The 111,880-nt window shown below is 52.9% G+C and carries 116 protein-coding genes and 8 pseudogenes (2 of these 124 running past the window's edge); 64 read left to right on the top strand and 60 right to left on the bottom strand.

Annotation, left to right across the window (positions count from 1 at the left end; translation table 11 throughout):
- The 3 genes in view from HO274_RS11050 to prsK are tightly spaced (at most 30 nt apart) and all read left to right on the top strand, a layout consistent with a single transcriptional unit that may run on beyond the window.
- Window positions 1-5: the 3' portion of a DegT/DnrJ/EryC1/StrS family aminotransferase gene (locus tag HO274_RS11050; RefSeq protein ID WP_273119663.1), read on the top strand. It extends 1,246 nt beyond the left edge of the window; 5 of the gene's 1,251 nt are visible here — the last part of the coding sequence; its start codon lies beyond the left edge, outside the window; its stop codon occupies window positions 3-5.
- Window positions 2-1,006, top strand: coding sequence for a GNAT family N-acetyltransferase (locus HO274_RS11045; protein ID WP_273119661.1), 1,005 nt, complete (start codon window positions 2-4; stop codon window positions 1,004-1,006). Before HO274_RS11050 ends, HO274_RS11045 begins: the two co-directional genes overlap by 4 nt.
- A gap of 30 nt (window positions 1,007-1,036) precedes the next feature.
- On the top strand, window positions 1,037-3,121 hold the full coding sequence (gene prsK, locus HO274_RS11040; RefSeq protein ID WP_273119659.1) for an XrtA/PEP-CTERM system histidine kinase PrsK: 2,085 nt from the start codon (window positions 1,037-1,039) through the stop codon (window positions 3,119-3,121).
- Here the strand turns inward: prsK and prsR are convergent.
- Both prsR and HO274_RS11030 read right to left on the bottom strand, forming a co-directional pair.
- Complete coding sequence (prsR, locus tag HO274_RS11035; RefSeq protein WP_273119657.1) at window positions 3,081-4,433, bottom strand: PEP-CTERM-box response regulator transcription factor; 1,353 nt, start codon at window positions 4,431-4,433, stop codon at window positions 3,081-3,083. The two genes, prsK and prsR, sit on opposite strands and share 41 nt — an antisense overlap.
- A gap of 13 nt (window positions 4,434-4,446) precedes the next feature.
- A complete protein-coding gene (locus HO274_RS11030; RefSeq protein WP_273119655.1) occupies window positions 4,447-5,346 on the bottom strand; it encodes a S1 family peptidase in 900 nt (299 codons plus the stop codon).
- Between HO274_RS11030 and HO274_RS11025 the strand changes: the two genes are divergently transcribed.
- The 13 genes from HO274_RS11025 (at window position 5,329) to HO274_RS10965 (ending at window position 21,506) form a co-directional block, all read left to right on the top strand.
- Window positions 5,329-6,915 (top strand): acyl-CoA ligase (AMP-forming), exosortase A system-associated, encoded by a 1,587-nt coding sequence (locus tag HO274_RS11025; protein WP_273119653.1) that lies wholly within the window; start codon window positions 5,329-5,331, stop codon window positions 6,913-6,915. The two genes, HO274_RS11030 and HO274_RS11025, sit on opposite strands and share 18 nt — an antisense overlap.
- A 301-nt stretch (window positions 6,916-7,216) precedes the next feature.
- Complete coding sequence (locus tag HO274_RS11020; RefSeq protein WP_273119651.1) at window positions 7,217-8,608, top strand: TIGR03013 family XrtA/PEP-CTERM system glycosyltransferase; 1,392 nt, start codon at window positions 7,217-7,219, stop codon at window positions 8,606-8,608.
- A 54-nt stretch (window positions 8,609-8,662) separates the two neighbouring features.
- Window positions 8,663-9,295, top strand: coding sequence for an XrtA/PEP-CTERM system exopolysaccharide export protein (locus HO274_RS11015; RefSeq protein WP_150112449.1), 633 nt, complete (start codon window positions 8,663-8,665; stop codon window positions 9,293-9,295).
- Window positions 9,296-9,381: 86 nt separating this feature from the next.
- Entirely contained in the window at window positions 9,382-10,917 is a 1,536-nt protein-coding gene (locus tag HO274_RS11010; RefSeq protein WP_273119649.1) for an XrtA system polysaccharide chain length determinant, read from the top strand.
- A complete protein-coding gene (locus HO274_RS11005) occupies window positions 10,914-11,855 on the top strand; it encodes an XrtA-associated tyrosine autokinase (protein WP_273119646.1) in 942 nt (313 codons plus the stop codon). The genes HO274_RS11010 and HO274_RS11005 overlap by 4 nt, the downstream gene beginning before the upstream one ends.
- Window positions 11,839-13,437 (top strand): TIGR03016 family PEP-CTERM system-associated outer membrane protein, encoded by a 1,599-nt coding sequence (locus HO274_RS11000; protein ID WP_031598013.1) that lies wholly within the window; start codon window positions 11,839-11,841, stop codon window positions 13,435-13,437. The genes HO274_RS11005 and HO274_RS11000 overlap by 17 nt, the downstream gene beginning before the upstream one ends.
- 52 nt (window positions 13,438-13,489) lie before the next feature.
- Window positions 13,490-14,536: an XrtA/PEP-CTERM system-associated ATPase gene (locus HO274_RS10995; protein ID WP_273119644.1), complete on the top strand. Its 1,047-nt coding sequence runs from the start codon at window positions 13,490-13,492 to the stop codon at window positions 14,534-14,536.
- Complete coding sequence (gene wecB, locus HO274_RS10990) at window positions 14,526-15,686, top strand: non-hydrolyzing UDP-N-acetylglucosamine 2-epimerase (protein WP_273119641.1); 1,161 nt, start codon at window positions 14,526-14,528, stop codon at window positions 15,684-15,686. Before HO274_RS10995 ends, wecB begins: the two co-directional genes overlap by 11 nt.
- A 4-nt stretch (window positions 15,687-15,690) precedes the next feature.
- The gene (locus tag HO274_RS10985) at window positions 15,691-16,533 is read left to right on the top strand and encodes an XrtA system polysaccharide deacetylase (RefSeq protein ID WP_273119639.1); all 843 of its coding nucleotides are present in this window, start codon (window positions 15,691-15,693) and stop codon (window positions 16,531-16,533) included.
- On the top strand, window positions 16,530-17,561 hold the full coding sequence (locus HO274_RS10980; RefSeq protein WP_273119637.1) for a FemAB family XrtA/PEP-CTERM system-associated protein: 1,032 nt from the start codon (window positions 16,530-16,532) through the stop codon (window positions 17,559-17,561). The genes HO274_RS10985 and HO274_RS10980 overlap by 4 nt, the downstream gene beginning before the upstream one ends.
- Entirely contained in the window at window positions 17,561-18,775 is a 1,215-nt protein-coding gene (locus tag HO274_RS10975) for a TIGR03087 family PEP-CTERM/XrtA system glycosyltransferase (RefSeq protein WP_273119635.1), read from the top strand. The genes HO274_RS10980 and HO274_RS10975 overlap by 1 nt, the downstream gene beginning before the upstream one ends.
- Window positions 18,772-20,328, top strand: coding sequence for an exosortase A (gene xrtA, locus HO274_RS10970; RefSeq protein WP_273119633.1), 1,557 nt, complete (start codon window positions 18,772-18,774; stop codon window positions 20,326-20,328). Before HO274_RS10975 ends, xrtA begins: the two co-directional genes overlap by 4 nt.
- Window positions 20,328-21,506, top strand: coding sequence for a TIGR03088 family PEP-CTERM/XrtA system glycosyltransferase (locus HO274_RS10965; protein ID WP_273119631.1), 1,179 nt, complete (start codon window positions 20,328-20,330; stop codon window positions 21,504-21,506). The genes xrtA and HO274_RS10965 overlap by 1 nt, the downstream gene beginning before the upstream one ends.
- 57 nt (window positions 21,507-21,563) lie before the next feature.
- Here HO274_RS10965 and HO274_RS10960 read toward each other — a convergent pair whose 3' ends face one another.
- The 11 genes and pseudogenes from HO274_RS10960 to HO274_RS10905 form a co-directional block, all read right to left on the bottom strand.
- Complete coding sequence (locus HO274_RS10960) at window positions 21,564-22,076, bottom strand: type II toxin-antitoxin system YhaV family toxin (protein WP_273119629.1); 513 nt, start codon at window positions 22,074-22,076, stop codon at window positions 21,564-21,566.
- Entirely contained in the window at window positions 22,073-22,402 is a 330-nt protein-coding gene (locus HO274_RS10955; RefSeq protein ID WP_273119627.1) for a type II toxin-antitoxin system PrlF family antitoxin, read from the bottom strand. The genes HO274_RS10960 and HO274_RS10955 overlap by 4 nt, the downstream gene beginning before the upstream one ends.
- A 134-nt stretch (window positions 22,403-22,536) precedes the next feature.
- Complete coding sequence (locus HO274_RS10950) at window positions 22,537-22,848, bottom strand: type II toxin-antitoxin system RelE/ParE family toxin (protein WP_273119626.1); 312 nt, start codon at window positions 22,846-22,848, stop codon at window positions 22,537-22,539.
- Window positions 22,836-23,132: a CopG family ribbon-helix-helix protein gene (locus HO274_RS10945; protein ID WP_273119625.1), complete on the bottom strand. Its 297-nt coding sequence runs from the start codon at window positions 23,130-23,132 to the stop codon at window positions 22,836-22,838. Before HO274_RS10945 ends, HO274_RS10950 begins: the two co-directional genes overlap by 13 nt.
- 123 nt (window positions 23,133-23,255) lie before the next feature.
- Window positions 23,256-24,191, bottom strand: a complete 936-nt coding sequence (locus tag HO274_RS10940; protein WP_273119623.1) for a PEP-CTERM sorting domain-containing protein — start codon at window positions 24,189-24,191, stop codon at window positions 23,256-23,258.
- Between the two features lie 158 nt (window positions 24,192-24,349).
- The gene (locus HO274_RS10935) at window positions 24,350-25,081 is read right to left on the bottom strand and encodes a GAF domain-containing protein (protein WP_051862684.1); all 732 of its coding nucleotides are present in this window, start codon (window positions 25,079-25,081) and stop codon (window positions 24,350-24,352) included.
- A gap of 18 nt (window positions 25,082-25,099) precedes the next feature.
- Window positions 25,100-26,182, bottom strand: coding sequence for a nitroreductase family protein (locus HO274_RS10930; protein WP_273119621.1), 1,083 nt, complete (start codon window positions 26,180-26,182; stop codon window positions 25,100-25,102).
- 15 nt (window positions 26,183-26,197) lie between these two features.
- A pseudogene (locus HO274_RS10925) lies at window positions 26,198-27,057 on the bottom strand (ThiF family adenylyltransferase).
- Entirely contained in the window at window positions 27,057-27,902 is an 846-nt protein-coding gene (locus tag HO274_RS10915; RefSeq protein ID WP_273119616.1) for an N-acyl amino acid synthase FeeM domain-containing protein, read from the bottom strand. The pseudogene HO274_RS10925 and the gene HO274_RS10915 overlap by 1 nt, the downstream one beginning before the upstream one ends.
- A 92-nt stretch (window positions 27,903-27,994) precedes the next feature.
- Entirely contained in the window at window positions 27,995-28,723 is a 729-nt protein-coding gene (locus HO274_RS10910) for a YdcF family protein (RefSeq protein WP_273119615.1), read from the bottom strand.
- 32 nt (window positions 28,724-28,755) lie between these two features.
- Window positions 28,756-30,237 (bottom strand): right-handed parallel beta-helix repeat-containing protein, encoded by a 1,482-nt coding sequence (locus tag HO274_RS10905; RefSeq protein ID WP_273119613.1) that lies wholly within the window; start codon window positions 30,235-30,237, stop codon window positions 28,756-28,758.
- A gap of 134 nt (window positions 30,238-30,371) precedes the next feature.
- On the opposite strand from HO274_RS10905, the gene HO274_RS10900 reads away from it, so the two are divergent.
- The 4 genes from HO274_RS10900 to HO274_RS10885 all read left to right on the top strand — a co-directional run bounded on the left by HO274_RS10900 (window position 30,372) and on the right by HO274_RS10885 (window position 36,207).
- A complete protein-coding gene (locus tag HO274_RS10900) occupies window positions 30,372-31,841 on the top strand; it encodes a Kelch repeat-containing protein (RefSeq protein WP_273119612.1) in 1,470 nt (489 codons plus the stop codon).
- A gap of 86 nt (window positions 31,842-31,927) precedes the next feature.
- Complete coding sequence (locus HO274_RS10895) at window positions 31,928-33,811, top strand: XrtA/PEP-CTERM system amidotransferase (protein WP_273119610.1); 1,884 nt, start codon at window positions 31,928-31,930, stop codon at window positions 33,809-33,811.
- A gap of 3 nt (window positions 33,812-33,814) precedes the next feature.
- Window positions 33,815-35,029 carry a TIGR04063 family PEP-CTERM/XrtA system glycosyltransferase gene (locus HO274_RS10890; protein ID WP_273119607.1) on the top strand — a complete coding sequence of 405 codons (1,215 nt, stop codon included), beginning with the start codon at window positions 33,815-33,817 and terminating at the stop codon, window positions 35,027-35,029.
- Window positions 35,030-35,034: 5 nt separating this feature from the next.
- Window positions 35,035-36,207 carry a glycosyltransferase family 4 protein gene (locus HO274_RS10885; RefSeq protein ID WP_273119605.1) on the top strand — a complete coding sequence of 391 codons (1,173 nt, stop codon included), beginning with the start codon at window positions 35,035-35,037 and terminating at the stop codon, window positions 36,205-36,207.
- Here HO274_RS10885 and HO274_RS10880 read toward each other — a convergent pair.
- Window positions 36,204-36,788 carry a hypothetical protein gene (locus HO274_RS10880; protein WP_273119603.1) on the bottom strand — a complete coding sequence of 195 codons (585 nt, stop codon included), beginning with the start codon at window positions 36,786-36,788 and terminating at the stop codon, window positions 36,204-36,206. The genes HO274_RS10885 and HO274_RS10880 overlap by 4 nt on opposite strands.
- 26 nt (window positions 36,789-36,814) lie before the next feature.
- On the opposite strand from HO274_RS10880, the gene HO274_RS13600 reads away from it, so the two are divergent.
- Window positions 36,815-37,015 carry a transposase gene (locus HO274_RS13600; RefSeq protein ID WP_420537364.1) on the top strand — a complete coding sequence of 67 codons (201 nt, stop codon included), beginning with the start codon at window positions 36,815-36,817 and terminating at the stop codon, window positions 37,013-37,015.
- Between the two features lie 137 nt (window positions 37,016-37,152).
- Here the strand turns inward: HO274_RS13600 and HO274_RS10875 are convergent, their stop codons facing one another.
- Window positions 37,153-37,383 carry a ribbon-helix-helix protein, CopG family gene (locus tag HO274_RS10875; RefSeq protein ID WP_273119600.1) on the bottom strand — a complete coding sequence of 77 codons (231 nt, stop codon included), beginning with the start codon at window positions 37,381-37,383 and terminating at the stop codon, window positions 37,153-37,155.
- Complete coding sequence (locus HO274_RS10870; RefSeq protein ID WP_273119598.1) at window positions 37,380-37,859, bottom strand: putative toxin-antitoxin system toxin component, PIN family; 480 nt, start codon at window positions 37,857-37,859, stop codon at window positions 37,380-37,382. The genes HO274_RS10875 and HO274_RS10870 overlap by 4 nt, the downstream gene beginning before the upstream one ends.
- Window positions 37,860-38,002: 143 nt before the next feature.
- Here HO274_RS10870 and HO274_RS10865 point away from each other — a divergent pair, with 143 nt between their 5' ends.
- From HO274_RS10865 to HO274_RS10840, 6 genes are all read left to right on the top strand, one after another.
- Window positions 38,003-38,263: an AbrB/MazE/SpoVT family DNA-binding domain-containing protein gene (locus tag HO274_RS10865; RefSeq protein WP_031598819.1), complete on the top strand. Its 261-nt coding sequence runs from the start codon at window positions 38,003-38,005 to the stop codon at window positions 38,261-38,263.
- Window positions 38,250-38,669, top strand: coding sequence for a type II toxin-antitoxin system VapC family toxin (locus tag HO274_RS10860; RefSeq protein ID WP_273119596.1), 420 nt, complete (start codon window positions 38,250-38,252; stop codon window positions 38,667-38,669). The genes HO274_RS10865 and HO274_RS10860 overlap by 14 nt, the downstream gene beginning before the upstream one ends.
- A 195-nt stretch (window positions 38,670-38,864) precedes the next feature.
- A complete protein-coding gene (gene tnpA / locus HO274_RS10855; protein ID WP_273119594.1) occupies window positions 38,865-39,272 on the top strand; it encodes an IS200/IS605 family transposase in 408 nt (135 codons plus the stop codon).
- Complete coding sequence (locus HO274_RS10850) at window positions 39,269-40,795, top strand: transposase (RefSeq protein WP_273119592.1); 1,527 nt, start codon at window positions 39,269-39,271, stop codon at window positions 40,793-40,795. The genes tnpA (HO274_RS10855) and HO274_RS10850 overlap by 4 nt, the downstream gene beginning before the upstream one ends.
- A gap of 76 nt (window positions 40,796-40,871) precedes the next feature.
- Complete coding sequence (locus HO274_RS10845; RefSeq protein WP_031598816.1) at window positions 40,872-41,261, top strand: nucleotidyltransferase family protein; 390 nt, start codon at window positions 40,872-40,874, stop codon at window positions 41,259-41,261.
- On the top strand, window positions 41,251-41,703 hold the full coding sequence (locus tag HO274_RS10840; protein WP_273119587.1) for a HEPN domain-containing protein: 453 nt from the start codon (window positions 41,251-41,253) through the stop codon (window positions 41,701-41,703). The genes HO274_RS10845 and HO274_RS10840 overlap by 11 nt, the downstream gene beginning before the upstream one ends.
- A 35-nt stretch (window positions 41,704-41,738) precedes the next feature.
- On the opposite strand, the pseudogene HO274_RS10835 reads toward HO274_RS10840, so the two are convergent.
- A pseudogene (locus HO274_RS10835) lies at window positions 41,739-41,852 on the bottom strand (DUF4372 domain-containing protein); the annotation flags it as partial.
- A gap of 245 nt (window positions 41,853-42,097) precedes the next feature.
- Between HO274_RS10835 and HO274_RS10830 the strand changes: the two are divergent.
- Entirely contained in the window at window positions 42,098-42,892 is a 795-nt protein-coding gene (locus HO274_RS10830; RefSeq protein WP_273119585.1) for a nucleotidyl transferase AbiEii/AbiGii toxin family protein, read from the top strand.
- Window positions 42,893-42,894: 2 nt separating this feature from the next.
- Window positions 42,895-43,389, top strand: a complete 495-nt coding sequence (locus HO274_RS10825) for a hypothetical protein (protein ID WP_273119582.1) — start codon at window positions 42,895-42,897, stop codon at window positions 43,387-43,389.
- Window positions 43,390-43,590: 201 nt separating this feature from the next.
- On the opposite strand, the gene HO274_RS13595 is transcribed toward HO274_RS10825, so the two are convergent.
- The 6 genes from HO274_RS13595 to istA all read right to left on the bottom strand — a co-directional run bounded on the left by HO274_RS13595 (window position 43,591) and on the right by istA (window position 49,009).
- Entirely contained in the window at window positions 43,591-43,920 is a 330-nt protein-coding gene (locus HO274_RS13595; protein WP_420537363.1) for a hypothetical protein, read from the bottom strand.
- A gap of 207 nt (window positions 43,921-44,127) precedes the next feature.
- Window positions 44,128-45,654: a transposase gene (locus tag HO274_RS10815; RefSeq protein WP_273119579.1), complete on the bottom strand. Its 1,527-nt coding sequence runs from the start codon at window positions 45,652-45,654 to the stop codon at window positions 44,128-44,130.
- Window positions 45,651-46,058: an IS200/IS605 family transposase gene (gene tnpA, locus HO274_RS10810; protein ID WP_273119576.1), complete on the bottom strand. Its 408-nt coding sequence runs from the start codon at window positions 46,056-46,058 to the stop codon at window positions 45,651-45,653. The genes HO274_RS10815 and tnpA (HO274_RS10810) overlap by 4 nt, the downstream gene beginning before the upstream one ends.
- 220 nt (window positions 46,059-46,278) lie before the next feature.
- Window positions 46,279-46,608 (bottom strand): hypothetical protein, encoded by a 330-nt coding sequence (locus tag HO274_RS10805; RefSeq protein WP_197456570.1) that lies wholly within the window; start codon window positions 46,606-46,608, stop codon window positions 46,279-46,281.
- A 92-nt stretch (window positions 46,609-46,700) separates the two neighbouring features.
- Window positions 46,701-47,474 carry an IS21-like element helper ATPase IstB gene (gene istB, locus HO274_RS10800; protein WP_062188636.1) on the bottom strand — a complete coding sequence of 258 codons (774 nt, stop codon included), beginning with the start codon at window positions 47,472-47,474 and terminating at the stop codon, window positions 46,701-46,703.
- Between the two features lie 11 nt (window positions 47,475-47,485).
- On the bottom strand, window positions 47,486-49,009 hold the full coding sequence (gene istA / locus HO274_RS10795) for an IS21 family transposase (protein WP_273119571.1): 1,524 nt from the start codon (window positions 49,007-49,009) through the stop codon (window positions 47,486-47,488).
- Window positions 49,010-49,388: 379 nt separating this feature from the next.
- On the opposite strand from istA, the gene HO274_RS10790 reads away from it, so the two are divergent.
- The 3 genes from HO274_RS10790 (at window position 49,389) to HO274_RS10780 (ending at window position 51,347) form a co-directional block, all read left to right on the top strand.
- Window positions 49,389-49,649 (top strand): helix-turn-helix transcriptional regulator, encoded by a 261-nt coding sequence (locus tag HO274_RS10790; RefSeq protein ID WP_273119568.1) that lies wholly within the window; start codon window positions 49,389-49,391, stop codon window positions 49,647-49,649.
- Complete coding sequence (locus tag HO274_RS10785; protein ID WP_273119565.1) at window positions 49,639-50,934, top strand: type II toxin-antitoxin system HipA family toxin; 1,296 nt, start codon at window positions 49,639-49,641, stop codon at window positions 50,932-50,934. The genes HO274_RS10790 and HO274_RS10785 overlap by 11 nt, the downstream gene beginning before the upstream one ends.
- Before the next feature lie 218 nt (window positions 50,935-51,152).
- Window positions 51,153-51,347, top strand: a complete 195-nt coding sequence (locus HO274_RS10780) for a hypothetical protein (protein ID WP_273119563.1) — start codon at window positions 51,153-51,155, stop codon at window positions 51,345-51,347.
- Window positions 51,348-51,465: 118 nt separating this feature from the next.
- Here the strand turns inward: HO274_RS10780 and HO274_RS10775 are convergent, their stop codons facing one another.
- From HO274_RS10775 to HO274_RS10755, 5 genes are all read right to left on the bottom strand, one after another.
- Window positions 51,466-51,885 carry a type II toxin-antitoxin system HicB family antitoxin gene (locus tag HO274_RS10775; protein WP_273119560.1) on the bottom strand — a complete coding sequence of 140 codons (420 nt, stop codon included), beginning with the start codon at window positions 51,883-51,885 and terminating at the stop codon, window positions 51,466-51,468.
- Window positions 51,886-51,898: 13 nt separating this feature from the next.
- On the bottom strand, window positions 51,899-52,075 hold the full coding sequence (locus HO274_RS10770) for a type II toxin-antitoxin system HicA family toxin (protein ID WP_273119555.1): 177 nt from the start codon (window positions 52,073-52,075) through the stop codon (window positions 51,899-51,901).
- 180 nt (window positions 52,076-52,255) lie between these two features.
- Window positions 52,256-53,506 carry a type II toxin-antitoxin system HipA family toxin gene (locus HO274_RS10765; protein ID WP_273119552.1) on the bottom strand — a complete coding sequence of 417 codons (1,251 nt, stop codon included), beginning with the start codon at window positions 53,504-53,506 and terminating at the stop codon, window positions 52,256-52,258.
- A complete protein-coding gene (locus HO274_RS10760; RefSeq protein ID WP_273119550.1) occupies window positions 53,496-53,828 on the bottom strand; it encodes a helix-turn-helix domain-containing protein in 333 nt (110 codons plus the stop codon). Before HO274_RS10760 ends, HO274_RS10765 begins: the two co-directional genes overlap by 11 nt.
- Before the next feature lie 278 nt (window positions 53,829-54,106).
- Entirely contained in the window at window positions 54,107-54,814 is a 708-nt protein-coding gene (locus tag HO274_RS10755) for a hypothetical protein (protein ID WP_273119548.1), read from the bottom strand.
- A 338-nt stretch (window positions 54,815-55,152) separates the two neighbouring features.
- On the opposite strand from HO274_RS10755, the gene HO274_RS10750 reads away from it, so the two are divergent.
- A complete protein-coding gene (locus tag HO274_RS10750; protein WP_273119547.1) occupies window positions 55,153-55,377 on the top strand; it encodes an addiction module protein in 225 nt (74 codons plus the stop codon).
- Window positions 55,374-55,667, top strand: coding sequence for a type II toxin-antitoxin system RelE/ParE family toxin (locus HO274_RS10745; RefSeq protein ID WP_273119544.1), 294 nt, complete (start codon window positions 55,374-55,376; stop codon window positions 55,665-55,667). Before HO274_RS10750 ends, HO274_RS10745 begins: the two co-directional genes overlap by 4 nt.
- 32 nt (window positions 55,668-55,699) lie before the next feature.
- Here the strand turns inward: HO274_RS10745 and tnpC are convergent.
- From tnpC to HO274_RS10725, 4 genes and pseudogenes are all read right to left on the bottom strand, one after another.
- Window positions 55,700-56,848 (bottom strand): annotated as a pseudogene (tnpC, locus tag HO274_RS10740) (IS66 family transposase); the annotation flags it as partial.
- Window positions 56,849-56,899: 51 nt separating this feature from the next.
- Entirely contained in the window at window positions 56,900-59,797 is a 2,898-nt protein-coding gene (locus HO274_RS10735) for an ankyrin repeat domain-containing protein (protein WP_273119542.1), read from the bottom strand.
- Between the two features lie 75 nt (window positions 59,798-59,872).
- Window positions 59,873-60,295 carry a type II toxin-antitoxin system VapC family toxin gene (locus HO274_RS10730; protein WP_273119540.1) on the bottom strand — a complete coding sequence of 141 codons (423 nt, stop codon included), beginning with the start codon at window positions 60,293-60,295 and terminating at the stop codon, window positions 59,873-59,875.
- The gene (locus tag HO274_RS10725) at window positions 60,286-60,558 is read right to left on the bottom strand and encodes a type II toxin-antitoxin system Phd/YefM family antitoxin (RefSeq protein ID WP_273119537.1); all 273 of its coding nucleotides are present in this window, start codon (window positions 60,556-60,558) and stop codon (window positions 60,286-60,288) included. Before HO274_RS10725 ends, HO274_RS10730 begins: the two co-directional genes overlap by 10 nt.
- A gap of 313 nt (window positions 60,559-60,871) precedes the next feature.
- Here HO274_RS10725 and HO274_RS10720 point away from each other — a divergent pair, with 313 nt between their 5' ends.
- The gene (locus tag HO274_RS10720; RefSeq protein WP_273119534.1) at window positions 60,872-61,087 is read left to right on the top strand and encodes a hypothetical protein; all 216 of its coding nucleotides are present in this window, start codon (window positions 60,872-60,874) and stop codon (window positions 61,085-61,087) included.
- A gap of 149 nt (window positions 61,088-61,236) precedes the next feature.
- On the opposite strand, the gene HO274_RS10715 is transcribed toward HO274_RS10720, so the two are convergent.
- From HO274_RS10715 to HO274_RS10695, 5 genes are all read right to left on the bottom strand, one after another.
- Window positions 61,237-61,848, bottom strand: coding sequence for a hypothetical protein (locus HO274_RS10715; protein WP_273119531.1), 612 nt, complete (start codon window positions 61,846-61,848; stop codon window positions 61,237-61,239).
- A gap of 114 nt (window positions 61,849-61,962) precedes the next feature.
- On the bottom strand, window positions 61,963-63,030 hold the full coding sequence (locus tag HO274_RS10710; protein WP_273119528.1) for an IS1595 family transposase: 1,068 nt from the start codon (window positions 63,028-63,030) through the stop codon (window positions 61,963-61,965).
- A 23-nt stretch (window positions 63,031-63,053) separates the two neighbouring features.
- Window positions 63,054-64,238, bottom strand: a complete 1,185-nt coding sequence (locus tag HO274_RS10705; protein WP_273119526.1) for a Fic family protein — start codon at window positions 64,236-64,238, stop codon at window positions 63,054-63,056.
- Between the two features lie 486 nt (window positions 64,239-64,724).
- Window positions 64,725-65,543 (bottom strand): 2OG-Fe(II) oxygenase, encoded by an 819-nt coding sequence (locus tag HO274_RS10700; protein ID WP_273119523.1) that lies wholly within the window; start codon window positions 65,541-65,543, stop codon window positions 64,725-64,727.
- Between the two features lie 195 nt (window positions 65,544-65,738).
- Window positions 65,739-66,776: an IS1595 family transposase gene (locus HO274_RS10695; RefSeq protein ID WP_273119521.1), complete on the bottom strand. Its 1,038-nt coding sequence runs from the start codon at window positions 66,774-66,776 to the stop codon at window positions 65,739-65,741.
- Between the two features lie 274 nt (window positions 66,777-67,050).
- Between HO274_RS10695 and HO274_RS10690 the strand changes: the two genes are divergently transcribed.
- The 3 genes from HO274_RS10690 (at window position 67,051) to HO274_RS10680 (ending at window position 70,550) form a co-directional block, all read left to right on the top strand.
- A complete protein-coding gene (locus tag HO274_RS10690) occupies window positions 67,051-68,487 on the top strand; it encodes a lipopolysaccharide biosynthesis protein (protein WP_031597923.1) in 1,437 nt (478 codons plus the stop codon).
- 90 nt (window positions 68,488-68,577) lie between these two features.
- Complete coding sequence (locus HO274_RS10685; protein WP_273119517.1) at window positions 68,578-69,648, top strand: glycosyltransferase family 2 protein; 1,071 nt, start codon at window positions 68,578-68,580, stop codon at window positions 69,646-69,648.
- Window positions 69,649-69,899: 251 nt separating this feature from the next.
- Window positions 69,900-70,550 carry a class I SAM-dependent methyltransferase gene (locus HO274_RS10680; protein WP_062188272.1) on the top strand — a complete coding sequence of 217 codons (651 nt, stop codon included), beginning with the start codon at window positions 69,900-69,902 and terminating at the stop codon, window positions 70,548-70,550.
- A 2-nt stretch (window positions 70,551-70,552) separates the two neighbouring features.
- Here the strand turns inward: HO274_RS10680 and HO274_RS10675 are convergent, their stop codons facing one another.
- The 7 genes from HO274_RS10675 to cysQ form a co-directional block, all read right to left on the bottom strand.
- Window positions 70,553-71,572, bottom strand: coding sequence for a glycosyltransferase family 4 protein (locus HO274_RS10675; RefSeq protein WP_273119513.1), 1,020 nt, complete (start codon window positions 71,570-71,572; stop codon window positions 70,553-70,555).
- Window positions 71,562-72,554, bottom strand: a complete 993-nt coding sequence (locus HO274_RS10670; protein WP_273119509.1) for a glycosyltransferase family 2 protein — start codon at window positions 72,552-72,554, stop codon at window positions 71,562-71,564. Before HO274_RS10670 ends, HO274_RS10675 begins: the two co-directional genes overlap by 11 nt.
- Window positions 72,555-72,581: 27 nt before the next feature.
- Window positions 72,582-73,514 (bottom strand): glycosyltransferase family 2 protein, encoded by a 933-nt coding sequence (locus HO274_RS10665; protein ID WP_273119505.1) that lies wholly within the window; start codon window positions 73,512-73,514, stop codon window positions 72,582-72,584.
- The gene (locus tag HO274_RS10660) at window positions 73,511-74,488 is read right to left on the bottom strand and encodes a sulfotransferase family protein (protein ID WP_273119503.1); all 978 of its coding nucleotides are present in this window, start codon (window positions 74,486-74,488) and stop codon (window positions 73,511-73,513) included. Before HO274_RS10660 ends, HO274_RS10665 begins: the two co-directional genes overlap by 4 nt.
- Window positions 74,489-74,520: 32 nt before the next feature.
- A complete protein-coding gene (locus HO274_RS10655) occupies window positions 74,521-75,975 on the bottom strand; it encodes an RNA-guided endonuclease InsQ/TnpB family protein (RefSeq protein ID WP_273119500.1) in 1,455 nt (484 codons plus the stop codon).
- A 99-nt stretch (window positions 75,976-76,074) separates the two neighbouring features.
- A complete protein-coding gene (locus HO274_RS10650; RefSeq protein WP_273119498.1) occupies window positions 76,075-76,914 on the bottom strand; it encodes a sulfite exporter TauE/SafE family protein in 840 nt (279 codons plus the stop codon).
- Window positions 76,911-77,705 carry a 3'(2'),5'-bisphosphate nucleotidase CysQ gene (cysQ, locus tag HO274_RS10645; protein WP_273119496.1) on the bottom strand — a complete coding sequence of 265 codons (795 nt, stop codon included), beginning with the start codon at window positions 77,703-77,705 and terminating at the stop codon, window positions 76,911-76,913. Before cysQ ends, HO274_RS10650 begins: the two co-directional genes overlap by 4 nt.
- 202 nt (window positions 77,706-77,907) lie before the next feature.
- Between cysQ and cysD the strand changes: the two genes are divergently transcribed.
- The 6 genes from cysD to HO274_RS10615 all read left to right on the top strand — a co-directional run bounded on the left by cysD (window position 77,908) and on the right by HO274_RS10615 (window position 83,568).
- Entirely contained in the window at window positions 77,908-79,281 is a 1,374-nt protein-coding gene (gene cysD / locus HO274_RS10640; protein ID WP_273119494.1) for a sulfate adenylyltransferase subunit CysD, read from the top strand.
- Window positions 79,281-81,179: a sulfate adenylyltransferase subunit CysN gene (cysN, locus tag HO274_RS10635; protein ID WP_273119491.1), complete on the top strand. Its 1,899-nt coding sequence runs from the start codon at window positions 79,281-79,283 to the stop codon at window positions 81,177-81,179. Before cysD ends, cysN begins: the two co-directional genes overlap by 1 nt.
- Window positions 81,180-81,192: 13 nt before the next feature.
- Complete coding sequence (locus HO274_RS10630) at window positions 81,193-81,834, top strand: tetratricopeptide repeat protein (RefSeq protein ID WP_273119488.1); 642 nt, start codon at window positions 81,193-81,195, stop codon at window positions 81,832-81,834.
- A gap of 92 nt (window positions 81,835-81,926) precedes the next feature.
- Window positions 81,927-82,988, top strand: coding sequence for a glycosyltransferase family 4 protein (locus HO274_RS10625; RefSeq protein WP_273119486.1), 1,062 nt, complete (start codon window positions 81,927-81,929; stop codon window positions 82,986-82,988).
- Window positions 82,985-83,176, top strand: coding sequence for a hypothetical protein (locus HO274_RS10620; RefSeq protein ID WP_273119483.1), 192 nt, complete (start codon window positions 82,985-82,987; stop codon window positions 83,174-83,176). The genes HO274_RS10625 and HO274_RS10620 overlap by 4 nt, the downstream gene beginning before the upstream one ends.
- A gap of 41 nt (window positions 83,177-83,217) precedes the next feature.
- Complete coding sequence (locus tag HO274_RS10615; RefSeq protein ID WP_273119480.1) at window positions 83,218-83,568, top strand: type II toxin-antitoxin system HicB family antitoxin; 351 nt, start codon at window positions 83,218-83,220, stop codon at window positions 83,566-83,568.
- A gap of 28 nt (window positions 83,569-83,596) precedes the next feature.
- On the opposite strand, the pseudogene HO274_RS10610 reads toward HO274_RS10615, so the two are convergent.
- Window positions 83,597-83,848, bottom strand: a pseudogene (locus tag HO274_RS10610) (IS630 family transposase); the annotation flags it as partial.
- Between the two features lie 20 nt (window positions 83,849-83,868).
- On the opposite strand from HO274_RS10610, the gene HO274_RS10605 reads away from it, so the two are divergent.
- Window positions 83,869-84,819, top strand: coding sequence for an acyltransferase family protein (locus tag HO274_RS10605; protein WP_273119477.1), 951 nt, complete (start codon window positions 83,869-83,871; stop codon window positions 84,817-84,819).
- 123 nt (window positions 84,820-84,942) lie between these two features.
- On the opposite strand, the gene HO274_RS10600 is transcribed toward HO274_RS10605, so the two are convergent.
- From HO274_RS10600 to tnpA (HO274_RS10580), 5 genes and pseudogenes are all read right to left on the bottom strand, one after another.
- Entirely contained in the window at window positions 84,943-85,269 is a 327-nt protein-coding gene (locus tag HO274_RS10600) for a type II toxin-antitoxin system prevent-host-death family antitoxin (RefSeq protein WP_273119472.1), read from the bottom strand.
- A 99-nt stretch (window positions 85,270-85,368) separates the two neighbouring features.
- Window positions 85,369-86,703: a putative O-glycosylation ligase, exosortase A system-associated gene (locus HO274_RS10595; protein WP_273119469.1), complete on the bottom strand. Its 1,335-nt coding sequence runs from the start codon at window positions 86,701-86,703 to the stop codon at window positions 85,369-85,371.
- A 73-nt stretch (window positions 86,704-86,776) separates the two neighbouring features.
- A complete protein-coding gene (locus HO274_RS10590; RefSeq protein WP_273119466.1) occupies window positions 86,777-87,958 on the bottom strand; it encodes an ATP-binding protein in 1,182 nt (393 codons plus the stop codon).
- A 75-nt stretch (window positions 87,959-88,033) separates the two neighbouring features.
- Window positions 88,034-88,132, bottom strand: a pseudogene (locus HO274_RS13590) (transposase domain-containing protein); the annotation flags it as partial.
- A 66-nt stretch (window positions 88,133-88,198) separates the two neighbouring features.
- Window positions 88,199-88,507 (bottom strand): IS66 family insertion sequence element accessory protein TnpA, encoded by a 309-nt coding sequence (gene tnpA, locus HO274_RS10580; protein WP_273119459.1) that lies wholly within the window; start codon window positions 88,505-88,507, stop codon window positions 88,199-88,201.
- A 200-nt stretch (window positions 88,508-88,707) separates the two neighbouring features.
- Here tnpA (HO274_RS10580) and HO274_RS10575 point away from each other — a divergent pair, with 200 nt between their 5' ends.
- Window positions 88,708-88,962 (top strand): type II toxin-antitoxin system Phd/YefM family antitoxin, encoded by a 255-nt coding sequence (locus tag HO274_RS10575; protein ID WP_031599112.1) that lies wholly within the window; start codon window positions 88,708-88,710, stop codon window positions 88,960-88,962.
- Window positions 88,959-89,387: a type II toxin-antitoxin system VapC family toxin gene (locus tag HO274_RS10570; protein ID WP_031599110.1), complete on the top strand. Its 429-nt coding sequence runs from the start codon at window positions 88,959-88,961 to the stop codon at window positions 89,385-89,387. The genes HO274_RS10575 and HO274_RS10570 overlap by 4 nt, the downstream gene beginning before the upstream one ends.
- 39 nt (window positions 89,388-89,426) lie before the next feature.
- On the opposite strand, the gene HO274_RS10565 is transcribed toward HO274_RS10570, so the two are convergent.
- The 3 genes from HO274_RS10565 to HO274_RS10555 all read right to left on the bottom strand — a co-directional run bounded on the left by HO274_RS10565 (window position 89,427) and on the right by HO274_RS10555 (window position 91,669).
- Window positions 89,427-90,635 carry an ATP-binding protein gene (locus tag HO274_RS10565; protein ID WP_273119455.1) on the bottom strand — a complete coding sequence of 403 codons (1,209 nt, stop codon included), beginning with the start codon at window positions 90,633-90,635 and terminating at the stop codon, window positions 89,427-89,429.
- A gap of 88 nt (window positions 90,636-90,723) precedes the next feature.
- The gene (locus tag HO274_RS10560) at window positions 90,724-91,329 is read right to left on the bottom strand and encodes a PIN domain-containing protein (protein ID WP_273119452.1); all 606 of its coding nucleotides are present in this window, start codon (window positions 91,327-91,329) and stop codon (window positions 90,724-90,726) included.
- A complete protein-coding gene (locus tag HO274_RS10555; protein WP_273119449.1) occupies window positions 91,322-91,669 on the bottom strand; it encodes a type II toxin-antitoxin system Phd/YefM family antitoxin in 348 nt (115 codons plus the stop codon). The genes HO274_RS10560 and HO274_RS10555 overlap by 8 nt, the downstream gene beginning before the upstream one ends.
- Window positions 91,670-91,988: 319 nt before the next feature.
- Between HO274_RS10555 and HO274_RS13585 the strand changes: the two genes are divergently transcribed.
- Window positions 91,989-92,213, top strand: coding sequence for a nucleotidyltransferase domain-containing protein (locus tag HO274_RS13585; protein ID WP_420537362.1), 225 nt, complete (start codon window positions 91,989-91,991; stop codon window positions 92,211-92,213).
- Here HO274_RS13585 and HO274_RS10550 read toward each other — a convergent pair.
- The 7 genes and pseudogenes from HO274_RS10550 to HO274_RS10520 form a co-directional block, all read right to left on the bottom strand.
- Window positions 92,187-92,609: a type II toxin-antitoxin system VapC family toxin gene (locus HO274_RS10550; RefSeq protein ID WP_031598929.1), complete on the bottom strand. Its 423-nt coding sequence runs from the start codon at window positions 92,607-92,609 to the stop codon at window positions 92,187-92,189. The two genes, HO274_RS13585 and HO274_RS10550, sit on opposite strands and share 27 nt — an antisense overlap.
- The gene (locus tag HO274_RS10545) at window positions 92,600-92,872 is read right to left on the bottom strand and encodes a type II toxin-antitoxin system Phd/YefM family antitoxin (RefSeq protein ID WP_273119444.1); all 273 of its coding nucleotides are present in this window, start codon (window positions 92,870-92,872) and stop codon (window positions 92,600-92,602) included. The genes HO274_RS10550 and HO274_RS10545 overlap by 10 nt, the downstream gene beginning before the upstream one ends.
- A 150-nt stretch (window positions 92,873-93,022) precedes the next feature.
- Complete coding sequence (locus tag HO274_RS10540) at window positions 93,023-93,343, bottom strand: BrnA antitoxin family protein (protein WP_273119441.1); 321 nt, start codon at window positions 93,341-93,343, stop codon at window positions 93,023-93,025.
- A pseudogene (locus HO274_RS10535) lies at window positions 93,321-93,620 on the bottom strand (BrnT family toxin). Before HO274_RS10535 ends, HO274_RS10540 begins: the two are co-directional and overlap by 23 nt.
- Window positions 93,621-94,723: 1,103 nt before the next feature.
- On the bottom strand, window positions 94,724-95,044 hold the full coding sequence (locus HO274_RS10530; RefSeq protein WP_273119438.1) for a helix-turn-helix domain-containing protein: 321 nt from the start codon (window positions 95,042-95,044) through the stop codon (window positions 94,724-94,726).
- Window positions 95,037-95,362, bottom strand: a pseudogene (locus HO274_RS10525) (type II toxin-antitoxin system RelE/ParE family toxin). The gene HO274_RS10530 and the pseudogene HO274_RS10525 overlap by 8 nt, the downstream one beginning before the upstream one ends.
- Window positions 95,363-95,533: 171 nt before the next feature.
- Window positions 95,534-96,013: a hypothetical protein gene (locus HO274_RS10520; RefSeq protein WP_273119431.1), complete on the bottom strand. Its 480-nt coding sequence runs from the start codon at window positions 96,011-96,013 to the stop codon at window positions 95,534-95,536.
- A 134-nt stretch (window positions 96,014-96,147) separates the two neighbouring features.
- On the opposite strand from HO274_RS10520, the gene HO274_RS10515 reads away from it, so the two are divergent.
- The 16 genes and pseudogenes from HO274_RS10515 to HO274_RS10440 all read left to right on the top strand — a co-directional run.
- Window positions 96,148-96,561, top strand: a complete 414-nt coding sequence (locus HO274_RS10515; RefSeq protein WP_273119428.1) for a putative toxin-antitoxin system toxin component, PIN family — start codon at window positions 96,148-96,150, stop codon at window positions 96,559-96,561.
- A gap of 198 nt (window positions 96,562-96,759) precedes the next feature.
- The gene (vapB, locus tag HO274_RS13580; protein WP_420537407.1) at window positions 96,760-96,996 is read left to right on the top strand and encodes a type II toxin-antitoxin system VapB family antitoxin; all 237 of its coding nucleotides are present in this window, start codon (window positions 96,760-96,762) and stop codon (window positions 96,994-96,996) included.
- A complete protein-coding gene (locus HO274_RS10505) occupies window positions 96,996-97,397 on the top strand; it encodes a type II toxin-antitoxin system VapC family toxin (RefSeq protein WP_273119419.1) in 402 nt (133 codons plus the stop codon). Before vapB ends, HO274_RS10505 begins: the two co-directional genes overlap by 1 nt.
- A 183-nt stretch (window positions 97,398-97,580) precedes the next feature.
- Window positions 97,581-98,309: a PEP-CTERM sorting domain-containing protein gene (locus HO274_RS10500; protein ID WP_273119417.1), complete on the top strand. Its 729-nt coding sequence runs from the start codon at window positions 97,581-97,583 to the stop codon at window positions 98,307-98,309.
- A 16-nt stretch (window positions 98,310-98,325) separates the two neighbouring features.
- Window positions 98,326-98,763: pseudogene (locus HO274_RS10495) on the top strand (EAL domain-containing protein); the annotation flags it as partial.
- Between the two features lie 155 nt (window positions 98,764-98,918).
- On the top strand, window positions 98,919-99,149 hold the full coding sequence (locus tag HO274_RS10490; RefSeq protein ID WP_273119413.1) for an antitoxin: 231 nt from the start codon (window positions 98,919-98,921) through the stop codon (window positions 99,147-99,149).
- Entirely contained in the window at window positions 99,149-99,556 is a 408-nt protein-coding gene (gene vapC / locus HO274_RS10485; RefSeq protein WP_420537361.1) for a type II toxin-antitoxin system tRNA(fMet)-specific endonuclease VapC, read from the top strand. Before HO274_RS10490 ends, vapC begins: the two co-directional genes overlap by 1 nt.
- Before the next feature lie 273 nt (window positions 99,557-99,829).
- Window positions 99,830-101,500 carry an AAA family ATPase gene (locus tag HO274_RS10480; RefSeq protein WP_273119407.1) on the top strand — a complete coding sequence of 557 codons (1,671 nt, stop codon included), beginning with the start codon at window positions 99,830-99,832 and terminating at the stop codon, window positions 101,498-101,500.
- Window positions 101,501-101,568: 68 nt separating this feature from the next.
- Window positions 101,569-102,006, top strand: coding sequence for a hypothetical protein (locus HO274_RS10475; protein ID WP_062187558.1), 438 nt, complete (start codon window positions 101,569-101,571; stop codon window positions 102,004-102,006).
- 73 nt (window positions 102,007-102,079) lie between these two features.
- Window positions 102,080-102,331 carry an acyl carrier protein gene (locus HO274_RS10470; protein WP_031598496.1) on the top strand — a complete coding sequence of 84 codons (252 nt, stop codon included), beginning with the start codon at window positions 102,080-102,082 and terminating at the stop codon, window positions 102,329-102,331.
- Window positions 102,328-103,149, top strand: a complete 822-nt coding sequence (locus HO274_RS10465; protein ID WP_273119403.1) for a hydrolase 2, exosortase A system-associated — start codon at window positions 102,328-102,330, stop codon at window positions 103,147-103,149. The genes HO274_RS10470 and HO274_RS10465 overlap by 4 nt, the downstream gene beginning before the upstream one ends.
- Window positions 103,136-103,993, top strand: a complete 858-nt coding sequence (locus tag HO274_RS10460; protein WP_273119402.1) for a hydrolase 1, exosortase A system-associated — start codon at window positions 103,136-103,138, stop codon at window positions 103,991-103,993. The genes HO274_RS10465 and HO274_RS10460 overlap by 14 nt, the downstream gene beginning before the upstream one ends.
- A 61-nt stretch (window positions 103,994-104,054) precedes the next feature.
- A complete protein-coding gene (gene prsT / locus HO274_RS10455; RefSeq protein WP_273119399.1) occupies window positions 104,055-106,850 on the top strand; it encodes an XrtA/PEP-CTERM system TPR-repeat protein PrsT in 2,796 nt (931 codons plus the stop codon).
- Window positions 106,851-106,897: 47 nt separating this feature from the next.
- On the top strand, window positions 106,898-109,546 hold the full coding sequence (locus HO274_RS10450) for an EAL domain-containing protein (protein WP_273119397.1): 2,649 nt from the start codon (window positions 106,898-106,900) through the stop codon (window positions 109,544-109,546).
- Window positions 109,547-109,648: 102 nt separating this feature from the next.
- A complete protein-coding gene (locus tag HO274_RS10445; RefSeq protein ID WP_273119394.1) occupies window positions 109,649-110,416 on the top strand; it encodes an oxygen-binding di-iron domain-containing protein in 768 nt (255 codons plus the stop codon).
- 4 nt (window positions 110,417-110,420) lie between these two features.
- Window positions 110,421-111,880, top strand: partial view of a putative bifunctional diguanylate cyclase/phosphodiesterase gene (locus HO274_RS10440; RefSeq protein WP_273119391.1) — the 5' portion only. It continues 778 nt past the right edge of the window; 1,460 of the gene's 2,238 nt are visible here — the first part of the coding sequence; it begins with the start codon at window positions 110,421-110,423; its stop codon lies off the right edge, out of view.

Genomic DNA, 111,880 nt, shown 5'->3' with positions numbered 1-111,880 from the left:
CATGAATTCCTGGACCCTCTACCCCGCTTCCCGTTTCGGCGACTTCCAGAACGCCTGGCAACACCTGAACCAGGAAGGTAAAAATTCCGCCTTGCTGGATCCCGCCTTTCTTGCTCCGGCGCTGCAACTGTTTGGCACCGGAAAGGAACAGTTGGCCATTCTCGGCGGCTCCACCCCCAGCGCCATGGCGCTGCTGCGCCCCACAGGCGTGCGGGGCTGGGAAACCTTTCAACCCTCCCAATGCCCGCTGGGATTCTGGGTATGTCATCCTTCACTCCCCTGGCAAGCCGTGTTCCCCTCCTTGCTTCAATCACTCCCCGGTTTTCCTGTGGTGGTGGGAATCACCCAGCAAGACCCGGACATTTTTCCCCGCCCCTCCACCTCTCGTACCCTCAAAACCCTGGACTATATCCAGACGGCACGCATCACCCTGCAAGGCACCTTTGATGCCTACTGGCAGGCACGGGGCAAGAACCTGCGCGCCAACATGAAAAAACAACGCAATTCGTTGACCAAACTGGGATTGACCCCCCGCCTGGAAATCCTGACCCAGGCGCAGGACATGGATCAGGCAGTGAGGGATTTTGGACAACTTGAGAGTACGGGGTGGAAAAACGATCAGGGTACGGCCATTCACAGGGAAAACCCGCAGGGACAGTTTTATACCCGGATTCTCGAAAATTTTTGCACCCAGGGCAAGGGAAGGGTTTATCGCTACTGGTTTGATGATGTGGTCACGGCCATGGATCTCTGCATCGCAGATGAATCCTCCCTCATCATCCTCAAGACGGCCTATAACGAGCAGGCCAGTCACGGAACCTCACCCGCCTTTCTGATGCATCAGGAATCCTTCCAACACCTCTTTGAAGAAAACACCCTCAGCCGGATAGAATTTTATGGCAAGGTTCTGGAGTGGCACACCCGCTGGACCGATGAAATCCGCACCCTCTACCATGTCAACGGGTACCGTTGGGGGTTTCTTCCCGGACTGTTGGGAAAAGCCTGATCTTTCACCCCCTAACCGTCCTTCAATCCCTTGATCTCCTCCATCGATCTTGCCAGCCAACTCAGCGCCCTGACGGTTTTTGCGCTGCTGGGGCTGTACCTGCTCGGCCGTAAAAACGCCAATCCCATCCGTACAGCCCTGGCTCTGGCCTGCCTGGCCAACAGTGGCTGGGCACTGATGCTCGTGCTTTTCCCCCTGCGCTACACGCTTCCTTTGCCGACCGACCTGGCGGAATTTCTTCGGGATTATTTCTGGATGGCCTTTCTTCTGAAGGCCATGATGACCCCTGGCAGCCCTACCCCTGCGCTGCTCGGCTCCCTCCGCCGCCTGCTCCAGATCCTGCTGGCCATGGCTCTGATCACACTCCTCTATGATCAATGGAGCGGGGCCAATGCACTCCACACAATGCCCAAGTCCGATCTGGTACTGCATGTTGCGCTGTCCATCTTCGGCATGGTGCTGGTGGAGCAGTATTTCAGAAACACCCCCGTCCATGCCCGTTGGGGCGTCAAATTCATGTGTCTGGCTTTGGGGACATTATTTGTCTATGACTTTTTGCTCTATGCAGAAGGCCTGCTGTTTTCCCATGTCAGAGGCACGCTGTGGATCGCCCGGGGTTTCATCAACGCCTTGACAGCCCCCCTGGTCCTGATTTCCATACTGCGTAATCGGGAATGGGCCAAGCAACTTCATGTTTCCCGGCATCTGGTGTTCCATTCCGTCAGTTTATTGGGTTCCGGTCTGTATTTGCTGTTCATGGCAGCGGCCGGGTACTACCTGCGCTCGGTAGGTGGGGACTGGGGGCCGGTGTTGCAATTTACTTTCCTGGCAGCGGCATCCCTGCTTTTGTTGACCGTCTTATTTTCAGGGAAGATTCGCTCAAAGTTCAAGGTATGGATCAATAAACATTTTTTCAGTTATCAGTATGACTATCGTGAAGAATGGATGAAGTTCACCCGTACGCTGCTCAGTTCAGATTCGCCGGGAAAAATTTACGAGGCGGCCATCGTTGCGCTGGGAACCTTGGTGGAGTGCCAGAAAGGAGCCTTGTGGATGGAGAGCGAACCGGGAAAGAATTATGAATGCGTGGCCGCCCTGGGAATAGAGATGGCACCCCGCCCCTTGCCGCCGGATTCTTCCCTGATCCAGTTTCTGTCCCGTTCCCGCTGGGTCATCAATCTGGACGAGTACCAGCCAAAGACGCCGCCCTATCCGGATTTGGTGATTCCTGACTGGCTCTCAAACATAGAGAATGCCTGGTTGATCGTCCCCCTCATGCTCTACAACCAACTGATCGGCTTCATCCTGCTGGCCCAACCCTTGAGCAAGATCGAATTCAACTGGGAAGTGAGCGACCTGCTCAAGGCAGCGGGTCACCAACTGGCCAACAGCCTGGCCCAGCAACGGGCCAGCGAAGCCTTGTTGGTGGCCCGCCAGTTCGAATCGTTTCATCGAATGTCGGCCTTCATTGTGCACGATCTGAAAAATTTGATCGCCCAGTTGAGCCTGCTTCTGGAAAATGCGGAGAAACACAAACACAATCCCGAATTTCAGGAAGACGTGCTCTTCACTATCGATAATTCCGTCACCAAAATGAACCAGTTATTGCTGCGCCTGAGAGGAGCCTCTACCGGTCAGGAACATCATTCCCTCGATCTTCATCAACGGGTACGTGCAGCCCTGCTCAGTAAATCCAAATTCAAGCCCGTGCCTTCCCTGACCGTACGAAAAAACGCCCGGATCAGTGCGGACCCGGAGCGTCTGGAGCGAGTCATCGGACACATCATTCAAAATGCCTGCGAAGCCACACCCTACGATGGTCATGTGGAAATTCTGCTGGATTCCAGTGCAACGGAGGCCATTCTCGAAATTCGGGACAGCGGCAAAGGGATGGCGGAAGACTTCATCAAGGAACGATTGTTTCGTCCTTTTGATTCCACCAAAACCTCCGGCATGGGCATCGGTGCCTATGAATGTCGTACCTACATGGAAGAACTGGGGGGGAGTGTGACCGTCTCCAGCATTGTGGGGCAGGGAACCCTCTTTCGACTGACTTTTCCCTTACCGACGATGCTCAACGAATCTTGTACTGATGCATCAAACCATACAGCGTAGGACGGGAAACGCCCAGCAGTGCGGCAGCTTGAAGAATATTTCCCTCAGTCTGCGCCATGGCGTCAAGAATGGCCTTACGCTCGGCCTCTTCCCGAACCTGCCGCAAATTCAACGGAGCAGGGGTTTCCGCACCGCCTTCTTCCGTCACGTCCAGGCCCAGATCCGGAGTCCCGACATAGGGTCCTTCGGCCATGACGCTGACCCGTTTGATCACGTTTTCCAGTTCCCGCACGTTGCCGGGCCAGGCGTAATGCGTCAAGGTTGCCATCGCCTCGGGCTTGAACCCGCGCAGGGATCGTCCCTGACTGGCTGCATATTTTTCGAGAAACACATTGGCCAGCAGCGCAATGTCCCCCGGGCGCATCCTCAGGGGCGGCACCTTGAGCACAATTTCACTCAGCCGGTAATACAAATCCTCACGAAAACGTCCCTGTTTGATCAATTCGGCAAGATTTTGATGAGTGGCGCAGACCACCCGCACGTTAACCGGAATCTCGGCTCTTCCCCCAAGCCGCTCGATCACCCGTTCCTGGAGAAAGCGAAGCAATTTTGCCTGCAGAGACAGGGGAAGATCCCCAATTTCATCCAGAAAAAGGGTGCCTCCCTGAGCATATTCGATACGCCCGATCGTTTGTTTGGAGGCGCCGGTAAATGCCCCTTTTTCGTATCCGAACAGTTCGCTTTCCAGCAAATTTTCAGGGATGGCGGCGCAATTGATGGCCACCAGACGTTGTTCTGATCGTGGACTCAAATGATGGGTGGCGCGGGCAAAGAGTTCCTTGCCGGTTCCGCTTTCCCCGTTAACCAAAACCGTGACTTCCGAAGTGGCGACCCGTTTGACGGTTTTGCACAATTGCTGCATCACTGGATCGTGGGTCACTATCCCCTGCAGCGGAGTGGATGTCTGCAAGGTTTTCAGGGAAGAATTTTCCGCTTCCAGACGATGCAAGGCAAAGGCACGCTCCAGAATCAGTGCCAGCACCTGGGGCTCAAAGGGTTTTTGACAGAAATCATAGGCGCCCAACGCCACGGCCCGAACCGCATTTTCCCGGTCCGTATTTCCCGTCAATACGATGACTTTGGTCATGGGCATCAAGGCCAACAATTCTTCCAGTGTTTTCAGCCCCTCACTCACACCATCCGCATCGGGAGGAAGCCCTAGATCCAGCAATACCACCTTCGGCTCAAAACGCCGCAGGCAGGCGATGGCGTCGGACCGACAGCCGGCCATTTGCAGGGAAAACCCCTCCAGTTGCCAGCGCAACTGTTTCTGAAGCCCAACATCATCCTCCACCAATAACAGCGTTTCCAAACCACACTCCTCATCAGGGGTTGATTCCCGCAGACCTCAATAATTGCACGATATATTCACCCGGAATGGCATAGGCAATCCCCGAGGGATCAGAGATCAAGGATTCCTTGGTGCTTTTCACCATCACCAGATTGAGCAAACCGATCACCTGCCCGGTTTGCGCCTCATACAAGGGACTACCACTGTTACCCGGATAGGCCGTGGCATCCAGTTGAAAAACCAGATAGGGTGTGGGCATCTGCCGGATGGCGCGCCCGGTCAAATCGGTGGAATGGGCCATGGGCATCACAATGGGCGTCAATGCCGAGAGGGTAGCCCGGTGCGTCACCGGGTAAAATCCCAGCACATACCCCAGGGGAAACCCCGTAAATGCCAAGGCATCTCCCTCCCGAAGGCGGGTGGAATCCCCCATATGCAGGGGTTTGAGATTCAACCCCGCAGCATGCAACAACACCAGATCATGGACGGGATCGCTTGCACTGATTTCTGCCACTGTGGTCCGAAGATGGCGGGCACTTCCCGAATACACCGCCAAGGTCTGTTTTGTTTCATAGTCCAGCGGGAGGGAAGTCACATGGGCGGCGGTCACCACATAATTACCGTCCCCCACCACAAACCCCGTACCCAGAAAAGTCGGGGGAGTTCCCGGCATCGGGTCCGTTGTCCCCACCGCCACGATGGAGGGCTTGACCTGAGCCACGATATCCGAAAAACCGGAGCCCCACACCTTGTCCCAAGGCCCCGCCATCCCTACCCAACCGAACAGACCAAAGATCAGCAGGTACGGAATCCGGTTTTTTTGTTCAAAAATCACGATTATTCCCTTCAGAGTAAACAGGGGAGGTATAATTTTTCTTCCAGTGTGCTGGTGATCATAACCCACAAACTCAAAAATATGCCCGAATTTTTTCATGATCTTCTCTTCGAAACTGCCCATCGTGCCCCTCGGCGTGAGGCTTTGGTCCATCGGGAAACTCGTCTGAATTATGAAGAACTGGCGGGGGAAGTTTACCAAATCACGGCCCGTCTGCTCCAACTGGGCCTGCAACGACTGGATCGAGTGGCAGTCTATCTGGAAAAACGTCCGGAAACCATCAGTTCCTTTTTTTCCATCAGCCATGCCGGCGCAGTTTTCGTGCCCATCAACCCCATTCTGAAACCCGATCAGATTGCCCATATCCTTAACGATTGCCAGGTACGATTTCTCATCACTTCGTCCCCCAGACTGGAAGCCCTGGGGAAAGTTCTGGCCCAGTGCCCGGCCCTGTCTGCAACGATTTTAGTGGACCCCTTCCAGCCACCGGCCATAACGCATTCACCCTGCCACCCATGGAAGATCAGCCCACCCCCCCCTGCCATGCCTCTCCATCGAACCATTCCGACGGACATGGCCGCCATCCTGTATACCTCGGGAAGCACGGGCAAACCCAAGGGGGTGGTGCTGTCACACCTCAATTTGGTTACAGGGGCCAAGAGCGTGGCCCAATACCTGAATCTCACCCAGGAAGACCGCCTGCTGAGTGTGTTGCCCCTCAGTTTCGATTACGGTTTGAATCAAATCACAACCGCCTTCCTGAGCGGCGCCTGTGCCGTTCTGTTGAACCATCTGCTCCCTCTGGATATCATCAAGGAAATTCGGCGGGAATCCATTACCGGTCTGGCAGCCGTCCCGCCGCTCTGGATTCAACTGTCCTCTCTCACCTGGCCCGACCCCCCCTCCTGTTCCCTGCGCTATTACACCAACTCGGGGGGTGCCATGCCCGAGCGCACTCTGGAACTCTTGCGCTCCAAACTTCCAGAGGCTCGTCCTTACCTCATGTACGGTTTGACTGAGGCGTTTCGTTCGACTTATTTACCCCCGGAAGAAGTAGATCGCCGTCCCGGCTCCATCGGCAAGGCGATTCCCTACGCGGAAATCCTGGTGGTCCGTGAAGACGGGACCCCGTGCGTCGCCCATGAGCCAGGAGAACTGGTACACCGCGGTCCTTTGGTTGCTCTGGGGTACTGGAATGACCTGGAAAAAACTGCAGAACGGTTCAAACCTGTGCCTTCCCTGCCCGCCCAACTCATGCTGACGGAGATTGCAGTCTGGTCCGGGGATACCGTCAAACGGGATGAAGACGGTTTTCTGTATTTCGTGGGCCGGCGCGACGAAATGATCAAAACTTCCGGTTACCGGGTCAGCCCCACGGAAATCGAGGAAGTGGTTTATGCCACCGGACTGGTGGATGAGGTCATTGCCGTGGGTCTGCCTGACCCTGTTCTGGGCCAAAGCATTGCTTTGGTGGCAACCCCTCCGAAGGGTGCAGATGCCCCTTTGAACGATGCGGAAATTCTGCGGGCCTGTCAACGGACCCTCCCTGCGTTCATGGTGCCCCAGCGCATTGCCTGTTGCCCGGAAAGCCCCATGCCCAGAAATAACAATGGAAAAATAGACCGGAAACGGGTCATCGCCCTTTACCTGAACCACCCTGCCCTCTAATCCGGTCATAAGGATGTCATAAAGAGGGTTGATGATGGAACCTCATTCTCGGATCGGTACATGGATCACCTGTTCCGGTGATATCGGGATTTATTGAATCCCGGTAGAATCTGGTCATCGTCTGTTTCGTCAAGACTGAAAGGGGAGACTGAATTTATTGCAGCGTCTGTACGATACTGAACAGACGGTCCTTGGACTTCACCCCAGAATCGGCGACCCATTTGGAAGTTTTCTGGTCCAGTGGCTTGCAGGTTATTACTAAATTCCAGACTTACCAAGAATTAAAGTCATCTCACAAACCATGATCCGATTTTTCAGGCATTACATTTCGAGTTCCGCCCTCCTTCAGATCCTTGGAGATGCCTGTTTCTTTTTCTGTGCGGTCTATGTCGCTCCTCATTTGGTTGGAACTCATTATTTCCATGTTCACGACACGGAAGGTCTGATGGCACGCGGCGTTATCTTCGCCGCCGTCATGGTGTCCAGCATGACGGCTGGGGGTCTTTACGAGTCCTGGGGGTGGGAAGGGGGGTTATTTGGCCTCCTCAAACGCATTCTGCTGGCCATCTCCATCGGCATCGTGGTCATGCTGTTCCTGTTTTATGCCTTCCCCAACCTGTTCATCGACCACTGGGTTCTGGCCGTCTCCCTCGTCCTGTCCGCCACCATCATTACCACTCAACGGATCGTTGCGCTTTACTGGATGGGACTGAAAAAGATGCGCAAAAACATCCTGGTCCTAGGGACCAGCGCCCGAGCTGCCAAGATCGAGCATCTGTATCATGAAAACGATCGACAACTGGCCCACCGGATCAACATCATCGGGTATCTTCCCTATGGAAATATTGCCCATCACCATGTCGCAACCCAGAGAATCATCCCCCTGTCTGAAGACCTGCTCGCTTTGGCCGAAAAATATCAAGCCAAGGAAATTGTGGTGGCCGTACGCGACCGACGGGGCAATTTACCCATGGACGAGTTGTTTCGCTGTCGCTTGAAAGGCATCAAGGTCACCGAAATCTCGGCTTTTTTTGAAAGAGAAGTGGGCGCATTACAACTGGATTCGGTGAATACCAGTTGGTTGCTGTATTCGGATGGTTTCCAGCATGGTTTGATCATTAAAAGAATGTTCGATATTTTCATTTCGTTGATCCTTCTGGTCCTCACCTTGCCGCTCATGCTGATCGCAGCGCTGCTCGTGGCCCTGGAGGGCAGAGGTTCCATCATTTACACTCAGGAACGGGTGGGCCAGTTTGGTCAGCCTTTCACAATTTACAAGTTCAGAAGCATGCGCAAGGATGCCGAAAAAACGGGGCAGGCCGTTTGGGCTTCGGTCAATGATACCCGGATTACTCACTTCGGGGCCATCATGAGAAAATTCCGTATCGACGAACTTCCTCAGATATTCAATGTGTTGCGTGGCGACATGAGTTTCGTGGGACCACGTCCGGAACGCCCCTCCTTCGTGCAGGAATTCAATGCGGAATTCCCTCTCTACCAGCACCGGCACAACCTGAAACCCGGAATCACCGGTTGGGCACAGGTTTGCTATCCTTACGGTTCCTCCAAACAGGATACGCTGGAAAAACTCCAGTACGACCTGTATTATGTCAAGAACCACAGCATTTTTCTTGACATCATGATTCTCATGAAGACGGTTCAAACGGTTTTATGGGGTAAAGGCGCTCGCTAGTTCGTCGATCCACTTGAAGATACAGATTTATTTTAGGGGAAAATTGCTGTGAACATAAACCAAAGACTGCGTCAATTTTTCGGTTCTTTCAAAATCCCAGGACTGGCGCTCTGTGGTCTGTTTGTGGTTGCCTGCTCCACCACTCGCCCCCCCGCCCCCACCAACATCACCGAACCGGACCATTATCATTACATCATCGGTCCCGGGGATACGGTCAAGATCATGGTATGGCATAACACCGAACTGTCTCAAGCCATCCCGGTTCGCCCCGATGGAAAAATTTCCACCCCGCTGGCTGAAGACATGCAGGCCGCCGGAAAAACTCCGACCCATCTGGCCCGTGACCTGGAAGTGACGCTGGCCAAGTATATTCAAAGTCCCGTGGTTACGGTTATCGTGGAAAAATTCGTGGGACCCTATAACCAGCAGATTCGCGTGATCGGCCAGGCCACCAAGCCCCAGACCCTCCAGTACAACGAACACATGACGCTCATGGATGTCATGATTGCCGTGGGGGGGATCACGGATTTTGCCGCGGGCAATCGTGCCACCATTCTGCGCACGGTCAACGGCAAACAGGAACAATACCGCGTCAAGCTCCAGAACCTGATGCGCGATGGAGACATCAGTGCCAACGTTCCCATGCTGCCGGGGGATGTGCTCATCATCCCGGAAAGTTTCTTTTAATGAATCAGATGGGATAACCCAAAAAACACTCTACCCGTGCATTCACCCCAACCCTTTCTCATCATGAATACCTCTTTACGAGGCCAATGAACATGCACGATCTGCTCGATCAACTTTCCGGTTACTTCTCCGATATTCGGAGCCGACCCTGGCACGTCATTCTGACGGCCTGGTGTGTGGCCTGTATCGGCTGGATTGGCATGCTCAACATACCAGACCGCTACCAGGCTGCGGCCCGTGTGTATGTGGACAGTCAGTCGCTTCTGCGCCCCCTGCTCTCAGGGATCACCGTTCAACCCAATATCAATGAGCAGGTGACGATCATGGCAAATACCCTGATCAGTCGCCCCAATCTGGAAAAAGTGGCACGCATGACGGATATGGACCTGCTCGCCAAGACCCCAGCACAAATGGAGAGGGTCATTGCCGATTTAAACAAGAACCTCACCCTGAAAAGTACGGGCTATGGTGATTTGTACACCATAGCCTACGAAAACCGGAATCCGACCCTGGCCCGCAAGGTGGTTCAGGCCTTGCTCACCATTTTCGTGGAAAATGGGCTGGGCAACAACCGGAAGGACATCACCTCTTCCCAAAAATTCATTGAAGAGCAGCTCAAGGACTACGAAATCAAACTTGAAACCGCCGAAAATGACCTGAAGAATTTCAAAATCAAGAATGCGGGATTGATGCCTGGAGAAATGGGACAGGATTATTTTTCAAAAATTTCGGACATGCAGGATCAAATGCGTCAAACCGAAATGGAACTCCACGAAGCAGAAAATCGGCGCGACTCGTACAAACGCCAACTGTCCGGAGAGGATCCCACCTTGCTCACCGATGCCATCTCTTCTTCCAATACGCCGGAAATCGATGCGCGCATCGAGAGTCTCAAAAAGAATCTCGATACGCTCAGACTGAAATATACCGACCAATACCCCGATATCGTCGCCACCAAAAACCTGATCAATGAACTGGAAGCCTCAAAGAAAAAAGAATCCAAATCCCGCCGACCCCTGTCCGGTTCCGGACCGAGCACGCTGTATCAGCAATTGAATGTTTCCCTGGTGGAAGCCACGGCGCAAGCCGAAGCGCTGAAGGGCAAACTGGATGCCTACCACAGCCAGTACGCACAGTTGCGCGGTCAGGCCAACCGGATCCCGGAAGTGGAATCCGAATACGCCCAACTGACCCGGAACTACGATATCTACAAGAAGAACTATGAAACCCTGCTGTCGCGGGGAGAATCTGCAAAATTATCAGGGGAAATGCAGAACAAGACGGACATCGTGGATTTCAAGGTCATCGATCCCCCGCGCGTTCCCTTAACTCCTTCCTTTCCGAACCGCCCTCTGCTGGCGTCCATTATCCTGCTGGGGGCATTGGTCTGCGGCTTGGCCCTGGCCTTTCTGATCGGCCAGTTGAAACCCCTGGTACGCTCCAAAAAGAGCATCGAAGCCATTACGGATTTCCCCTTGCTGGGGATCATCACCCTGATTGAAAACGCTCAGTCCCGAACCCTGAAACACCGGAGCAGGATTTTTCAGGGGATTAGTCTGGGCGGATTATTTGTGGTTTACGCGGGGATCATGACCAAATATCTGATGAGTGCTGCGCAATGAGTATCATCGAAAAAGCCGCCAGCAAACTGGAGCAACGGGCCACGGTCATTTCTTCACCGGAGACGAAGGTCCCTGATCTGGTCCAGGAACCGTCCGCTGTCCTGCTGGATGAGGCGCAGCCGCCGCTGCTTCCTTCCGGAAATCCGTTTCCAGAAATTTCTGCAGAACAAAAAACAGCGGAAACCAGCGCCACCCTGTTTTCAAAAATTGACCTAGAACACCTGCGTCAACTGAATATTGTCACTCCTGCGGGGGAATATTCGTTGACGGCAGAGGAGTTTCGCATGATCAAGCGTCCGCTCCTCAATAATGCCTTCAGTGGCGAGAAGAAATTAAAGAACAGCAATCTGATCATGATCACCAGCGCCTTGCCCGGCGATGGAAAATCCTTCTGCGCCCTCAACCTGGCCATCAGCATTGCCATGGAAATGGACCGTACCGTATTGCTGGTGGATGCGGATGTCTCCAAACCCAGTCAACTGAAGTTATTGGGCATAGAAGCGGAGTTGGGCCTGCTCGACCTGATTCAGAATCCTGAACTGTCGCTTTCGAAAGTTCTGATCAAGACCTCCATTGCCAATCTCAGCCTGCTTCCCGCCGGAAAACCCACCCGCAACGCCACCGAACTGCTGGCCAGTGAAGCCATGGCCCACCTGCTGGACGATCTAGCAGGACGCTACCCCGACCGGCTGATTCTGTTTGATTCCCCCCCGTTGCTGGTCACCACGGAATCCAGTGTGTTATCCACCCACATGGGCCAGGTGGTCATGGTGGTGGATGCCGCCTCCACCACCCAACCGACGCTCAAATCTGCGTTGACTCTGGTGCAACATTGTGGCTATGTGGGCTTGATCATCAACCGCGCATCCCAGCATCTTTCCCTTGGGGCCTATGGTTATGGCTACGGCTATGGATACGGTTATGGTCAGCAGGCGTAGTCCAGTCCGTCGCGCCGGTTTCCTGCTCCTCCTGACGGCCATCAAGTCAGGCGCTGCGCATGCAGACACCCTGACCATCACCCCCCGTTTCAGCACCTCGGAAACCTACACGGACAACTTGACTCTGGCCCCCAGCAACGAAGCCACCCCCGGGTTCATCACCCAGTTGACCCCCGGCATCAATATCAAGGACAACGGCAGCCAATTGAAATTGAACATCGATTACTCCCTGCTGGACATGATCTACAACAATTATGGCTGGGAACATACCTATTACAACCAGTTGAACGCCACGGGTGACCTGGAACTGATCAAGAAAACCTTCTTTATCGATGCTTCTTCCACCATCAGTCAACAACCCCTGTCGCTCTTTGGGCCCGTGAGCGCCAACGGGGCCAATCTGACCGGGAACGTGGCCAATGTCACCACCGAGACCATCAGCCCCACCCTGGTGCACAACTTCGATGAGGAATTCATTGCCCAAGCCAAGCTGACCCGTAGCCTCATGAATTTCAGTGCGGCAGGACCAGCGGTTTATGGGGGAGCGGGGGGCTTCAGTCCCTATCAAGTAGGACTCACTCCGGGGTATGACTTTTCCGGCAGTTCCAACATTGCCGACATGTATGTCACCAATGGCGCCGAATTCACCAATTTTTTGTGGAAACTGGATTACAACAATAATCAGACCGTCTTTACGGGATACCCCAACTCCACGATTTCCCTGCTGACGGCGGACCTGGGGTATCTGATCACCCCGCGCTTCAAACTCACCTCGGAGGTCGGCTACGAAAACGACAATTTTGTCTATTTCGGCCCCCGTCCCCAAGGTCTTTTCTGGAATGTGGGCTATGGCTGGAGCCCCTCCCAGCGCACCCATCTGGACATGAGTGCGGGCGAACGGTTTTATGGCCGGACTTATCTGCTGAACCTGAGCCACCGCATGCGTCATGTCATGATTCAAGCCGGGTACAATCAGTCGGTCATGTCCAGTATGGGGGAGCAATATCTGCCTCCTGCCACCGCCCTGGATCAGTTGTTGCTCACCCAGATCACCGATCCGGCCCAGCGCCAACAGACCATCCAGCAAATCCTGTCGGCTTTGGGTCCCCAGTCTTCCCTGTTCGGCATGAATGTCATCACCAATGAGATTTTTCTGAGCAAAACTTTCCAGTCCAGTGTCGGCGTGACCACGACCCGAAACACAGTATTGTTCACCTTATTTGATAGCCAGACGCTTCCATTGCAGCAACCCGGCGCTTCTTCCCTCAATAACCCCTTCCTGCAGTTCCAGAATTATCTGGCCTTTGGCACGTTCTATACTTCTGGAGCGACCCTGACCTGGTCCAATCAATTGACTCCCGTCATGACAGCCACCTTTTCCGACACCTATTCCCGTATGTCCATGGCCAATCTGGCGGGACAGGAAACCACCGACCTGCTGCTGATAGGGGTCTCGGACAAACTCACCGAAAAGGTAACCAGTTCTCTGACCTACCGCCATCAGTACATGAATGGAGGAGTCGTAGGAGGATACAATTTCATGGAAAACGCCTTGATTGCAGGGTTGAATTTTATTTTTTGACCGCCTTCCCCCTTTTTCTGTCGCCCGATCACGAATCCCGGAACGCCACGCCATGTACACCTCGTTTTATCACCTGACTTCCAAGCCTTTTCAACTGAGCCCCGATCCCGGTTTCTTTTTCGCCAGCAGCGGGCATAAGCGCGCCATGTCCTATCTCAACTATGGTTTGTCCCTGGGAGAAGGGTTTATCGTCATCACAGGCGAAGTGGGTGCAGGTAAAACCTTGCTGGTCAGAAAACTCTTTGAAACCATCGGGCAGGACAGCATCATCAGTACCCATCTGGTGAGTACGCACCTGGATGCCGATGATATTTTGAGGACGATTTCGGGCGGCTTCGGATTGCCCCACGAATCCCTGTCCAAAGCCGTTCTGCTCAACAACCTGCAAATGTTTTTCAGACAGTCGGTTCGGCAAAAAAAACGGGTGCTGATCATCGTCGATGAAGCCCAAAATCTCACACCCAAAGCCGTGGAAGAGTTGCGGATGCTCTCCAATTATCAACTGGACAATCAATCCCTGCTGCAGAGTTTCCTGATCGGTCAACCCGAATTCAGAAATACCCTGCAAAGCCCGCAAATGGTTCAACTCAACCAGCGGGTCATCGCGTCCTACCATTTGGGTCCCTTGAAGGAAGAAGAAACCCGGGAATATATCGAACATCGCCTGCATCTGTCGGGCTGGGCCCATGACCCCACTTTCACCCCCGACGCCTTTTCCCTGATACACGAATTCACCGGCGGAATACCCAGAAAAATCAATACATTGTGTGACAGAATCCTGGTGTTCGGGATGCTCGAAGAAAAACATCAGATCTGCGTTGAAGATGTGGATGAGGTCATTCAGGACCTGCGCCAGGAAGTCACTCACTCCCATGATCCTTTGCCCGAATCCCATCTGACCCCACTGGCCGGCGGTATCTCCGATCCTCTGGCGCAGGCTTTTCTGTCCGCCTTCGAATCCCGTCTGGACCGACTGGAGGCCGCCCAGAATGCACTGATGCTGATGACGAACACAGTCAATAAAAATGTTTCCACCCTGATGAGGTCCATGTTCAGCGCCTCATCCTCCAATGAGATCATCGACCAACATGACCAGTGATACCTCTCTCCCCCTGATTCTGTGTGTTGTGGGCGCACGCCCCAATTTCATGAAAATCGCCCCGATTTTAAGCGCGCTGCGCGCCGAACATTCGGGATTGCGCGCACAACTGGTCCACACGGGACAGCATTACGATGAAGCCATGTACCAGCAACTTTTTTCCGATCTGGGCATTCCGCCTCCGGATATCGATCTGGAAGTGGGATCAGGAACCCACGCCGTCCAAACCGCCAGAATCATGGAACGGTTCGAGCCGATTCTGAATGCCTCAAAACCTTCAGCCATTCTGGTGGTGGGAGATGTGAACTCCACCATTGCCTGCGCTCTGGTTGCCGTCAAGAAACAGATCCCCGTCATCCATGTGGAAGCGGGGTTGCGCAGTTTTGATCGGGCCATGCCCGAAGAGATCAACCGGATCCTGACCGACCAGATTTCAGATTTTCTCTTCACCACCGAACTTCAGGCCAAGGACAACCTGATACGGGAAGGCATCGATGGAGAGAAAATCCATTTTGTCGGCAATGTAATGATCGATACCCTGCATCAGAATCTTTCCCGCGCCATTCCTGCCGCCACGACCTTTTCCCGAAATGGACTGTCGGCGGTTTTCTCGGGCGATCCTCAGTCCTTTGGGGTATTGACCCTGCATCGTCCCTCCAACGTGGATGACCCGGCGATTCTGCGGAATCTTCTGGAAACGCTGGAAGAAGTCTCCCGCCAGATTCCCCTCGCCTTCCCCCTGCATCCGCGCACACGCCAAAAAATTCACGAATTCCAATTGACGGATTTCCTGAATCTTCCCACCCTGGCGATCCTCCCTCCCCTGGGGTATTTGCCCCTGCTGGGACTCATGAAGGATGCCCGACTTTTTCTGACGGATTCGGGGGGCATCCAGGAAGAAACCACTGCCCTGGGAATCCCCTGTGTGACCTTGCGGGAAAATACCGAGCGCCCCATTACGGTGGATCAAGGCAGCAATACCATCGTGGGTCAGGATCGCACACGCATCCTGAACACCGTCCAGAACATTCTGGACGGTCATGGAAAAGCCGGACGAATTCCGGACTATTGGGATGGACAGGCAGCCCGGCGCATCGTCGCGCAGTTGCGCGCCGTCTTCAATCCTCATTTCGTTGCGCCGGGAATCTAGCCCCATGCCCCGCCTCAATGCCATGACCATCGATGTGGAAGACTATTTTCAGGTATCGGCCTTCGCGCCCTACATTCGCCGCGAAGATTGGCCCCACCTGCCCTGCCGCATCGAACAGAACATGGAAACCATCCTGTCCCTGCTGGATCAGCATGGGGCCCATGCCACCTTCTTTACCCTGGGTTGGATTGCGGAGCGGTATCCGGACCTCGTCCGTTCGATCCTGGCAGGGGGACATGAACTGGCCAGCCATGGCTACGACCACTACCGCGCCAATGAGCAATCCCCCCAGGAATTCCGCGCCGACATACGACACAGCAAACACTTGTTGGAGGACCTGGGCGGACAACGGATCCGCGGCTATCGGGCCCCCAGTTTTTCCATAGGCGCCCGTAACCTGTGGGCTCTGGACATTCTGCACGAGGAAGGGTACGACTACAGTTCCAGCATCTACCCGATCCAGCATGATCATTATGGCATGCCCGATTGCCCCCGTTTCCGCTTTCATCCCCGGGGTCATACCGGCATTCTGGAAATCCCCCCCACCACCGCCAAACTTGCGGGGCGTCACCTCCCGGCAGCGGGCGGGGGATATTTCCGCCTCATGCCCTATCCCCTGTCCCGTTGGCTGCTGCAACGCATCAACCGGGTGGAAGGAGAATCCTGCATGTTCTATTTCCATCCCTGGGAAATCGATCCCCATCAACCCCGTCCCGCCGGGGTGAATCTCAAAAGCCGGTTTCGTCACTATGTCAATCTGGCACGGATGAAGGGAAAAATTTCGACGCTGTTGCGTGATTTTCATTGGGACCGCGTCGATCGGGTTTTTTTGCAGGATGCCTCATGACTGAATTGACCGTTCGCCCCATGACAGCAGCCGATGATTTTGCCTGGGATGCCTTTGTCGCCATCTGTCCCCAAGCCACTTTTTTTCATCGCGCCGGCTGGAAAAAAATCATCGAAGAAGCTTTTGGCCACCGGACCCACTTTCTTCTGGCAGAGAATGCTCAGGGCATTCAGGGTATCCTGCCTTTAGCCGAGATCCGCCACTTCTACTTCGGACACGCCCTGTCTTCCCTGCCCTTTTGCGTGTATGGAGGAATCGCCGCCCTTTCGCCCGAGGCCACCCGGCAACTGGACCAAGCCGCCCAGGATCTGGCTGTCCGGCTGAAGGTGGACCATCTGGAATATCGTCAAAGACATTCCCTGCACCTCGATTGGCCACGAAAAGAACTGTATGTCACGTTTCGTCGGGACATCGATCCCGATCTGGAACAGAACATGAAAAATATTCCGCGCAAACAACGGGCCATGGTTCGCAGTGGGATCAAGAATGGCCTGGTCAGCGAAATCGATGACACCGTCCACCGGTTTTATAAGGTTTTTGCGGACAACATGCTGCGTCATGGCACCCCCACCTTTTCTTACCATTACTTTGCCCTGCTGAAATCCACCTTCGGTCAGGATTGTGAAGTCTTGTCGGTGTTGAAGGACCAGCAGGTGGTCAGCAGCGTCCTGACCTTTTATTTTCGGGATGAAGTGCTTCCTTACTATGCGGGGGATACCCTGGCGGCCCGCAACCTCGCAGCCAATGACTTCAAGTACTGGGAATTACTGCGGCGCAGTTGCGAAGGGGGTTATCGGGTATTCGATTATGGACGCAGCAAACTGGGTACGGGATCCTACCATTTCAAAAAGAACTGGGGATTCGAACCCACCCCCCTGCACTACGAATATCGTCTCTATGGAGCCGCCGAAGTTCCGGACCAAAACCCCCTCAATCCGAAATACCAGTTCTTCATCAAAGCCTGGCGCCATTTACCCATGCCGGTAGCAAATTGGCTCGGCCCCCAACTGGTGAAGTATCTGGGCTGATGGAACCCCTTCTGTTCCTGGTGCATCGCATTCCCTACCCCCCCAACAAGGGGGACAAGATCCGTTCCTACCATTTGCTTCAACACCTGTCGCAACGTTACGCGGTCCATTTGGGCACCTTCATCGATGACCCCGAGGATTGGTGGCATCAGGACAAGGTCAAAGCCCTGTGCGCCTCCACCTGTCTCCTTCCCCTGCATCCCGGACGATCAAAATGGGCCAGTTTGAGGGGGTTATGGACGGGACAGGCCCTCACCCTGCCCTATTATTACCAGGCTTCCCTGCAACAGTGGGTCGATGCGGTGATTCAAAGGGAACAGATCCGGCGCATCGTGGTTTTTTCTTCATCCATGGCCCAATATGTCGAAGGGTATCCTCAGACGTACCGCCTGATGGACTTTGTAGACCTGGATTCGGATAAATGGACCCAGTATGCCCGCGCCAAATCCTGGCCCATGAACGGGTTATATCGGCGGGAAGGACGCCGGTTGCTGGACTATGAACGCCATATTGCCCGCACTTTTGACGCCTCCCTGTTCGTCTCGGCCCATGAAGCCCGGATATTTTGTGACCGGGCCCCCCACTGTGCGCCCAAAGTTCATTGGTATAATAATGGCGTGGATACCCGTTACTTCGATCCGTCCCTTTCTCATCCCAATCCCTACCCCCCGGCGCAGATTGCGCTGGTTTTCACGGGGGCCATGGATTACTGGCCCAATGCCGAGGCCGTGGAGTGGTTTGGAAAAACCATTTTCCCCCACCTCCGTCGTCTACACCCCAACCTCCACTTTTATATCGTGGGGTCCAACCCCACGGACAGCGTTCGACAATTGGGCAGAGGGGAAGGCATTCAGGTCACCGGACGCGTGGCCGATGTCCGTCCCTACCTCGCTCATGCCCATTGGGTGGTGGCGCCCCTGCGTATTGCCTGCGGCATCCAGAACAAGATTCTGGAAGCTCTGGCCATGGAAAAACCCGTGATGGCCAGCGCACAAGCCATGGAGGGATTGGACATTCAATCCCTGGGTCCCGACTGCCTGACCGCCACCACCCAGGAAGAATGGGTGACGAAGGCGCAACCCTGGCTGCAAGGCCCGCCCCAACGGATATCCGCTCATCGTCAGTGGGTGATGCGGCATTTTGACTGGGCCACCAACCTGAAAGTGGTGGATGACCTGCTTTCCTCGGCTCAAACCGGACAGACTACCCCATGACCGGTTTTCCCCAACCCTGGAAAAGACCCCTGACCCTCAGCGGTATCATGGCACTTCTTCTGTTGCTCTGGTTCTATCCCGTCGTCCAGTTCACCGTACAAACCTGGCTGGGCAACGAAACCTACCTGCATGGAGGACTGATCCCCTTCATTTCTCTCTGGTTGATCTGGCGGGAACGGGATGCACTGAAAAACATTCCCCCCGGCGTCAGCGGGTTGGCCCTGGTAGTCTTCGCCTTTTTTGCCTTGGCCTGGGAACTGGGAAAAGTGTCCAACGCCATGGTCATTCAACAGTTTTCTCTGGTGGGCATGATCGTGTGTGCCACCTGGTCACAAATCGGCAACGCCGCTTTCCGTCAGTTGCTCTTTCCCCTTCTGTTTCTTTTTCTGGCCGTGCCCTTTGGTGAATCTTTAATTCCTCCGCTGATGGATTTCACTGCGGATTTTGCCACGGCTGCCATCCGTCTGACCGGCATACCGGTTTACCGGGAAGGGAATTTTCTGACCCTCCCCACCGGCAACTGGTCGGTGGTGGAAGCCTGCAGTGGTCTACGCTACCTGATCGCCTCCCTGACCCTGGGCGTCCTGTTTGCCCACCTGGCCTATCGCCACTGGACCAGAAAACTCCTGTTTTTGCTGGCTTCTCTCATAGTACCCGTGGCTGCCAATGGCGTGCGTGCCTATCTCATCATTCTGATCGGTCATCTCAGCGGTATGAAATTGGCGGTGGGCGTGGATCACCTCATCTATGGCTGGCTATTTTTTGGACTGGTGATGTTCCTGCTGTTCTGGATCGGCTCTTTTTTTCGGGAAGATGCCCTGCAGGAACCCTTTTCCCCGGAAATACTCCCCTCCCCGGCGGGTATTGCCGTCCCACGCGCCAAAATAAATCTGGCCCCCCTTGGGATATTGGTCTTCCTTGCCCTCCTCCCCCGTTGGCATGTGGAGTATCTGGAGCACCTGTCCCGATCTTCAGCCAACCCTACCTCTTTCGTACTTACGGCCCCTCCCTCCTGGTCTTCGGTACCTTTTGAAAGCGATTACTGGACCCCCCATTACACAGGGGAGCGAATCAAACTCGCAGAGGCCTATGCCCCTTCCAAGGAATATTCTCCCGTCACGATATTTATCGCCTACTATCATAACCAAACCCAGGGATCCTCCCTGATCACCTCCGGCAATACCCTGGTGATTCCCCAGGACCACCGCTGGGGAAAAATCCACGAATCTGCACATCCCCTGTGGGTTTCTGTCCAGACTTCCCCGCTTCCCTTCACGGAAACCCTGATTCGTTCCGATCGCCAGCGCAGGGTGGTATGGTACTGCTACTGGGTGGACCGGCGTTGGGTTTCCAGCCCCTATGCCGTCAAGGCGTGGGAAGCATGGTCCGTGCTCAAAGGTCAGGGCGATGGTGCCGCCGTGGTGGTATTCTCCACTCCCATCCTCTCGGGCAACACCCCGCAGGCGCAACAAACCCTACAGTCTTTCAGCCAGGCCATGATCCCTGAAATCCAGCAAGCGCTGGAACACCTCAACCAACCTCGATCCCAGTGATGCCCCCGGACTCTCGCCCTCTCATTGCCCACGTCATCTATCGCCTGGATGTGGGCGGATTGGAAAACGGACTCGTAAACCTGATCAACCATCTGCCCGCCGATGGGTTTCGACATGCCATTTTATGTCTCAAAGGCCATGATCCCGCCTTTGCCCAACGCATTCAGCGCGCGGATGTCCTCCTGATCGATCTCGACAAAAAAGAGGGGAAGGACCTGTGGGTCTACGGGCGTCTCTGGCGTCATTTCAGGCGACTCAAACCGGCGATCGTCCATACCCGCAATCTCACCAGCCTGGTGGCTGTGGTGCCGGCGCTGCTGGCGGGCGTTCCCTACAGAATCCATGGCGAACATGGTCGGGACATGTCGGATCTGGACGGCAGCAATAAAAAGCATCGATGGTTCAGAAGGTTGTTACTGCCTCTGACCCATCGGGTCATTGCCTTGTCGCAAGATCTGGAACGCTACCTGACGCAGGGGATCGGTGTCCCTCCAGGCAAGGTATCCCAATTCTACAACGGGGTGGACACCGATCTCTTCCATCCCCGCGCAGACGGTGAACCCAGCCCTTTTCCTTTTTTTTCTTCCACCGAAAAAATTTTTACGATCGGCACCGTGGGTCGCATGCAGGCCGTCAAGAATCAATTGATCCTGGCTCAGGCCTTCATCACCCTGGTGGAAACTGCCCCCAAGGAACTGGCAGGGTCACTCCGGCTGGTCATGATCGGAGAGGGGGAACTCCGAGCACCCTGTCAGACCTTGCTGGATCGTGCCGGACTGATGGATCGGGTCTGGCTGCCCGGTGCCCGTCATGACATCCCCACCCTCCTGCGCCATCTGGACCTATTTGTGCTGCCTTCCCTGGCCGAAGGCATTTCCAATACCCTTCTGGAGGCCATGGCTTCGGGGGTCCCGGTCATTGCCACTGCGGTAGGTGGAAACCCCGAACTCGTGACTCCCGGCATCGATGGATCACTCATCCCGTCCAACGATATCCCCGCCCTGGTTCACGCTCTGCTCGGTTACCTGCTGGATCACCCCACACTGATTCAGCAAAGGAATCAGGCGCGCCGCACCGCGCTGGATCGCTTCAGCATGAAAACCATGGTCGATCACTACAAAGCAATCTATACAACAGGCAATGATAGTCAGCGAAGCACTCCGAATGTTACAAGATGACGGTTGGCATTTGGTGGCTACTGTTGTCTCCCGCACTCAGAACGCCCCGTGCCGCTATCACTGCGTTGCTGGTGCCCTTGCCAGCGAATCCTGCATCCGCTGCGATTCTTTCTTGGCCTCGGCCAGGAGCCGATCCCAATCATCAGGCGGATGTCCGCTTTCCAGCATCTTGCGGAACATTCGGTAGGCGTCGTCGCTACTCTCATAAGCGCGCTTGGTGTCCTCGTCATTCACCCAGGCGTAGACGATCACCTTGCTCGGAGCGTGGTAGCGGAAGAACAGTCGGAACTGCTGGAAAAACTTCGCCCGGAACCAGTGCTTGTGATCGTCACCGAGCGTCCCACCCTGGCGGTACTCCGATCTCGCCGGATCTTGTGGGATGACATCGAACGCCAACTTGGTGATCGCGGCCAGTCGCTTACTGGCGTTCTTCTTTACGTACCCGGATGGGTCCTTCTGCTTCAGGGTCTCGACCTGCCGTGCCAGCGCTTCAATCTGCGCCAGGAACAGTGGATGGGCGAAGACCGTCCAACCATGAATAACCAGGAACTCGGGCTTCCCCGCGCTCATTCATCGTCTGCCGAAAGGGCTGCATCAAGATCGACTTCGACATCACCGACCAGGGACTGGAGCCGTTGGACGAGGCCAGCTTCCACGGACAGCAGGCGCTCAGGATGGCGAGTGATGTCGTGGGCAAGGAAGCCGAGGAACTGGCCGAGCACCGGATCGTCTCCCTCGAAAGCTTCGGCACGCGTCAGCACCACATCGCCGCTGAGGCGGATGGTGTAGCGGATCTTGTCCCGCTTGCCCAAGCGCAGGGCAAGACGCACGGTTTCCGGCACAGTGGTCTGGTAACGGTCAGTCAGAGTGGATTCGACTTCGAGGGTAGCGACCATGGCTGCCTCCTGCAGTAATTGGGTTGATGTCTGGATGGTAATGCAACTGCATTGCTATGTCAATGTACGTCCAACGATGTCCCCGCGCTGGATCAGTTCAGTTTAAAAACCATGGTCAATCACTACAAAGCAATCTATACAACAGGCGGTTGGTAGTAACCAGCCTCCTTTTGGTGACGCACAGCCAGAATGGTGACGGTCTCACCATCGAAGTGGTAACGCGCGACATAACCGCTGTCGCCAAAGTCGATCAGCCATTCCCGGTACTCGTTCGGCCCATGGTCATCCACGGGTCGGCCAATCTGTGGCTGAAGTGCAAGCATTTGCACGGCTTTCATGATCGTATCGGCGGCTCGCCTAGCCGCAACTGGATTCTTTGGGCGCAAGAATTCCTGCAACCGTTGCAGGTCGCGGATGGCACCGGGAGCGTAGATCACAGGTGACATACGGGCACTGGCAGTTCGTTTTCAGTCCCCCAACTGGCAAGCCAGGTATCGACCTCTGCGGCGGTGGCGTGCAAACCTGTTTCCTGATATTCCTCCCACGCCTTGATGGCGTCTTGCCGAAAGGCTTCGCGCTTTTCCTCTCGGTCAACATACTGGCTGATGGCTTCACGCATTATCCAATGCGCCGAACGGTGACGGGCTTCGGCCAGATTTTCAACACGAGTACGGGTGTCCGCGTCGAGTTTCACGGATACGGTCTTGGCGTCAATGTGTGGCTGTGGCATGGCGTTCCCTCCCCGATCAAGGATAGGTATTACCTTAACATACTATTGGTGATTTTGGCCAAATCGAAAAGAGGCTCTGTGAAGAGCCTCTTTTCTTTCATCGAGTACGAGAAATATTACCGATTACACATTGGAGCGACGGCGCAAGGACCAGCCCATGGCCAGAAGACCGGCACCGAACAAGGCCACGGTCATGGGTTCAGGCGCATATTGCAACTTGAACTGACCGCCATTGGTGATGAAGTAATTAGGTCCGCCTTGACCATTGTAGGTACCGGAGGCCTGACCAAGGCCAGCCACCAGATTGGGATCGATCGTGTACTGGCTGGGGCTGGTTGGGGTGTTCGGATTCGCTGACGGATCTTCCGAAGCGTTGGTGGTCACGAAAGACAGCAGAATGCTCTGATTGAAGGAATTTCCGTTGGCATCCAGAAAAATATTGCTGGGGGTCAACGTGGTGGGGGGTGTTCCCGTCAAGGTCACTTGTCCATTGGCTGACGGGGTTCCATCAGGATTGATGAATCCACCGCTGGTAGCGGGATTTCCCGTATTGGCAACCTGAAAGGAAGCAATCTGTGTCCCTACCGTTGCACCGTAGTGAGTCGCCGCAGCAATCGCGGAAGTCATAGTTTGCCCATACACCACGGTAGGATTGTAATAAACCGAGAACGTTCCACCAGTGAAGGTAAAAACCCCGGTATTGATGTTGGTGAGGTCCTTTCCCTGGAAATAGGCGGTTAATTGCCCTCCCCCCAAATTCATGGGAACTCCTCCGTTCTTTTGGGTAATGTCAAAAACACCCACATCTGTGGAAGTGTAAATACCCGTCTGACCGACGACCGGGGTGTTCGTTACATAACTTTCACCGTTGAAACTGAGGTTGTTGAGGTTAGTGTCCACCAACCCGGCTACAGCGCTATAACCCGGCTGACCTGCCAAACTATTGAGGTTCAATTGCCAGTTGGTGATATCGAGCCCAGCAGAAGCGTTGGAGGACATCCCCACCAAAACAGCCGCTGCAGCCAAGGATGCCAGAAGAGATTTTTTTTGAAGTTTCATGTTTAACTCCGGTTAGTTGCCTATGATCAGGATTGCCCTAACTTATAAGCACAAGTCATGCCATAAATCTTATTTCATTGATAATCAATAATAATTAATTTTTTACTTCAAACCGATTTTTCGGATGTGTAAAGTTTTCTGACACTCTCGCCGGATTCTCAGCGATCCTTCTTGCGCGCATCGCGCAACGAAGAGCCCAACCCCGAAATGATTTCCGTGGCCGCCATGATGATTTGAGTCGAGGCAAATCCTGCCTTGCGCAACTCCCGGTAGAAGGAGCGTGCCAGCAATTTGGCCAATTTACCCGGATCTTCCGCCGCTTTCACCATGGCATTCAAGTCCGGTCGGTGAGCTTTTTCCAGAGCCACCGTAATGAAATTGGAGCGCAGAACCCCCCGCATCTGCACCAGTTGGATATCCCGTTCCACCAGCAGTCCGGCGATGGTCAACCCATGCAACTCCTGTGCCTCATAGGGGCGTTGGAACCCACCCCGCACATTCATGATCCCTGCCACTTGCCCATCCCGCAGCAACGGTACAGACAGAAAACTTTTCCCCTGATTCTTCGGATACCGGGCCTGAGAAAAAAATTCTGACGCCTCGATATCCTCTACCAACAAAGGCTTTCCCGAAGCCAGCACCTGACCGGCAATCCCCTCGCCCTGTTTGGTCTTGCCCCGATAAGCTACGGCAGGAAGGTCACCATAGTGAGCACACAACTGCAATCCTTCGCCATCAAACACCATGGCCGAGGTTCCTTCCGCATCGAAGACCTCGGCCAGACGGGCACACCATCGTTCCAGCAAGGGAGCCACCCCATGAAACACCTCTCCCCCATCGGGAATCAGAGCCAATTTTTCAATGAGTCCTTCAGATCCTGTGGGTGCCATGGCGATTCCTTTCTCCTTTCATGATTTTCCGGACCAGTGTAATCGAAGCAAGGACAAACGGGTCGAACGGGCGTGGGCAGGCACCGAGTACCCGATTCGCCCCATGAAGACCACCCGATTGGCCTGCTCCTTTCCGCCCATCCATTTGTCCAGGGCAAAGGCAATGCACTCTGCCTGTGGCTGCGCATTTCCCCGGATAGACAGGGATACCCCTTGAGTCGCGTACCGTCTGAAAATGAGGGGGGTCATCTCGGGCTGCAATTGCAGTTTCAACTGCGTCGCCGTCAGCCAGAAACGTTGAAGCGCCTTTCCTGCTTCGACATCGTCGCCCAGGGTTTGCGGCACGGCTTCAGCTACCAGAGCGAAATGGGCCGCACAGGCCAAGCCCGGAATGAAATCCAGGCGAATCCGGGGAATCCAGGTCCCGGCCAGGTACCTGTTAAAAAAATCCACACGTTCCCAACTCGCCATGGCCCAGCGCGTCAACTTGAGGGTCAGCGCATCCAGCCCGATGGCTTGATCGGGCACCCTGTCTTCACTGAACTGTGCGCCCCACTGGATGATATCGCGGTGAACTGCGTAGGCTTCCGGAATCGTCAGGCGCAATTTTCCTGCCCGTGCGGTGAGCGAGGCAAACGCCCAGCGCTGAGATAAACTTTCAAACCACAACACCCGATAGTTCGGCCCTACGGAGGCTTCCAGGATATTTTTCTGTTCCGGGGTCAGAGGATCGAGACGATAGGGACGGCGCTGGACAGAGCGGATCTTGATCATTTCCGTCAGGGGATCCTCCTGAAGAAAGTCCGCCATGAACGTTACTTCAAAAACCGGCGCATCTTCCGGACACCCCGCCCGTTCCACGATTTGCGTGGAAAAACCAAAACGGGTGGCAGCCAGACGCATGTTTTCCAGGAGCGCCCCCAGCGCCAAATGGCTTGCCTGCCCCCCCAGATCATAGACACAATGGGCTCGCGTATCAAATCCGTGGACATTGACCTGCCCATCGGAAACGATTTCAAAACGCCAAGGTTGGGTATTGTCCCCACTCGGGGCCCATTTCGCCCACTCCAGAATTTCCTTGATCTGTTCTGCGCCTGTCATCTTGTCCTCGCCCACTCATTCGTTGAGTTTTGCCAGCCGTCCTTCAGCGATCTTGAGCGCAATTCTTTGCAGTGGGTGACGGTTCCCTCCTGGTCGCCAGGTACGCACCAATTTGTTCCGGTAGGCATCAAATTGATGACTGTAGGGAGCCGCCCAGACTTTGCCCCGCCCCAGCAAAATTTTTAACGCCTCGGTGGCCGCCATGCCCGCACAGAGTTGACACGCCATGAAGGTGGAAGGTCCCCGACGTTCTTTCAAACTCACCGAAGAGGGATCCACCAGATAGTCGAAGTGCAGTCGGGCCGGGGCCAATCCCAACAAAAAGCGCAAGGCTTTGGCTTCGTCCGTCCCCTTCCCCCAGCAAAAATATTCTTCAAAGGACATCCCCCCAGGCATGAAATTCACCACCGCCGCCCCCATCCCCAGGGGAGCCGCTGTCACCACGGGAATCCCGGCCTCGGCACAGGCGTCAAAGGTCATAGGGCGCGCCGAAAAAGCGAAGAAATCCAGTCCATCGACGTACACATCCACAGTGGAAAGGAAATCGGACAGATTGGCCTCCGTCACCCCTTCGGGAAACGTGCGAATCTCCAGTTCGGGGTTGATGTCCCTGGCCATTTCAGCCAGCACCTGAACCTTGGAACGGCCCAGATGAGAGACTGTGGCCCCACCTGACGATTGAAATTATGGATTTCGAAGGTATCAAAGTCAGCGATATGGAACCGCCCCACCCCCAGTCTGGCCAAGGTCAGCAAATGATTGCCCCCCACCCCGCCCATCCCCGCAATGGCAATGCACTTGTTTGCCAGGGAGCCCTGCTCGGCCCGGGTCAGCCAGCCTATGTTGCGCGAAAAGGCATCGGAATAACCAAACATCACGAGATACTGGGAGAATCATAGGCCATTTGGCGAAGTCTGCCCAAAATACCCTCGGAATCCTTGGCGGTCATCAAGTAAGGAAAAAGGGAACGATCCCCCACTGCCCTATCCATCCTTCCCCCTACCTCGCGGATCCTTCGCCCCAGTTCTTCAAAGTCGATCAACAGAAGCACCGAAGGCGCATTGACGCGCGGACAGATCCGCTCCGAACCAATGAGGGTAAACCCCAGCATCTGCTCATAAAATCGTGCATGGCGAGGATTGACTTCCAATAATCCATCCGTACAACCAAACAATCCATAGGGATACAGATAGGCCACATGGAACAAACTGGCCAGTACCCGTTTGTTTCTGACCTGGGGATCCATGGCCAATCGATTGAATTCGCATAAAACCTTGCCTTTGGCACGCATGTCTTGCAACACATCGTGGTAGCCGGAATCCGCATAAAGCCCCAGGGGCGAATCAACGCCGACGGAGATGGTACCAATCACATCCGCATCATTGTCGTAAGCCAGCAACGTAATCCGGTTGGGCTCGGTCAGAGTCTGCGCAGAAAGATTCTTGTAGCCCCGCCACTCATACATTCGATTGATCAGGATACTGGCAGATTCATGACGCTCTTCCGTGTTGGCCAAACGGATACGATACTCATGGGCTTGAGTGGAGAGGGATACCGTATCGTCATTTTCAGGAATGGCATAACTCATCGAAGACAGGGACGAAGGAATCGAATCAAAAAAAGACGCTATGATATCGTCGTCGCAGTCGTGCCCGACATCATATTTAGTGGCCATGGGATCGTTCCCTCCGGAATACTGTAACCCTATTATTTCAAACATCCCAAGCCCCTCCCACACGTTGACCGTGCGCGGAGTATAGCCCCCCCAAGTTTAACACTCGCTTAACGCAAATTAAGGAATCCTTAAGCCGACTATGACCCATTCGGTTTGATTCTGTCAAGACAGAAATACCAAACCCTCCCCACCAGTTCGTGACAAAAATAATAAAAATTCTGTAGCCCTGACGCACTGGGTAAAAAACTGAAACCGCTGATCGCGCCTTCGTCGTACCCAGTCCCCGCCGGAATGACCGTCATCCCCAGACGTTGGAATTCGGGCATCGCCCGGTTCAAATGCCAAGCCTGGCTCACCAGATAAATCCGGGTGATTCCCGCATTTTTCAACAGGGAAACAGAATCCAGAGCATTTTCGCGGGTGGTGGTGGAGCGTGTTTCAACCCAGCGCACCGGAACGCCAAATTCATTTTCCAGCACATTTTTCATGACCTGACCTTCGGACACCCCCAGCCGCCCCCCCCCTCCCCCTGAAACCAATACGGGCTTATTCCATCGACGGGCCAACCATGCCCCGTACCGAATTCGCTCCAGAGTCAGGATTTTTGGGGCGACCCCCCCGTATTCAGCCCTGTTGTGAACCATGCCGGCAGACAGAATGACAATGGCGTCTGCTTCGTTGCCCTGCAGGTTCCGATAAGGGGGCATGAGTTGATGCAGCAGAAAACCGCTGACCAGAGGAGTGGAAAAGATCCAGAACAGCGCCAACCCACTGCTCGCGAGCCAAAAACCCTGCCGTTTGTTCCCAACCCTCATCAACCCCACGCCCAATAAGATCGGCAACAACAATACCAGGGGCGGCATCATGATCCCTTCGGCAAGCCCCCCCCAGGACATGCTCAAGGAGCCAGGGTTTGCAGCGCGCCAGGATAAACTGGGCCATGCTTCAACAAATTCAACTGACGTGGCGTCACAGGTTCGGCACGGGGGACGAGATCGATATCAGGCGCCAGCGATGGGGAAGGAGTCTCGTAATGCAACGGTTCCTCCACCGGCGCCTCCAACCGATAGTCCTGACGGAGCGGCCGGTAAAATGCCTGCCAGTCCACTGACCGGTCATTGAAAGAGACCAATCCCGCAAGAACATGGTATTCCCCATACCCCACCAGCAGATTGTTGACGGAAACCACTCGGGCTCCCGCCTTGGATACGCGCAAAAAGGCACCGGCCCCTTCCTTGTCGTTCACCAGCGTATTGCTGGCCAGGTACAGCACATTGTCCAGCCCGGACATGCCCTCTTCCCCATAGGAAATCACCGTGGAATTTTCTGTGTCCGTTCCCTGTTGAATGATATTTCCCAGCACCAGCGCCGTGCCCCCATTGGGCAAATCGAGTTCGTAACTGGCTCTTCCCCCCATTTCATCCGTCAGACGGTTGTATAGAATGTCATTCCGGGCCGCCCGACTTTTGAACAGGTGCCCCACATTGGCATGGTGAAAGTAACTGGCCAACACCACCAGGGATTTCAGTTTTCCCACATACAGATCATGGGAGAAACCGTCCCCTGCCCCATTGTAGGCAAACTCGCTGTTCTCGATCACCAGGGAAGAGTTTTCTTCATCCGAGGTCAACAGCCCATTCTCGTTGGCAAAAAACAAACAGTTCCGAACCCATAAGTCCCCTTTTTCGAAACGGATACCTGCACCGTTCCGGTCAGAAACCTGAGCATTCATGAAATCGATATTTTCGATCCGGATCCGACCGCCCCGAACCACCCAGATAGCTTTTCCTTCGGCACTGTTGCCCTCGGCAAACAGGCGCGCATTGCCCCCCACTCCCTGAATGAGCAGATCATTCTGCCCCCATGAAGCCACCACATCCCCATGATAGTCCCCAGCATCGATTTGAACGACATCTCCATCCCGCGCCATGGAAGCCGCCACAGAAATGCTTTTGATGGATTCGGAGGGACCCACATGAAGAATACGATGGACAGGTCCCGGCGGGACCAACCAGACTCCAGACAGATAGGGCTCGATCAGAGCCTGTTCCTCTCCTCCCTTCAAAGGGACCATTCCCCATCGGGGAGGGGGGGGTGGGATCAGAAAAGGTTGGGCCGCCTGTGCCTGAAACTCTGACGAACCATCCAAGGCTCGAATTCTGGCAAACACCGGCGCCGTCCATTTCTCCAGACGGGGATGCCCCTCGACCCTGCGGTCCAGATAGTTCAGAATCTCCGCCACACTATAACCGGAGGCACGATACTCCATAAAGACGCCACCGACCCCCATCAAAATCAGAAAAGAAGTCCCCAGAAAGACGAGTTTTGTTTTTCTGTACCGATAGCGATAGCGATAACGGTTGGATTTTATTTTGGTCATGGATAAATTCCCTGCAAAAAATCACGCCGGACCGACATGGCCATCACCGGCCTATCAGTCAACTTTTCGACCTTCCCAACCGTATTCATCTGCTCTACAATGGCAAAAATCATCGCACTCTCGGGAATTCACGAATGATACAGAAATCCTGGTGGAAAACCCTACAGTCATTCCCCTCTTTTTTCCGATCTTCGCCTAAGCATTCAGGGAAACGGGGAAATAGTACACCCCTTTCCAATCCTCTGGTGTTGCTCCTGCTTCTGCCCATGGTACTTTCTTCCTGTGGCGGCGGTGGGGGGGGTGGGAGCGGCGGCGGTGTAACCTCCTCCCTCCCTCCTATTTCCATCAATACTCTTCTGCCCTGGACCTGGATTGGAGGAAGTTCCACCTACAACCAGCAACCCACAGGGTATCCGGAGGCCCGCATGAGTTCCGTCACCTGGACCGATCCCTCGGGCAACTTCTGGATGTTTGGAGGTGAGACGGCAGGAATCAACGATATCAATGACCTGTGGAAATACACTCCCAGCACCCAACAATGGACCCTGGAAAGCACTTCTCCACCCTTGAATCAAAACCAAATCGGAATTTATGGCACACAAAACGTACCCAGCACCAGCAATCTTCCCGGTGCCAGAAACGACTCGCTCTCCTGGACCGATGCTGCAGGGAATTTATGGTTGTTTGGAGGTTATGGCTATGCTTCCAGCACCACCGAGGGTGACATGAACGACCTCTGGGAATACATTCCCACTGACAAAACATGGACCTGGGTCGGGGGTTCCAGCCATATCAATCAACCAGGCAGTTATGGTGCTCAAACAGGCACCACCGGAACTCCTGGCGCACGCTTTGCCAGCGTGGCGTGGACGGACACTTCCGGCAATCTATGGTTATTTGGGGGGTTTGGCTATGATTCCACCGGTGCCCTTGGAGAACTGAACGATCTGTGGAAGTTCACCCCCGGTACCCGACAATGGACCTGGAGCAGTGGTTCCAAACTCTCCAACCAACCATCGACTCTTTCAGGCACCAGCACATCACCGGGGGCACGTAGTGACAGCGTGGCCTGGACAGACTCAACGGGAAATTTGTGGTTGTTTGGAGGTTATGGCTATGGTTCCACCCCTACCCTCGGGGAATTGAACGATTTGTGGAAATTCAATCCCGGCACGGGTCAATGGACACCGATTCACCCCGGCAACCCCCTGAACCAGTCGGGAATTTATGGCACCGTTGGCACCACCAACCCCACCAATCTACCCGGATCGCGGGACAGTTCCGTGGCCTGGACAGACACCTCCGGCAATCTATGGTTGTTTGGGGGTTCTGGCTATGATTCCACCGGTACCTTTGGCGTGTTGAACGATCTTTGGAAATTCAATCTCGGCACCCAGCAGTGGACGTGGGTCAATGGGAGCCAATTGGCCAACCAACCGGGCAGTTATGGAACTGCACCGGGTACCCAGGGAATACCAGGGGCCCGGTCCAGCGCCAATGCATGGTTTTTGTCCGGAACCGGAACTTCCGGATCCTTATGGCTGTTCGGAGGACTGGAGGGCAGCGGGAACTACCTGAACGACCTGTGGCAATATACGCCCTGATCTTGATTCTCTGACCCCAAGGAAAACCGAATGAACAGGAATCCTGTCCAGAAGTCGATTTATGTCCGCCGCCGGAAAACCGCCTGATGTGCGGCCTGGTCGGAATCTTTGATATCCAGGGAAAATCCTCCCTCAGCCGCGAACTTCTGGACCGCATGAATGAAGCCCAATTCCATCGGGGGCCGGACGAAGGGGGATTGCACATGGAGCCCGGCGTGGGTTTGGGCCATCGTCGTCTCTCGATCATCGACCTTTCGTCGGGACAACAACCGTTGTTCAACGAAGATCGCAGCGTGGTGGTGGTCTTCAACGGAGAAATCTACAACTTTGTGGATCTCATGCCCGAGTTGCAGGCTCTGGGCCATACCTTTCGCACCCATTGCGACACCGAGGTCATCGTCCATGCCTGGGAAGAGTGGGGAGAAAACTGTGTCGACCGTTTCCGGGGAATGTTCGCCTTTGCCCTGTGGGATCGCAATCGTCAAAAACTTTTTCTGGCACGGGACAGATTGGGGGTCAAACCCCTCTTTTACAGTCTGCAACCCGATGGAAAATTCATCTTCGCCTCAGAACTCAAGGCCCTGCGCCTGTACCCCGGCTTTGACCCGACCCTCGACCCCTGCGCCGTGGAGGAATACTTTGCCTATGGGTATATTCCCGAACCGCGTACCATTTACCGGAATACCTTCAAGCTGCCCCCCGGATATCATTTGACTCTTTCCCCCAATGCTCCGCTTCCCGCGCCGCGCCGTTATTGGGATATCCCTTTCGCGCCCATTCCGGTCACTTCCCTACAGGACATGCAGGAAGAACTGGTGGAACGACTGCGCGAAGCGGTGCGCATTCGCCTGGTCTCGGAAGTGCCTTTGGGGGCCTTTTTATCCGGGGGCGTGGACTCCAGTGCCGTGGTTGCCATGATGGCGGAGTTGAGTACGGAGCCGGTCAATACCTGTTCCATCGCCTTTCAGGACCCCCGCTTCAACGAAGCTCCCTATGCCGCACAAGTGGCGCAGCAATACCACACCCGCCATCAGGTCAGCGAAGTGGATCCCAACGACTTTTCCCTGGTGGATCAACTGGCCGCCCTCTATGACGAACCCTACGCCGACAGTTCCGCCCTGCCCACCTACCGGGTCTGTGAACTGGCGCGCCGTTCCGTCACCGTGGCCCTGTCAGGGGATGGGGGCGATGAAAACCTGGCAGGATATCGCCGTTACCGTTTCCACATGGCGGAAGAAAAAATGCGCGCACTGCTCCCCCTGGGACTGCGCCGCCCCCTCTTTGGCACCCTGGGCACCCTGTACCCCAAAGCCGACTGGGCGCCCCGTATGTTCCGCGCCAAAAGCACTTTTGAAGCCCTCGCCCGGGATTCGGTGGAAGGGTATTTTCACAGCGTGTCCTTATTAGGGGATCGGTTGCGCAATCAACTGTTCAGCCCCTCCTTCACCGCCAGTCTGCAGGGCTACCGGGCCGTGGAAGTGCTGAAAAACCATGCCCGGAATTCTCCCACCCAGGATTCCCTGTCCCTGGTTCAGTACCTGGACATCAAAACCTACCTGCCAGGCGACATCCTGACCAAAGTGGATCGCGCCAGCATGGCCCATGCCCTGGAAGTCCGGGAACCGCTGCTGGACCACCCCCTGATGGAATGGGTGTCCGGTCTTCCCTCCTCCCTCAAACTGCATCAGGGCGAGGGCAAGTATCTCTTGAAGAAAGCCCTGGAACCCTATTTATCCCAGGACATCCTGTACCGTCAGAAAATGGGCTTTGCGGTGCCTTTGGCCAGTTGGTTCCGCGGACCTTTGCGCGAGACGGTACGCGCCTCCGTATTGGGACCACGCTTGATGGACTGCGGGATTTTCAACCCGTCCTTCCTCACTCATCTGGTGGAGGAGCATCAGGCAGGACGCCGTGATTACAGCGCGCCCCTCTGGTCGCTGCTCATGTTTGAATCTTTCCTGCGACTCTGAGCCATGCGCATCCTTCATATCCTGGATCATTCCCTGCCCCTGCACAGTGGGTATACCTTCCGTACCTTATCCATTCTCAAGGAACAACGGGCCCTGGGGTGGGAAACCTGCCACCTGACCAGCGAAAAACAGACGGGCTGTACCGTGTCAGAGGAAACCGTCGAGGGCTGGCACTTCTACCGTACCCCCCCCGGTTTAGGTCTCCAAAGCAAACTCCCCCTCCTGAATCAGGTGGCGGTGATGAAAGGACTGGAACGACGCCTGCATGAGGTCATCGAAAAAACCCAGCCGGATATTCTGCACGCCCATTCCCCCGTCCTGAATGCCCTCCCCGCCCTCAAGGTCGGCCGTCAATACCGGATACCCGTGGTCTATGAAGTCCGTGCTTTTTGGGAAGATGCGGCGGTGGACCACGGTACCACGAAGGAAGGCAGCCTCCGTTACCGCCTCACCCGCGCCCTCGAAACCCTGGCTTTTCGCCAGGCGAATGCCATCACCACCATCTGTGAAGGTTTGCGCCGGGATATCCTCAGCCGGGGCATTGCCGAGGACAAGGTTACCGTGATTCCCAATGCCGTGGATATCGCCCATTTTCCTCTGGGGGGACCTCCCGACCTGGATTTGCAAAAACACCTGGCACTGGCCGATGCCCAGGTCCTCGGATTCATTGGTTCCTTCTACGCCTACGAAGGTCTGTCCCTGCTTCTGGAGGCCATGCCACAGATCCTGACCACGCTCCCTCAAACCCGCATTCTTCTGGTGGGGGGAGGCCCTCAGGAAGAGACCCTGAAAGCCCTGGCCCAGCGTCTGAACATTGCCGACAAAGTGGTATTTGCCGGCCGTGTGCCCCATCAGGACGTCCACCGATATTACGACCTCATCGATGTGCTGGTTTATCCCCGACTGTCCATGCGTCTGACCGAACTGGTCACGCCCCTCAAACCTCTGGAGGCCATGGCCCAGGGAAAATCCTTCGTGGCCTCGGACGTGGGTGGACATAAGGAACTTATCCAGCATGAAAAAACCGGGCTCCTCTTCGAAGCAGGCAACCCCCGGGACCTGACCCATGCAGTTCATCGCCTGTTCACCGACCCCACGCTCCGGCATAATCTGGTGCTGGCCGGACGAGCCTTTGTGGAAACCGAACGTACCTGGAAAAACAGCGTCCACCGTTACCTGCCCCTCTACCAACGGTTGCTCGCCCACCCGCATCCCTGACCCCGATGCGCCTGCTCACCTTCAGTTCCCTCTACCCCAATGCCACCAAACCCCACCATGGAATCTTCGTGGAAACACGTTTGCGCCAACTGCTCGGTACACAACCCGTCGAAGCCCGGGTCATGGCCCCCGTCCCCTGGTTTCCCTTCACCCATGAACGTTTCGGAGACTATGCCCGACAGGCCAGAATCCCAAAAACAGAGGTTCGCCATGGTATTTCCATCGAACATCCCCGCTACCCCCTGATTCCCAAATTCGGCATGAACCTCGCCCCCTGGGGCATGGCCTTGGCCTGTTTGCCCCTGCTCAGAGCGCAAATCCGTCACGGGCAGGATTTTGACCTGATCGATGCCCACTATTTCTACCCCGATGGCGTGGCCGCCACCCTGCTGGGCCGCTGGTTAAAAAAACCCGTCCTCATCACTGCGCGGGGCAGCGACCTCAATCTCCTCCCCCACCACCCCATTCCCCGAGCGCTCATCCAGCGAGCTGCCCGTCACGCCGCCCATCTCATCACGGTTTCCGGTGCCCTCAAACAGGAACTCCTTCATCTGGGCGTCAATGAACATAAAATCACCGTGCTGAGAAACGGGGTGGACCTGTCTCTGTTCCAGCCCACAGAGCGTGAAGAAACCCGCAAGAAACTGGGGGTCAATGGCCCCCTGCTGGTATCCGTCGGTAACCTGGTATCCGGAAAGGGCCATGATCTGGTGGTTCGGGCGCTCGAATCCCTCCCGTCTTTCCACCTCCTCATTATCGGGTCGGGTCCCGAGCAAAAAACTCTCGAACGCCTCGTCCAGGAGCGGGGCCTCACCCAACGCGTGCAGTTCAAAACCCACATCCCCCAAGTCGAACTGGCCAAACACTACAGTGCCGCCGATGCCCTAGTGCTGGCCTCGGCCAGCGAAGGTTGGGCCAACGTCCTTCTGGAAGCCATGGCCTGCGGCACACCCGTGGTTTCCACCGCCGTGGGCGGCAGCCCCGAACTGATCACCGAACCCTGTGCCGGCAGACTGGTCCAGGAACGCACCCCGGAGGCCCTCAGTCAGGCCATCATCGATCTCTTCAGCGATCTTCCCCACCGGGAAGACACCCGGAAATTCGCCAGTCGCTTCAGTTGGGATGAAACCAGTGAGGGACAAATGGCCCTGTTTCAGACAATCCTCTCCCGCCACTAAGCGCGTAAATGCGTTGTCGCCTTGCGTGCAAAGCAAGTGGGGGTTTCTTCTTGGGTCAACGACCAGAGCGCAGGAGTGTTACCACCACCACGACTTACCACGATCTCACCAAGCGTAGATTGCATTTCCGCAACCGGTTCGGAGCCTTCCGCCCCTACCTTGTTTCTTGTGATCCTGCACCGTTTCTTTTCCTTCTGAACACACTTCCCGGACAATAATTGCCGGACAATAATTGCCGGACACCGCGCAAGGCAATAACTTTTGCCGCATTGTGATCCGCATGGTCGGTGTTCCCACAGCTTAGACAGACGAATTCGGGCGGTCATGTTTTTGACCTTGAGCGCTTTGAATGCCAAAACCCCTACCGGAAATTTCCTGGTGCCGATATGCAACTGATACCCGGTTATTTCGCCAGTGTCGGTAGCCACGACTGGTATAAACTTGAACACTTCCGAGGTGAGCCACACCGATTGCTTGCCGTGCCGCTGGTGAATAACCGGGCGACCGCCCAACTTGGAGAAGTATCGACCATAAGCCTGTTTCCACAACACTGCGCCAGTGCGCAGCACGACGCCGGGCACTTCGGACAACCGGGTGTGAGTCGGTCTTGAACTGGCTGTATTGCTGGTCTATCGGGGCATACTGCCCGGACAGTAAGCCACTATTCTGGCACCGGGCATACTTCGTAGGCTCAGTGGGTGGCGCAACGCTTGAGATAGTTCGGGCCTACGTGGACGCTCAAGGAACGGCAGAACACGCAAGAAAATCAGCGGCAAAAGCCACGTCAAAAACAAAATCGTCCGCTTGACCCCCTGCTGGTGCAATGCTGGGCGCTGTGCGTGCCTCTGGCATCGGAACTCACCTAGCAAGGGGAATGCGCGGACAAATGTTCACATGGCAGCGTGCTGCAAACGCAGTCAGCCTTTGAAAGGCGGCACAATCCGTTCAGTCGGAAGCATTCCTGTCTTCGTCATCCAACCTGTTCAGAATGGCAAGTGCCTGGATCGTGTCGCCGGTAGCAGCCAGGACTCGGAAATGATTTTCGGTATCCCAGGCTGCCAGTGCTTGCGCACTCAATTCTTCTACCAGTTTGTTCATGCTCAGGCCGCGACTCCTTGCCAGTAATTTCAACCGTTCACTCGTGTTATCTGGCAGTCTAATTGTCAAGGTACTCATTGCCATTCCTCCAGACATTGCGCGGGTGTCAGAACGCGTAGATTTCCAAGTTTCAACTCTCCTTCGCGCAAATCACGCACATTATGAGTAATAATCACCAAAGCGCCTCCTGCCATCGCAAGTTCAATCAAGTGGTTGTCCGCCTCGTCAGGTAGATTGGGGCGCCATCCGTAGTACACCGTGACCCATCGCCCCCGCTTTGCTAACGCTGCCAGCACCTGTATCCGTTCGATAGGTGTCGTCGTTTCACCCCAAACTGGCCGTCCCAACAAATCCTGGTATTCCAGCCACAACGCATTGCCGAATAAAACTTGAATATCGCCAGTCAGCGCCCGGCGTAACACTTCACGTGAAGCCCCACCTCTGGAACGCAAGCCCGCAACGAAAACATTGGTATCGATAACAACCGGAATCATTTTGACAGCATATATGAAGTCATTTTGATTTTCAACCTCATCACTGAATATCCCCTGCATGGGACACCCATTCCGGAATGCTCAAGGTAGCGGTAGTCGGCATCAAGTTCGCCAAGAGCAAGGTCAAGGTTATTTCCATTAGCTGTTGCCGGAGTCATGCTTCGTGATAAAATATTCTTACCATGTAAGAGAGGAGCGTTATCATGCGAACCGTTACCGTTTCCGACAAGGGTCAAGTCGTCATTCCGGTTGAAATCCGTCGTCGTCTAGGGATCACCCCTGGCTGCCAGCTCGATTTCAGCCTGGAAGGCCATGTCATCCATGCTGAGGTGAAGCGTCAGGTTGCTCAAACCAATGCCGAAGACGGTTTTGGCATGCTGGTTTGCAAGCGGCCGGGCAAACGCCATCTTGCCGATTTTGATGTCGCCCTTGCCATGCGAGACGCCGAAGATGATCGCGCTTGATACCAATATTCTGGCGCGTTTTTATGTGGATGACCCGGCTGACCCTGAGGCAGCAAAACAACGTCCGATTGCACATCGTCTTCTGACCGAATCCCACCAAGTGTTCGTACCACTGACCGTGATTCTTGAACTCGAATGGGTCTTGCGCGCCTTTTATGGCTTTGATGCCCATGATTTCATGCGAGTCGTCAAACACATACTTGGTCTACCCAACGTCAACGTCGAAGAATGGTCGCGTATCACCGATGCCTTGGCCTGGCACACAAAGGGGATGGATTTCGCTGATGCTCTTCATCTACTGGCCAGCAGTCACTGCACTGAATTCATGAGTTTCGATGACCGTCGATTCGCACGCCGCGCCAATCGGTTGGAAACCAGTCCGACAGTCGTTGTCCCATTCAAATAGCAAAAGCGGGAGGGGGGATATCAGGCCCGCACCTTCAATCCTTACCGAGGATACAGCATCAATGAACAATTTGGATATAATTCAACCCCACACCGCGAGAATCCCCTCGCTTTAGCCATGGGGAGGAAAGCGGGAATTTGATTTTGACTTAGATTTCGCTTGCATTATACAAATAGCATCTATATAATGCTTTGCATGAACGATTACACCATAAAATACAAGAGCAACCTGAACGTAGTTTACTCTTGCAAGTACCATGTTATATGGTGTCCGAAGTATCGGCGTTCGGTTTTAGTGAAGGGCGTTGACGTTCGTCTGAAAGAAATTATACAAGACGTTGCTACTGAGTATAAATGTGAAATATTGGAACTTGAGGTTATGCCGGATCATGTACATTTACTGGTAGAGGTTGACCCCCAGTTCGGAATACACCGGCTGATTAAGTTGATGAAGGGCAGGTCATCCAAATTGATACGTGAAGAGTTTAAGTGGATAAAGTCGCGGCTACCGACCTTGTGGACGAATAGTTACTTTGTATCGACGATTGGCGGCGCACCGCTTGAAGTGGTTAAACAATATATCGAGCAGCAAAAGCACAAATGAAACGCACCGGCACACCCACTTTTGTCCTCACTATTCCCTTGGTTGTGAAGCCTGCGGAAGACAGGACAATGATTGGGCGTTTGGAAGCTGGAAAGCGATTGTATAACGCAACATTAGGCGAAGCACTACGCCGCCATGGCTTGCTGAAGCAGTCCAAAGACTGGCAGCACACCCGCACCATCGCCGACAAGAAATTGCGCTCCGACGAGTTTAAGCGACTCTCGAAAGAAGCAGGGTTCACGCCTGCGGCCATCATCACCTTTGCCCGTACCTGCAAAAATGAAGCAGGCTGGAAAGACCGGCTTGGTTCTAACGTAACCCAGCGCATCGCGGAGCAGGTGTTCGCGGCCATGCAGCAATACTCCTTCGGCAAACGCGGTCGTCCACGTTTTAAAGGTGCTTCCCGCCCCCTGCATTCGCTTGAGGCAACCACCAATGCGGCCAACATCATCTGGAAGCCTGAAACGGGCTGTATCGAGTTTGGCGACCTAACTCTTCCTGCTTTGTTGCCGTCTAAAACACAAGACCCGTATTTGCACCAAGCGCTCACCAATAAAACAAAGTATTGCCGCGTGCTGTGGCGCAACGTGAACGGCGCACGCCGCTGGTTTGTGCAACTCATGCAGGAAGGTGTCGCCCCGGCCAAGCACGCCATTGCCGAAGGCTCGGTAGTCGGTCTGGACATCGGCCCGAGCACCATAGCGATAGTGGGCGATGATTCCGCCTCGCTGGTGAAATTCTGCGATACCGTCATTCAGCCATGGAAAGAAACGCGCCGCTTGCAGCGTGCCATGGACAGGTCTAAACGTGCCACGAACCCGCATTGCTTTAATGCGAACGGGACGTGGAAAAAAGGCCAGAAGTTCGCACCAAGCAAACGCTATACAGCAATCCGCACTGAGTATGCGGAAGTCGAACGCAAGCTGGCGGCTGAGCGCAAACGCGCCCACGGCGAACTTGCCAACCAGATTCTCGGACTGGGAAATGTCATCCAGTCCGAAACCCTGTCTTACCTCGCCTTCCAGAAGAATTATGGCAAGAGCGTGAAAGTCAGAGCACCCGGAATGTTCGTCGAACAATTGCGTCGCAAGGCCGAAAGTGCTGGCGGCAAGTTGATTGATTTGCACACCTGGTCGCTGAAAATGTCGCAGTACGACCACACCACCGGAGTTTTCACAAAGAAGCCGCTCAGTCAGCGGTGGCATGTGCTGGGGGATGGATCGGGAGTTGTGCAACGGGATGTGTATTCCGCATTCCTCGCACGCTGCGTTATGAGCAACACGCACCACCCATCCCATATTGAAACAATGTGGGCGGCTCAGAAACCTGTGCTGCTGCAAACGGGGTGGCTGCGTTCCGAACCTGCGAAGATCGAGCCTTCGGGCAAAATCACGGTGGCAACACCGTTAGAGCAGGTCGTTTGTGATAGAGGGTTTGCCGCTGGTCATGGCCTGGATGCTGTAGTCGCAAGACGAGAGCCAGGAGACCCCAGCGGGTTCGCCCTTAGAACCCCCTGTCTTTAGACATGGGGAGGTTTAGGTCGTATCCTGTAGATAGAAAATTACCTCGCCTGAAGGCTGGGGTTTCGTGGGGATTCTGATGAATACAGTTGAACTGAACGCTCCCACCTTGATTCGGAAACGCATTGAAGCAAATCGAATTGCTCAATCCACCGGTCGGTTTGACTTTGCGAAGAATGTCGCCGCACCTGCCTTGGCAAAGGCGTTCAACGCAAAAAGGGTATGGCTTTTTGGGTCGACTGCAAGAAACGATGCGACTTCTGATTCCGATATTGACCTTCTGGTTGAGGGGGGGGCTGGACTGACCGCGAAAGCAAGGTTGTCACTTGCGTATGATGTCGTATGCAGTCTTGATGGTCCATGCGGTTGTGATGTCATCATCCTGACTGAAAACGAGATTGCGGAAAAAGCACCGATCTCGTTTATCAGGTCTGTCCTGTCCGAAAGGAAATTGATCTATGGCGAATAATTCCAGGCTTTCGAGCGCAGCGGCGTGGTTTGCTTATGCGGTGGAAGACATCAAGGCCGCAAAAATTTTGATGGATGCAGGCCAGTATCCGATTGCCTGTTTCCATGCGCAACAAGCCGCTGAAAAAGCGTTCAAGGGCTTGTTATCTGCGACAAACGATGTCGAGAAAGGACATTCTGTTTCTCGTCTGGCAAAAACGATCCACGAGCTTCAGTATGACGCGAATGAACCCTTGCCTCCCGTAGGAAAACTAGACAGATTTTATATCGCAACGCGATACCCTGATGCATTGCCAGGGTCTTCCGCAATGGATGTATTCGACATCGAGGATGCCTCAGATGCCATCAGAGTAGCCGAGCAAACCGTCCTGCTGTTGGCGAAATGGGGAAGTGAAGCGGGCATCGACATCCCTGTGGAGGCAATGGCGGCTCTTCAGAAATAAAAGGAAATCACCGGTCATCTTCACCAGAATACGCAGCAAGTCATGGTGCGAACGCCACGGTTGCCGCCATACCGATTGACATATCGGTCGAAGGTTGTCCACGGCAGAAAATCCATTATTTGGGCGAAAAGCGTCTTGCCAGCGTTCATGGCATCCTCCGGGGAAAACCCCAGAATTTTGCCCGAATCGGGACCGGTCCAAATTCAAATCGACACCACCCATTATCGCTCGCAATCCCGCGTCAATCGTGGCTTGCAGCGTTTCGGGTCGTCAATTAACCGGACACTAGTGAATTAATTTCTATAATTACCCCTGCCAGAATTTCGTGTTGCAGTTTGTAGATAGTCTGGATAGAATGACATATATCAAACAAAGACTTGCTTGGGGCTAGAATATGCCAGAAGAAATGCAAAAAGCAGATCTTTACCGGTTGCAGGAAGTTGTGCTGGACCGACTTCAATCGATGAATGACGCTCAGATGTCAGTTGCCAAACTGTGCGGCGGAACCGCACTTTCCCGCTGCTGGCTTGAGCATCGAGTGTCTTATGATCTTGATTTTTTTCTGCCGGAAGGATTCAATGCTCGGAGAATGGCGGAGTCCATGAAGAGGTCCGGCCTTGATTTCAAAACAAATGGCCTGATCGACGACCCGAAGCGCGCTAACCAACTTCACGGGTATGTTGCCCACCAGGGTGCGTATCTCAAAGTTTCCTTTGTCGAAGACGCGTATTTTGATTTGTATCCGGTGGTCGAGAAGGTTTTTGGCGTTAGGGGTACAGTACGAACCGAAGGTATTCCTGGACTGTATCACCGAAAACTAAGAACGGTTGCGGGGCAAGGGTCAGAAGGCGATTCATTCGAAGGAGGACGCCAGAAAGCGCGAGACGTTTTTGACCTCTATGTGCTATCCAAGAAGTACCTGCCGCTCTCGGAATTCATGGAATCCTTGCCCTATGCTTTTCCCACCATGGCGTTCGATAACGGTTTGGTTTCAATGCCGTGGTTTGATCTCATAGACGAACTTTCTGAAATCGTTTGTGATGAAAAGTGGTCCGCTGCCAAGGATGTTGCGTTTTTGCAGCAGGATTTATACAAACAGATCGGTGCCGTTGCCGTCGAAGACGAACCAAGCGTCTTTGAGCCTGACGGCGAAATATCCCGCGCAAAGAAAAAAGGATTTTCATTGTGATCGTGAAAGAATGGGCAATCGTCAGTAAGAAGGTTTACTGGGACCGAGATGTTCCGCTGGATCGCTGGTGTGAGAAGATTTCTGCCGGGCATCGATCCTACCTGCCGGACGCCGTATCCACCATGAAGCCTGCCGAATTCATTCGGTTTTATGGTCGGGAAAACTTTGTGCAGGACTGGCCGGCAATTCGGGCAAAACTTCCGGGCGAATCACTCCAATACGCACCTATGTTCGATTTGGCATGGAGCCAGGCTGCTGGGGGCGGGTTTAACCTGCGACCTGCTGAGGATTTTTACTCCATTCCAGAAAAGCGCAGAGCCTTCTTGACCGAAGTGGCGCGGCATCCAGGAGTCAGCATCTATGCCGCGTCCAAGGCTTTAGGACTTCAATACCGCCGATCCCACGACCACGCCACCCGATTGATGGCGGAAGGCAGGATCAGGGCGGTTGAGGCGGTTAGGAATGGACGCCGGGCTTTGATGCTGTATCCTCGGTGATGACTGAAGGTTTGGGAATTGGTGCGGAGCCTTCCGCCCCTACCTTGTTTCTTGTGACCCTGCACCGTTTCTTTTCTTTCTGAACACACTTCCCTCTGCGCAGGATGGTCTGCTTGAATACGGGAAGGAAGACTTGGGTATTTTCGGACAGGGCAAAGGCGCAATAGGGCACCACCCGGGTTGCATCATCGATGAAGGCGATCAAGTAGGTCTTGCGCCGTAGTCCTTTTCCGACCAGTACGGTGGGGCCGTGCATGACATCACTCTCCACATTTGACCGGCGTGAGCATAGGCGAAGCGGCGGCGATCCAGATCCGTGGGGGCCTCTCGGTCTTTGTGCATCAGACCGGCGCGACTGAATAGACGGTGGACCGTGGAGCGCGGCAAATCGAGTTCTGCAGGTACGGTGCCCTGCTCCTGTGCGGTCTTGATGATCAGGGGAATGGTATAAGCGTGTTGGGCCTTGTCGTTCAGGCGAGCCTGAATCCCTTTGCTGCCCGGCGATTCCCCGATTACCCAAAAATTGGTCACGATAAAAGGAAATCACCGGTCATCTTCACCAGAATACGCACCGTGCTACCCCCATGTCGATGCTGACAAAATCACCCTGCGGAATCGGTTGCTCGACTTCTCTCAACGATCTGGACTCATCCCCGCCAGCAGTGGGACGTTTTCAACCCAACTTGCGATGATGCTATTATTAATGTAACTTAACATCATATCTAAACCTCCCCATGCCTAAAGGCAGGGGGTTCTAAGGGCGAATCCACCGGGGTCTCCTGGCTCTCGCGTCGCCGCTACAGCATCCAGGCCATGACCGATGGCAAACCCTCTATCACAAACGACCTGCTCTAACGGTGTTGCCACCGTGATTTTGCCCGAAGGCTCGATCTTCGCAGGTTCGGAACGCAGCCACCCCGTTTGCAGCAGCACAGGTTTCTGAGCCGCCCACATCGTTTCGATATGGGATGGGTGGTGCGTGTTGCTTATTACGCAGCGTGCGAGGAATGCGGAATACACATCCCGTTGCACGACTCCCGACCCGTCACCCAGCACATGCCACCGCTGACTGAGCGGCTTCTTTGTGAAAACTCCGGTGGTGTGGTCGTACTGCGACATTTTCAGCGACCAGGTGTGCAAATCAATCAACTTGCCGCCAGCACTTTCAGCCTTGCGACGCAATTGTTCGACGAACATTCCGGGTGCTCTGACTTTCACGCTCTTGCCATAATTTTTTTGGAAGGCGAGGTAAGACAGGGTTTCGGACTGGATGACATTTCCCAGTCCGAGAATCTGGTTGGCAAGCTCACCATGGGCGCGTTTGCGCTCAGCCGCCAGCTTGCGTTCTACTTCCGCATATTCGGTGCGGATTGCCGTGTAACGTTTCGATGGTGTGAACTTCTGGCCTTTTTTCCACGTCCCGTTAGCGTTAAAACAGAGCGGGTTCGTGGCACGTTTAGACCTGTCCATGGCACGTTGCAAGCGGCGGGTTTCTTTCCATGGCTGAACCACGGTGTCGCAGAATTTCACCAGCGATGCGGAGTTGTCGCCGACCACAGCAACCGTGCTCGGACCGATGTCCAGACCAACGATTTCGCCACAAGCCTGCTCGTGCTTTGCCGGGGCGATGCCTTCCTGCATGAGTTGCACAAACCAGCGGCGTGAGCCGGAAACAACGCGCCACAGCACGCGGCAATACTTTGTTTTATTGGTGAGCGCTTGGTGCAAATACGGGTCTTGTGTTTTGGAGGGTAGCAAGGCCGGTAGCGTGAGGTCGCCAAACTCGATACAGCCCGTTTCAGGCTTCCAGATGATGTTGGCCGCATTGGTGGTTGCCTCAAGCGAATGCAGGGGGCGGGAAGCACCTTTAAAACGTGGGCGACCGCGTTTACCAAAGGCGTATTGCTGCACGGCTGCGAACACCTGCTCCGCGATGCGCTGGGTTACGTTAGAACCAAGCCGGTCTTTCCATCCCGCTTCATTTTTGCAGGTACGGGCAAAGGTGATGATGGCCGCAGGCGTGAACCCTGCTTCTTTCGAGAGACGCTGAAACTCGCTGCCGCGTAATTTCTTGTCGGCGATGGTGCGGGTGTGCTGCCAGTCTTTCGACTGTTTCAGCAAACCATGGCGGCGAAGTGCTTCGCCTAAAGTGGCGTTGTACAAACGCCTACCCGCCTCCATGCGCCCGATCAGTATCCGGTCTTCACCGGGTTTCACAACCAGGGGAATGCTGAGAACAAAGGTGGGCGTGGCGGTGCGTTTCATTTGTGCTTTTGCTGCTCGATATATTGTTTAACCACTTCAAGCGGTGCGCCGCCAATCGTCGATACAAAGTAACTATTCGTCCACAAGGTCGGGAGGCGGGACTTTACCCACTTAAACTCTTCACGTATCAATTTGGATGACCTGCCCTTCATCAACTTAATCAGCCGGTGTATTCCGAACTGGGGGTCAACCTCTACCAGTAAATGTACATGATCCGGCATAACCTCAAGTTCCAATATTTCACATTTATACTCAGTAGCAACGTCTTGTATAATTTCTTTCAGACGAACGTCAACGCCCTTCACTAAAACCGAACGCCGATACTTCGGACACCATATAACATGGTACTTGCAAGAGTAAACTACGTTCAGGTTGCTCTTGTATTTTATAGTGTAATCGTTCATGTACTAATTATACAGATGCTAGATATATAATGCAAGACAAATCTAAGTCAAAACCAACTTCCCGCTTTCCTCCCCATGGCTAAAGCGAGGGGATTCTCGCGGAGATGGGTTGATGAAAGCGAGGACTATTGCGTATTCTGGTGAAGATGACCGGTGATTCTGGTTATCGTGACCGATGGTTAGGTCATGGGGTTACGCGCTTATATTGTACTGTGATCGGTCACGATGACTCGATATTTTCCTCCTTTTTCATGTTTTTCCCCCTGGCTTTTTGTCCGTTACTGCGTAACGGTCTTTCGCCTGCCTCCAGATATACATCCAATTCATCGCTACTTATCCCAGATAGGATCTTTTTCTCTTCTGCCACTACCAGTCGCTCAACCAATTCTCGCTTCGTTACGCAGTAACGGGACGCCAATCGCTGGACCGCCAGACTGGCTCCGGTCGATACCCACAGGTTTATACGGCGTTCACCATTCTCTCCCGCCTCACACCGACGCTTGCGGTAGGCGGCTTGCCTTTCTGCTGCAGTTGTCACATCCTTCTTCATTCTATTTCCCCTTCGTTACGCAGTCACAGAGACCGACTGACTTATTTCCGCTCAATTTTTCCGGGAGTTTCAATGGGCCGAATCCGGCAAATTTATTCACCAGGGTCCGTGCCGGACACCTCACTCTGAGCCTCCTTTGTTTTTCCTCTCCGTAAGGATTCTCCGGTCAGCGTGAAACGGTGATGCCGTTGCATAACCCGATCCAGCAGGGCGTCAGCAATGGTGGCATCCCCGATCCACGCATGCCAGTGTTCGATGGGTAATTGGCTGGTGAGAATGGTGGCACGGGTAGCCGAACGGTCATCAATGATTTCCAGCAAATCCGAACGAGTGGCACTGTCAATGGCTCCCATTCCCCAATCGTCCAATACCAGTACATCTGTTTTGGCAAGTTGCATCAACCACTTCACAAAGGTGCCGCTGCCATGCATGACACGCAGTTCTTCCTGCAGGCGTGGGACCCTCAGATAAGTGGCAGAGAATCCACGCCGACAAGCATACTGGGCCAGCGCACAAGCCAACCAGGATTTACCTGACCCGGTGGCCCCGGTGATCAAAATGCTATGACCGGAACTCACCCAATCTCCCAGAGCCAGGCTCATGACCACACTGCGGTCAATCCCCCGACTGGGACGGACATTGATATCCTCGATGGCGGCCTGCGGATACTTGAGATGGGCTTGTTTGAGCAAGCGGACCAGCCTGCGGTCAGTCCGGTAGTGGACCTCCCGGTCAATCAGCAGTGCCAAGCGCTCTTCAAAGCTCATGCCGGCCATGCCCGACTGGGTCAGTTGTTCCTCAAGGCCGGTGGCCAATCCATTCAGTTTCAAGGTGCGCAATTGCGCCAGTGTAGTCTGCATCATCATGATCTTGTGTCCTATTGGTAGTAAGCCGGGCCCCGCACATGGGGGTGATCCGGGCTGATCCATTCGGTTGCGGGGGAGTGAGCGATCTGGTCGCGGTTATTGACCAGAATGTCGCGGACATGGCGGTATTTGCAGGTACCGATCTGAAGAGCCAGAACACAGGCGGCTTCCAGTCGTAATTTGCCATAGCGTTTGGCCAGAGACAGTAACCCCAGGCAGGCCCGATAACCGTGTTCTGGATGCTTGTGCTCCTCGATCAGGCGGGTCACTGTGACCCCGGTGGCCGGGCCAATGCTCTCACCCCAGTGAATCAGACGCTGGGGTGTCCATTCCCTATGGGCCCGGTGGGCCGCGGGCATATGCTCGGCGAGGGTGGTGAATCCACCGCGTTGATCGGAGCGAGCATGACTGGCCACCCGTTGCCCACGATGCAGGATCTCGACGACGCAGGCGGTGATCCGGGCTTCCAGCTCCTGACCAATCAGGGCATGGGGCACACTGTACCGATGACCATTCACCTCGATGTGATAGTCGATATGGACCTTGGCGCTCTTGAAGTGGGCGATTTCATAGCGTTGAACCGGCAGGGGTTGCAATGCCGGTGCATCCAGCGCTGCAAAAGTACTGGCACGGCTGCCGGGCAGTTTCTGAAACGGTTTGTGATTGAGCCGTTCCAGCAACGGGGTGATTTCCTCATCCACCTCGTTAACCGTGGTAAACCGGTGATGACGCAGACGAGCCATGATCCAACGCTCAACCACCTGCACCGCAGACTCGACTTTGGCTTTATCCTGGGGGGAGTAGGTCCGGGCAGGAAGTACCGAGGTACCGTAGTGGCGGGCAAAATCCAGTACCGTGTCGTTACTGCGGGGCTCATAGCGGTCCGGATTGGCAATCAATGCCTTGGGGTTATCCGGGACGATGAGTTGGGTGACCCCACCATAGAATTCCAGTGCCCGGATCGTTCCATTTATCCAGTCCTCCGTCGTCTCGCGGGGCGTGGCACAGGCGAAGGTATAGCCGGATGCCCCCAGGGCCGCCACGAAGATATGGGCACGATCTCCTCCCACCAAGGGGATAGTTGGACCGGCAAAGTCAATGAACAACTTCTCCCCCGCGCGGTGAACCTGGCGCATGGAGCGCTTGAGAGTTCGGGCAAAACGCTGGTAGCAATCACAGAATTGAGAATAACTGTAGGTCTGGCTGTCCGCATATTCAGCCTGGTATTCTTCCCACAGCAACATCAGGGTCATGCCCTTGCGGCGCAATTCCTGATGAATACGGCCAAAGTTCGGCTGAACATGTCGGCGGGTCCGATGTGAAGAACCAACCAACTTCTGTTGCAAACTGGTTTCATCCAGCGTTTGTATGGTGGCCCAATCCAGACCTGCCGCCGTGGTCAGCCCAACATACTTGGCGACTACCCCCTTGGAGATCTTGAGAGCCATCGCAATTTGCTCATGACTGAGCCCAGCATCGAGTTTTAATCGAAGAACATCCTTGATTTTACGCATAGCAATCCTTGGTGTGGGCATGCTGGCTCCAAAAACTGATCAGCATACCCGTTCAGCGGGTCCATGCGTAACACCATTACCCCGTCGTATGACGCCATTCTGGCATCGTGACCGAAGATTCTGGAAACCCGCCAAAATCGGTCACGATAAATCAGAACAGGCGGTCACGATAAATCAGAATGACCGGTCACGATGCCGGAATGAGCGGTCACGTTGGGCCAGAATACCCAGGTCATAGATGGACCATCGTTGATGCGTTCCTGCTGGATCGCATCAACGATGATGAGGATACCGAAGGCATAGTACACCTAATAATATGGGATATTCCCGATCGGGAAATATGGCTTGCACCATGACGAATTCCGGGGGATAATTTCCCGAACGGTAAACAAAATTCATCATGACAACCATTCGATCACCTCATCAACTCGGCGATGCACTTCGTGCCGCCCGCAAGCAACTTGCTTTGACGCAGCCTCAACTGGCTCTGGCGGCGGGGGTTGGTGTGCGCTTCATTGTCGATCTTGAGGCAGGAAAACCTACCCTGCGACTCGAAAATGTTCTGCGGGTCATTGATGCGTTGGGCGGAGAAATCATAATTAGCGGATTGCCCTCCGGAGTTGCCGAAGATCAACGCTCGGGCAACGACTATGGCGCATGAACTGGAAGTCTGGTTATTTGCCGACCGTGCAGGCACCCTGACGCTCGTCGCGGGACGGCTGGCTTTTTGCTACGACCCTAATTGGTTGTCTCGGCCTCAAGTTGTAGCATTATCCGTCTCGTTGCCTTTGCAAGCGGAGCCGTTCGACGATCACAAAACTCGCCCATTCTTTGCCGGTCTCCTGCCAGAGGGACAGATGCGTCGTCTGATTGCGCAGCAGTTCCAGGTATCAAACCAGAACGACTTTGCGCTGCTGGACCACATCGGCGGAGAATGTGCCGGGGCGGTGACATTCTTGGAGCCAGGGCAGGCCTTACCTGCATCAACCCAGTGCGAGGATATTCAATGGCTGAGCGATGAAGAAGTCATTGCCATCCTGGATGAATTGCCTCGTCGCCCCATGCTGGCAGGCAAAGATGGACTGCGGCTTTCCCTGGCTGGCGCCCAAGACAAACTACCGGTGGTTTTTGATGGTGCCCGCATTGGCCTGCCTCACAATGGCACGCCCAGTTCCCACATTTTGAAGCCACCCATCCATGCCGTTGAAGACAGTGTGGCCAATGAGGGTTTCTGCTTGGCGCTGGCCGATACCTTGCAACTCAAACCCGCCAAGGCCAAGGTTCACTCCATTGGAACGCGATCATTCTTGCTGGTTGAGCGCTACGATCGGAGTCTGGATAAAGTAGGGCACCGACTGCGCATTCATCAAGAGGATTTTTGCCAGGCATTGGGTGTCGTGCCTGAAATGAAATACCAAAACGAAGGTGGACCGGATCTGGCGCAATGCTTCGATCTGGTCCGCCGTGTCTCCCGCCCCAGCGCACCACAGGTGCTGCGCTTGCTCGATTATGTGATATTCAACGCACTGACCGGCAATCATGACGCGCACGCCAAGAATTTCTCTCTGCTGTATTTAATCAAGGGGCCTGTCCTGGCCCCGTTCTACGACACGTTCTCCACTGCGGTGTATCCGATGCTGACGCCCAAGATGGCGATGAAAATCGGCAGCAAATACAAGTTCAGCGAGACCCAGGCACGGCACTGGGATCAGCTTGCTGAAGGCGCTGGACTGGCCAAGGCACTGACCAAAAAACGCATTCTGGAATTGGCAAAGTCGCTGCCGCCAACCGCACGCAAGATCCAATCCGACCCTGGGCATGGCTTTTCTGGAAATGCCGTGGTTGAGCGAATCATTGCTTTGATTGAACAACGCTGTGCCTTGACGATTCGTCGACTCACCGATCCTGCTGTTGACAACGAAGATGACACCGAGCCATCCTCTTAGACATACGCCCCTCCCCAACCGCCTTGGGTTTTGCTAGGTGATGTCTCCCGCACTAAATCGCGATCCACCGGCTATTTTCCTCGCAATACGCAAGGTCTCAGGCAGTCGCTTGCGTGGCAAGCCTCGGTCGTCACCCGGTTTCAGAAAATTTTCTCCAAAAAACTTTACACCCTGTAGGATTTATGGTGCAATGACAACACTGGATCAGGAGAAGTCTCATGTTAGATATTCATAACGAACGCATCACCCAACCAGCGTATCACTTGAGCCATCCCTATCGCCATGCCTTGCGCCGTCCCATGCACCCCAAAACCCTGAAACACTTTCTGGAAGACCGGGGACACCTTGCTTCCTTATGTTTTTTCTTCACCCTTGGTTGCATCTACTGGTTAAAAATCATGCATACCCAGTGACGAATCCGCGCGACGCGGATGCGCTGGCCTAACTGAGCAGCACGCCCGGAAACATGCAGTGGAATGGTGAAGTTGCTCATGATTTTTGGCTTACATACACTTAACGACCATGACAGTGTCAGGCAATCTGCACGTGAACGTGTTTGCCGAGCACGTTGGCAGCAGCCTCGATCTGGTCGAGTTTTGAAGCGTGACGCAAGTCGAACAAGCGATCAACTTGCGGCATATGCCATCCCAAGCGACGGGCGAGTTCCGCCTTCTTGATTCCCTGATCGGTCATCGCTTGGTAAACGCCCAACTTGGCACATTCCAGCGCCGATGGTCGCACGGTCTTTTGTCCAGCCGCCGGCTGACTGGCGACGGGTAGCGATTTGCGAGCATCGACATAAAACGACAAGCCCGTTTCCAGCGCATCGATTGCGTTCAGCAGGGCTTCATCCTCATCGGCACCGAAGGTGATGGCTTCGGGCACATCGGCAAACGTAACCAGCATGGTGCCGTCATCGGGGGTCAAGGTCACAGGGTAGTCGAACATCATTTTCTCCTTTACTTCACAAACCAAGCTGTCGTTTGATCGCGGCTTCCAGCCCTTTACCAAGTTCGGCGGTACCGTGCATGGGGAGGGAAGACTGCTTGCCGTTCAGAAACACCTTCAGGTGCGAGCCTTTACCGGGCTGGAAAGTCGCGCCCTGTTGCTCTAGCCATTTCTTCATCTGCTTGGAGTTCATGTGTGAAGCCTAACAGAAGTGTTGTGTTTGTCAAGTGGAATACGACACTTCTATTATTTTTCGCGGTTCCTGATTATGTCTCTATCTCAGTGCGCACCAATCAGTTTCTTTCCAGAACAAGGAGTTGCACACATGAGCGCCACGGCAAGTCTTGGCACCATCGCTGCCAAGTTGCGCGCATCAACTTTCAAAAAAGAAGCACTCAGGCAAGATGGCCGGAGCGACGTAGTCTGCGTCTTGGGCAGACACGCCACATGCGAAGAAACTCTCGCGCCACTGGCGCGCGACTGCCACGATCTGGTGGATTTCCCTGCGGGCCTCTTTGGCTGACAACCCGAAACGACCTGACTGCGATAGCAGATTGTAGACACTGGCCGTGCGGCCGTAGTTGCCCACGGTCAGTGCCAAGTCGCGTCGCTCCAGGCTAACCACAGGTGCGGGCACCAGGTCGTAGGCGGGCGATAGGCGCCATCCCTTTGGCCGGCGCAGCAACGCGTGGTTTCGCGGGTGATCATCGTTGTTGGTCACTGCGGCGTTGAAGACCATGCGCCGGAACAGTTCAGCGCAATCGGCTTCGGGCTTGTCAGACCAGCGACGCAGGTTGTCGGCCAGCAGCGGATAGGACCAGCGTTCACGGTTCAGATAGTTGTCGTCGCAGTCGAGCACCGTGAGTCCACTGACCAGTCCAAAGCGCAGATAGCCCTTGTCCGTGTGTTCACGATCGAAGCGCTGCAGCATCAACACATCGCTGTCGCCGACCGACTGCAGGCGTGCCTGCGTGACGTTCAGGCCGCAGCGGCGTGCGAGGTCGAGAGTGGCGTACTCGATGCGCTGCAAGTTGCAGCGATCATCTTTGGCGGGAAACTTGCCCAGCCACAGACACTGCGCGTCCTCGATGGTGGCCTTGGGACGAGCGCCGCCCATGCTGGTGCCGGGATCGAGTTGCTCCAGCAGATGCGCGGGCACCGGCTTTCCGTCTTCGATGGCTTGAGCTGCGGCAATCAATTCGGCAATCTGGTGGGTGCGGTTGTACGGGCGCTTGGGGGCGGGTGATTCGACCTTGAGGCCAAAGCTCAAATAGCCAGCGCCATCCTGTGGGCCATGCAGCAGGTAGTCGATTTCATGTAAATCGCCGGCAGCGCATTCGAGCTTGTACTCGATGACCCGCCGTCCCCAAGCGTCTGGGCTCGCATCGCGCAGCGCACCGGGAATACCCTTGAGTTGGGTGAACTCATGGACGGTTTTATCCAGCGGCAGGCGGTACGGGTCGAGTGCAACCGCTTCGGCACGCTGGAGATAACGATCGCCATAGCGAAAGCGGCCAATCTGCGTACCGTCGGGTAAGGTCTGCACTTTCAGCAGCGCCGCCGGCACTGTATCCAGGGTGCCGGGGAGTTGGACGTAGACGTAGGCTTCGCGTTCAGAAGTCATAGTCGTTGCTGGTCTTGCGTGGCTTGCCCACGCGGGTGGGACGACGCGAGGCTTCGAGCGCCTTGCCGTGAACATCGGTGTCGGGGTCGGCCACGGCGTCCAGAGTTTTTTCCAGACCGAGCGCCCACAGCACGGTGAAGCAGACGCCAATGGCTGTACCGGGCTTGCCGAGTTCCAGGGCCGTTAGGGTGTTGCGGTTGACCCCTGCCTTGCTGGCGAGGTCCACAACCGACCAGCCGCGACGAATCCGCGCGATGCGGATGCGCTGACCTAGCTGGACAACCCGCTCGGAGACATGCAGCGGAATGGCGAAGTTGCTCATGATTTTGGGCCTACCTAAACTTAACGCCCATCATAATAGGCAAATTATGATGATACCGCAAGCCCAGAAAAGCGTACTTGCTCAAAATAACCGGTGAGCGCGGCCGTCATAAAGTTCACCCCCCCCTTTCTCGACTGGCATCACATCCAAATTCTCACCCAGAAGAGAATTATAAGAATTCTTGTTGCAACGTTTCTTAAAAATATGTGTATTTCCCATCATCAATTCATCGGGATGACGGAATGAAGCAGACTTCACGAGGGAAAGCAGACGAAGGTTTATTTGGGCAGTTCACAATCAATCACACAAATTTGGATGCGATGGATATCTTCCTCAGGAAGCGTTTGTCGTAATCGTTTCTCCAGTTCCGCGGCACTGTGTATTTTCTTTCCATCGGAAGGCGGCTTCATTCTCTTTCCGCCAAACCAGAACACCAAGTAAATAGCGTACCCATCCGCGCCTGGATCGCGGGCATATTTGGGAATGAGTTGTTCATGGATGGCGCGCCAGAGATCGTCATGCGTATCCTTTTTGATTTCTATGGGAATATTGAACTTCTGGCTCCCTGCGTACAAAACCTTGATGTCGGCACGTTTGCTATCCGCATAATTCCCCTCAGGCTCCGCATCGATTCCAAGCTTGGCTGGTCTGCCTTTCAAGTCAGATAGCAGGACATCACGGCAGTCATTTTCCGGCCTGGGGCGAACCAGCTTCTTATTGCTTTCATCGTAACTCCAATATTGCCGGTAATCGTTGGTGTTATCGTCACGGACTCTTTTGGCGATATCGCACAAATGATCGAACGTCAGCGCTGCGAGATCGGCGGGACTGGCTGGCTGGAGGCTAGCCAAGGTTCGGTCGACTTCTTCTGCACTTAAATGGCGAAATGTAGCCTTGCGCCGCGCAATACGCTGGTCATGCAATGCAACGCGAAAATCGTTACGCCAGTGTGAAGAGGGCAACACGGCAAACTTGCAGAAAGCCATGCTTGTCGTGCAATGTAGTCCTCGCTGGTGTTCCCCGACGCGAATCGAAGTTGCACCGGCAATAGGCCCGCGAGGAGGTTGATCCTCGCGGGCCTTCCCTTATTGTTTTTATGACGATACGGAAAAGTTTACCGATACCGACACGATCCGTCCAATGACCACTCAGGTCTGCCACTCCCCCCGCTCGCATTCCTTCACCACCCCCTACACCTACTTCTTTACGGTGGCGTATTACGAGAAAAAATGGCCGGTGGATCGCGATTCAGTGCGGGAGACAACACTATCACTCGGCATCAAACTCGCGGTACAATTTCAATTGTTTTTACGGAGGTATAGCCATGGGAAATCAACTCGAATTGCTCGAAGCCGAAGCCCTGAAACTTACTGCCGGTGAACGCGCAGCTTTCGCCCAGTTATTGCTCGCCAGTCTCGACGAAGACACCGAGATTGAGGAAGCGTGGGCCATCGAAACCGAGCGCAGAATTACCGACATCGAAAGCGGGGCGGTACAGCTCATTCCGATTGCTGACGCTCTGGTACAGGTCCGTGCAGCACTGAAGTGAAGCTCGTCGTTACTCCACCGGCGCTCGCCGAGCCGCACGACGCGGCAGCATTCTATACGCTGAAGGCGAATGTCGAGTTTGGTCTCGCATTTGTGGCCGAGTTTGAAGGAACGGCCAATCTGGTTCTGGACAGCCCTCAGCTTGGTGCTGTTTTTCATGGCACTCGTCGGCGATATATCCTCCGTCGATTCCCATATAGCATCATTTATCAGGTCACCGCAGAGGAGCTTCGAATTCTCGCCGTGGCACACCACAGGCGGCGTCCTGGCTACTGGGCGCAACGGAAATAGTACGCCAGTCAGTAAGCGATAACTGAGCGGCGTTATTTCCAATTCCCGCTGATGCCAGCATACTCCCCCCAGATCAAATTCTGGGGGGTTACGGGGGGTGATTCTGAGTGAGAGGGTAGAAGATCAGAACGCAGCGGATTGGCGGCGAAATGCTGTTTCCACAGCCTGGGGGTCAATTGCGCTACCTCGCTGGCCAGGTGCTGTCCTACCCGTTGCAGGACATCCACCAGATAGTCATAGGGGTCGATATCGTGCAAGCGGCAGGTCACGATCAGGGATCGTGCCACCCCTGCCAGTTCTGCCCCCACTTCGGTCCAGCAGAAATTCCAATTCTTTTTCCCCATGGGAATCACCCGCAGGGCACGTTCCAGATGATTGGTATCCGGGGGTACCTCCGGATCGTTCAGAAATACTCGCAAAGCCACTTCCCGCTCGCGGGCATAGAACAACGCCTTGGTCAGGGGACTGCTGGGCAGGAACCCCTGCTTGCGAAACATCTCATCTACCCAGATGAAGAAGGCATCCACTACCGGTTTGGTGTGGGTCAAACGATGCTTCTGCTTGGCCTCCCCAGTCAGCGCTGCGGTACGGATATCCTCTTCCACGGCATAGATCTGGCCGATCAACCGCAGCGCATGTTGCGCTTCAGTGGGTTCTGCCTGGCGCGCCTCGTGAAACTTGCGTCTGGTATGGACCCAACACTGCGCATGGGTGAGCCCCATGGAGCGTGCATAACTGGCATAAGCCTCATACCCATCGGTTAGCAGCACCCTGTCGCTGGGAGGGGGGATGATCAAGGCGAAGGGCTTGACTGACCCGTTTGTGACTGCGGTCAGGGTAGAACAGGAAGCAGATTTCATCCTGATCTCCATACATCGGCCAGAAGTACCCCGTCTTCATGGTTCCGGCATCAGTGCGCCCCGTCTTGATCTGGGTGAGCCAAGGGCGGCTGACGGTAATACCACTGTTGAGCAGACGCTGATGCTGACGATACAGTGGCTGATGGTACAGGAACTTGTTCACGATCAACCCTGCCAGGAAACTCACATCAGCCCGACTACCGTCGAGGACCCCCTGAGGGGCTGGGACACAGGAGAGGGTTTCCGTTTCCTTGACCTTGATGATGGGGCGCACATATTTGATGATCACATAACTACCGGGATCTGGGCCAGGCGGTGGGAGGAGTATCAGGAAACCGGCTTACACACGACCGCCGCCCATCGGAACCCTTACTAATCCCGCGCGACACCGAGGGCGGTTGTTGCTTTTCTGCGCCGCTCAATTTCCCGTTCTGCCGCAACAGGAATGTTGGGGGGCGGCATGTTTGCCTGTTCACAATATTCCCCGACCGGATCCCATTGAGCAAGATAGTCAACTAATTGAAAACGGGAAAACTCATTGATCAATGGTAGATTCAAGGCTGCAAAAACGGGTTGCCAGTCCTTTTTTCCAGAGCCGCCACGCACCAACATCTGCGGATTGAACTGGTACCAGCCTTGTTTGATGCGTTTGAATAGTGCGCGATTGTAGGCATAGACACGATTCAACTCGTTGCGCGACAACAGGGCGGAAATATGTGCCCGCTTATTTCGTTCCGGATATACCACGTTGGCGGGCAAATGTTCCCAGGCCTTGAGAACAGCCTGGGTTTCAAAAGCGGCGTAGGGGCTTCGCTCCAAATAGGCAAAACGCGATTTAAACAGTACCCACAGCGTCTGAAATAAAAAATACTCGGACATATGGCCATCGATTCGCACCAGACGACCCCCTGTATTTACATCGAGATGCGGGGGTGCCAAAAGTTCATAGAGGGCTGAAAATGAACCTCGAGCATATTTTTGATCGTTAAAAGCGACTCTCATCGCGTGGTGTAAGGCACTGTATCCATATTGATCGGTATTTTCACGGTCTGCGCCCCGATCCAGCAAAGCTTCCACCAGGGCCACATTCCCTGCTGCGGCAGCAGCCATCAACGGCGTCTGATTCATGGCCAGACGGTGCTCGATCCCGTATAGATCGCACTGACGTAAAACGTCCTTGAAATGATGTGAAAAATAATTTGCGTAACTTTTTTGTACCAACGTAGAGCATTTTTGTTTGAGAAAAGATTTGGCAGCATCGAATTTTGCCTCTCGTACCAACCATTCGGCGAGGATCGGTTCGTCGTGAAAGATGGCGTATTCCAACAGGTGATGTTTCGACTTGCTGCCTGGTGCCTGTTCACGAAACACTTTGATCAGTGAGGCTTCCAGCCATGCCTCATCAAATACTGGCCAAGGGGGCATCGTTTGTTTAAGCAGGGTACTGCGTATGGCTTCTGCCTGTTCCAGTTTCCCTTGAAGTTCAAGTTTATGTGCTTCTTTCTGCCAATCCTGTTGACTGGATTTTTGCGCATCCACCCTGACTTGCCCGCCAATTGCGAGATCAAGCAGATCGAGTAACGGATGATTGACATCAGATTCAATCACATACAAGTTCCGGGTTGCACGTGTCAGTGCCACATAAAGGGCGTTGACAAAAAACTTGTAGACCTCTAGCGACTTATCACCTTTATCTTTTGCGCGACGATAATCAAGTGATTCCATCGTCAGGTCGGTTTTATTCACCCCGGCAACGATTTCGATAAATTCGGCCCGGTGATCCGAAATAAAACGGAACAAGATGATATTTTCGTATTCCAGGCCTTTGGCTTCGTGAATCGAAAACAGCAGCGGCGTAGAAAAATACCTGCGTGCTTCAACCTTGTCTTCGTCACGCATAACCAACACCGCAAACTGGGTGGAATACCGGACTTTCTGATCCAGGTCCCGTTTGATTGTGTCGTTATCAGACAACAACACCACCTGACCAGACTCCACGCCAACGGCTTGCACCAGAAAGTTGCTCTCCTTGTCTATGGAGCCGAAGCGTTTCTGCTTGATTTTGAGTAGTTGATTCGCGATACGAGTCGCTTGCAAACCATTCCGAAAATTGGAACTCAGTACTTGCAACGTCTGCTTCTCAGCAAGATCCTGGTCGTGCCAGAACAGGCTCTTTACCTGCCCCCAAGAGAAGAAATTAGGATGCACGATCTGGTTTGAGTCACCACACAGAAGAAAATGCCCTGGTTTTTTCAGGGTTTTGAGCACCAGAGACAACTGGATGATGGTGAGGTCCTGCACTTCATCGATCACCACGAAGTCATAGCGTGGTGCTGCCAGGGCCATCCAATCCTGTGCGATGATGTTGAGGTCATAGAGTTTGGCTTCAGTGAGCCAGACACGATACCTCTCGAATAAATCGTACAGGAGATCACGCTGATTATCGGCAAAAATAGACTGCCGCACCCCAAGCGCCTGATACGCTTCCCGCCCCAGAATACCCCCAGTCCTGGCAGTCAGCACACCCCGTATTTCTTCGAAGGCCTGGTGGGCATCAATGCCCTTGAATGCTTGGCGTATACGAACAAACCAACTTGAGAAATCCCGCCAGGTGGCTTCGCGCCCCCCAGGAACATGAAGTGATTCGATAAATTCACGATATGAAAGAAACAGTGCTTCTTGCCCTGCACGATTGAATCCATTGGCATAATACAGATCACGGGCACTTTGCGCCAAATAAGCAGAATGGGTGACAAAAAGCACCTCACCCTCGGCATGCTTGAGTTTTTCAAGCGTTAGCGCGGTTTTTCCACTGCCGGCACTGCCGACGATGATCAACGGTGGTTGCTGACGATAGATGGCTTCCTGGGTGTCGTCGAAGGACAAGGGCTTGTCGAGCAGGTGTATCGCCGTGTGTTGAGGATGCAGGTATCGCACTGCCTGCGCTTCCTGGATGGCCTCGGCGACATCGGCATCCATAACCTTCGTCTCGTCAACCGTTGCACCACGTAGAAAACGTGACTTGTCATAGTTGTGATTAAGAATCACTTCCAACATCAAAGCGCAGACTTCATCGTTATGGCGTACCAGGGAAAACAACAGTCGATCCGCGTCGTCGAGTTTCGCCCGGTAAAATTTTCCGTGACTGGCACTGGTCAGTTTTTTGACTTGTGCCGCACGGAAGTCGTCGCGCGCAATGGCTTCCGTCAGTTTCTGATAGGCGGCCTTGACGCGTGAGGTATCGAGACCAATGTACTCAAGTATTTTCATCTACAATTCTTCGTTGATTTGCTTGATACGCCACTATTTCCCTCGGTGTCAGAGAATCTGTCGCCTCAACCATCTCTAAGCCACAAACCAGTTCTGCACCAGCAGTTCATCATAATTTGTAAAATCATTCACATTGCGCGTAACCAGCACAAGTTTACAGGTTGCGGCGATAGCTGCAATTTCGCCATCCATAATCGGGATGGTCACGCCCTGTTTTGCAAGCCTTTCTCGCTCCTGAGCGAGCCATAGCCCTGCATTTTTTTCGTAAGGCAAGATAATTAAACCGCTTTGCTCAAGCGACTTGAGGTATGTAAGCAGGCCTTGTTTACGTCTTGAGTCTGCCATGCGTGCCACGCCGTAATTCAATTCATGCCAGACCGTCACAGCCGTGCAGTATTGCCCGTTATACTGCCCAAGCCTATCCAGTACATGCAGGTCAGGCTGTGGCTTGGTGGGTTCAGACAGGATATTCGTGTCAAGCAAGTACTTCATTCCCATGAAAATTCCCGTGCAACTGCGCGGTCTCGCCAACTATCGACCTCCGCATCGGTAAGATCCAGAGCCGATTGTTTTTCCCGCCACTCCATAATGGCTTGAAAAACGCCTGTTCCTGAATTGAAGTGTTGTTGATAACGTTCTGCAGAAATTATTACCGCTACCAGTTTACCATGACGTGAAATGCGTATGTCATCACCGGCCTCTGCTGCATGGATGAGTTTAGGTAAATGATTTTTTGCTTGAGCAATTGTACTGATGAGCAATTGTACTGATGTCCATTTTTACCCTCCTTCTAATTACCTGTAGCCATATCATAGCCATAAAGCAAATCATGTGCAAACGCGCGCTATCGAACCAGGAAAATGCCGACAAATAATTACCCCTGCCAGAATTTCGTGTTGCAGTTTATAGAATGACTATATCAAACAAAGACTTGCTTGGGGCTAGAACATGCCAGAAGAGATGAGAAGTGGTCCGCTGCTGCTTTCCTCAGCCTGTCGATCTCGAAGTAAATCCTTGGTTGCAGCAATCTAACGACAGCATATAATGGCATTGTATAATTCATGGAGAAATCACATGCAATACGCTGATATCATTGCAAGGGAAGCCGACTCGCTTCCCCTGGAAAAACAGGCAGAGGTGCTCGATTTTATCGAGTTCCTCAAGGTGAAGCAAAGCAGATTGGGCGTAGACTCCTCCATGACGGTCAAGGAAATCGAAGCGTTTTTCCGCAGTTTTAATGTGGATACGAGCGGCTACAAGTTTGACCGCGAAGAAGCCAATGCCCGCTAAGGCGTTCATCGATACGAACGTTGTTATTTACGCACTGGGGCCAAATTCTGCGAAGGCTGCACTGGCCGCTTCTCTGTTTATACATCACCCCGCTATCTCGACCCAGGTGCTTTCCGAAACGGCGAATGTAGCACTAAACCTCCCCATGTCTAAAGACAGGGGGTTCTAAGGGCGAACCCGCCGGGGTCTCCTGGCTCTCGTCTTGCGACTACAGCATCCAGGCCATGACCAGCGGCAAACCCTCTATCACAAACGACCTGCTCTAACGGTGTTGCCACCGTGATTTTGCCCGAAGGCTCGATCTTCGCAGGTTCGGAACGCAGCCACCCCGTTTGCAGCAGCACAGGTTTCTGAGCCGCCCACATCGTTTCGATATGGGATGGGTGGTGCGTGTTGCTCATAACGCAGCGTGCGAGGAATGCGGAATAAACATCCCGTTGCACTACTCCCGACCCGTCACCCAGCACATGCCACCGCTGACTGAGCGGCTTCTTTGTGAAAACTCCGGTGGTGTGGTCGTACTGCGACATTTTCAGCGACCAGGTGTGCAAATCAATCAACTTGCCGCCAGCACTTTCAGCCTTGCGACGCAATTGTTCGACGAACATTCCGGGTGCTCTGACTTTCACGCTCTTGCCATAATTCTTCTGGAAGGCGAGGTAAGACAGGGTTTCGGACTGGATGACATTTCCCAGTCCGAGAATCTGGTTTGCAAGCTCGCCGTGGGCGCGTTTGCGCTCAGCCGCCAGCTTGCGCTCCACTTCCGCATACTCAGTGCGGATTGCTGTATAGCGTTTGCTTGGTGCGAACTTCTGGCCTTTTTTCCATGTGCCGTTCGCGTTAAAACAAGTGGGGTATTCAGCTTAGTGCTGTGCCTAGCTTCTCCATGGGTGCGAAGGCACAGAAATATCCAGCGAAGCTGGCGCTTTATGGCGAAGCTTGGCTGACACCGCGAACTCATGCGCCACAACTTTTGGCTTGGGATTAGCTACAAGCTCACGGAAGGACATAGGATGCATGGAAATGCACTGTTCGATCAACCTGTAGAAGAGCATGCCCCGATGCGTGGACTTGCGGCGGTTGAACCGAAACGCGAATTCGTCGAGATAGGCCTGCAGGTGTTCCTCCTCGAAGGATCCTTGGTGCGTGCCCATCAGCCAGCGCTTAACCAGCGCGGCGACGCGGTGTACACCCGGCAAGACCTCGTTGGCATCTTTGCCGGAGCCTTTGACGGACGTTCCATGGTGGAGGTATTCGTCTTTGGTTGCGCCTGGGTAGGATGTCAGCCCGTCGGTGTAGATGGTCGAGCCCGGTTTGATATGCTTCTGAATAAACGTCTTGAGCGCTTCGGTTTCGGCGTTGGGGATGATTTGCAACCGGCAACGCCCGAAACCCTTGGGGGAAAGAAACTCCACGGCGATGGCGACCAGCACCTTGCCTCCGGCACCGCGCCCGCGCTTGCCGTGCCTGACGCCACCAAAGACAGTCTCATCCACTTCGACATGTCCGGACAGCATGTCGTGCCCCGCATGGCTGATCGCGCACCGGAAACGGTGCAGCATCGCCCAAGCGGTAGGGTAGGAGCCGAAACCAAGGATCCGATGCAGTGTCATGGCGGAAACGCCATTCTTGGCGAAGGTAAAATGCCAGGCAGCGGCAAACCAGACGGTAAGCGGCGTTCTGGTGCGGTGAAAGATTGTCCCCGCCGTGCCGGATATACGGGTAGAGCATCCCTTGCACCACCACCGACCGCATTTCATGCGCCACGCCGTGGAGCCTCCACAATCCGGGCAAACAAAGCCGTGTGGCCAGCGAATCCAATCGAGATAGTCGAGGCAGGCGGCATCATCTGGGAACCACGCCTTAAATTCTGCGTAGTTGCGTGGGTAGTCGACCCCGGCGCGGGGCGCGACGGATCGAACTTGCGGAGTTTTTGATTCCATTGCATAATTCTAACATCACAGCACTAAGCTGAATACCCAACTTCTGCAAAGGTCACTTCGCCAGCAGGGTAAAGATCGGGAAGCAAGGAGCCTAATGATTTCATGGGAAATCCTGCCCGAACCAGCCCTTTTGGGCTGTCTGATACCAGAAAACCCTCTCGGACCAGAGATCCGAGAATGTCTCTGGCGGAGCGTTCCGACAATCCCGTAATCGGTCCCGCCCTCATTCGTTCGAAAACCCCGGATTTTAGCGCGTGGACATAGAGATCCACTGCCCCAACCGGAAGGTCGGTTCTGACCCTGTGGAAATACCCTCGCGCCCTGGCTTCAAGATTTTCCAATGAGAACATGTGCCCCATGAACTCCGACTGGTCACGCGCGACCTCAAGTTCATATTTGATGAGATTGCACAACATTTTTTCAGACAGGTTTCCCCGCCCGTCAAGATCTCCCTGGCGCGGACTGTCTGCCATCTCCAGAAACGATTTGTACTGCTTTGAGGTTTTTGCCAGCCCTCTGGACAGGGACCAGAGTCCGTGTCGATTGATCCCGCAAGCGTTCAGCATGGAATCCAGCAGGATGCGCGCCACCCTCCCGTTCCCATCTTCAAACGGGTGTATCCAGACAAAGCGGTGATGCGCTGCCATGGTTGATATGATGGCCTCGAGACGATATATGCCTCCCTTGGTTGAACGGGTCAATTGCTGGCCGTAGACACTATCAAATCGCGACAAAAAATCATTCAGACCAACAAAGGATGGGGCAACATGATTTCCAACAGCCACATCAATCAGCCTGATTTCGCCAGGAGCAACATTTCCAGCATCCGATTCGGGTAAGTGCTGGTAAAAGATTTTGTGAACATTTTTGGCGAATCGGAAAATTCCGCCATCGAAGATTTCCGCAATATGGGATCTTGCCCATTGCCCGGCTTGAATGTGCGCAAAAGCAAGTCCGCGCAGACGGGTGTTGTCTGGTTGATCGACTTTTCCGAGCAGTGCGCGCTCGATGTCCAGCGACTTGGTGTTGGTCCCCTCGATCTTGTTGCTGTAGTAACAGTTCATACCGGAAACCAGGCGCCCTAACTCAGTGGCGGTTTCTTTGGCCACCAAACCCTCCAAGCGCGATGACGACTCAACCAGGTCGGATGCCATCCCAACCAGTTCAAGAAAGTTATTGCTGGAACGACTGATAATCAATGGTTCCATTTGGTGCGCGCTTGAGTACATTTCGTGCCACGTTATTGTGCCGATATTTACGCCGATAAAATACAAGTGATTTCAATGCACTATTTCAGTGTATCACAAAGAATTTGCCGATATTTAAATTCATGGCAAACCAGTTATTGGAATGGTTCAGACGCCATTTTTTTGGATACTGGCCAAACGACATGCGTTATACCAGACGGCAAAGGAAAAGACGCCTCGACGCTGGACTGGCCAGACACGAAACTGGGCACCGATAGGGGAAGTACAATAAACCCTGATCGCAAAAACCAAAAGGCTGCCTGATCATGGTGACCGGTTTGACGACTTGTCCGCGGGCCGTGGGGGTCGCACGCGACGAACGCGAACGGCGGTGGGCAAGTCAGGTCATTTCCTCCACATTATTTGCAGGGGGATGCTCTATAAAAACTCGGAAAGTGAAGCGACATCTTCCCTGACACCGGGGGGAGTAGATGCAGAGAATTCTGGTTACTTCCTTGTTTTTTCAGCCATCATCCCGAACCTCCAAGAAAGCCCTGAAGCAACCCTGGCACCAAACAGCAACGTTCGTTGTGCCTGTAGTCTCAGCCAAGAAGAGGAGTCATTGGCAGCACTTTGTGATCGCCAGTAGGTTACCCCATCACCACTGAATTGCTCAGCATCACTCGCTGTATAATAATAAATTGCAACCGACTGTCGATTCTTGCTAGATACTGGCGTTGTGAATCCATGCATGGAATCATTGTCGGTCTGAAACAGAACACAAGTGCCTAGTGTTGGGAGAACGGTTTTTTCTATTCGATCTTGATTCTTGTGCCATAATTCCAGCATTCCGCCGTTTTCTTCAGTCCAGTCCGAGTTCAGGTAGAAAAGCAAATTTAGTCGGCGAAAAAGAGGCAACCCTTTGACGACATGAAAATCCGTATGTGGCGTAAGTGTTCCACCAGGCCCAGTTGAATGCAATCCACCTCCAAACAAGTGGGGATCAGGCAGAATCTGAGGAATACCTGTTACTTTCGAAAGCCAGTTAAGAAACGGTCCCGAGTTCAGTTCGTATATTAAGGTTCTTAACGGGTCTGGTATTATGCTGATATCATTACAAACCTGCTTCAGGTGCTGGTGTTCATGACTAACATTTTCCCACCCTGACCAACTCGACTCTGGAAATGCTTTCAGAAGAGGAATCAGCGAATCCTTTTCAACAAGCTCATCTATCACCATGTGACGGAATGGGTGTGCTTTCTGAAATGAGTCCTGAAGACGATCAACATTGGCGTCTAAAATATCCTTGGCAATCCATTGAAACATGGTTTATCCTCTTGCAATGTTGTAGACTTATGCGGTGAAAAAGTTTTTAATAGGGCTGGTTTTTCATGTTCTCTGTTCCAGAATGCATACTACATTGAGAATTCACAGAAAATTAAGTGTCGAAATCTCCCATTACGGAATCATACCTCTTTTAACAGGCTGTTGAAAAATAGTTTTTATAAGAAATTTCCTTGCCTATCCGGTTGTTTCCCCGCCACGTTCATTAGCACCAGGATGAGTCCAAACACCGGAATAAAGTTCGGCGTATGTAGGAGCAGCAACCTCTCTGGCGATGCCCATCAGGGAGCGGAAAGCGTTGAACGGGTAGAAGCGCCGGTTGAACCGAAACGTGAATTCATTGAGGTACGCTTGTAAATGCTGATCACTTACCCCGTGGTGAATGCCGTTAATCCAGGACTTCAAGTTAGCGAAGGCGGTGTGGATCATCGGAAGGAACTCATCGGCAACCTGCGGGTCGCCGCGCTCGGCGACGTGCATGTGCTTGTACCCTCTGTTGGGGAGATCGTAATAGCTTTTCCAGTCATCGGTAACAATAAGCGTGCCCGGCATAACCGACCTTTCGACGAAGCCGCAAAGCGACTTGGTGGTGCGGTCCGGCACGACAGCGAGCCGTATTCGCCCCGCGTACCTGCCGTTCTTCCGCTTGTCGAGTTTGCCGCCCGGTTTGCGCTGATGCACCTCAACAGCACAAGCGACAAGGCTCATGTCGTGGACGCCACTGCCTTTGCCGCGCGTCCTGCCGCCAACATAGGTCTCGTCGACCTCTACGTGTTCATGGGCCTTGCCGCCGATCCTGTCCTGGTCGGGGCGCACCATGCCTGCCCGGAGCTTGTGGAGAATCTGGAATGCCGTCTCATACCTGGGCAGTCCAAGTTGCCGCTGGAACTGCACGGCAGACATGCCGGGCGTCTGGCTGGTAACCAGATAGGCAGCCCAGAACCAGATGTTAAGCGGCGTATGCGACCCCTCCATCACGGTTCCGGCTTTCAAGCTGGTATCCCTGCGACACTCGCGGCACCGAAACACGTTTGGACGGTTCGCAAACCGAAGTGGCTCACCGCCTGCCTCGCAATGCGGGCAAACAAAACCGTCCGGCCAACGCAACTTCTCCAGGTAAGCAGCACACGCCCCAACATCTGGAAAAAGCCGCTGGAATTCCGGCAGCGAGTGCGGGAACGGCAGATCGTCACGTTGATGGATGTCCATTGTCATGGGTAAAAATCATAGCATCATCCAGCGTGGGAAACAACCGGATAGGCAAGGAAATTTCCATACTTATAGTGTCTTGAACGGTGTTTTGTACAACATATAGTGGTGATCGTTTTGAAAATAGGTGTTTTTCAACAGCCTGCTAGGAAACCTCACTTCCATATGCTTTTTCCTTACTCTCGGATGTCTCTACTGGTTACAAATCGTGTATGCCCAATAAAGATCACACCGCATCCATCCCTGCCCCATACCCCCCGAACTTTCTGAGCAGTCTCCGATGAGCAAGGTCAGAAAGTCCATCCTGTTTTCCCTTGGTCAAAGTTATGCCAGTTTTGTCCTGCAGTTCGTCGTCTCTATCATTCTGGCCCGACTTCTCAAGCCCTCCGAAATCGGTTTGTATTCCATCGCCGTCGTATTGATAGGATTTGCCAGTTCCATGCGCGATTTTGGCATTTCCAGTTACATCATTCAGGAAAGGGACCTGACCTCGGACAAGATACGCGCTGCTTTTACGCTCACCCTGTTCACGGCCTGGACCCTCGCCCTTGTCATCCTGCTGGGAAGCAAATACGCGGCAGAGTTTTACCACCAACCTGGCGTTCGCTCCGTCATGCAGATCTTGGCTCTCAACTTCGTGCTAATTCCTTTTGGCACCGTACCCATGGCCTACATGTACAAGAAGATGGAGTTCAAGTACATAGCCCTCATCAAATTTTTCACCAACCTTACTGGAGCTGTTGCCACCGTCAGCCTCGCTTATCTAGGTTACAGTTACCTCTCCATGGCCTGGGGATCCGTTGCCAGCATTCTCTGTACCTTCGCCCTTGTCCAACTGTGGCGTTCTAAAGACATCCCTTTCACCCCAGGCATCAAAGACATAGGGAAGGTATTCTCGTTTGGATCACTGTCCAGTCTAATTACCATTTTGATTGATATTGGACAATCAGAGGCTGATTTGATACTGGGACGACTATCCGGAATGGCGACAGTCGGTTTTTTTGGACGCGCCATGGGCTTGGTTTCAACCTTTGATACGCTCGTCATGAGAGCACTTTGGGATGTGGCTGCTCCCCACTTTTCAGAGCAATCAAGAAACAACCATCCAATGAAACAAAGTTTTGAGGAGTCACTTGCCCTACTCACCGTGGTTGCGTGGCCATTTTTTATCAACTTGGCCATCATGGCAGAACCCATCATCATTGGGCTATATGGCAAGCAATGGACAGCATCCATCATCCCGTTACAATTGCTCTGTATATTTACTTTGGCAAAATCTCCGTTCATGCTCATGGGATCCCTGATGCCTGCGGTTGGAAGAATTGAACAAAACCTCTATCAACTGTTGATGCGAATCCCCATAAGAGGAGCCCTTATTTTCTATGCTGCCCCCAAAGGACTACTGGCAGTGGGAATCGCATTCATAATATCCGGAATCATAGAATCTATCACCGACTTCATTCAGTGTCGGAAGGTCATTGGGATAGACATCAAAGGAATGATTCAGTCACTCCACAAAAGTTTCTGGGTCACGGTCATATCCTGTATTCCTTCAGTGGCAATCATCACAATCGGAAAAAGAATGTTTGAAGGAAAACCCTTGACAGAAATAACCTTGGACATATTATCCTGCTCGGCAATATGGATGTTAATCATATACATTACAAAACACCCAATTGAAAAACAAATATATGGCATGATTGGCAAAACAACATAAACGAAACATACATCAATTAAAAATGTCAAACGAAACAATAGTAATTGCGTTTAATTTAACGAAATTCCACTCAATTCCAGAAAACAATAAATGGTTGAGATTATGAACCTTTATAAATTGGAAAAAAAAAGAGTTCTTGTATCGATATTAAACTGGAACGGCGGAGATGAATCAGTTGCCTGTCTTTATTCGCTTTTTGAGTCGAATTACAAATCTTTTTCTGTTGTCGTAATAGACAATGCATCCACAGATAATTCACCAGAAAATATTAAATGTCTATTCCCCCAAGTCACATTGATTAGGAACTCAGAAAACCGTGGTTTTGCTTCCGCACAGAACCAAGGGATACGGTATGCCATAGAAAAACATTTCGAATACATATGGATACTAAATAACGACACTATAATCGATGCTAATGCGCTTGGTTTGCTAGTTTATTCTTTAGATTCGGACGCATCAATTGGTGCTGTATCACCTATCCTTCTAGATAATGATAACTCCAATTCTAATCGCATTCAGTTCTGTGGTTGTTCAATTAATAGGAAGTTACGTTATTTTGAGCAACACAAGTTTTTAGATGAGGGACTTAAAGCTCAGTCAGAAAATCCAAAAGACTTTTGTCTATGGGGGACAGCCTTACTTACTCGAACAACTATTCTAAAGAAAATTGGCGGATTTGATGACAAACTATTTGCATATTTCGAAGACATGGATTTATCCATAAGGATTATAAAATTAGGATTTTATAATCGCATAGTTGAACAGTCAATTGTATTCCATGCTGGCGTCAACGACCCTAACAGTCGCCCACCTCATTATGTATATTTAAACACTAGAAACAGATATCTATTTTGGATAAACTATCTTCCTTGGCATCAGCAGGTTAACTACACACGGCAATATTTGGCAGGTTCTTTATTGCTTGCTGCATCCTGGCATGATGTTGGAGATAGCCAAAGGGAAACCGCCACGTTACTCGGGATTTGGGATGCACTATGTCGTCGTGGAGGAGGATGGGTCAAGGAACGGAGTTTGCCAAAATGGGTTCCCTCGATATTGCTCACACATCCTTACATCTTTGTAAATATTCTTAGGGGGGATATTCTCGGAGTTACCAAAAAAGTTTTTAAACGACTGTCAGCACCATCCAGAAAGGATTGATCTTGAACAGCAAGCCCATCTACTATTCATGACTTTCCGAGACCATGTCATTTCATGTAGAAAACCTCATGGAAATACATTACTTGATGATATTGAATTGCTCAAAGATAAAAAAACGTATTCATAAAACCATGGAACGAATAGGCAGAAGGTAATCATCTGGAACTGGATTTAAAATTTTGGCCAAAATATCCAGAGGTAATAAAATATTAATTGGAAAACTTTTCTGATAAACATAGGACAACTTTTCAATGGAATTCGACAGACCGAAATATGAAGATATTGATAGACTACCCCTTGTTTTATTGATCCCAAAAAATACCAAAAAGATTCTTGATATTGGGTGCAATCAGGGAGGATTTGGGTTATCCCTAAAGAATCTTATGGATATCGAGGTGTGGGGGGTCGAACCAGATGAACAAGCAGCCACAGTAGCCAAAGAAAGACTGGACAATGTCATTGTGGATTTTTTCCACTCAGGAAATCCCATACCCGACAATTACTTCGACGTAATCACCTTCAATGATTCTCTTGAACACATGCCAGACCCCGCATCTGCTCTTGAATTGTGCAAAAAGAAACTAAAAACGGGTGGACGCATTCATTGTTGCGTCCCCAATATGCGTCATATAGATAATCTAGAACACCTGTTCCTAGAGAAGGATTGGCGATATGAAGAATTCGGTATCCGGGACAAAACACACCTGCGATTTTTTACTCTAAAAAGCATCGTTCGTTTATTTGAAAATCTAGAATTAAATGTCGTACAGACCATGTTTATCAATGAGAAATGGTGGGATTCAAAAAAACTATTGCGCAGATTACTTTATCGATTCTTTCCTGAATTAATGAGCGATACAAAACATATTCAAATCGTCGTTATCGCTGAACCAAAAAAATAGTTTCAATCCATATTCACCGCGTGGATCATCGCCGTTGCATGTCCCTCGGCACTCTTCTTCCAGTCAAACCGGACTGAGCGTTGGAGGCCAGCAGTGATTAAACTTTGGCTGATGCCATGAGTTTGGTCAATGAGTTGTTCCATGGCGTTTTGTAATGCTTGAACATTTCTTGGATCAATGATTATTGCGGCTTCCCCCGCCACTTCCGGACACGCGCTGACGTTGGAGGTAATGACCGGGCAACCACAGGCCATGGCCTCCAGTATGGGCATACCGAATCCTTCATAGAGGGAAGGAAAGACGAATCCGGATGCTTTTTGATAGAGTTCCACCAGATCTCCCGTACTCAATATGCCCTGAATCAACTCCACTCCCTTGATGTTTTGGTACTTGCTTCCTTCTGCACGGGGCAGTTTGAGTTTGAGTCGGATATCGTGTGTTTTTTTCAGTCGTTGGAATGCTTCCACAATACGCGCCACATTCTTGCGGGGTTCATTGTTCGAGATGTGAAGGAAATAGTTTTCCTTTGGTTTTATGGGTTCCTTCGGTATGAATTCCGGGCTAACGCCGTGGGGACAGACGACAATCTTATGTTCCGGCACCCCGGTCAGCCTCACGGCTTCCTCTTTGGTGAATTGTGAGACCGCCATCATGGCTGCCACACCCTCCTTGAGTTCCTCCCACCGTTTCAATTTATCCCTGGCATATCTTTTGGATAAAAAGGCCCCCTTGATCGTCTGGAAATACTCCCATCCTGACAAACTGATGGGGGCAAAACCATGGACGGTTATCACCAGTGGGATCTTCGAGTCGAGCAGAAATTCCAGTGGAGGATTCCCACCCCCAGAACGGATATCCCACAATACATCCACTGTCTGAGGGATCGCTGTCTTACTGTCAAAGTGAACGGCTTCGATCCCCAGTTCCGGAAAATAACGTTCCACATTATCCGCATACACCTTGAAACTCTGGGGAAGTTCGGCAGGTCGATAAATCCCGACGCGCAATACCCTATCGGTCATAACTACCCCCCAGTTTTTTGAGAATTTGGCTCAGCAGGGTGGAAAACCAAAAAGGGTCCAGTCGGGTATAGCGTGCCCAGTATTCCATGGGCAATCCTTCCCTGCGCCGCAAACGATGCAACAAACCAACCACGAAATCCTGTCGGATCCTCTGGATATTCTCTCGACACAATTCAGGTAGGGCGACCTCATCAGGAAACAATTGAGGAAGAGACCGCCACTTCTGCAGATTCTCGATCATCAACTTGAATGAGCGCAGTTCCCCCCAACCACCTCCCTGTGAAATGTTAACGCCTTCGCCCATTTCAACTTCCACCTGAAAACAGAAACCCGCATGGCTGACCCTTCGTAGCGCTTTCAACCAGAAGACATCATCCTCCCCCAAGGTCAAATGCTCCGGGAACCGAACTTCAGGCAAAGCAGTCCGGCGGTAGACTACGCTGGATGTTTTGATCATTTGTTGCCCCATCACCGGCAGCAGAACATCACCAACAAACCCATATAACTGTCTTTCAGCATCAAGACAGCGATGGGATTGAAGGTTCAGTTTCATCTGGGAAAACCGATCCTGAGGCCAGTCCGATCGCTGATAGTTGGAAAAATAGAAATCATACCCTTGGGAAAGAACGCGTAGGGCATGGTCCAGATGGTTTGGGGTCCATTCATCATCCGAATCAAGAAAGGCGACATATCGGGTCGATTCGGGCAAATGATCCAAAGCAGTATTCCGTGCTCCTGCAGCCCCCTTGTTTTTCTGTTCGATCAACTGGATGAATGATTCATGATCGGGGAAATGGTCATCCAGGATGGATTGAGCAGACAAGGGCGACTCATCATTCACGATCAAAACATGGGGGGAGTTAACCCCTTGCTGAGCCTTGATGGAACTTACGGCACGAACCAAAGGTTCGGGGGTCCTCTGGTAGAAGGGAATAACAACGGTCAAATCAGAATGTGACGTGGCACGTTCACCGTTTAACATGGGTCATCGTTCCGGAAAAAGTAGTTCTCACCACTTTGGTTTCCAGCCCACCCATCCCGCTGCCAAGTAGCAGGGATATTTGAGGTGGAGTGGGTTGGTGAGCCAGGCTTTGATCAAAGACTGAGTTGCTGTGGTTCGGTGTCCTGCCTTGAGATGATAAAGTCCGAAGTCGGCATGGTAGTCCGCCAACTTCTTTCTGAAAACGGTTGCGGGCACGCATCGGTTGTCCTGACTGCATAGGCCCCACTGTTTCCGGGCCTGGGTGAGGAGTCGGGTTCGATAATCCACATCCCTGACCTTTCTGTTTCCCTGATGGGGATGTTGGCGGTACAACGTGGATGCGTAGGTCAATTTGGTAAATGGATACTTCCGGCAAATTCTCAGCCACAGTTCCCAGTCCTCGCTGTAGGGTAATGTTTCATCAAATCTGCCACAGTTCTTGAAGACTTCGGCCCGGAACATGGCCGTGCTGGTGAGCACCCAGCAATCCAGCAATAACTGGTGATAAATCCACCCGGAATAATCCGGGTCGATCTGATCTGTGGGGATTGCTTTGTGTAAAGTGTGGGGTTCAGGAAAATGTCCGTCCTTGGGAAACCACAGGGTGAAGTCCGTATAGATGACACCACTCTCCGGATATTTTTCCATGGCTTCGACCTGACAGGCCAGTTTATCTGCAAACCAGTAGTCGTCATGGTCGATAAGGCAGATGAACCGTCCCTTTGCTTCACTGATGCCACGGTTTCTGGCCACACAGACCCCGGAATTCTGTTGGACGATGAGGCGAACACGGGGAGAATTGCGGGCGACGATGTCCTGGGTACGATCCGTGGAGCCATCGTCCACCACGATCAATTCAAAATCCTGAAAGGTTTGATTCAGAATCCCCTCCAGGGTCTGAGCAATGTAATCCGCGCAGTTGTAGGTCGGGATGATGACGGAAACCATGGGCTTATTCATACATCCTGCCCAAAAAGACGTCTTTCCACCCAGCGCACCGGTTTTCCGATCACCCAGGACCAGGAACGAAGAATGCGGTTGAAGGTGATCTGCAAACCACCGCGAATGACCCCGGACGAACGGATATGACTCACCAAAGCCTCCGGAAACCCCTGTTGAATCGTTTCCATGCGCGTCCACAATTCATTCAAGACAGGAATATTCAGAGGCAGTTCTTTCGTTGCGCTCACCAATTCACCATGAAGGTCCTGCGCCAATTTGAGAACAGGTTGTGTATCCTGAAGTTCCTGTTCTGCCGTGTGATGGCGCAAGTCACGGGACAGAAATGCGTCCAGACCGGATTTCGCCTCATTGACAGAAACCGGAAAGGTGAGGTTCAGTTCCCGCTCGATCCGCAGCAAAGATTCCACGGGTTCTTCAAGAAACCGGTCAAAATCGATAAAAGTTCGGGCATACCCACGACTGTATCGTTCCGCCTCCAGATAGTGCAACGTCCAGAGCAGAAAGGATTTTTCCCTGGGGAATCCATCCCGTTTTTCCAATGAACGGTGGACCGCGGCGGGAGAGCGTACCACAAAGAGGAAGTGGGGGGTGATCTGCAAAGAGGCGAAGATCTCCAGCCACCAGGGCAACAGACGACAAACCCGAGGATCTTTCACGGCCCACAAAGGGCTGCGAGAAAAGTCCTGCTGGATCAGTTTATTGACTTTCCTGACATAAAGCGCCAGATCATCGCGCTTCCACCAGTCATTGGGACGCAGCAGGGGGTCATCCCACGAAGATCCCAGGGTAGCCAGCACTTCGTCGTTGGTATCGGCAATGCCGGCATGCTCGAAATACCCCTTGTCATTGATGCCCGCATGCCCCTGATACAACCGGTCTCCCAGGTCCACGCCCAGGCAGCGCAGGGCCCCCGTCGAGGCTGAGGTACCACTGCGGTGCATGCCGATGATCACCAGCACTTGCTTTTTCATGCGTCAGACAACTCCTATGAAGTCTCCCACCGCTAAAGACCTAAAGGTCTTGTGACGGGGGTTTCCAAGTTCAACGACCAGCGCGCGGAAGTGTTTCCACTTCTACGACTTACCGAGGTCTCACTTGGCGTAGATTGCGATTTCTCGCAGCCGGTTCGAGAGCCTTCCGCCCCTACCTCGCCCCTTGCGGGGGCACATTGCGTACTTCTTGTGATCTTGCACCGCTTTTTCTTCTTTTCGACATACTCACCCGATTTCAACAACTTGACGCCACGCATAGCAATGACTTTTGCGGCATTATGATCGGCATGGTCTGTGTTCCCGCAGCTTAGGCAGACAAATTCGGATTGCGATACCCGGTTGTCCTGGTGAACGTGACCGCATGCGGCACATTCCTGCGAAGAATAAAACGGTGGTACTTCGAGAACCAATTTGCCCTGTCGACGGGCCTTGTACTGCAAATACGTTTTTGTCTGTCCCCAGGTAGAGGCTAAAATGGATTTGTTGAGCCCAGACTTCGCAGCCGCTCCGTTACGCATCCATCGGCCCTGAGCATCCTTTTTGGCTTTTGCCCTTTGAGTCATGTTCTTGATTTTAAGGGCTTCGAATACGTAGAGTTTGTAAAGAGGATCGCAAGCCAGGGTATGACTGGTCTTATGCGCCACATCCCTGCGCACGTCAACGCCGTACCGCTGGTAACGCGCCGCCTTATGCTTCGCCTTGAACCAACCTGATGAGTATTCGGTTCGTCGGTCCTGGCGGCGCTGCCAGCGCTTCTTGTGGCGTTCCTGGGCGAGTAGACGCTTGTCCTGAACTTTTGAAAACCCGAATTTCTGTCCGTCACTTCCAGCCAACGGCAAGTTGACGCCTCGATCCAGTCCTGCAGTCATCTTGCGCAACTCGGCTTCATCAAACTGAATCAGCCAATCAGCTATTTCTTTATCGGAAGGCTCTTGAATCCCGTCATCGTAGTTAAACGAAACGTACCAGCGCCTGGCGTGAATGCTGATGTGTAGCGAAGCAGGAATCTTGTAGTCTCGATGGGCTTTGAATGCCAACACCCCAACCGGGAATTTCTTGATTCCTACATGAAGTTCGTAACCTTCTGCGACCGGCACGAACTTGAAGACTTCCGAAGTGAGCCATACCGATTGCTTGCCGTGCCTTTTATGGATAGTTGGGCGTCCTCCAAGATTGGAGAAATAACGACCATACGCCTGCTTCCACAGCACTGCACCATTCCGCAGTACGACGCTAGGCACTTCGTCCAGATACGGCGTAAGTTCGGTTTTGAATTGTCCGTACTTCTGGTCAATGGGCGCATACTGACCGACGTGTTGCAGCGATTTGCGCGCAAAGCACCGGAGATACCGATCTTCGCGTACTTTGGCGTTATAGATGTTTCGCTGACAGCCGATCCACTGCAACAAGGTTTGTTCCTGTGCAGGAGTGGGGTAACAACGAAAACGATTGCCGATCTGCATCATGAAATTATACCAGAACTTTGATTATTATGCAATAGTTAAAACGTAAATAAATTGACTTATATGCTGTTTTTGCAGACTCTTACAAAAACAAACCGTCCGCTAACCCCTCCTGGCGCAATGCTGGCATGGAACTCGCCAAGGAAGGGGAATGCGCGGACAAGTGTTCAACACTTTCATGCCTGCCACCAGCAACAAAGTGGCCAGCAGTATCTGCATCCACCGCCCAGGAATACTTCGGCTCAAGAGGCTGCCCACCAGAACAGCAGGGAGTGACCCCGCCAACAGATCCAGCAATAGCGACCCATCCACCTTGCCGGCCCACAGGTACCCCAAGCCCGCCACCAACGCCAGGGGAATGGCGTGGGCGATGTCCGTGGCCACCAAACGGTGCGGGGTCATCCGGAGCGGGTACAAATACAGCAACAACACACTGCCCAAGGCACCGGCACCGATGGAAGTCAGGGCCACGCAAAACCCCAGACCTGCACCTCCCACCACCGTCAGTACCGGTTGAACCGCCTTGAATCGTTCAGGGCGACCCAAACGACGCATGCGCCCAACCTTCAACAAATGGGGAGCCATCAATAATCCAAGACCCGTCACGATCACCAAAACCCCGACGGATGCAATCAAGTCCTCCGGTTTCCCCAGAGTTACCCCATGCCCCACCAGCAAAACGACCAGACAGGCGACCGGGACACTTCCCCACCAAAGCCGTCGCACCACCTGCCAATCCACCTGTCCTTCTCCATGATGCGCCTTGACCGCCACCAGTTTGGTCAGGACCGCAAACCACAGATCCGTGGCAATGGCGGACTGGGGTTCCACGCCAAACCAGAAAATCAATGCCGGAGCCATGAGTGCTCCCCCACCCACGCCCGTCAGGCCGATGGCCAACCCCGTCAATGCTCCCAGGCCGGCATGGGCCAAACCGATCACGACAAACCCGGCAGAATGACCTCGGAAGAAACGGAAGACGCGACAAAATACGGATTGAGGATTTCTTTCTTGCCATAGCGCAGAGCCCTGCCCTCCAGATCGAAAACATGGCCTCCGGCCCCCTCCACCACCGCCTGAGCCGCCGCCGTATCCCATTCGCAGGTAGGCCCCAAACGGGGATATAGGTCGGCGCTGCCTTCGGCAACCCGGCAAAACTTCAGGGAACTCCCCGCCTGAATCAACTCGTTGGGCTTGAAGCGCTGCGCAAATGCCAGGGTTTCTGGCGTCATATGGCTTTTACTCGCCACAATCCGCACAGGTCTACCCGAAACCGGCCACGGCGCAATCTCGATGGAGCCCCCCATGATTCCATCGATTCGAAATGCACCCTCGCCTTCCCCCCCCCAGTAGATCAAATCCAGGGCCGGAGCCCCCACCACACCAAATATAGATTTTCCATGCCAAATCAAAGCGATATTAACTGTAAATTCACCACTTCCTGCCAAAAATTCCTTGGTTCCATCCAGGGGATCCACAAGCCAGAAACATTCCGGAGCGGGGTACTTCGGGACCCTTTTTCCATCCTCTTCTGAAATCACCGGAAGATGGGGGGTCAGTTCAGACAGAGCGCTTACAATGATTTTGTGGGAAGCCAGATCTGCTTCCGTCAGCGGACTCCGATCCTCCTTGTGTGTCACCTTCAGTGGATGACGGGAATCGGCGGAGGCTATTTCCGAATAATATTGCAAAATAGCCCATCCCGACCGCTTGACGATGTCCAACACCGCCATCTTCGCTCCCTGCGTTACCGGTTCGTCTTGCTGTCTGCACTCACGGGTCATATTCATCGTCTAAAGAGTATTAAAACCGACAAAACGGAGTTAGAATCCTTTACATTGATTCCTTCGCGCAATGTATCCCAATTGGGTCCACAAGTCCATGCCTCCCACGCTTCTTTTTGAACCCGCTCCCTCCCGTCTGTGGAGTACCGAAATGATGATCCACCGTCTCGATCACCTGGGATTCGCTCCACGCCTGACAGACTCGCCCTTGGAGGCATGGGGACTGCTCCCCGCCCCATTGACAGCAGAGGCCTTGAGGGATGAATCGGGAAGAAAACTCAATGCCCTGATCCTGGATCATGAAGTGAAGGTCGCCAGAACAGAGGGGCACCCTCTCTTGTTTGCTCAATCGGAGCAAGGCGTCGACGGCACAAATTACATTTTTCTCAATGATCTCGAGGGCAATCGCTGGTGGTTCCCCTTGCCCGGACCCTGTCGCCCGGAGGATCTCGTTCTCCTGCTGGAAGCGTTGAAAACTCATTTGAACGGCCCTTTCACGGTATTTCCCCATGGCTCCCTGGTTCCCCTTTGTCGTCAGAGTACAACGGCCTCCGGATGGAACCTGTTGCCCTACCCTCCGGTACTCGACCTGGATTCGCAGAGCCGCCCCCTCCGTTCATCTCATCAAATCAATCCACACCTGCAACGCCTGGAAGCAGAAAGCATCCATATCATTCGGGAGGCCGTGGCAGAAGCCGATAACCCCGTCATGCTGTATTCCATCGGCAAGGACAGCGGCGTCATGTTGCATCTGGCCCGCAAGGCATTTTACCCTGCCACGCCCCCTTTTCCACTACTCCATGTCGATACGCGCTGGAAATTCCAGGAGATGTACCTCTTTCGGGATTACATGGCCCGGGAATCCGGCATGAAACTTCTGGTTTACACCCATCCGGAAGCCATCGAAAAAAATATCAACCCCTTTGATCATGGGTCTTCCCTGCATACCCATATTACCAAAACCGAGGGCTTGAAAAACGCTCTGGATTTGTACAAGTTTGACGTCATTTTTGGTGGTGCGAGACGGGATGAGGAAAAATCCCGGGCCAAGGAACGCATTTTCTCCTTTCGCTCGGCCACCCATCACTGGGACCCCAAGAACCAGCGCCCCGAACTGTGGCATCTGTTCAATACCCGCAAGCATCGGGGAGAAAGCATCCGCGTATTTCCCCTGTCCAACTGGACCGAACTGGACATCTGGCAATATATCCATCAGGAAAACATCCCCGTGGTGCCCCTGTACTTCTCAAAAATTCGTCCGGTGGTGGCACGGGAGGACATGCTCATGATGGTGGATGACGAACGCTGTCGATTACGCCCGGAGGAGACCATTGAAAAACGCAGGGTGCGCTTTCGCACCCTGGGATGCTATCCTCTGACCGGCGCCGTGGAATCCAACGCCGAAACCCTGGAAGAGATCATTCTGGAACTGGTCAATGCCCGAAGTTCTGAACGTCAGGGAAGAATGATCGATTCCGATGACTCTGCCAGCATGGAAAAGAAAAAGCAGGAAGGATATTTTTGATGGAACTCACTGCCCCCCTCTCAGCGGAAGAATTTTTACAAGGTCAGCAACAACTGGATCTGCTGCGCTTCATCACCTGCGGCAGCGTGGACGATGGCAAGAGTACGCTGATCGGACGCCTGCTCTGGGATTCCAAACAATTGTTCGACGATCAACTGGCCACGCTCTCTGCCGATTCAAAAAAGCACGGGACCCAGGGCGAGGACATCGATTTTGCCCTGCTGGTGGATGGGTTGGCCGCCGAACGGGAACAGGGCATCACCATCGATGTGGCCTATCGATTTTTTTCCACGACGCGCCGCAAGTTCATCGTGGCGGACACACCAGGACACGAACAGTACACCCGCAACATGGTTACCGGGGCCTCTACCGCCCAGGTGGCCATCCTGCTGGTGGATGCCTCTCAGGGTCTGTTGACCCAGACCCGGCGTCATGCCTATCTGGTCTCCCTCATGGGGATCCGGCATGTCGTCCTGGCCATCAACAAGATGGATCGGATGCACTTCCAGAGCGCTGTCTTTCACTCCATTCGGAAGGCTTTCGACACTTTTGCACAGGACCTTCATTTCACGGAAATTTGTGCCATTCCCTTATCTGCATTGAAGGGCGACAATGTCACCCATCCGTCCGAGGCCACCCCCTGGTATCCGGGACCGACCCTGATCGAATACCTCGAAACCGTCACAGTCCCGCCCGAACGGGAAGGAGGACTGATCTTTCCGGTGCAGTGGGTCAACCGCCCCCATTCGGATTTTCGGGGTTTCTGTGGCACCGTCGAACGGGGTCGGGTACGGGTGGGAGATACCCTGCGCGTCACCTCCTCCGGACAAACGGCCCAGGTCAGCGCCCTCATCTCCCCCAGCGGCCCGGTCAGCGAAGCCTTCTGCGGCGATGCCCTCACCCTGACCTTGTCCAGGGAAATCGACATTTCGCGGGGCGATGTCCTCTCCCCGCAAAATCAGCCGTTGGAAACCACCGATCATTTTGAAGCCACTCTGGTCTGGATGGGCGAGGAACCAGGACACGCAGGACGGACCTATGCCCTGAAACTGGCCACCCAGTGGACCACGGTGACCCTGACCGGAATCAAGTACCGGGTGGACATCAACACCCTGTCCCACGAAGCCACCCGCAACCTGGCCCTTAATGACATCTGCGTCTGTACCCTGGCCTGTGCCAAGCCTCTGGCCTTTGACACCTATGAAAACTCCAGGGCCCTCGGGGGATTCATTCTGGTGGACCGTTTCACCCATGCCACCGTCGCCGCCGGAATGATCCGTCATACCCTGCGGCGCGCCCAGAACGTGCATCGTCAATCCCTCACCATCCACCAGGCCGACCGTGAACGTCTGAATGGTCACCGGGGATGCGTCATCTGGTTTACCGGCCTGTCCGGATCAGGCAAATCCACACTGGCCAATACCCTGGAAATGGAACTCCATGCCCAGGGAAAACGCACCTACATTCTGGACGGAGACAATATCCGACAAGGCCTGAACAAGGACTTGGGGTTTACCGAAGCCGATCGGGTGGAAAATATCCGGCGCGTCGCAGAAGTCGCCAAACTGATGTGTGATGCAGGACTGGTAGTAATGACCGCCTTCATCTCGCCCTTCCGCAACGAGCGGGAAATGGCCCGCGACCTGATTGGCGCAGAACAATTCATTGAGGTCTATGTCAGCACCCCCCTGGAAATTTGCGAACAACGAGACCCCAAAGGGTTATACCAGAAAGCGCGCAGCGGACAACTGCCCAACATGACCGGAATCAACAGCCCCTACGAAGCCCCGGAACACCCTCAGGTCGTCATCGATGGGTCCCATCCTTCACCGGTTACCGTTCTCCAGAAAATCCTCACCTTGCTGGAGCACTCCACCGAATCCAGTGATCATCCTTGAGCGAGAAATTTTTATGCGCCTGATATTACGCTCCATCGCCCTTGCCCTTTTGCTGTCCGGTTCCCTGCACAGTGCCTATGCCGACCTGGGCTGCCCCCCCGCCATCAAGAGCACGCCGGGCAATTTCCCCCTGGATTACAACGATCCGGACAACAAGGGGCATATCCTGTATCTGGTGGAAATGCGCCACTTCACTCCCGCCGTGGAATCCTTGTCACAGGGGAGTACCGGACCGATTGGAGGGGACCTGTCTTATGTGCTGAGCGCCTTCCCCAACCATCCTCGGGCCCTCAACGCCATGGCCCGACTGGCGGAAAAGGATCATACCCTACAACCGCACGGAGCCGAATACTCCATAGAATGTTACTTCCACCGCGCCATGGATTTTGCGCCTACAGACCCCACCCCTCCCATGCTGTATGCCATTTATCTGGCCAACCATGACAAGGATCAGGAGGCGCTACAGAACTACCAGTTGTCCGAAAAAATCGAGCCGGACAATCCCAACCTGCAATACAACATGGGACTGCTGTACTTCAAGATGAAGGAATATGACAAGTCTCTGGACTACGCCCATAAAGCCTACGATGGAGGGTTTCCCTTGCCCGGCCTGCGCCAGAAATTGCAAAAGACAGGTGTCTGGAAAAACGAGTAAGGACTGAGGTCATCCAGATTTCTCCTTCTTTAACTGCTTCCTCATGAACCCTGGAAGAAACAAGCGATGGTCGTGCTCGGAGGTTTGATCGAATGATTCATTTTTTCCCGACCTTCTCGAAGGGAGCAAAAAACTCTCCTTTTGCAAAAGAATTGGCTGCACTGGGAGTTCCCCACCGTCTTTTCCCTGGGGAAGTCATTCTGAGATACCACGCAAGAATATGGTTGTTGTTGCTGGGTTGGCCCAAGGTCACCAAATTCGCTGTTTCATCGGCAATTCGTTCATTGATTTTGAGCAAGCCCTACCCTGATACCGTGGTGGTGGGGTCACACATCGAAGTGATCATATTTGGCATTTTTCGCGCACTGCTCTTCCGAAAACGCCCGAATATCGTCTTGCTCGGTTTTATCTTCACTCACCGACCGCAACCGCTCGCCAACTGGCTGCGGGGACTTTATTTCCGGTTCGTATTTTCCATCGCCGACCAAGCCATCTGCCATTCTTCCCTGGAAGTCGAACGCTACAAAGAAATTTTTAAATCTTCACGTACCCGATTCGAGTATATCCCTTACGGTCTTCATATTTCCGTTGACGCAGACCCTTCCGAAGAGCAACGCACGCTTGAAAAAAAGAACTTTCCCGACGCCGGAGACTACATCCTCTCTGCCGGTCGTTCCGGACGGGATTACGCCACTTTGTTCAAAGCCGTTGCCCCCCTCCCGATTGCGTTGCATGTGGTTTGTGATAGCGAATTCGCCCTCACCGGACTGGAAGTTCCTGCCAATGTCCTGTTGTTGCGCAACTGCTACGACAAGGCATACGTACAAGAACTTAAAAACGCACTGTTCGTGGTCATACCCCTTCAGGTCAACGACATTTCAGCCGGGCAAATGGTGCTGATCCAGGCCATGGCCTCCTCCAAACCCACCATCATCACCCGAACCCCCACCGTCGAAGAATATGTCACCGAAGGTGTCGATTCCCTTCTGGTGAAGCGGGGGGATGTCGTCGAGTTACGGGAGGCCATACAACGACTGCTCAATGATCGGGATTTCAAGAAAAAACTCGGTGCCCATGCAAATGCAACGTACAAGTCCAAATTTTGCATGAAGGCCTATGTGACAAATCTGATCGGTGCCTTGCAGAAACCATGAACAAGGAGATTGAGGTCACCTTCCGTATTTCTCTGGCAGATGCTGTTACCAATACTGACCTGTACGGCAAGGCGCTCGAAGCACCGCGCCGTCAAGTTCAGGAAGGCAAGCAAACGACCATGACTTCTGAACGCGAAGCCTATCGGGAAAGCAAAGTGCTCACTAAAATAACCGCCAAGTGCGACTAATTATAGTTGCAACATCCCAAGGTATCCAGTAGGATTTGCACATGGAAAAACACGAAAAATTGCTAGAACACAAGGGCTACACTGGGTCAGTCGAGTACAGCGATGAAGACGGTATTTTTTTCGGCAAAGTGCAGTTTATACGCGCTTTGATCAGTTATGAGGGCAGTAATGCCGAAGAGTTGCGCAAAGATTTCCACGATGGGGTGGATGATTACTTGGCAATGTGCAAAGAAAAAAATATCACGCCAGAGCAACCATTCAAAGGGTCATTCAATGTGCGGGTTGGTCGAGACTTACACCGACAGATTGCGATCGAAGCGGCACGGCGCGGCGTGAGTTTGAATAGTTTGATCGTTGCTGCCTTGGAGAAAGAAACACACCACGCGTCCTAGTACAACATAACACCAAACAACTTATATATCATTCCAAGCCCAGATCGAAGTTGCTCCACTGGAAGACAACCGGGTGTTCGTTCCATTCGGCAATCCCTTTTTCCATGCGGCCCTTCAGTTCCTTTTTTGAGGAGACCCGGATGTGGCGCAAGAATGTACGGGCCATCTTCGAGAACGCCGTTTCCACCAGATTGAGCCAGGATCCATGCTTGGGGGTGTGGACATACTCAAACCGGTTAGGATGTGCAGCCAGATAGGCGAAGGTCTCCTTGGATATGTTCTCATCACTACCGGATCAAAATGAAACCTGACGATATCAGTTACAATTTTTCTGTCACAAAAGTGATTTGCATTCTGATGGTGGCTACGGCTCACTACTTCGGTGGCCTATTGTGGATACCCACGACCGTTGCCCTGTTCGTTTTTGCTTTTTCCTCCGGGTATTTCTCGGCATCGAAGTATCACGGAGATTTTTCGATAAGTAGATTTTGGAAGGCGAAGTTGATACGCCTCGGCTACAGTTTGGTTGTCACAAACTGTTTTTTGCTGCTGCTTTTCCTGATCCAGGCAAAAAGTAAAATATTTTCCTGGGATACCTTATTGAGTATGGTCGGCCTTAATGCCATCCTTTCCTGGTTCGGTATTCACAATCACAGCCCGTTTGGAAACGGCCTGTGGTTCCTTGCCGTCTTGTGGATGTTCTATATCGTATACCCGGTCATTGAACGCACCAACAGGAACCCGAAGGTGGCATTCATATTTATCCTGTGCATGCTGGGAATTACAACCTATCTAAATTTCACCGTCCTTGTGGGTTATGAACTCTGGATAACCATATTCGGATTTTTATTCGGCACTTACATCGCAACGATCAAGTCGAGACTACCTTTTATCTATGCATCCGGCATTCTGATTGCAAGCATCACAACGATGTTGGCACTCAACAAGTATTGGGGAATCCATTCCCTCAATTATTACTTCATACTCGTTTCCGCTGTCGCGATCTGTCATATTTTGCTCACACGAAGGTTACCGGACATCATTGGACCCATCTCTTCGATATTGGCAGGATCTGTACTGGAAATTTATTTGATACACACCTATCTCTTCATAAAAACCCCGAATTACCCTTTCCTTGGCTATGTCGTGTCTATGTTACTGATTATCCTTGTCGCAATGTTCCTGGGTGCTGCTCGTGACAGATTGAAAACCACAATAGATAAAAATCGCTACTGTGCGGTTAAAAATTGAATAATTTCATCTGGTTGAAATTTTAAATCGAATCATCTGGAAATATTCTGCGAACTCGGGTGGCCCATGTTTAACGATAGAAATTTATGTTGTGCATTTGACCACTATCTGCAACAACCGGTTTCACAATGCCAACAATTCCAGTTCGTGATCCAGTTCCTCGACAGCGTAATTGACTGCTGATATGCCCATTCCCCCCAAGCACTCAATAAAACTCTCGATCGGGATGTTGGCCATCCGTGCGGCCTTGCCCAAACTTAACGCATTGTCGGCAAACAGACGACAAGCCAATGCAACTGTTATGCCTTGGCTCAAAGCGTGCTCATCAAGCGGCACTGCAACAAAAATGGGGTGCCCATGCTTTGCAACTACAGAAAGGTGGCCTGATTCTGCGGTACGCACCAAGTCACCTGTGCGCTCACGCAAGTCACGTATGCTAAATGTTTCCATGTTGGACTCCAATAGCCATCAAATGATAGCACCATATTTTAGAGACTGAAGTATAGTGCAGCGTATTTTTTGACGGATTCGAAACACATCCTCAACCATTCACCCAAGTGACTCCCCCTCACGTGGGATCACAGACAATTCCGCCGGGCGAATCACCCGGGGACCGGGTCTCTGAGAAGAGACCACCCGTGAATTTTCTTCCTGCTGATTCTTGATATACAGTTTGGTTACTTCCATCAGGACCACGATGTAATAGGGCAGGTCGAAATAAGCCAAACTCAGAAATGCAGCCCCCGTGGCATAGGCGATCTGACTGACCTGCAGCATCCTGGCCAGGGTATTGGCCCAGTGCAAATCGGGTTTCCCCCGAGTTTCCCGAATGATCCAACTGCCACTGCGCCAGGTAAAAAAACCGATCGCCAGGAACAGGAACAGCCCCACGAATCCATGCTCCCCAAGGATCTGAAAGTAGATACTGTGGGCTGCATGCACGTTTTTTGGTTCCGGCGCGTAACGGGCAAAGACCTCCTTGTCATAGATTTCGAACCCCCCCCCCACCAGAGGTCGATCCACCGCCAGATTCCAGGCCATGCCCCAGGCATTGAGACGCCCGAGGGCAGAACTATCCTGTTGATAGGTTTGAATGGTATTCATGCGGTCTTCCCATTTTTGCGGCATGAACAGCACCACAAAGGGTATCAGAATGATCATGAGCAGTGCCAAGGGCAGTTTGCGCGGGCTTTTGGTCCAAAGAAAGAAACTCATGGACACAATGGCAATGAGTGCTCCGCGAGAATAGGAGCCAATGGCAGAGACCGCACAAAGCCCCATGGCCACCACCAGACCCCGGCGTACCCAGGGGTTTTCTTCCGTGAGTTGCAGGTAACGCAGCATGGGAATCAGCATGATCGTTGCCACCGCCAAGGCGTTGTTTTCCTCGATAAATGACCCCGCTGGGCCCCACACCGTGTACCCTCCCCCCGTAGCCAAGGTGAATGCCCCGCCTTTGACCCCGTAATACCCCAGGGAAACCACCAGGGTCCAGACCAGCCAACGGATATGTTGTTTCGTGTTCAATACTGACATAGCCACCAGGGTCATGAATAAAATCTTCATGACCCTGCTCCATAGAGGATAGATCTGGTCGAAGTTGATGGCGAACAGAGAGGTGATATTCATCCAGAAAATAAACAGGATCAGAGAAACCGTGGCGGGGGTGACGGGGAACTGCCGTTTATCCTTGGTCACCACCAAACCCAGCATAGTCACTGCAGCCATGAGCATGGCAAAGGGAAAGTCATAGGCAAAGCCCCAAGCCAGGCGATGGGGGTTCATGACACTGATCCAGACCCACCCTAGGATGCCAATGGCAGGATGCTTCACTGCTTTGAACAGTATCCACAGAACAATCAAGGTAATCAGTATGTCGCGCATGAGGAAACTATCTCATGAAATGGATGAAAGGGGTAAAAAACGCGCAAATCAACCCCCATTATGTTGATTCCGCTTACCGTGCTGGTAGCCATTGCTCCGAAGCCAGACACGCCGCTGGAACAGCCGTCACTCCTTGCGCCAATGGCCAGGGCTCACCCTCACCATGGCACATTACATACAAATGATCCAGCACCAAAGTTTCTTTTGATGAGCGCATTGATGCGGTCACTTGCGGCGACTTTGTCAATTTGATTTCGAACCCCAGGCGACGACCCTCCTGAAGAATCAACAAATCCAACTCTGCACCACCATGCACGCCCCAAAAAAATGCCTCACCCCGTTTTGCCCCTGTTCGACGGATGACTTCGCGCAAAACAAAACCTTCCCACGATGCGCCACACTTCGGATGCGCCAGCAAAGCCTCTCGTTCACCGATTCCCAGCAAACTATGCAGCAAACCCGTATCCGCCACATAAACCTTGGGCGCTTTGACCTCGCGCTTGCTTATGTTCGCATGCCAGGGTAATAAACGGTATGCCATGAAGGTCCCCTCCAGAATATCCAGATAGCGTGACACTGTCTTGTCACTCACACCCAGCGCTCGGGCCAACTCGCTTCCATTCCAGGTTTGCCCGTGGTAATGCGCCAGCATGGTCCAAAAACGGCGCAGCGTCAGCGCAGGGAGATGAATACCCAATTGCGGCAAATCTCGCTCAAGATACGTGCGAATGAAGGCATCACGCCACTCACGGCTAAATTGCATATCGTTTGCAAGCAACGCACGCGGAAAACCGCCGCGCAGCCAACGAATATCCAGCCAGTCAGGCTCGGATGCAAATGGTGCGATTTCATCCAGTGCCAACCCATCCAACTCGTGAAAAACGACCCTGCCAGCCAGACTCTCAGCGGTACGTTTCAATAGTTCAGGAGCCGCGCTGCCAAGCAGCAAGAAGTGAGCGGGCCTATCAGATCGATCCGCCAATACGCGCAGCAATGGGAAAATATCCGGACGCAACTGAATCTCGTCCAACACCACCAACCCCTTCAACTCCCGCAGGATAAAAGCCGGATCGGCAAGTCGTGCCTGGTCATCCTGATCTTCCAGATCGAAGTGATGCTTTGGGCCAGCCCAATCAACTTCCAACTGTCGGGCAAGCGTGGTTTTTCCGACTTGCCGGGCGCCCAAAATAGCAACCACGGGGAAATTGACAAGTTGTCGCTTGAGCAACTCAAGATGACGGGTTCGTAGAATCATTCAAGCATTATATATGAAAATTCGGAGTCAACATCCGATTTTACAGACTATAGATATCTGCGTCGTGAGTGTCTGAACATCCACCAGGTAGTCATAGGGATTGATGTCGTGCAGCCGACAGGTGGTGATCAGGGACTGGGCCACTCCGGTCAGTTCGGCACCCACTTCGGTCCATAGGATTGCGGGCATCTACAGGTTGACCGTAGATGAAGACCCGGACCCTGGCTTCGGCAAAGAACATCAGTTTCTGGTGAGGGTCAGTACCACCCCACCACCCAGATCGAGTTTGAGTTCAAGGATTCCTGTCCGGGGTTGAGGTTCAGGGGCAGGCAGCGTACCCAGATCCAAAAACCCTACGGGTTGCATCTGGCTGATGGCAGGGGAAATCCCATTGCGAAATACCCCTTGCCAACGTATCAATCGGGATGGATTTAATCCCTTATCCCGACAGAAACTCTTGCAGTCCTGACCACTGGTCAGAAACTCGGACACGAGCCCCTGCCAGTCCTGCCTGCTGTGGCGAATTCTCCTGCTACGCTTGGTTTCCATACCTGCTCTCCTGTGTCACAATCTGAAGAGGAGTATGCAGAAAAATTATCCAGGAAAATACAACGCCGCTGGCTTACCGCTTACCCCAAACCGGCGGAATTTGTCCACTGTGCTGACCGTTTACAGACTCTGAAACACTTGCACTCGCTTGAATGACGTAGTAACATCACTACATCATTCAAGCGTACGGGGGTGTCGTCATGACCATTACCACCTTATCAAGCCGTGAGTTCAACCAAGGGGCGAGCGAGGCAAAACGGGCCGCAAACAACGGGCCGGTGTTCATCACAGATCGAGGCCGACCGGCCCATGTGCTTATGAGCTTTGAGGACTATCAGCGGCTCACAAAGCAGCGGCGCAACATTGCCGATGCGTTGGCTATGCCTGGTATTGCCGACATCGAGTTTGATCCGCCGCGTGTGACCATCGAAACTCGACCGGCTGATTTCTCATGATGTTTGTTCTCGATACCAACGTGGTGTCCGAACTGCGCAAGGTGCGGCTTGGTAAGACCGATACGAACGTGACGGCATGGACGGAAAGCGTTGATGCCGCTGACCTCTTTGTGTCGGTCATCACCATCATGGAACTGGAGCTTGGCGTTCTGTCGATTGAGCGAAAGGACGCCACCCAGGGGGCCATGTTGCGCTCGTGGCTAGAGCAGCACGTATTGCCTGAGTTCTCCGGGCGCACGCTGCCTGTCGATACCGTCGTGGCACAACGCTGCGCCAGGCTGCATGTACCCGACAAGCGCGGCGAGCGCGATGCACTCATCGCGGCAACAGCCCTTGTGCATGGCATGACGGTGGTCACTCGCAACGTCGCTGATTTTAAGCCCACGGGAGTGCCACTCATCAATCCGTGGGAGGTATCGCAGTGACGGGAAACAGATGTTTTCCGTCACTGGCGGCAGTTGGCATCAACCTCTCGGTCTGCTGTTCCCGCATACGCACGGAACGGCGTGGCATTTGTTGCAAACCGCCTCTTCGCCGGTTTCTGTAAAACCTTTTGGATGGTTTTTCAACCACCTTTCCAAGAGGGGATCTTCAGTCTCGTAAGTGCCGTTCGCCGACTTCCAGACGATGTTCAGATCACGTAAGCCCCGCAAGGCCGACTGGGCCGATGACGCTGTTACCAGGGATCCAACAAGATCCGCATACTCGGTCATAGCGGATGACGAAAACAGTCCGTCATCGCCTTTGCTGTTAGAAATTCTCAACAACACGGCGCGCTGGACGGGCGTTAAAGAAAAAAACGATTCGCTTAATTCTTCCGAAAGGCTTTCGTTAACCAAAAGAGCCAATTCTCGTAATGCTTTTGTTTTTGGTAACGGGCCATCGTAGTTCAAAAACGCATCGGCCACCACATTTTTAAGCAATTCCGGGCGATGACCCACGGTATCGAAAGCAGCATAAACATCGTCGACTTCCAGGCGGGATTCTGGCTGAATACTCCGATTGAACCACTGCGTATAGGCTTCGCAGTAATCGCGGCCCAACAATTTAAAGTCAGTAACTCTTGCGCCAAAAAAAGGTTGGTCTTTGTGGGTCACAAGCCGCGCCAGACGGTCTCGATGCGATCCGGTAAAAACCAGCAAAAGATTGTGATTGCCCCCAGAGTTTATGGTGTCACGCGCCGATTTTAGGGCGAACATGGCGTTCATGCCGTCATTGGATAGGGTAGCATGCTGCGCCTCATCAACGATCAACGCGACGGGCCTCTTGCGTTTTTGGATTAAGGATTCGAGCGCTTCTTTCAGGGTGGCGCCGTCTTCCCGTCCGATCTTGTCAAGGTCAAACGAAAATATCGGAGTTGACACTTTTGTAATTCCGATTTGCCTGGCGGCTTTTGACAAAACCCCAACCTCACCCGCTATCGCCTTTTTAATGGCGCTCGCAATCATGATGGAAGGGTCGACACGCCGATCCTCCCACAGATCGACATAAATCGGAAGCACCTCTCGAGACTTTAACGCGGGGATCAAATCCTCGGTCAAAAAGGTACTCTTTCCGGTTCGCCTTGGCGCAGCCAGAAACAACCCGGAACTGGCATCCAAAATGCCGTTGCCCGTCACGGCATCAATCATGCTGCTGGCTAATGCCGCACGATGGAAAACAAAATCTGACATTTTTCCCCCTTTCGGGAAATTATATCAAATTATTTTTGTTTGTATAATTTATTTTCTGTTCGCTCATTGTGACCGTCCGGCTCGTCAATCAACGCCGTCTTGGTCTGAACTGACCTGAATAATCCGCAACAAATTCCTCAGCGCCCGGTGACGCCTTCAGGAACCTGTTTTGTATCTCATGGCCGCGTGTCGGAATTGCACGCGCAATGATATCAATGGCACTGTTTATCAAACGGGCCTTTTCCATCCCGTGCAAATATTCAGAAGTTGACATAATCAACACATTTGCCGGAACCCTGAACACGAAATTGTCCGTTCTTACATCACTGTCTTCAAACAATAGAATACCGACATCGATGCGCTTGTCGATTTCGCGTTTCAGCACTTCAGATGCCGCTTCTTCACCTGTCAAGCCTTTAACCCGTACTGAGTTTGGTTTGGCTTTGAGAACGATCAAAAAGTTCTCAAATATCTCGGTTGAGGCAACGAAAACATTTTCCGGTTCGTTATTTCTGATCCATTCGTGTATATGCAATGCACCAGGCTTGCTGATATCGCGTGTAACCTCATACTTGACCATATCCGGAATGATTACGCGCTGGTTTTGGCGCAACAAGACGTCCAGCGAACCCGCCATCGACAATGTGATTAATGGTCCTGAATCAGCAACGATCAACGAAATTCGCTTACTCATGGCTGAAAATCTCATCATACAGAGCCTTCTGGCTAGCATCATACCTGTCAATCGTCCGTACAATCGGCAGCGTTAATCCAAACAGAGCCATTCTTTCCAGAATTTCATCGAAAGCAAGCCCCGATTCATCCTGAACGTCGTGACGACTCATCAGTCCGTCAGCGTACAGCGTGAGCAGTTTTTTTATTTCCGCTTCACTCATCGGCGCCTTACCTGTCTCAACTGCGACCAGTATCGCAACGGCGCGCCCATTACGGGTGATCGAAACCGAGCCTTTCTCAACTGCCGACATCAAATTGCCGAAGTTGTTTTTTGCCTCTGTCGCTGTGAATGTTTGCATGTTGGTAGTCTCCTGACGCTACGATAGACATATTAGCCAATATTGTCCAATCCGTCAAGTCACAATGTTTCAGTGATAGGGTTTGCACAACGAAAGTATGCTTATAATAAAAAAAGGGTATCCGATTTTCGTAGTTGATTTTCATCTTTTTCCCTCTTCTGTCATGCAGCCATAAAAAAGTGTTTTGTGGTTGACGATAAATCTCTGTGCACCTAATAATAATTCCGGGGTTCGTGGTTGATTAACCAAACATTGACTGTCAGAATAATGGAAAATAATTTAGTTGTAGATAGGCAAAATACCTCCCCCGATATACGCTTTGCGTGAGCGCAAAAGAAACGAGGTAATCAATCTTCTGCGTGAAGACGCAAATCGACTTCGTGCCTCCGATAGAGGTTTGCAGATTTGGCTCATCGGGTCATACGCTGTCGGGAATTGGGATACGTTTTCTGACATTGATGTTGTTTGCGTTTCTGACGTGCCCCCGGTGTCAGAGAATCTGTCGCCTCAACCATCTCTAAGCCACAAACCAGTTCTGCACTAGCAGTTCATCATAAATTGTAAAGTCATTCACATTGCGCGTAACCAGCACAAGTTTACAGGTTGCGGCGATAGCTGCAATTTCGCCATCCATAATCGGGATGGTCACGCCCTGTTTTGCAAGCCTTCCTCGCTCCTGAGCGAGCCATAGCCCTGCATTTTTTTCGTAAGGCAAGATAATTAAACCGCTTTGCTCAAGCGACTTGAGGTATGTAATCAGGTCTTGTTTACGTCTTGAGTCTGCCATGCGTGCCACGCCGTAATTCAATTCATGCCAGACCGTCACAGCCGTGCAGTATTGCCCGTTATACTGCTCAAGCCTATCCAGTACATGCAGGTTAGGCTGTGGCTTGGTGGGTTCAGACAGGACATTAGTGTCAAGCAAGTACTTCATTCCCATGAAAATTCCCGTGCAACTGCGCGGTCTCGCCAACTATCGACCTCCGTATCGGTAAGATCCAGAGCCGATTGTTTTTCCCGCCACTCCATAATGGCTTGAAAAACGCCTGTTCCTGAATTGAAGTGTTGTTGATAACGTTCTGCAGAAATTATTACCGCTACCAGTTTGCCATGACGTGAAATGCGTATGTCATCACCGGCCTCTGCTGCATGGATGAGTTTAGGTAAATGATTTTTTGCCTGAGCAATTGTACTGATGTCCATTTTTACCCTCCTTCTGATTACCTGTAGCCACATCATAGCCATAAAGCAAATCATGTGCAAACACGCGCTATCGAACAAGGAAAATGCTGACAAATAATTACCCCTGCCAGAATTTCGTGTTGCAGTTTGTAGATAGCCGTGACAGTCACATTAGTGGTCGTGCGCCTCGTTGATCTCCTCGACCATCGCCTTGCGCAAAATCTCATTCAGGCGAGTCTGATAGCCCTTGCCTTTCGACTTGAGCCACAGCATCACGTCCGAATCAACCCTCACCGTAGTGGAGGTCTTGGTAGGCTTGTAAAGCGGATTGCGCACTGCCCGCTTCCAGAACTTATCACCCAGCGGTGGAACATCACTGTAGTCGATGGATTCATCTGGCATCGCTGCCAATGCCTTTAACTCAGCCTGCTGCTCTTCCGTCAGCGGCGGTAGGTTGTTCAGATCAACCTCATAGCGAACGATTTTGCTCATAGCGATTCCTCTCTTTCGGTTCGGCACGACGTGCCGAAATCATACGGATAACCTCGGTGCCTTCCTCTTCGTCCCGGACGGTATGGGCCACCAGAAGCAACAAATAGCCATCAACAAGCCCCAAGGTCTGCCAGCGGCTCTCCTCATTCTCGACGCGGTCTTGCTCAACCAGCGCGAACGGATCCGCAAAAACACGAGTAGCAACCTCAAAACTAATACGGTGCTTCCTGAAATTGGTTACCGCCTTGGCAGGATCCCATTAAAATCTTGTTTTCATACGATTATGTTACTACATTTTTGTTTTAACTAGGGAGGATAGCCTTTTTTCTGGCGCTCAAAATAGTGACTATCACGAAATTATCGCCCAAAATCCCTATCTATATCCCATGCTGGTGCGGACGGGTATTTCGGCTGTTCTGGTTGTCTCTCGATCTGCTGTTCCGCTGGTTTAGGGTCAACCCGCCGTTCTCGTTCGATGGCCTCAGATTTTTCCCGTTGCCTCTCGATCTCGGCTTTCCTTTTGGCTTCCCTTTCCGCTCTGAACTGTACTCCAAACTCTTTGGCAAACTCCCGCGCTTCGTCCCGCAACACCTCACCCCGGCTACGGTGGCGACCACCCGCTCAATCTCATTGAGAGTTCCAGGAAAGCGAGCAACTAGATGATCAGGCAGGAGACTGAAGGTGCAATGCCCTTGGGGGCAGTACCAGCGCGGAATCAGGGTCCCTGCCGGCGTGACCCGCCGGTAGGTTCCATGGCGTGCGAAACCACAGCCCCCCTTGGGGTGAAGAGGGCAACACGGCAAACTTGCAGAAAGCCATGCTTGTCGTGTAATATAGTCCTCGCTGGTGTTCCCCGACGCGAATCGAAGTTGCACCGGCAATAGGCCCGCGAGGAGGGATAAACCTCGCGGGCCGTTCCTTTTGTTTTTATGACGATACGGAAAAGTTTACCGATACAGGCACGATCCGTCCAATGACCACTCCGGTCTGCACTCTCCCCGCTCGCATTCCTTCACCACCCCCTACTTCTTTACGGTGGCGTATTACGAGAAAAAATAGCCGGTGGATCGCGATTTAGTGCGGGAGACAACAGTAATTCAAGATGACGGGTTCGTAGAATCATTCAAGCATTATATATGAAAATTCGGAGTCAACATCCGATTTTACAGACTATAGATATCTGCGTCGTGAGTGTCTGAGTCAACATGCTGTCGCCTAAAGGCGAGGGATTTACGGATCCCCTATAGGGGACTTTAAATCATGAAACTCCCGCCACTAGTACAACACACACCAAACAATATGGCGTAAGTGGGCTCGAATAGCCTCGGACAGAGCGGAAACCGGGCGGCTTTCCGCCCGATTCCATCGCCCCGCAGTGACTCACCGTTTCATTGGCTGTGGAATGAATTCAATTTTGAGCGTACAGCCTACAGCAGCGGCATATTTTTTGAGTGATGCCATGGACGGCGCATGCCTTCCAGCGCCTTCAAGCCTTGAAACGGCGCTCTTGGTGGTACCCATGCGATCGGCCACTGCTTCTTGAGTAAGTCCCGCGCGTGTACGCGCAGACAGCATTTCGTGCACGAGTGCATACTCGGTTTCAAGGGCATCATATACCTCGCAAAAACCACGGCGTTTCGATGCTTTTTCAAGAAAATCTTTTTGATTGTGTGGTACAGGATCGTATTTAAGGTCAGCCATTTTGCACCTCCTTCATTCGTTTGCGCGCAATCTTGATTTCCGGCACCGGTGTTTCCTGCGATTTTTTAATGAAAGCGTGCAGTATTACCACGCGCTGCCCGACAAGAAAACAATAGAAGCCCTTTCAATGCCCGAATTGCCGCGCGGTCGTAATTCAAACAACCCACCACCAAAGGCGCGGGAGTGAGGTAAACGCAAGCTCGGACCATGCTCGACAAGAAGTTCAATAATTCTTGCATAGTCTGCGACAACATCCACAGGCCAAGTTTCAACACTGGCTTGCACTTTTGCATGAAAGTATTCGACGGAATATGCCATGTTTGAAAGTTAGCAAATATGCTAACCAAAGTCAACCCAATACTGCGAGAACGCGGTAAGCTCGCAAGGAGCCATGGGGGTTGATGTACACGATACCGAACAAGCCGAGGCAGATCAGTACCAGAGGGGGGCATGGGTTCGAAAATCTGAAAGCGCTAAACCTCCCCATGCCTAAAGGCAGGGGGTTCTAAGGGCGAATCCACCGGGGTCTCCTGGCTCTCGCGTCGCCGCTACAGCATCCAGGCCATGACCGATGGCAAACCCTCTATCACAAACGACCTGCTCTAACGGTGTTGCCACCGTGATTTTGCCCGAAGGCTCTATCTTCGCAGGTTCGGAACGCAGCCACCCCGTTTGCAGCAGCACAGGTTTCTGAGCCGCCCACATTGTTTCAATATGGGATGGGTGGTGCGTGTTGCTCATAACGCAGCGTGCGAGGAATGCGGAATACACATCCCGTTGCACAACTCCCGATCCATCCCCCAGCACATGCCACCGCTGACTGAGCGGCTTCTTTGTGCAAACTTCGGTGGTGTGGTCGTACTGCGACATTTTCAGCGACCAGGTGTGCAAATCAATCAACTTGCCGCCAGCACTTTCAGCCTTGCGACGCAATTGTTCGACGAACATTCCGGGTGCTCTGACTTTCACGCTCTTGCCATAATTCTTCTGGAAGGCGATATAAGACAGGGTTTCGGACTGGATGACATTTCCCAGGCGGATGTACCCCTTGAAACCGGTATTGCCGAAATTGATGCTCTGGTTGCCGATGAGCGCAAGCGCTGATGACGGGACTGCGTATCGTATTGGACACCAATGTCCTGATATCCGGGCTTGCATATCCCGGAAGCATACCGGGACGCATCGTTGGAACCTGGCGCCAGGGAGGACTGGATGTGGTGCTGTCGCATCATATCCTCGACGAAATGGTTCGTGTCTTGCCGCGACTCTCACGGGTGAAGTTGAGCCCGGTGGAGATTCGCGATCTGGCCGACAGCCTGATGTTTCTGGCTGACATCGTGGAACCAGCGGATGGTGAGGACGGTGATTTGCGTGATCCATCTGATCGACCCGTTTTATTCACCTTAATCGCAGCACAGGCACAATACCTGATTACTGGTGACAAAGATCTATTGGCACTGTCCACACGGTATCCAATCCTGACGCCCGCAGAGTTCTGGACACGCCACGGTATCTAACCCAATGTTGGGAGTGGCACGTTTACCATTTCATGTGAAAGATGTGTGATTTTGGACGAACACGATCCTGACCTGATGCGGCCGCAAATCAACCCTCACTATGTTGGTTCCGCTTACCGTGCTGGTAGCATTATCGTCTTGACTCAGGGGTCCCCCTTGGTTAAAGTACATCCACGTACACACATTCATGGTGGTCTTATGCACTCTACGAAAATTTTCCGAAATGGCAATTCACAAGCCGTGCGAATTCCAGCCGAACTCTCCTATGACCGTACCGATATTGAGATGCAGATCGAGCGCATAGGTGACGAACTGCGAATTCGTCCGGCCCGGCGATCTCTTTCTGGCCTCATGGAGTGTTTCGCCAAGTTTTCTCCGGAATTTATGGCAGAAGGTCGTGGCGAGCATAACCAACGCGAGAGGGATGCGATCTGATGCCTCGCTACATGCTCGACACCAACATGTGCATTTACCTGATGAAAAATCAACCCGAGGAAGTCGCTCAGCGCTTTGCCCAGTGCTATGTCGGCGATGTGATCATGTCTGCCATCACCTATGCTGAGCTGGAATTTGGCGTGTCGGTGTGCTCTGATTCCACACGGGAGCGCAAAAATCTGGAGGCGCTGATTGAGCTCATTGAAGTTATGCCGTTCGATACCGAAGCGGCTCGATCATATGGCCAGGTTCGTAAGGCAACCAGAGAAAGGAAGTCAGATCATCTGGACAAACTCCTCGCCGCACATGCGATTTCCCTAGAGGCAACCCTTGTCACAAATAATGAACGGGACTTCGCAATTTATCCCACCTTAACCATCGAAAATTGGGTGAAACACTGATTCCTATCTCATAGGGTGGGTAAAGAAGACCCAGAGGCTCTGTGTCAAGTTTCTTTACACTTCGTGTCATATTTACCCGGAATACTCCCTGGCATTTTACATATCAATATGAAATAATTTGATAAATATTTCATTGGCACACCTATTGCTTAATAGGCTGCATCTCATCACCTGGAGCATCCCATGATCAAGATTGCCTCTGCCCTGACGCTTCTCCTTCTCTCCCTGGCCTCAACCCTTACCAACGCTGGTGCCACCCTCCATATCGGCAGTGGCTATGGCACGGCCTGTGCCACCGGGGGCTGTCCGATTTACGGCACCGAAGTCAACAACATCAATGCCGTGATCGACATCTATCAGAACGCTTCCAATGCGCCGGCACTCAACAGTCCCGTCTACCTGATTCTGGGAGTGGCCAATACCCCTTCGGCAAGTTCCGTGATTGAAAATTCCGTGCTGAATGCCTCGCTTATCAATACCTCAGGGCAGTCGACTGCCGTTTCCACAGCCTTTGACAAGTATGCCGGCGCCATGACTTCCTCGAATGTCTACAGTTTTCTGAACCTTTCGGGCGACAAATCCAACAGTTTTACCAATTGGAGCGCTGCTGCCTTGGCAGTTGACGGCATTCAGGCAAATAATTTTGGAATCTACCGGTTCTCCCTCAACAGCAATGGGTTTGCCGGACACGATTACCTCAACATCAATACTAACCTCTTGCCCGAAGGCACCTTTGCCGTGGCCTATGGAACCGATTCCAGCGGAAAATCCTATTCAACCGCCTTTACCAATGCCGGGATGAGAGACACCCCCCCCCGTCCCAGCGCCGTTCCCGAACCCATGCCCCTGGTACTGATCTGCCTTGGCTTGTTCGGGATCGCGTTTATCACGAAAAGGAAGATCTCTGCCTAACGAATTACAATCCGGAGTGGAACAACCCGATGTCGACTTGGATGAGTCTGATGCGTTCTACATCGAGACCGACCTTGATGGAATCATTACTTACGTAAACGATACGTTCGTGAAAATGTCCGGTTTTCCCCGAAATGAGCTGATCGGGGAAAACCTCAACATCGTCCATCATCCCTACATGCCACAATGGGCATTTGAAGACCTGTGGAAAACGGGAATCCTTGGTTATGCAGAGAGGCTATGCAACAATCTGGAAATCCCGCCGAAAAATGTAGTCTTCGAAAGACTGGAACGCGACGCCATCAGCGACATGACCAGTATGCGAAAATTTCTGACCGACCTCGGGAAGAAAGGTTTCTCTTTCGCCATCGACGATTTCGGTAGCGGTTACAATTCCTTCCATTACCTGCGCGAATTGCGCTTTGATTACGTCAAAATAGACGGTGCTTTCGTAGGGATTTCATCTTGGCATTCCGAAGCCAGGAATGGGGAGCCCAGATTGCGGTGCCCTGCGGGGAAAACTGTAACCGTAAAAGAGATCCACACACTTGTTTTGCGCAACATCTATGTATATACTAAGAGTATATCTTATTTGTTCTGGAGACTGGTATGATTTATGCGCGTATTTTCAAATCCGGGAACAGCCAGGCGGTACGACTGCCCAAGGAATTTCGTTTTGATGTCGCGCAAGTTGAGATTTTTCGGCGCGGAGATGAAATCGTGTTGCGCGAGCAGGCAACAAATGCACTCCCGCTTTTTGACGTATTGAGCAGTCTGCCAAAGGATTTTATGGCGCATGAACGAGATGATGCGCCTCCTCAGGAGAGGGAATCTTTCTGATGGGCGTGCGATATTTGCTTGATACCAATATCTGCATTTACATTGCTAAGCACAATCCACCCATTGTGAAGGAGCGGTTTGCCCGTCATGCTGCATCTGAACTTGCCATGTCCGTCATTACACTGGGTGAACTTCGTTTCGGCGCAGAGAAGAGCCAATCACGGGAGCAGGCACTGACGGTAATCAGTCAACTTGAAACGATGATACAGATTGCGCCCCTTTCCGAAGCAGTCGGCGAGCATTATGGACAAATTCGTGCAACCTTACAGCGTTGCGGACAACCCATAGGCAACAATGATCTCTGGCTTGCTGCACATGCCCGTGCAGAAGGCTGGATACTCGTGACAAATAATGAACGTGAATTCGATCGTGTGGAGGGGTTACAGGTTGAAAACTGGAGTGTTTGATAGTCCCTTTGACAAAAGGGATCCCTTAAAATAACGCCGACATATCCACGTCGACTGGTTCGATAGGTATATTTCTTGCTTAAAGTTTCAGGCAAAGTGTTTTCAGTCTGAAACCCTACAAGGAAACCTCATGCCAATCTACGACTACTGGGGCATGGACGGCAACAACACCTCCGAACTGCGGGTGAAGTCTTCCATAGCCTCTCTGAGCAACGACGCGCCCGAGCGAAACCGCACATGAAACTTCAAATCGAAGGATCATACCTGGATGCGATGGTTGATACGTTCCCTGGGCTGGCGCCCTTGAAGGAGCAACTTCGTTTCGGCAATAAAGTTGAGGTGCCGTTCGGGCAACTGTCGAATGCTGAACTCAGTTACCTGAGAGATCTCTATCAAGCAGCGGGACCGGAGATGAGCGCCCGCGCCGCTCAACTTGCCACGCTACAAGAAGTCATGAACGACAATGGGGTCCGGTTCGAGGCTGAAGCACTGGAAATGATCGTACCGGCCATTGCGCGCTATTTGATGACCAACGGGATCCGCGGCTGGTTGTTCACCGCGAATGTTTCCGGCAAGCCCCTGCCCTACGTCGTTACACGACTGGACTATACGCCGTCGTCAAACGACGAAACTGGAAAAGTATTCGTCGAATTGAAGGCCAATGCCAAGGGAACCATCACGGCGGCCACTTTCAGAATTGACGCGAAAGATATTGACAAGAAAACGATTGCAGAAATCTTTGCTGCCAAAGGCTTTCTGAAAGAGACGCCCGAACTCATCCGGGTTTACGATGAAACCGTGGCGCGTTACTTCAATTGGCGCGCCCAATATGGAGCACAGTTTTCCGGTCAAGGCACCGGCTTTTTTACCGAGGATCCGAATTCTTCACATCGCAATACCGACTGGTCGCGCAAAGATGTGGTGGTGTTGTCCACCGGAGGCGGCACTGCCCGTCTGGTCAACGACGAGAGCATCCTGACTTCGCGCACCTCAACTCTGGAGGTGACGGGAGATATCCTGGGCCAGTATCTGAGCAAATCGGCCAAGAGCAATCGCTACGACGCCGAGGATGAAGTCAAGGAATCGCAAGCCGCGATACCGAAGGGGTTGTTTTCTCAACTCCCGGTTCACGCTTATATCCTCATGTTCCACCTGGAACTGCACCATTATTTATGGGTTCACGTCGACGACATGACCCCCTATCAATATCAACCGGCGCTGAAACAAAAGTTGATACTACCGCAGGAACAGACTGATCTCATCGACATCCTGACCGCCGAGATGGATGTCCTGATGGACGATATCGTGGTCGGAAAATCCGGCGGCACCACGGTACTGTGCGCCGGTCCGGCGGGCGTCGGAAAAACCCTGACCGCCGAAGTCTATTCCGAAATCATCAAGCGACCACTGTACCGCGTGCACTCGGGACAACTGGGATTGAATGTGGCCGCGATGGAGACGGCACTCAAAGACGTGTTGACCCGGGCTCAGCGTTGGGGCGCAGTCATGCTGATAGACGAAGCGGATGTCTACATCAAGCGCCGCGACGACAATATCACGATGAATGCGGTGGTGGGCGTGTTCCTGCGCGTTCTGGAATATTTCAACGGCCTGCTGTTTCTGACCACTAACCGCGTGGATGACATCGACGAAGCAATCATTTCCCGTTGCATCGCCATGATCAAATTCTACCCACCGCAAAGCGATGACCGGCGCAAAATCTGGCAGGTGATGGTGGAGCAATTTGAACTGAACGTCAATGCGGAACTGGTAGACGAATTGGTGGAAATGTTCCCGGCTGCGACCGGACGGGACATCAAGGGACTGGCGAAGTTGGCTGCAAAGTTCTGTCACCAAAAAAAGGTGGAACCGACGGTGGACGTATTTCAGCGCTGCTCTGCCTTTCGCGGAATGGATTTGGCTCGTCCAGCGGCGCAGGCATAAACGACCGCCACGGCATCAAAATGTACACCACTGCCTGATCTTGCTCACTTTCATAAGGAACACCCCCCATGGATAGCGCCAATATTTTTGATCACAATCGCGTGATCCTGTGTCATTTCGATAACTATAGCGCCGCCTCGTTTTTTGCGCGCTACGGCTCCAGTATTCTGGCGCCAGCACCATTGCCGGAAGGCGCTGGCGCCATTGCAGAACCTGCCGACATCACCGAATGTCATGCGCCCGAGGTGGTGAAGGCGGCCCTGATCGTGCGGTATGGCTTTGCTCCGGCAGAATTGACTCACGCCACCGGCTTCCGGGAATGGATGGGGAGTTCTGCGGCCCCGATTCGTATCCATCTCTTCCGGTTTACCACCTTCGATCCCCCTTGTGCAGCGTTAGAACCTCACGGCGGCATATTCAAACCCATCAGCGAAATGCGCGGCACCCCGATGATGGAATTGAATCTACTGCGCCGTGCCTTCGATCTGGTCATGAGTGGGGGCTGAAACCACAGGCATTAAGGAATTGTCTCTTTCTTCGTATATAATGCAGCAGGTCGATTTTGGAGAAATTCCTGTCATGAGTACTGAAAATTCCCTTCGGGATCTATTGGATCAAGTACTGCAACTCGGCCCTCGAGTTTCTTCTTTTCATGCCGAAACCCCGTTGCTGGGCAGTATTCCCGAACTGGATTCCATGGCAGTGGTCAATCTGATCACCACGCTGGAAGAGCATTTTGGTTTTACCATCGATGATGATGAAATCAATGCGGAAGTATTCGGTACCCTGGGTACCCTGACCGCCTTCGTAGATCACAAGTTACATCCATGACCGGCCCGTCGTTTCCCTTGCCTTTTTATCTTCAGGCCGGCGAGGGAAAACGGTTTTGCGTTCTTCATGCCCCCCTCCAGACTCCTTCCAGCGCTTGGTTGTATGTACCGCCCTTTGGCGAGGAAATGAACAAATCGCGCCGGATGGTCTCCCTGCAGGCCCAGGCTCTGGCGGTCTCGGGCGTGGCCGTCCTGGTGATGGATCTGCACGGCTGCGGAGACAGTGAAGGCGAACTGCGTGATACGCGCTGGGAAACCTGGCATGATGACCTGCATCTGGGCTTATCCTGGCTTTCCACCCGCTTTCCTTGTCCGGTGGGTCTTTGGGGATTGAGATTGGGCGCCCTGCTGGCCCTGGATTTTCTGGGACGGGAGGGGACTTCGTTGCCCTGCGTCCTGTGGCAACCTGTGTTCAATGGTTCGACTTTCCTGACCCAGTTTCTGCGCCTGCGGGTGGCGGCATCCATGGCTTCAGGAAACACCTCCCGGATCACGACCCAAATGCTCCGGGAAAAACTTCTCCAGGGAGAAATTCTGGAGATCGGAGGGTACGACCTCAACCCTGCGTTGTCCCATGCACTGGATCACCTCCACATCGTGGAACCCCCTCCTCTGCCGATTCACTGGTTCGAGTTGCAGGGTCCCCAGGGTTTGCCGGCACCGGCAACCCAGCGACTTCTCGAATCCTGGCAAGCCAGGGGCGCGCCCGTCATGCTCCATTCCTTTGCGGGGGAACCTTTTTGGCAGACTCAGGAAATCACCGACTGTCCGGATCTCCTTGCCCAATCCACCGAGCAGATGGTTCATGTCCTACGCTGAAACCCCCCTGACAATGGAATGCCAGGGAGATACTCTGGTGGGGATTCTGACTCAACCAGAGACCCCTGCTCCGCTCGGAGTGCTGATCATTGTGGGAGGACCCCAGTGCCGCACAGGCAGCCACCGTCAGTTTACCTTGCTGGCACGGGGTCTGGCCCAGCAGGATATCCCCAGTCTGCGCTTCGATTATCGGGGCATGGGGGACAGTACGGGCACCTTGCGGAATTTTGAGGAGATTCAGGAGGACATCACCTCCGCCCTCCAGGGGTTTCTGACCCATTCGCCCACCACCCGACGCATCGTATTATGGGGTCTGTGCGATGCCGCCTCCGCCGCCATCTTTCATACCCGTCTCAACCCGGAGATTGCTGGTTTGATTCTTTGCAACCCGTGGACCCGTACCGAGCAAAGTTTGGCCAAGGCACAGATCAAACACTATTATCGAAGCCGTCTCACCAATCCGCAACTGTGGAAGAAAATTTTCTCCGGACAACTCAAGTTGACTCAGTCACTCCGGGAACTTTGCTCTGCTGTCCTGAAAACCACCCGGTCATCCCCCACTCAAGACTCACTTCTCCCTTTGCCCGAAAGAATGCAACAGGCCTTGGCAGACTACACAGGGCCAACCCTGCTCATTCTCAGCGGTCAGGATCTAACGGCCAGGGAATTCGAAGATACCGTGAAAACTTCCGATCTCTGGAAATCCTGGCTTTCATCCCCAGTCGTTACCCGTCATGACTTACCGGAAGCAGATCACACCTTTTCACAACGTCACTGGAACAATCAGGTCATTCAGCACAGCGCTGAATGGGTCAACTCTTTGGTGCACAAAGAATTCTCTTGAGGTTCCACACACTCGTTATAATCAGGATATCCACCTTTTAACGTTCAAGGAATCAACGACCATGTCCCATTCCTTCAAAGTCAGGACACCCCCCCTCTCGATCCTTTGTTCGACCCTGATTTTCTCTGTTTTCACTCTTTCCGGCTGCGGAAAAAGCGCTTCGGTTCCGGATATGATCAAGGAAGCCCAGAGTTATCAGGCCCAGGGAAAAGATCAATCCGCCATCATTCAACTCAAGAACGCACTCCAGAAAGATCCCGGTAATATTCAAGCGCGCACCCTGTTGGGAAGCATTTATCTGAACACGGGCAATCTGGCCGCTGCCGAAGATGAACTGCACCGGGTTCTTCAGTCCGGGAACAGCGGGGGCAAGGTTGAGGAAACCTTGGGACAAGCCTATCTCGCACGGGGAGAATTCCAGAAAATCATCGATGAAATTCAACCCAACCCCTCTTCTCCCCCTGATCAGCAGGCGGGAGTTTGGATCCTGCGTGGAGATGGTTATCTGGGATTGAATGATCTGACCCATGCTCAAACAGCCTTCGATACTGCACTGAAACTGGCCCCCAAAGATGTCCAGGCACAGCGGGGCCAGGCCCGTTTCCTGTTGGCTCAGGGAAAAACCGACGAAGCCACCCAACTCATTGACCAAATTACCCAAACCAACCCCAATGACGCCACTGCCTGGATCATGAAAGGGGATTTGCTACGCAGTCATGGTGCGCCTCCTGAAAAGGTCCTCTCCACCTATCAACAGGCTTTGGTTGCCGACCCCAAAAGCGGCCCGGCACTGGCCAGTCTGGCATCACTGTATCTGACCATGGGAAAGATTGACCAGGCCGAAGCCGAAGTGAACACCTACAACAAAGTGCTCCCCAATTCCCTCATGGGCAAATATCTGCAGGCACTCATCGATTATGGAAACAAACGATACCTGGTGGCACAGGATGACCTCGACACGGTGATGAAGTCCTCCCCGGATTTCATGCCCGCCATTCTTCTGCGCGGATTGACTGCCCTGCAACTCACCCACTACGAGGAAGCTCAAAAAGATTTGAGTCGGTTTGTGGAAACTTTTCCGAAAAATGATTACGCCAGAAAAATTCTGGCCCGTATCGAACTCAAGGAACACCAACCCCAGGAAGCGCTCAAAACGCTGACCCCTCTTCTGGGAACGGAACAAACAGACCCCGAAACCAATGCCCTGGCAGCCCAGATCTACACCGATTCGGGTGATTTTGAAAAAGCCTCCCAGGTCCTCGCCCTTTCAGCCCAGAAAAATCCCCAGAATGCCGTTCTGCGCACCCAACTTGCCTTGACGCTGCTGGCCACGGGTCAGGAAAACCGTGCGATTTCCGATCTTGAAGCAGCCAGCAAGTTGGACCCCAACTATCTTCAGGCGGACAATGCCCTGGCCTTGACCTACCTGGGCAACAAAAATTACGACAAAGCCCTTAAATACATCCAATTACTGATCAATAAAAATCCCAAGAATCCAAACTTTTACAATCTTCAGGGAGCGGCCTACATTGGTTTGGGAAATTGGGCGAATGCCCAAACAAGTTTTACCCAGGCACTGGCCCTGGATCCCGCCTACAGTCCTGCCGCCTTGAATCTGGCTCAAATATCCGTTAAAAAGCATGACATCCCTGGCGCGCAGAAAACCCTCGAATCCGTTCTGAGTCATGACCGGAAAAATCTCCAGGCAATGGAAGCCCTGGCCGGCCTGGCCGCCCTCCAGGGACAGGAGCAGACCTATGTGGATTGGTTGAAGAAAGCCTCAGTGGCCAATCCTTCGGCGCTGACTCCGGATGTCGAACTGATTGGCTTCTACCTGCAAAAGAAACAGGAAGGTGCAGCCCTCGACCAGGCTCAGGCCGCAGTCACGGCCAACCCGAACAATGCCATGGCCATGGAACTACTGGCCGAGACACAACTGAAATCAGGGAAAAATAAGGACGCCGTGGCTACCTACGGAAAAATTGTCGAAATGAACCCGAAATCTTCGCCGGCCTATTTTCGCCTGGCGATGGCACAAAGCCTCAGCAACGATAGCGAAGGAGCCATCACCTCGCTGAATAAAGCGCATCAATTGCAACCTGAAAACCTGGATATACTGAATCGACTGGCAGGACTCGAACTGGCGGCGGGAAATTACACAGAAGCCCAAAGCCTGGCTGAAAATTATCAACGATCCCATCCCAAATCCCCCGAAGGCGCGATCCTGGAGGGAGACACCGCCTTCCAGCAGAAACACTATGATGCCGCCATTGCGGCCTACGCTCAGGCCCAGAAAGTACTCGCCACCACCGTGGGTGAAATAAAACTGGATAATGCGCTGACCCAAAGTGGAAAAACCCAGGAAGCCGACCAACATATACGCCGCTGGCTGGCCCTGCACCCCAACGATCTGGTGAGTCGCAATTACCTTGCCGCACGGGATTTGACCGAGAATAATGATAAATCTGCCATCGAACAATATCAGTACCTCCTGCAAAAGACCCCCAATAACCCGATTGTTCTGAACAATCTGGCCTATTTGTATCTGGAAACCCATAATCCGCAGGCTTTGGCAACGGCCCAAAAGGCTTACCAACTGGCTCCCCGCAATCCCAATATCGAAGATACCCTGGGATGGATCTACACCCGCCAGGGAAACCCCCAGAAGGGACTGGAACTTTTAAAACCAGTCGCCACCCAAATGCCCGATGCACTGGATATTCAGTACCACTATGCCGAGGCACTCATTCAAACGGGAAACAAGGACCAGGGTCGTCGAATTCTTGAGGAACTCGTCAATAGCCCCAAGGATTTTCCTCAAAAAAATGAAGCCAAGGCTTCCCTCAGTCATCTCTGACAGGTTTTAGACAAAAACCAAACATATCCTTTTCGAGGTGGTTTTTTGTGAATTTTCCAGAACATTCCAACTCAGTCCCCCCTTCCTCCCCGGCGGAGGAAGCACGGCTTGCACGCACGGACCCATTAACCGGTCTTCCCAACCGTCTGGCTCTGGATGAATACTTACCCTGGGCCCTGGAACAGGCAAGTCAACAACAGCAGGTCATGGCCGTGGGCATCATCGATCTGGATGATTTCAAACCAGTCAACGACTTCCTGGGGCATGAAAAAGGCAATACCTTATTGATCGAACTCACCCGGCGCTTAAAAAGCAATCTCGGGGAAGAAAACTTTCTGGCACGCCTGGAAGGGGATGAATTTGTCGTCATATTCAATGCGCTCATCGAAACCGATGTCCTGGCCGAACTCAAAAAACTTTTGGACCGCCTGCACTGCGCCGTAGACTCTCCTTTCCTGCTCTCCGAGACCGATAAACCCGTTACCATCGGCATGAGCCTGGGACTGGCCCTCTATCCCGAAGATGGCACAAGACCCCGCGAACTGCTCAGAAAAGCAGACGCTGCCATGTATCAGGCCAAGGTAAACAAAAAGGACCGTCGGGAGTGGTGGCATTGGGGGCCCATCCCTTCCAGCACCCCCTCCATCGAACCTCCCTTCAATCCCTTTGGAGAATACGCCAGGCAGTCGCTTCTGGCAGTGCAAGAGCATCTGGACCGAATTGGAAATGATTTTTTCAGTTTCTTTTATGCGGAATTGAAACAACAGGCTACGCCATCTAACATCCTCCAGTGTTTGACCCCCGACGAATGGAAAAAGTTAATCGAAACACAGGCCAACTACCTGAAAACCCTGATTGCCCCCCAAAGCACCATTGAATCCATCACGGCGCAGGCCAGCCACTTGGGCCAGGTTCATGCGCTGATCGGTGTTTCCGGTTCCTGGCTGACCCGTGCCATGAGTACTTATTGGGCAGTCTTTCGCCGCCATCTCGACACCATGCCCCTCATGGCCAGAGAACGCCATAGAATCATGCGCGCCGTGGCGGCGCGATTGCTGCTGGATGTCGAGGTCCAACTGGATAATATCCAGAAGGTCATGGATCAATACAATGCCCTCCTTTCCATTCCCCCTCTCACCCACGGAAGAAGAAAACAATCGGAACTGGATGATCTGGCCCTTCTCCCCGGTATTTTGGCGTGTCAGGTCCTGCGCCCCAATACTCAAGGTTCTTTTACCATTGAACGGAGTTCGGGAGCGTTGTCTGCAGAATTGACCCGTATTCTGACCAACCCGGAAACGCAGCCCGTTCTGGACACCCGTGTCCCGGCAGGCCAGGGATTAATTGCCAGTGCCTGGCATACAGGACAAGTACAGATCAGCAATGCCTATGGTCAGGATTCGAGAACCCTGCTCTGGCAACCATTTTTCCATCCACTGGGCCTGCGCAGTGCAGTGGCCATCCCGATCCGCGGTACCCAGGACATTGAATGCATTCTCGTTCTGATTGGCAAGTATCCTCATCAGTTTGCAATAGACTGGATGCAAACTTTTGTCACTTCATTACAGAACCGCTGGCATCAAATCTCCGTCACTTACCAACGGGTATCCCTGTCCCCGGACACCCCCAATGCTTCCTTTTATCGCAAATTGTTACATGCGAATGGACTAACCATGTTCGTGCAACCGGTCATCGATTTGCACACCGGACGCATGGTAAAGATCGAAGCGCTGGCTCGCCTGGTGGATCCCGCAGGACGGGTCATCCTGCCCAATGATTTCATTCCTGCGTTGCGTGCCAGCGACCTGAGCACCCTTTTCCTTCAAGGACTGAAACAATGTCTCGAGTTGATTCAAATCAGCCGGGATAATGAACAGGAGGTGCATATCGCCCTGAATCTTCCCCCCAGCACCCTTCTTCACCCCGAATGTTCTCTGTGGATCGAGGAAAATCTGGGCAGGTATGCCGTAATGCCGCGACAATTAACCCTGGAGTTACTGGAAGATCAGGAATTTGATATCCAGGAAGTGGATCTGGCCATGAAACGTTTGAAACGTTTGGGGGTCCAATTGGCCATCGATGATCTGGGGTCGGGTTATAGCAGCCTCCAGCGATTTTCTGATTTTCCCTTTGATATCATTAAGATTGACAGATCCATCCTGAAAAACATCTCTTCCGATCCCATCAAGACATTAAAACTGATTCGAACCATGGTCCAGATCGGCCATGATTTTGAACGTACCGTCATTGTCGAAGGACTGGAAAACACCGACATCATTGAAGTCGTCACCCTTTTGGGAGGACGGTTTGGTCAGGGTTATGCCCTCGCCAGACCCATGCCGATCCAGGCACTGAAATCCTGGACTTGCCCCATGGACTTCAACCCTGCCTCTCAAAATACATTCCAATCTTATCTGGGTGCCTTGGCCTATTACTGGCGCCACCTGAGAATCGATCCCACCGCCCCCCCCTACCTGACGCCCGCACCAGAGGACTGTCCCTTCAGAGACTTCCTGTTGCGCCATCCCGCGAAAAACAAAACCGGAATCGAACTTCTGGATATCCTCACCAACCCGAATCATCCCGACAAACATCAGGAATCCAGCGATCAATTGCGTCAATGGCTCCTCGAACAAATCAATGGATCAGGACCACCCTCCGTTGGTAGCATTATTGCTACACAGCAATCGGAATAAATAGTCTATACACATTGTCAGGTTGCGCAGATAATGTCCCACGATAACAAAAGCAAAAGTCTGAAATAATGTTTGAGGCGTAACTGGGGAGAAAATATATTCATGCGCAACATTACGCTTCATCGTTCCAGCACTCATAAATTCATTCTGTTAAATGAAAGCGAACCGGGGGATGAGGGAGGGATTCGTTCCAATCAGTACCTGATCATGGAAGGGGGTGCGGCGGTCCTGTTGGATCCGGGAGGGTTCGGGGTAATGCCTCGCGTATTGGCCGAACTGCTGCGCCATACTTCCCCCGACAATCTAAAGGCCATCATGCTTTCCCACCAGGATCCCGACATCGTCGGCGGCATCTCCACCTGGCTTGAACTGACTCATGCACCGGTGTATGTTTCCCGGATCTGGTTACGCTTTCTGCCCCACTATGGCATCAAAACCATGGAACGTTTCATCGGCGTCCCCGATGAGGGAATGGTCTGTACCTTGGCCCCGGATTTTGATCTTCATCTCCTACCCGCGCATTTTCTGCACTCCGAAGGACAGATCAATGTCTACGACCCGGTCTCCAGGATTCTTTTTTCTGGCGACATTGGAGCCGCCATGCTCCCTGACGACCTGGATTACCCCTTTGTGGACGATTTTTCCCGACACTTGCCCTATATTGAATGGTTCCACCGGCGCTACATGTGCGGCAATCGGGCCGCCCGGTTCTGGGTGGATATGGTCTCCAAACTGGATATCGAAATGATTGCCCCGCAGCACGGACCCATTTATCGCGGTCAGTCGGTCAAGGACTTCCTGTCGTGGTTCAGGGAACTGGAATGTGGCATCGACTTGATGACCGCTCCAGGCATATTCCGATCGGCCTGAACTGATGAAAAACTCAGAACCCCCCACAGAAGAACCCACCGTCGATCTGGAAAGGACCCGACTGTATGTGGTCGAACGAATTGCTTCCCTGCTGGAGAGTCAGGTCCGCTCCCAACTCTTCACCGAGAACATTGGCGAACTGGTCAAAAGCGTTCACCAGGAACTCTCCGAACACCTGGACCATACCCTCTCTCTGGTGGATGAATTCAAGCTGGAGGATGAAGACCGGTCTTGTCTTTCCGAACGGCTTCTGTCCGGTCGTTCACGCTACGACAGGCTGGAACGGACTCTGGAAATCCTGTTCAAGGAACGCCAGCGCCAATGGTCGCAAAACATTGCTCTTTTGCAACAAATAGCACTGGAATTCAACCATACCATAGAAGGCTTTAAAAATTCGCTGGTGGAAAAGGACTTGCTGGAACGACAAAGCAAAATCCTCGAAACCATCATGCTTTCCCATGAGAAAGTAACCCAATGGAAAGCCTTCGTTCAGGAGATACTCTCTGGCTTTCACACCATTTTTCCCTTTAATTTCTTCTTCATTGCCTTTGTGGAAGAAAAAGGATTGTCGCTTTTTCTGTACTACCTGGGTGATTATTCTGATGAAATAAAGGCCATGGCCAAGACCCAGTTGGTGGGCGAGGTGCTCGAACAACTGAAACTGCCCAAAGATGCGCCTCTGGACATAGAAGAATTTCACATCAGCACCAGCGAGTCCATTCACCTGCATCTGGATCACAAGGTGGAAATGGTCACGGTGCCCGTCCCGGATCTGGAAATGTCCAAACTGGACGGGATATTGGGGTTGGCCTTCGGCTCCTCCAAAAAATTGTCGGCACAGGAAGCCAGCGTCATTCGTTCCACCCTCGCGGTCATGGTCATGGTGGTGGGGTCCAGCAAAACCCTGAGCCGTACCCTGTCTGAACTCGAATATTATTCCACCCATGATCCCTTGACCGGATTACACAACCGTCGTTATTTTCAGGAACTGCTCAGTTATGAAGAGGGCCGTTCCGAACGCCACCGCCATAATTTTTGCGTGTTGATGCTGGATCTGGACGATTTCAAGGATGTCAACGACACCTACGGACATCCCTGCGGTGACAGCGTGCTGATACAGGTCGCAGAAATCATCGTTCATTCCATGCGCAAAGGAGATATTGCCACGCGCATCGGCGGAGATGAATTTGCCATCATCCTGACAGAAACAAACAAGGAGGGCGGCATTGCCGTGGCCGAGAAGTTGCGTCTCGGACTTCGGGAACTGTGCTTCCTCAGCCCGGATGGAAAGGAGTTTCATATCACCACCTCCATCGGTATCGTCACCTTCCCGGAGGATGGAGACAAGGTGGCCGATCTGATGACTGGAGTGGATGTAGGGCTGTACCGTGCCAAGCAAATGGGAAAAGATGGGGTGGGCACCATCCGTTCTTCCGGTGAATTACAGGCGGGCCGCACCATCCG

Origin of the sequence: Ferrovum myxofaciens (assembly GCF_013181415.1) — a bacterium.
Lineage (GTDB): Bacteria > Pseudomonadota > Gammaproteobacteria > Burkholderiales > Ferrovaceae > Ferrovum > Ferrovum myxofaciens.
This window is presented reverse-complemented; position numbering and strand designations above follow the sequence as displayed.

What these genes read in the sequence shown, in the direction of transcription:
- HO274_RS11045 (WP_273119661.1), top strand. Translation starts at nt 2, where the DNA reads ATGAATTCCTGGACCCTCTACCCCGCTTCCCGTTTCGGCGACTTCCAG.
- HO274_RS11025 (WP_273119653.1), top strand. Translation starts at nt 5,329, where the DNA reads ATGCCCGAATTTTTTCATGATCTTCTCTTCGAAACTGCCCATCGTGCC.
- HO274_RS11030 (WP_273119655.1), bottom strand. Translation starts at nt 5,346, where the DNA reads ATGAAAAAATTCGGGCATATTTTTGAGTTTGTGGGTTATGATCACCAG.
- HO274_RS11020 (WP_273119651.1), top strand. Translation starts at nt 7,217, where the DNA reads ATGATCCGATTTTTCAGGCATTACATTTCGAGTTCCGCCCTCCTTCAG.
- HO274_RS11010 (WP_273119649.1), top strand. Translation starts at nt 9,382, where the DNA reads ATGAACATGCACGATCTGCTCGATCAACTTTCCGGTTACTTCTCCGAT.
- HO274_RS11005 (WP_273119646.1), top strand. Translation starts at nt 10,914, where the DNA reads ATGAGTATCATCGAAAAAGCCGCCAGCAAACTGGAGCAACGGGCCACG.
- HO274_RS11000 (WP_031598013.1), top strand. Translation starts at nt 11,839, where the DNA reads ATGGTCAGCAGGCGTAGTCCAGTCCGTCGCGCCGGTTTCCTGCTCCTC.
- HO274_RS10995 (WP_273119644.1), top strand. Translation starts at nt 13,490, where the DNA reads ATGTACACCTCGTTTTATCACCTGACTTCCAAGCCTTTTCAACTGAGC.
- wecB (WP_273119641.1), top strand. Translation starts at nt 14,526, where the DNA reads ATGACCAGTGATACCTCTCTCCCCCTGATTCTGTGTGTTGTGGGCGCA.
- HO274_RS10985 (WP_273119639.1), top strand. Translation starts at nt 15,691, where the DNA reads ATGCCCCGCCTCAATGCCATGACCATCGATGTGGAAGACTATTTTCAG.
- HO274_RS10980 (WP_273119637.1), top strand. Translation starts at nt 16,530, where the DNA reads ATGACTGAATTGACCGTTCGCCCCATGACAGCAGCCGATGATTTTGCC.
- HO274_RS10975 (WP_273119635.1), top strand. Translation starts at nt 17,561, where the DNA reads ATGGAACCCCTTCTGTTCCTGGTGCATCGCATTCCCTACCCCCCCAAC.
- xrtA (WP_273119633.1), top strand. Translation starts at nt 18,772, where the DNA reads ATGACCGGTTTTCCCCAACCCTGGAAAAGACCCCTGACCCTCAGCGGT.
- HO274_RS10965 (WP_273119631.1), top strand. Translation starts at nt 20,328, where the DNA reads ATGCCCCCGGACTCTCGCCCTCTCATTGCCCACGTCATCTATCGCCTG.
- HO274_RS10960 (WP_273119629.1), bottom strand. Translation starts at nt 22,076, where the DNA reads ATGAGCGCGGGGAAGCCCGAGTTCCTGGTTATTCATGGTTGGACGGTC.
- HO274_RS10955 (WP_273119627.1), bottom strand. Translation starts at nt 22,402, where the DNA reads ATGGTCGCTACCCTCGAAGTCGAATCCACTCTGACTGACCGTTACCAG.
- HO274_RS10950 (WP_273119626.1), bottom strand. Translation starts at nt 22,848, where the DNA reads ATGTCACCTGTGATCTACGCTCCCGGTGCCATCCGCGACCTGCAACGG.
- HO274_RS10945 (WP_273119625.1), bottom strand. Translation starts at nt 23,132, where the DNA reads ATGCCACAGCCACACATTGACGCCAAGACCGTATCCGTGAAACTCGAC.
- HO274_RS10940 (WP_273119623.1), bottom strand. Translation starts at nt 24,191, where the DNA reads ATGAAACTTCAAAAAAAATCTCTTCTGGCATCCTTGGCTGCAGCGGCT.
- HO274_RS10935 (WP_051862684.1), bottom strand. Translation starts at nt 25,081, where the DNA reads ATGGCACCCACAGGATCTGAAGGACTCATTGAAAAATTGGCTCTGATT.
- HO274_RS10930 (WP_273119621.1), bottom strand. Translation starts at nt 26,182, where the DNA reads ATGACAGGCGCAGAACAGATCAAGGAAATTCTGGAGTGGGCGAAATGG.
- HO274_RS10915 (WP_273119616.1), bottom strand. Translation starts at nt 27,902, where the DNA reads ATGTTTGAAATAATAGGGTTACAGTATTCCGGAGGGAACGATCCCATG.
- HO274_RS10910 (WP_273119615.1), bottom strand. Translation starts at nt 28,723, where the DNA reads ATGATGCCGCCCCTGGTATTGTTGTTGCCGATCTTATTGGGCGTGGGG.
- HO274_RS10905 (WP_273119613.1), bottom strand. Translation starts at nt 30,237, where the DNA reads ATGACCAAAATAAAATCCAACCGTTATCGCTATCGCTATCGGTACAGA.
- HO274_RS10900 (WP_273119612.1), top strand. Translation starts at nt 30,372, where the DNA reads ATGATACAGAAATCCTGGTGGAAAACCCTACAGTCATTCCCCTCTTTT.
- HO274_RS10895 (WP_273119610.1), top strand. Translation starts at nt 31,928, where the DNA reads ATGTGCGGCCTGGTCGGAATCTTTGATATCCAGGGAAAATCCTCCCTC.
- HO274_RS10890 (WP_273119607.1), top strand. Translation starts at nt 33,815, where the DNA reads ATGCGCATCCTTCATATCCTGGATCATTCCCTGCCCCTGCACAGTGGG.
- HO274_RS10885 (WP_273119605.1), top strand. Translation starts at nt 35,035, where the DNA reads ATGCGCCTGCTCACCTTCAGTTCCCTCTACCCCAATGCCACCAAACCC.
- HO274_RS10875 (WP_273119600.1), bottom strand. Translation starts at nt 37,383, where the DNA reads ATGAGTACCTTGACAATTAGACTGCCAGATAACACGAGTGAACGGTTG.
- HO274_RS10870 (WP_273119598.1), bottom strand. Translation starts at nt 37,859, where the DNA reads ATGCAGGGGATATTCAGTGATGAGGTTGAAAATCAAAATGACTTCATA.
- HO274_RS10865 (WP_031598819.1), top strand. Translation starts at nt 38,003, where the DNA reads ATGCGAACCGTTACCGTTTCCGACAAGGGTCAAGTCGTCATTCCGGTT.
- HO274_RS10860 (WP_273119596.1), top strand. Translation starts at nt 38,250, where the DNA reads ATGATCGCGCTTGATACCAATATTCTGGCGCGTTTTTATGTGGATGAC.
- tnpA (WP_273119594.1), top strand. Translation starts at nt 38,865, where the DNA reads ATGAACGATTACACCATAAAATACAAGAGCAACCTGAACGTAGTTTAC.
- HO274_RS10850 (WP_273119592.1), top strand. Translation starts at nt 39,269, where the DNA reads ATGAAACGCACCGGCACACCCACTTTTGTCCTCACTATTCCCTTGGTT.
- HO274_RS10845 (WP_031598816.1), top strand. Translation starts at nt 40,872, where the DNA reads ATGAATACAGTTGAACTGAACGCTCCCACCTTGATTCGGAAACGCATT.
- HO274_RS10840 (WP_273119587.1), top strand. Translation starts at nt 41,251, where the DNA reads ATGGCGAATAATTCCAGGCTTTCGAGCGCAGCGGCGTGGTTTGCTTAT.
- HO274_RS10830 (WP_273119585.1), top strand. Translation starts at nt 42,098, where the DNA reads ATGCCAGAAGAAATGCAAAAAGCAGATCTTTACCGGTTGCAGGAAGTT.
- HO274_RS10815 (WP_273119579.1), bottom strand. Translation starts at nt 45,654, where the DNA reads ATGAAACGCACCGCCACGCCCACCTTTGTTCTCAGCATTCCCCTGGTT.
- tnpA (WP_273119576.1), bottom strand. Translation starts at nt 46,058, where the DNA reads ATGAACGATTACACTATAAAATACAAGAGCAACCTGAACGTAGTTTAC.
- HO274_RS10805 (WP_197456570.1), bottom strand. Translation starts at nt 46,608, where the DNA reads ATGAAGAAGGATGTGACAACTGCAGCAGAAAGGCAAGCCGCCTACCGC.
- istB (WP_062188636.1), bottom strand. Translation starts at nt 47,474, where the DNA reads ATGATGATGCAGACTACACTGGCGCAATTGCGCACCTTGAAACTGAAT.
- istA (WP_273119571.1), bottom strand. Translation starts at nt 49,009, where the DNA reads ATGCCCACACCAAGGATTGCTATGCGTAAAATCAAGGATGTTCTTCGA.
- HO274_RS10790 (WP_273119568.1), top strand. Translation starts at nt 49,389, where the DNA reads ATGACAACCATTCGATCACCTCATCAACTCGGCGATGCACTTCGTGCC.
- HO274_RS10785 (WP_273119565.1), top strand. Translation starts at nt 49,639, where the DNA reads ATGGCGCATGAACTGGAAGTCTGGTTATTTGCCGACCGTGCAGGCACC.
- HO274_RS10780 (WP_273119563.1), top strand. Translation starts at nt 51,153, where the DNA reads ATGTTAGATATTCATAACGAACGCATCACCCAACCAGCGTATCACTTG.
- HO274_RS10775 (WP_273119560.1), bottom strand. Translation starts at nt 51,885, where the DNA reads ATGATGTTCGACTACCCTGTGACCTTGACCCCCGATGACGGCACCATG.
- HO274_RS10770 (WP_273119555.1), bottom strand. Translation starts at nt 52,075, where the DNA reads ATGAACTCCAAGCAGATGAAGAAATGGCTAGAGCAACAGGGCGCGACT.
- HO274_RS10765 (WP_273119552.1), bottom strand. Translation starts at nt 53,506, where the DNA reads ATGACTTCTGAACGCGAAGCCTACGTCTACGTCCAACTCCCCGGCACC.
- HO274_RS10760 (WP_273119550.1), bottom strand. Translation starts at nt 53,828, where the DNA reads ATGAGCAACTTCGCCATTCCGCTGCATGTCTCCGAGCGGGTTGTCCAG.
- HO274_RS10755 (WP_273119548.1), bottom strand. Translation starts at nt 54,814, where the DNA reads ATGGCTTTCTGCAAGTTTGCCGTGTTGCCCTCTTCACACTGGCGTAAC.
- HO274_RS10750 (WP_273119547.1), top strand. Translation starts at nt 55,153, where the DNA reads ATGGGAAATCAACTCGAATTGCTCGAAGCCGAAGCCCTGAAACTTACT.
- HO274_RS10735 (WP_273119542.1), bottom strand. Translation starts at nt 59,797, where the DNA reads ATGAAAATACTTGAGTACATTGGTCTCGATACCTCACGCGTCAAGGCC.
- HO274_RS10730 (WP_273119540.1), bottom strand. Translation starts at nt 60,295, where the DNA reads ATGGGAATGAAGTACTTGCTTGACACGAATATCCTGTCTGAACCCACC.
- HO274_RS10720 (WP_273119534.1), top strand. Translation starts at nt 60,872, where the DNA reads ATGCAATACGCTGATATCATTGCAAGGGAAGCCGACTCGCTTCCCCTG.
- HO274_RS10710 (WP_273119528.1), bottom strand. Translation starts at nt 63,030, where the DNA reads ATGGAATCAAAAACTCCGCAAGTTCGATCCGTCGCGCCCCGCGCCGGG.
- HO274_RS10705 (WP_273119526.1), bottom strand. Translation starts at nt 64,238, where the DNA reads ATGGAACCATTGATTATCAGTCGTTCCAGCAATAACTTTCTTGAACTG.
- HO274_RS10700 (WP_273119523.1), bottom strand. Translation starts at nt 65,543, where the DNA reads ATGTTTCAATGGATTGCCAAGGATATTTTAGACGCCAATGTTGATCGT.
- HO274_RS10695 (WP_273119521.1), bottom strand. Translation starts at nt 66,776, where the DNA reads ATGACAATGGACATCCATCAACGTGACGATCTGCCGTTCCCGCACTCG.
- HO274_RS10690 (WP_031597923.1), top strand. Translation starts at nt 67,051, where the DNA reads ATGAGCAAGGTCAGAAAGTCCATCCTGTTTTCCCTTGGTCAAAGTTAT.
- HO274_RS10685 (WP_273119517.1), top strand. Translation starts at nt 68,578, where the DNA reads ATGGTTGAGATTATGAACCTTTATAAATTGGAAAAAAAAAGAGTTCTT.
- HO274_RS10680 (WP_062188272.1), top strand. Translation starts at nt 69,900, where the DNA reads ATGGAATTCGACAGACCGAAATATGAAGATATTGATAGACTACCCCTT.
- HO274_RS10675 (WP_273119513.1), bottom strand. Translation starts at nt 71,572, where the DNA reads ATGACCGATAGGGTATTGCGCGTCGGGATTTATCGACCTGCCGAACTT.
- HO274_RS10670 (WP_273119509.1), bottom strand. Translation starts at nt 72,554, where the DNA reads ATGTTAAACGGTGAACGTGCCACGTCACATTCTGATTTGACCGTTGTT.
- HO274_RS10665 (WP_273119505.1), bottom strand. Translation starts at nt 73,514, where the DNA reads ATGAATAAGCCCATGGTTTCCGTCATCATCCCGACCTACAACTGCGCG.
- HO274_RS10660 (WP_273119503.1), bottom strand. Translation starts at nt 74,488, where the DNA reads ATGAAAAAGCAAGTGCTGGTGATCATCGGCATGCACCGCAGTGGTACC.
- HO274_RS10655 (WP_273119500.1), bottom strand. Translation starts at nt 75,975, where the DNA reads ATGATGCAGATCGGCAATCGTTTTCGTTGTTACCCCACTCCTGCACAG.
- cysQ (WP_273119496.1), bottom strand. Translation starts at nt 77,705, where the DNA reads ATGGCGGTGTTGGACATCGTCAAGCGGTCGGGATGGGCTATTTTGCAA.
- cysD (WP_273119494.1), top strand. Translation starts at nt 77,908, where the DNA reads ATGATGATCCACCGTCTCGATCACCTGGGATTCGCTCCACGCCTGACA.
- cysN (WP_273119491.1), top strand. Translation starts at nt 79,281, where the DNA reads ATGGAACTCACTGCCCCCCTCTCAGCGGAAGAATTTTTACAAGGTCAG.
- HO274_RS10630 (WP_273119488.1), top strand. Translation starts at nt 81,193, where the DNA reads ATGCGCCTGATATTACGCTCCATCGCCCTTGCCCTTTTGCTGTCCGGT.
- HO274_RS10625 (WP_273119486.1), top strand. Translation starts at nt 81,927, where the DNA reads ATGATTCATTTTTTCCCGACCTTCTCGAAGGGAGCAAAAAACTCTCCT.
- HO274_RS10620 (WP_273119483.1), top strand. Translation starts at nt 82,985, where the DNA reads ATGAACAAGGAGATTGAGGTCACCTTCCGTATTTCTCTGGCAGATGCT.
- HO274_RS10615 (WP_273119480.1), top strand. Translation starts at nt 83,218, where the DNA reads ATGGAAAAACACGAAAAATTGCTAGAACACAAGGGCTACACTGGGTCA.
- HO274_RS10605 (WP_273119477.1), top strand. Translation starts at nt 83,869, where the DNA reads ATGAAACCTGACGATATCAGTTACAATTTTTCTGTCACAAAAGTGATT.
- HO274_RS10600 (WP_273119472.1), bottom strand. Translation starts at nt 85,269, where the DNA reads ATGGAAACATTTAGCATACGTGACTTGCGTGAGCGCACAGGTGACTTG.
- HO274_RS10595 (WP_273119469.1), bottom strand. Translation starts at nt 86,703, where the DNA reads ATGCGCGACATACTGATTACCTTGATTGTTCTGTGGATACTGTTCAAA.
- HO274_RS10590 (WP_273119466.1), bottom strand. Translation starts at nt 87,958, where the DNA reads ATGATTCTACGAACCCGTCATCTTGAGTTGCTCAAGCGACAACTTGTC.
- tnpA (WP_273119459.1), bottom strand. Translation starts at nt 88,507, where the DNA reads ATGGAAACCAAGCGTAGCAGGAGAATTCGCCACAGCAGGCAGGACTGG.
- HO274_RS10575 (WP_031599112.1), top strand. Translation starts at nt 88,708, where the DNA reads ATGACCATTACCACCTTATCAAGCCGTGAGTTCAACCAAGGGGCGAGC.
- HO274_RS10570 (WP_031599110.1), top strand. Translation starts at nt 88,959, where the DNA reads ATGATGTTTGTTCTCGATACCAACGTGGTGTCCGAACTGCGCAAGGTG.
- HO274_RS10565 (WP_273119455.1), bottom strand. Translation starts at nt 90,635, where the DNA reads ATGTCAGATTTTGTTTTCCATCGTGCGGCATTAGCCAGCAGCATGATT.
- HO274_RS10560 (WP_273119452.1), bottom strand. Translation starts at nt 91,329, where the DNA reads ATGAGTAAGCGAATTTCGTTGATCGTTGCTGATTCAGGACCATTAATC.
- HO274_RS10555 (WP_273119449.1), bottom strand. Translation starts at nt 91,669, where the DNA reads ATGCAAACATTCACAGCGACAGAGGCAAAAAACAACTTCGGCAATTTG.
- HO274_RS10550 (WP_031598929.1), bottom strand. Translation starts at nt 92,609, where the DNA reads ATGGGAATGAAGTACTTGCTTGACACTAATGTCCTGTCTGAACCCACC.
- HO274_RS10545 (WP_273119444.1), bottom strand. Translation starts at nt 92,872, where the DNA reads ATGGACATCAGTACAATTGCTCAGGCAAAAAATCATTTACCTAAACTC.
- HO274_RS10540 (WP_273119441.1), bottom strand. Translation starts at nt 93,343, where the DNA reads ATGAGCAAAATCGTTCGCTATGAGGTTGATCTGAACAACCTACCGCCG.
- HO274_RS10530 (WP_273119438.1), bottom strand. Translation starts at nt 95,044, where the DNA reads ATGGCTGACCTTAAATACGATCCTGTACCACACAATCAAAAAGATTTT.
- HO274_RS10515 (WP_273119428.1), top strand. Translation starts at nt 96,148, where the DNA reads ATGACGGGACTGCGTATCGTATTGGACACCAATGTCCTGATATCCGGG.
- vapB (WP_420537407.1), top strand. Translation starts at nt 96,760, where the DNA reads ATGCACTCTACGAAAATTTTCCGAAATGGCAATTCACAAGCCGTGCGA.
- HO274_RS10505 (WP_273119419.1), top strand. Translation starts at nt 96,996, where the DNA reads ATGCCTCGCTACATGCTCGACACCAACATGTGCATTTACCTGATGAAA.
- HO274_RS10500 (WP_273119417.1), top strand. Translation starts at nt 97,581, where the DNA reads ATGATCAAGATTGCCTCTGCCCTGACGCTTCTCCTTCTCTCCCTGGCC.
- HO274_RS10490 (WP_273119413.1), top strand. Translation starts at nt 98,919, where the DNA reads ATGATTTATGCGCGTATTTTCAAATCCGGGAACAGCCAGGCGGTACGA.
- vapC (WP_420537361.1), top strand. Translation starts at nt 99,149, where the DNA reads ATGGGCGTGCGATATTTGCTTGATACCAATATCTGCATTTACATTGCT.
- HO274_RS10480 (WP_273119407.1), top strand. Translation starts at nt 99,830, where the DNA reads ATGGTTGATACGTTCCCTGGGCTGGCGCCCTTGAAGGAGCAACTTCGT.
- HO274_RS10475 (WP_062187558.1), top strand. Translation starts at nt 101,569, where the DNA reads ATGGATAGCGCCAATATTTTTGATCACAATCGCGTGATCCTGTGTCAT.
- HO274_RS10470 (WP_031598496.1), top strand. Translation starts at nt 102,080, where the DNA reads ATGAGTACTGAAAATTCCCTTCGGGATCTATTGGATCAAGTACTGCAA.
- HO274_RS10465 (WP_273119403.1), top strand. Translation starts at nt 102,328, where the DNA reads ATGACCGGCCCGTCGTTTCCCTTGCCTTTTTATCTTCAGGCCGGCGAG.
- HO274_RS10460 (WP_273119402.1), top strand. Translation starts at nt 103,136, where the DNA reads ATGTCCTACGCTGAAACCCCCCTGACAATGGAATGCCAGGGAGATACT.
- prsT (WP_273119399.1), top strand. Translation starts at nt 104,055, where the DNA reads ATGTCCCATTCCTTCAAAGTCAGGACACCCCCCCTCTCGATCCTTTGT.
- HO274_RS10445 (WP_273119394.1), top strand. Translation starts at nt 109,649, where the DNA reads ATGCGCAACATTACGCTTCATCGTTCCAGCACTCATAAATTCATTCTG.